The 115,343-nt window shown below is 61.3% G+C and carries 103 protein-coding genes (1 of these 103 only partly in view); 40 read left to right on the top strand and 63 right to left on the bottom strand.

All coding sequences use genetic code 11. From position 1 onward, the window contains the following. Positions 1-440 carry the start of an AGE family epimerase/isomerase gene (locus tag AB7C87_RS21535; protein WP_369731578.1) on the bottom strand. 769 nt of this gene lie to the left of the window's left edge, so the window shows 440 of its 1,209 coding nt (coding positions 1-440); it begins with the start codon at positions 438-440; the stop codon falls past the left edge of the window. Between the two features lie 55 nt (positions 441-495). Beyond that, the gene (locus tag AB7C87_RS21530) at positions 496-1,575 is read right to left on the bottom strand and encodes a Gfo/Idh/MocA family protein (protein ID WP_369731577.1); all 1,080 of its coding nucleotides are present in this window, start codon (positions 1,573-1,575) and stop codon (positions 496-498) included. A gap of 163 nt (positions 1,576-1,738) precedes the next feature. Here AB7C87_RS21530 and AB7C87_RS21525 point away from each other — a divergent pair, with 163 nt between their 5' ends. After that, the gene (locus AB7C87_RS21525) at positions 1,739-2,188 is read left to right on the top strand and encodes a MaoC family dehydratase (protein WP_369731576.1); all 450 of its coding nucleotides are present in this window, start codon (positions 1,739-1,741) and stop codon (positions 2,186-2,188) included. 204 nt (positions 2,189-2,392) lie between these two features. On the opposite strand, the gene AB7C87_RS21520 is transcribed toward AB7C87_RS21525, so the two are convergent. From AB7C87_RS21520 to AB7C87_RS21510, 3 genes are read right to left on the bottom strand one after another with little or no spacing between them, the layout of a single operon-like run. Continuing rightward, a complete protein-coding gene (locus tag AB7C87_RS21520; RefSeq protein ID WP_369731575.1) occupies positions 2,393-3,628 on the bottom strand; it encodes an ABC transporter substrate-binding protein in 1,236 nt (411 codons plus the stop codon). A 60-nt stretch (positions 3,629-3,688) separates the two neighbouring features. Next, entirely contained in the window at positions 3,689-5,350 is a 1,662-nt protein-coding gene (locus tag AB7C87_RS21515; RefSeq protein WP_369731574.1) for an acetate--CoA ligase, read from the bottom strand. Then, entirely contained in the window at positions 5,347-6,501 is a 1,155-nt protein-coding gene (locus tag AB7C87_RS21510) for a glycoside hydrolase family 88 protein (RefSeq protein WP_369731573.1), read from the bottom strand. The genes AB7C87_RS21515 and AB7C87_RS21510 overlap by 4 nt, the downstream gene beginning before the upstream one ends. Before the next feature lie 126 nt (positions 6,502-6,627). On the opposite strand from AB7C87_RS21510, the gene AB7C87_RS21505 reads away from it, so the two are divergent. Continuing rightward, positions 6,628-7,824 (top strand): CaiB/BaiF CoA transferase family protein, encoded by a 1,197-nt coding sequence (locus tag AB7C87_RS21505; RefSeq protein WP_369731572.1) that lies wholly within the window; start codon positions 6,628-6,630, stop codon positions 7,822-7,824. 15 nt (positions 7,825-7,839) lie between these two features. On the opposite strand, the gene AB7C87_RS21500 is transcribed toward AB7C87_RS21505, so the two are convergent. From AB7C87_RS21500 to AB7C87_RS21485, 4 genes are all read right to left on the bottom strand, one after another. Then, positions 7,840-8,937 (bottom strand): Gfo/Idh/MocA family protein, encoded by a 1,098-nt coding sequence (locus AB7C87_RS21500; RefSeq protein ID WP_369731571.1) that lies wholly within the window; start codon positions 8,935-8,937, stop codon positions 7,840-7,842. 5 nt (positions 8,938-8,942) lie between these two features. Then, entirely contained in the window at positions 8,943-10,118 is a 1,176-nt protein-coding gene (locus tag AB7C87_RS21495; RefSeq protein ID WP_369731570.1) for a mandelate racemase family protein, read from the bottom strand. Positions 10,119-10,521: 403 nt separating this feature from the next. Then, a complete protein-coding gene (locus AB7C87_RS21490) occupies positions 10,522-11,286 on the bottom strand; it encodes an IclR family transcriptional regulator (RefSeq protein ID WP_369731569.1) in 765 nt (254 codons plus the stop codon). A gap of 527 nt (positions 11,287-11,813) precedes the next feature. Further along, the gene (locus tag AB7C87_RS21485; protein WP_369731568.1) at positions 11,814-12,584 is read right to left on the bottom strand and encodes an IclR family transcriptional regulator; all 771 of its coding nucleotides are present in this window, start codon (positions 12,582-12,584) and stop codon (positions 11,814-11,816) included. Positions 12,585-12,718: 134 nt separating this feature from the next. Between AB7C87_RS21485 and AB7C87_RS21480 the strand changes: the two genes are divergently transcribed. Further along, entirely contained in the window at positions 12,719-14,554 is a 1,836-nt protein-coding gene (locus AB7C87_RS21480) for an FAD-binding protein (protein WP_369731567.1), read from the top strand. Between the two features lie 105 nt (positions 14,555-14,659). Next, positions 14,660-15,664 carry an LLM class flavin-dependent oxidoreductase gene (locus AB7C87_RS21475; protein WP_369731566.1) on the top strand — a complete coding sequence of 335 codons (1,005 nt, stop codon included), beginning with the start codon at positions 14,660-14,662 and terminating at the stop codon, positions 15,662-15,664. A 24-nt stretch (positions 15,665-15,688) separates the two neighbouring features. Here the strand turns inward: AB7C87_RS21475 and AB7C87_RS21470 are convergent, their stop codons facing one another. Beyond that, positions 15,689-16,837 carry an LLM class flavin-dependent oxidoreductase gene (locus AB7C87_RS21470; RefSeq protein WP_369731565.1) on the bottom strand — a complete coding sequence of 383 codons (1,149 nt, stop codon included), beginning with the start codon at positions 16,835-16,837 and terminating at the stop codon, positions 15,689-15,691. Between the two features lie 207 nt (positions 16,838-17,044). Here AB7C87_RS21470 and AB7C87_RS21465 point away from each other — a divergent pair, with 207 nt between their 5' ends. Then, entirely contained in the window at positions 17,045-18,241 is a 1,197-nt protein-coding gene (locus AB7C87_RS21465) for an MFS transporter (RefSeq protein WP_369731564.1), read from the top strand. Between the two features lie 66 nt (positions 18,242-18,307). On the opposite strand, the gene AB7C87_RS21460 is transcribed toward AB7C87_RS21465, so the two are convergent. Next, positions 18,308-19,075 (bottom strand): carboxymuconolactone decarboxylase family protein, encoded by a 768-nt coding sequence (locus AB7C87_RS21460; RefSeq protein ID WP_369731563.1) that lies wholly within the window; start codon positions 19,073-19,075, stop codon positions 18,308-18,310. A gap of 184 nt (positions 19,076-19,259) precedes the next feature. On the opposite strand from AB7C87_RS21460, the gene AB7C87_RS21455 reads away from it, so the two are divergent. The 5 genes from AB7C87_RS21455 (at position 19,260) to AB7C87_RS21435 (ending at position 22,895) form a co-directional block, all read left to right on the top strand. Continuing rightward, on the top strand, positions 19,260-20,018 hold the full coding sequence (locus AB7C87_RS21455; RefSeq protein ID WP_369731562.1) for an SDR family NAD(P)-dependent oxidoreductase: 759 nt from the start codon (positions 19,260-19,262) through the stop codon (positions 20,016-20,018). Between the two features lie 2 nt (positions 20,019-20,020). Continuing rightward, on the top strand, positions 20,021-20,761 hold the full coding sequence (locus tag AB7C87_RS21450; protein WP_369731612.1) for a glucose 1-dehydrogenase: 741 nt from the start codon (positions 20,021-20,023) through the stop codon (positions 20,759-20,761). Between the two features lie 48 nt (positions 20,762-20,809). Then, complete coding sequence (locus tag AB7C87_RS21445) at positions 20,810-21,364, top strand: carboxymuconolactone decarboxylase family protein (protein WP_369731561.1); 555 nt, start codon at positions 20,810-20,812, stop codon at positions 21,362-21,364. A 206-nt stretch (positions 21,365-21,570) separates the two neighbouring features. Continuing rightward, positions 21,571-21,996, top strand: a complete 426-nt coding sequence (locus AB7C87_RS21440) for a universal stress protein (RefSeq protein WP_369731560.1) — start codon at positions 21,571-21,573, stop codon at positions 21,994-21,996. A gap of 32 nt (positions 21,997-22,028) precedes the next feature. Continuing rightward, positions 22,029-22,895: a nitroreductase family protein gene (locus tag AB7C87_RS21435; RefSeq protein ID WP_369731559.1), complete on the top strand. Its 867-nt coding sequence runs from the start codon at positions 22,029-22,031 to the stop codon at positions 22,893-22,895. A gap of 19 nt (positions 22,896-22,914) precedes the next feature. Here AB7C87_RS21435 and AB7C87_RS21430 read toward each other — a convergent pair whose 3' ends face one another. The 10 genes from AB7C87_RS21430 to AB7C87_RS21385 all read right to left on the bottom strand — a co-directional run bounded on the left by AB7C87_RS21430 (position 22,915) and on the right by AB7C87_RS21385 (position 33,643). Further along, positions 22,915-23,697 (bottom strand): SDR family oxidoreductase, encoded by a 783-nt coding sequence (locus AB7C87_RS21430; RefSeq protein WP_369731558.1) that lies wholly within the window; start codon positions 23,695-23,697, stop codon positions 22,915-22,917. Positions 23,698-23,744: 47 nt separating this feature from the next. Then, positions 23,745-24,590 (bottom strand): MBL fold metallo-hydrolase, encoded by an 846-nt coding sequence (locus AB7C87_RS21425; protein WP_369731557.1) that lies wholly within the window; start codon positions 24,588-24,590, stop codon positions 23,745-23,747. A 1-nt stretch (position 24,591) separates the two neighbouring features. Then, positions 24,592-25,722: an LLM class flavin-dependent oxidoreductase gene (locus tag AB7C87_RS21420; RefSeq protein ID WP_369731556.1), complete on the bottom strand. Its 1,131-nt coding sequence runs from the start codon at positions 25,720-25,722 to the stop codon at positions 24,592-24,594. Positions 25,723-25,821: 99 nt separating this feature from the next. Next, a complete protein-coding gene (locus tag AB7C87_RS21415) occupies positions 25,822-26,694 on the bottom strand; it encodes an NAD(P)-dependent oxidoreductase (RefSeq protein ID WP_369731555.1) in 873 nt (290 codons plus the stop codon). A 503-nt stretch (positions 26,695-27,197) separates the two neighbouring features. Further along, positions 27,198-28,502: a TRAP transporter large permease gene (locus tag AB7C87_RS21410; protein ID WP_369731554.1), complete on the bottom strand. Its 1,305-nt coding sequence runs from the start codon at positions 28,500-28,502 to the stop codon at positions 27,198-27,200. A gap of 1 nt (position 28,503) precedes the next feature. Beyond that, positions 28,504-29,103, bottom strand: coding sequence for a TRAP transporter small permease (locus AB7C87_RS21405; RefSeq protein ID WP_369731553.1), 600 nt, complete (start codon positions 29,101-29,103; stop codon positions 28,504-28,506). A gap of 33 nt (positions 29,104-29,136) precedes the next feature. After that, the gene (locus AB7C87_RS21400; RefSeq protein ID WP_369731552.1) at positions 29,137-30,273 is read right to left on the bottom strand and encodes a TRAP transporter substrate-binding protein; all 1,137 of its coding nucleotides are present in this window, start codon (positions 30,271-30,273) and stop codon (positions 29,137-29,139) included. A gap of 91 nt (positions 30,274-30,364) precedes the next feature. After that, positions 30,365-31,819 (bottom strand): succinyl-CoA:acetate CoA-transferase ScpC, encoded by a 1,455-nt coding sequence (gene scpC, locus AB7C87_RS21395; RefSeq protein ID WP_369731551.1) that lies wholly within the window; start codon positions 31,817-31,819, stop codon positions 30,365-30,367. Beyond that, positions 31,816-32,394, bottom strand: a complete 579-nt coding sequence (locus AB7C87_RS21390) for a MaoC family dehydratase (RefSeq protein WP_369731550.1) — start codon at positions 32,392-32,394, stop codon at positions 31,816-31,818. Before AB7C87_RS21390 ends, scpC begins: the two co-directional genes overlap by 4 nt. Before the next feature lie 46 nt (positions 32,395-32,440). Continuing rightward, positions 32,441-33,643: an acyl-CoA dehydrogenase family protein gene (locus tag AB7C87_RS21385; protein WP_369731549.1), complete on the bottom strand. Its 1,203-nt coding sequence runs from the start codon at positions 33,641-33,643 to the stop codon at positions 32,441-32,443. Between the two features lie 428 nt (positions 33,644-34,071). Between AB7C87_RS21385 and AB7C87_RS21380 the strand changes: the two genes are divergently transcribed. Both AB7C87_RS21380 and AB7C87_RS21375 read left to right on the top strand, forming a co-directional pair. Continuing rightward, positions 34,072-34,911, top strand: coding sequence for an MBL fold metallo-hydrolase (locus AB7C87_RS21380; protein WP_369731548.1), 840 nt, complete (start codon positions 34,072-34,074; stop codon positions 34,909-34,911). Between the two features lie 198 nt (positions 34,912-35,109). Then, the gene (locus AB7C87_RS21375) at positions 35,110-35,934 is read left to right on the top strand and encodes an IS5 family transposase (protein WP_369731547.1); all 825 of its coding nucleotides are present in this window, start codon (positions 35,110-35,112) and stop codon (positions 35,932-35,934) included. A gap of 293 nt (positions 35,935-36,227) precedes the next feature. Here AB7C87_RS21375 and AB7C87_RS21370 read toward each other — a convergent pair whose 3' ends face one another. The 3 genes from AB7C87_RS21370 to AB7C87_RS21360 all read right to left on the bottom strand — a co-directional run bounded on the left by AB7C87_RS21370 (position 36,228) and on the right by AB7C87_RS21360 (position 39,916). Continuing rightward, a complete protein-coding gene (locus AB7C87_RS21370; RefSeq protein WP_369731546.1) occupies positions 36,228-37,403 on the bottom strand; it encodes an acyl-CoA dehydrogenase family protein in 1,176 nt (391 codons plus the stop codon). Between the two features lie 165 nt (positions 37,404-37,568). Next, entirely contained in the window at positions 37,569-38,339 is a 771-nt protein-coding gene (locus AB7C87_RS21365; RefSeq protein WP_369731545.1) for an IclR family transcriptional regulator, read from the bottom strand. A gap of 347 nt (positions 38,340-38,686) precedes the next feature. Then, entirely contained in the window at positions 38,687-39,916 is a 1,230-nt protein-coding gene (locus AB7C87_RS21360; RefSeq protein ID WP_369731544.1) for an aminotransferase class V-fold PLP-dependent enzyme, read from the bottom strand. Positions 39,917-40,349: 433 nt separating this feature from the next. Here AB7C87_RS21360 and AB7C87_RS21355 point away from each other — a divergent pair, with 433 nt between their 5' ends. Then, positions 40,350-40,577 carry a DUF8074 family membrane protein gene (locus AB7C87_RS21355; protein ID WP_369731543.1) on the top strand — a complete coding sequence of 76 codons (228 nt, stop codon included), beginning with the start codon at positions 40,350-40,352 and terminating at the stop codon, positions 40,575-40,577. Positions 40,578-40,817: 240 nt separating this feature from the next. Here the strand turns inward: AB7C87_RS21355 and AB7C87_RS21350 are convergent, their stop codons facing one another. From AB7C87_RS21350 to AB7C87_RS21340, 3 genes are all read right to left on the bottom strand, one after another. Next, the gene (locus AB7C87_RS21350; protein WP_369731542.1) at positions 40,818-42,032 is read right to left on the bottom strand and encodes an ABC transporter substrate-binding protein; all 1,215 of its coding nucleotides are present in this window, start codon (positions 42,030-42,032) and stop codon (positions 40,818-40,820) included. Positions 42,033-42,265: 233 nt separating this feature from the next. Next, positions 42,266-43,261 (bottom strand): TatD family hydrolase, encoded by a 996-nt coding sequence (locus tag AB7C87_RS21345; protein ID WP_369731541.1) that lies wholly within the window; start codon positions 43,259-43,261, stop codon positions 42,266-42,268. 223 nt (positions 43,262-43,484) lie between these two features. Then, positions 43,485-43,892 carry a DoxX family protein gene (locus tag AB7C87_RS21340; protein WP_369731540.1) on the bottom strand — a complete coding sequence of 136 codons (408 nt, stop codon included), beginning with the start codon at positions 43,890-43,892 and terminating at the stop codon, positions 43,485-43,487. A 511-nt stretch (positions 43,893-44,403) separates the two neighbouring features. On the opposite strand from AB7C87_RS21340, the gene AB7C87_RS21335 reads away from it, so the two are divergent. Together AB7C87_RS21335 and AB7C87_RS21330 are read left to right on the top strand one after the other, a co-directional pair. Continuing rightward, complete coding sequence (locus tag AB7C87_RS21335; protein WP_369731539.1) at positions 44,404-45,561, top strand: LLM class flavin-dependent oxidoreductase; 1,158 nt, start codon at positions 44,404-44,406, stop codon at positions 45,559-45,561. Between the two features lie 409 nt (positions 45,562-45,970). Then, on the top strand, positions 45,971-46,744 hold the full coding sequence (locus AB7C87_RS21330; RefSeq protein ID WP_369731538.1) for an IclR family transcriptional regulator: 774 nt from the start codon (positions 45,971-45,973) through the stop codon (positions 46,742-46,744). Positions 46,745-47,194: 450 nt separating this feature from the next. On the opposite strand, the gene AB7C87_RS21325 is transcribed toward AB7C87_RS21330, so the two are convergent. From AB7C87_RS21325 to AB7C87_RS21305, 5 genes are all read right to left on the bottom strand, one after another. Continuing rightward, entirely contained in the window at positions 47,195-47,557 is a 363-nt protein-coding gene (locus tag AB7C87_RS21325) for a Zn-ribbon domain-containing OB-fold protein (RefSeq protein ID WP_369731537.1), read from the bottom strand. Then, positions 47,554-48,657 (bottom strand): thiolase family protein, encoded by a 1,104-nt coding sequence (locus AB7C87_RS21320; RefSeq protein ID WP_369731611.1) that lies wholly within the window; start codon positions 48,655-48,657, stop codon positions 47,554-47,556. The genes AB7C87_RS21325 and AB7C87_RS21320 overlap by 4 nt, the downstream gene beginning before the upstream one ends. A 268-nt stretch (positions 48,658-48,925) precedes the next feature. Beyond that, complete coding sequence (locus tag AB7C87_RS21315) at positions 48,926-49,690, bottom strand: enoyl-CoA hydratase/isomerase family protein (protein ID WP_369731536.1); 765 nt, start codon at positions 49,688-49,690, stop codon at positions 48,926-48,928. 274 nt (positions 49,691-49,964) lie between these two features. Next, positions 49,965-50,816, bottom strand: coding sequence for an enoyl-CoA hydratase/isomerase family protein (locus tag AB7C87_RS21310; RefSeq protein WP_369731535.1), 852 nt, complete (start codon positions 50,814-50,816; stop codon positions 49,965-49,967). Next, positions 50,813-51,742: a 3-hydroxyacyl-CoA dehydrogenase family protein gene (locus AB7C87_RS21305; RefSeq protein WP_369731534.1), complete on the bottom strand. Its 930-nt coding sequence runs from the start codon at positions 51,740-51,742 to the stop codon at positions 50,813-50,815. Before AB7C87_RS21305 ends, AB7C87_RS21310 begins: the two co-directional genes overlap by 4 nt. 147 nt (positions 51,743-51,889) lie before the next feature. Between AB7C87_RS21305 and AB7C87_RS21300 the strand changes: the two genes are divergently transcribed. The 3 genes from AB7C87_RS21300 to AB7C87_RS21290 all read left to right on the top strand — a co-directional run bounded on the left by AB7C87_RS21300 (position 51,890) and on the right by AB7C87_RS21290 (position 53,774). After that, the gene (locus AB7C87_RS21300) at positions 51,890-52,759 is read left to right on the top strand and encodes an amidohydrolase family protein (protein ID WP_369731533.1); all 870 of its coding nucleotides are present in this window, start codon (positions 51,890-51,892) and stop codon (positions 52,757-52,759) included. A 495-nt stretch (positions 52,760-53,254) separates the two neighbouring features. Then, the gene (locus AB7C87_RS21295; RefSeq protein ID WP_369731532.1) at positions 53,255-53,626 is read left to right on the top strand and encodes a hypothetical protein; all 372 of its coding nucleotides are present in this window, start codon (positions 53,255-53,257) and stop codon (positions 53,624-53,626) included. Next, positions 53,619-53,774, top strand: a complete 156-nt coding sequence (locus tag AB7C87_RS21290) for a hypothetical protein (protein ID WP_369731531.1) — start codon at positions 53,619-53,621, stop codon at positions 53,772-53,774. Before AB7C87_RS21295 ends, AB7C87_RS21290 begins: the two co-directional genes overlap by 8 nt. A gap of 720 nt (positions 53,775-54,494) precedes the next feature. On the opposite strand, the gene AB7C87_RS21285 is transcribed toward AB7C87_RS21290, so the two are convergent. Beyond that, a complete protein-coding gene (locus AB7C87_RS21285; protein ID WP_369731530.1) occupies positions 54,495-55,289 on the bottom strand; it encodes an IclR family transcriptional regulator in 795 nt (264 codons plus the stop codon). 210 nt (positions 55,290-55,499) lie between these two features. On the opposite strand from AB7C87_RS21285, the gene AB7C87_RS21280 reads away from it, so the two are divergent. Continuing rightward, entirely contained in the window at positions 55,500-56,540 is a 1,041-nt protein-coding gene (locus tag AB7C87_RS21280; RefSeq protein ID WP_369731529.1) for an aldo/keto reductase, read from the top strand. 383 nt (positions 56,541-56,923) lie between these two features. Further along, a complete protein-coding gene (locus AB7C87_RS21275) occupies positions 56,924-58,513 on the top strand; it encodes an ABC transporter substrate-binding protein (RefSeq protein ID WP_369731528.1) in 1,590 nt (529 codons plus the stop codon). A gap of 53 nt (positions 58,514-58,566) precedes the next feature. On the opposite strand, the gene AB7C87_RS21270 is transcribed toward AB7C87_RS21275, so the two are convergent. The 4 genes from AB7C87_RS21270 to AB7C87_RS21255 form a co-directional block, all read right to left on the bottom strand. Then, a complete protein-coding gene (locus tag AB7C87_RS21270; RefSeq protein ID WP_369731527.1) occupies positions 58,567-59,571 on the bottom strand; it encodes an ABC transporter ATP-binding protein in 1,005 nt (334 codons plus the stop codon). Further along, positions 59,568-60,602 (bottom strand): ABC transporter ATP-binding protein, encoded by a 1,035-nt coding sequence (locus AB7C87_RS21265; protein WP_369731526.1) that lies wholly within the window; start codon positions 60,600-60,602, stop codon positions 59,568-59,570. Before AB7C87_RS21265 ends, AB7C87_RS21270 begins: the two co-directional genes overlap by 4 nt. Positions 60,603-60,604: 2 nt before the next feature. Further along, positions 60,605-61,432: an ABC transporter permease gene (locus AB7C87_RS21260; protein WP_369731525.1), complete on the bottom strand. Its 828-nt coding sequence runs from the start codon at positions 61,430-61,432 to the stop codon at positions 60,605-60,607. Between the two features lie 81 nt (positions 61,433-61,513). After that, positions 61,514-62,455: an ABC transporter permease gene (locus tag AB7C87_RS21255; RefSeq protein WP_369731524.1), complete on the bottom strand. Its 942-nt coding sequence runs from the start codon at positions 62,453-62,455 to the stop codon at positions 61,514-61,516. 305 nt (positions 62,456-62,760) lie between these two features. On the opposite strand from AB7C87_RS21255, the gene AB7C87_RS21250 reads away from it, so the two are divergent. Continuing rightward, complete coding sequence (locus AB7C87_RS21250) at positions 62,761-63,105, top strand: TIGR04076 family protein (RefSeq protein WP_369731523.1); 345 nt, start codon at positions 62,761-62,763, stop codon at positions 63,103-63,105. A gap of 155 nt (positions 63,106-63,260) precedes the next feature. Here AB7C87_RS21250 and AB7C87_RS21245 read toward each other — a convergent pair whose 3' ends face one another. Beyond that, positions 63,261-64,508, bottom strand: coding sequence for a metal-dependent hydrolase family protein (locus tag AB7C87_RS21245; RefSeq protein ID WP_369731522.1), 1,248 nt, complete (start codon positions 64,506-64,508; stop codon positions 63,261-63,263). A gap of 323 nt (positions 64,509-64,831) precedes the next feature. On the opposite strand from AB7C87_RS21245, the gene pdhA reads away from it, so the two are divergent. The 4 genes from pdhA (at position 64,832) to lpdA (ending at position 70,178) form a co-directional block, all read left to right on the top strand. Continuing rightward, the gene (pdhA, locus tag AB7C87_RS21240; RefSeq protein ID WP_369731521.1) at positions 64,832-65,944 is read left to right on the top strand and encodes a pyruvate dehydrogenase (acetyl-transferring) E1 component subunit alpha; all 1,113 of its coding nucleotides are present in this window, start codon (positions 64,832-64,834) and stop codon (positions 65,942-65,944) included. 1 nt (position 65,945) lies between these two features. Next, positions 65,946-66,947, top strand: a complete 1,002-nt coding sequence (locus AB7C87_RS21235) for an alpha-ketoacid dehydrogenase subunit beta (RefSeq protein ID WP_369731520.1) — start codon at positions 65,946-65,948, stop codon at positions 66,945-66,947. 1 nt (position 66,948) lies between these two features. After that, on the top strand, positions 66,949-68,625 hold the full coding sequence (locus AB7C87_RS21230) for a dihydrolipoamide acetyltransferase family protein (protein ID WP_369731519.1): 1,677 nt from the start codon (positions 66,949-66,951) through the stop codon (positions 68,623-68,625). A gap of 74 nt (positions 68,626-68,699) precedes the next feature. Continuing rightward, positions 68,700-70,178, top strand: coding sequence for a dihydrolipoyl dehydrogenase (lpdA, locus tag AB7C87_RS21225; protein WP_369731518.1), 1,479 nt, complete (start codon positions 68,700-68,702; stop codon positions 70,176-70,178). Between the two features lie 946 nt (positions 70,179-71,124). Here the strand turns inward: lpdA and flaI are convergent. Genes flaI through AB7C87_RS21210 form a run of 3 tightly spaced genes read right to left on the bottom strand, consistent with a single transcriptional unit; the run spans position 71,125 to position 75,764 of the window. Continuing rightward, a complete protein-coding gene (flaI, locus tag AB7C87_RS21220; RefSeq protein ID WP_369731517.1) occupies positions 71,125-72,798 on the bottom strand; it encodes an archaellum flagellar ATPase motor FlaI in 1,674 nt (557 codons plus the stop codon). Positions 72,799-72,808: 10 nt separating this feature from the next. Then, the gene (arlH, locus tag AB7C87_RS21215; RefSeq protein ID WP_369731516.1) at positions 72,809-73,567 is read right to left on the bottom strand and encodes an archaellum protein ArlH; all 759 of its coding nucleotides are present in this window, start codon (positions 73,565-73,567) and stop codon (positions 72,809-72,811) included. Between the two features lie 10 nt (positions 73,568-73,577). Next, positions 73,578-75,764, bottom strand: a complete 2,187-nt coding sequence (locus AB7C87_RS21210; RefSeq protein WP_369731515.1) for a FlaD/FlaE family flagellar protein — start codon at positions 75,762-75,764, stop codon at positions 73,578-73,580. Positions 75,765-76,036: 272 nt separating this feature from the next. Here AB7C87_RS21210 and AB7C87_RS21205 point away from each other — a divergent pair, with 272 nt between their 5' ends. Further along, positions 76,037-76,702 carry a DUF7500 family protein gene (locus tag AB7C87_RS21205; RefSeq protein ID WP_369731514.1) on the top strand — a complete coding sequence of 222 codons (666 nt, stop codon included), beginning with the start codon at positions 76,037-76,039 and terminating at the stop codon, positions 76,700-76,702. Between the two features lie 499 nt (positions 76,703-77,201). On the opposite strand, the gene arlJ is transcribed toward AB7C87_RS21205, so the two are convergent. The 11 genes from arlJ to AB7C87_RS21150 form a co-directional block, all read right to left on the bottom strand. Beyond that, on the bottom strand, positions 77,202-78,929 hold the full coding sequence (gene arlJ, locus AB7C87_RS21200; protein WP_369731513.1) for an archaellar assembly protein ArlJ/FlaJ: 1,728 nt from the start codon (positions 78,927-78,929) through the stop codon (positions 77,202-77,204). Positions 78,930-79,003: 74 nt separating this feature from the next. Next, on the bottom strand, positions 79,004-80,758 hold the full coding sequence (locus AB7C87_RS21195) for a FlaD/FlaE family flagellar protein (protein ID WP_369731512.1): 1,755 nt from the start codon (positions 80,756-80,758) through the stop codon (positions 79,004-79,006). A gap of 23 nt (positions 80,759-80,781) precedes the next feature. Continuing rightward, positions 80,782-81,273 carry an archaellum stator protein ArlG gene (gene arlG / locus AB7C87_RS21190; RefSeq protein ID WP_369731511.1) on the bottom strand — a complete coding sequence of 164 codons (492 nt, stop codon included), beginning with the start codon at positions 81,271-81,273 and terminating at the stop codon, positions 80,782-80,784. Beyond that, positions 81,273-81,836, bottom strand: coding sequence for an archaellin family protein (locus AB7C87_RS21185; protein ID WP_369731510.1), 564 nt, complete (start codon positions 81,834-81,836; stop codon positions 81,273-81,275). The genes arlG and AB7C87_RS21185 overlap by 1 nt, the downstream gene beginning before the upstream one ends. Before the next feature lie 78 nt (positions 81,837-81,914). Continuing rightward, positions 81,915-82,628: a flagellin gene (locus AB7C87_RS21180; protein WP_369731509.1), complete on the bottom strand. Its 714-nt coding sequence runs from the start codon at positions 82,626-82,628 to the stop codon at positions 81,915-81,917. 268 nt (positions 82,629-82,896) lie between these two features. Continuing rightward, on the bottom strand, positions 82,897-83,643 hold the full coding sequence (locus AB7C87_RS21175) for a flagellin (RefSeq protein ID WP_369731508.1): 747 nt from the start codon (positions 83,641-83,643) through the stop codon (positions 82,897-82,899). A gap of 12 nt (positions 83,644-83,655) precedes the next feature. Continuing rightward, complete coding sequence (locus AB7C87_RS21170; protein WP_369731507.1) at positions 83,656-84,408, bottom strand: flagellin; 753 nt, start codon at positions 84,406-84,408, stop codon at positions 83,656-83,658. Between the two features lie 11 nt (positions 84,409-84,419). Further along, on the bottom strand, positions 84,420-85,163 hold the full coding sequence (locus AB7C87_RS21165) for a flagellin (RefSeq protein WP_369731506.1): 744 nt from the start codon (positions 85,161-85,163) through the stop codon (positions 84,420-84,422). A gap of 11 nt (positions 85,164-85,174) precedes the next feature. Then, on the bottom strand, positions 85,175-85,900 hold the full coding sequence (locus AB7C87_RS21160) for a flagellin (protein ID WP_369731505.1): 726 nt from the start codon (positions 85,898-85,900) through the stop codon (positions 85,175-85,177). A gap of 9 nt (positions 85,901-85,909) precedes the next feature. Next, positions 85,910-86,608 (bottom strand): flagellin, encoded by a 699-nt coding sequence (locus AB7C87_RS21155; protein ID WP_369731504.1) that lies wholly within the window; start codon positions 86,606-86,608, stop codon positions 85,910-85,912. A gap of 7 nt (positions 86,609-86,615) precedes the next feature. Further along, positions 86,616-87,278 carry a flagellin gene (locus AB7C87_RS21150; protein ID WP_369731503.1) on the bottom strand — a complete coding sequence of 221 codons (663 nt, stop codon included), beginning with the start codon at positions 87,276-87,278 and terminating at the stop codon, positions 86,616-86,618. Positions 87,279-87,607: 329 nt separating this feature from the next. On the opposite strand from AB7C87_RS21150, the gene AB7C87_RS21145 reads away from it, so the two are divergent. The 3 genes from AB7C87_RS21145 (at position 87,608) to AB7C87_RS21135 (ending at position 88,628) form a co-directional block, all read left to right on the top strand. Then, complete coding sequence (locus tag AB7C87_RS21145; protein ID WP_369731502.1) at positions 87,608-87,967, top strand: helix-turn-helix domain-containing protein; 360 nt, start codon at positions 87,608-87,610, stop codon at positions 87,965-87,967. Beyond that, on the top strand, positions 87,967-88,245 hold the full coding sequence (locus AB7C87_RS21140; RefSeq protein ID WP_369731501.1) for a DUF7521 family protein: 279 nt from the start codon (positions 87,967-87,969) through the stop codon (positions 88,243-88,245). The genes AB7C87_RS21145 and AB7C87_RS21140 overlap by 1 nt, the downstream gene beginning before the upstream one ends. Before the next feature lie 188 nt (positions 88,246-88,433). After that, positions 88,434-88,628 carry a hypothetical protein gene (locus tag AB7C87_RS21135; RefSeq protein WP_369731500.1) on the top strand — a complete coding sequence of 65 codons (195 nt, stop codon included), beginning with the start codon at positions 88,434-88,436 and terminating at the stop codon, positions 88,626-88,628. A gap of 66 nt (positions 88,629-88,694) precedes the next feature. Here the strand turns inward: AB7C87_RS21135 and AB7C87_RS21130 are convergent, their stop codons facing one another. The 3 genes from AB7C87_RS21130 to AB7C87_RS21120 all read right to left on the bottom strand — a co-directional run bounded on the left by AB7C87_RS21130 (position 88,695) and on the right by AB7C87_RS21120 (position 91,693). Continuing rightward, the gene (locus tag AB7C87_RS21130; RefSeq protein WP_369731499.1) at positions 88,695-89,558 is read right to left on the bottom strand and encodes a CheF family chemotaxis protein; all 864 of its coding nucleotides are present in this window, start codon (positions 89,556-89,558) and stop codon (positions 88,695-88,697) included. Next, positions 89,555-90,814: a HEAT repeat domain-containing protein gene (locus AB7C87_RS21125; RefSeq protein ID WP_369731610.1), complete on the bottom strand. Its 1,260-nt coding sequence runs from the start codon at positions 90,812-90,814 to the stop codon at positions 89,555-89,557. Before AB7C87_RS21125 ends, AB7C87_RS21130 begins: the two co-directional genes overlap by 4 nt. Positions 90,815-90,970: 156 nt before the next feature. After that, positions 90,971-91,693 (bottom strand): DUF8159 domain-containing protein, encoded by a 723-nt coding sequence (locus tag AB7C87_RS21120; protein ID WP_369731498.1) that lies wholly within the window; start codon positions 91,691-91,693, stop codon positions 90,971-90,973. A gap of 291 nt (positions 91,694-91,984) precedes the next feature. On the opposite strand from AB7C87_RS21120, the gene AB7C87_RS21115 reads away from it, so the two are divergent. Continuing rightward, complete coding sequence (locus AB7C87_RS21115) at positions 91,985-94,693, top strand: hypothetical protein (RefSeq protein WP_369731497.1); 2,709 nt, start codon at positions 91,985-91,987, stop codon at positions 94,691-94,693. Positions 94,694-94,699: 6 nt separating this feature from the next. Here AB7C87_RS21115 and AB7C87_RS21110 read toward each other — a convergent pair whose 3' ends face one another. Beyond that, positions 94,700-96,262: a methyl-accepting chemotaxis protein gene (locus AB7C87_RS21110; protein ID WP_369731496.1), complete on the bottom strand. Its 1,563-nt coding sequence runs from the start codon at positions 96,260-96,262 to the stop codon at positions 94,700-94,702. 160 nt (positions 96,263-96,422) lie between these two features. On the opposite strand from AB7C87_RS21110, the gene AB7C87_RS21105 reads away from it, so the two are divergent. Together AB7C87_RS21105 and AB7C87_RS21100 are read left to right on the top strand one after the other, a co-directional pair. Beyond that, positions 96,423-97,133: an RAD55 family ATPase gene (locus tag AB7C87_RS21105; RefSeq protein ID WP_369731495.1), complete on the top strand. Its 711-nt coding sequence runs from the start codon at positions 96,423-96,425 to the stop codon at positions 97,131-97,133. A 1-nt stretch (position 97,134) separates the two neighbouring features. Further along, positions 97,135-97,833 (top strand): DUF8057 family protein, encoded by a 699-nt coding sequence (locus tag AB7C87_RS21100; protein WP_369731494.1) that lies wholly within the window; start codon positions 97,135-97,137, stop codon positions 97,831-97,833. A 65-nt stretch (positions 97,834-97,898) separates the two neighbouring features. On the opposite strand, the gene AB7C87_RS21095 is transcribed toward AB7C87_RS21100, so the two are convergent. The 4 genes from AB7C87_RS21095 to AB7C87_RS21080 all read right to left on the bottom strand — a co-directional run bounded on the left by AB7C87_RS21095 (position 97,899) and on the right by AB7C87_RS21080 (position 101,970). Beyond that, positions 97,899-98,423, bottom strand: coding sequence for a chemotaxis protein CheD (locus tag AB7C87_RS21095; RefSeq protein WP_369731493.1), 525 nt, complete (start codon positions 98,421-98,423; stop codon positions 97,899-97,901). Positions 98,424-98,519: 96 nt separating this feature from the next. Then, positions 98,520-100,568 carry a chemotaxis protein CheA gene (gene cheA / locus AB7C87_RS21090; RefSeq protein ID WP_369731492.1) on the bottom strand — a complete coding sequence of 683 codons (2,049 nt, stop codon included), beginning with the start codon at positions 100,566-100,568 and terminating at the stop codon, positions 98,520-98,522. Then, positions 100,556-101,611 carry a chemotaxis-specific protein-glutamate methyltransferase CheB gene (gene cheB / locus AB7C87_RS21085; protein ID WP_369731491.1) on the bottom strand — a complete coding sequence of 352 codons (1,056 nt, stop codon included), beginning with the start codon at positions 101,609-101,611 and terminating at the stop codon, positions 100,556-100,558. Before cheB ends, cheA begins: the two co-directional genes overlap by 13 nt. Further along, the gene (locus tag AB7C87_RS21080; protein ID WP_369731490.1) at positions 101,611-101,970 is read right to left on the bottom strand and encodes a response regulator; all 360 of its coding nucleotides are present in this window, start codon (positions 101,968-101,970) and stop codon (positions 101,611-101,613) included. The genes cheB and AB7C87_RS21080 overlap by 1 nt, the downstream gene beginning before the upstream one ends. A 138-nt stretch (positions 101,971-102,108) precedes the next feature. Here AB7C87_RS21080 and AB7C87_RS21075 point away from each other — a divergent pair, with 138 nt between their 5' ends. The 8 genes from AB7C87_RS21075 to AB7C87_RS21040 all read left to right on the top strand — a co-directional run bounded on the left by AB7C87_RS21075 (position 102,109) and on the right by AB7C87_RS21040 (position 111,264). Next, positions 102,109-102,897, top strand: coding sequence for a ParA family protein (locus AB7C87_RS21075; RefSeq protein ID WP_369731489.1), 789 nt, complete (start codon positions 102,109-102,111; stop codon positions 102,895-102,897). After that, a complete protein-coding gene (locus tag AB7C87_RS21070; protein WP_369731488.1) occupies positions 102,894-104,081 on the top strand; it encodes a chemotaxis protein CheW in 1,188 nt (395 codons plus the stop codon). The genes AB7C87_RS21075 and AB7C87_RS21070 overlap by 4 nt, the downstream gene beginning before the upstream one ends. A 136-nt stretch (positions 104,082-104,217) precedes the next feature. Further along, positions 104,218-105,822, top strand: a complete 1,605-nt coding sequence (locus tag AB7C87_RS21065; protein ID WP_369731487.1) for a globin-coupled sensor protein — start codon at positions 104,218-104,220, stop codon at positions 105,820-105,822. Between the two features lie 12 nt (positions 105,823-105,834). Continuing rightward, positions 105,835-106,269, top strand: coding sequence for a chemotaxis protein CheW (locus AB7C87_RS21060; RefSeq protein ID WP_369731486.1), 435 nt, complete (start codon positions 105,835-105,837; stop codon positions 106,267-106,269). 80 nt (positions 106,270-106,349) lie between these two features. Further along, positions 106,350-107,960 (top strand): globin-coupled sensor protein, encoded by a 1,611-nt coding sequence (locus tag AB7C87_RS21055; protein ID WP_369731485.1) that lies wholly within the window; start codon positions 106,350-106,352, stop codon positions 107,958-107,960. Between the two features lie 421 nt (positions 107,961-108,381). Next, entirely contained in the window at positions 108,382-109,263 is an 882-nt protein-coding gene (locus AB7C87_RS21050; RefSeq protein WP_369731484.1) for a CheF family chemotaxis protein, read from the top strand. Positions 109,264-109,690: 427 nt separating this feature from the next. After that, positions 109,691-110,047: a chemotaxis protein CheY gene (gene cheY / locus AB7C87_RS21045; protein WP_369731483.1), complete on the top strand. Its 357-nt coding sequence runs from the start codon at positions 109,691-109,693 to the stop codon at positions 110,045-110,047. A gap of 8 nt (positions 110,048-110,055) precedes the next feature. Beyond that, entirely contained in the window at positions 110,056-111,264 is a 1,209-nt protein-coding gene (locus tag AB7C87_RS21040; protein ID WP_369731482.1) for a chemotaxis protein CheC, read from the top strand. Positions 111,265-111,535: 271 nt separating this feature from the next. On the opposite strand, the gene AB7C87_RS21035 is transcribed toward AB7C87_RS21040, so the two are convergent. The 3 genes from AB7C87_RS21035 to AB7C87_RS21025 all read right to left on the bottom strand — a co-directional run bounded on the left by AB7C87_RS21035 (position 111,536) and on the right by AB7C87_RS21025 (position 114,888). Continuing rightward, positions 111,536-111,766 (bottom strand): DUF7385 family protein, encoded by a 231-nt coding sequence (locus AB7C87_RS21035; RefSeq protein WP_369731481.1) that lies wholly within the window; start codon positions 111,764-111,766, stop codon positions 111,536-111,538. 295 nt (positions 111,767-112,061) lie between these two features. Next, positions 112,062-112,877 (bottom strand): CheR family methyltransferase, encoded by an 816-nt coding sequence (locus AB7C87_RS21030; protein ID WP_369731480.1) that lies wholly within the window; start codon positions 112,875-112,877, stop codon positions 112,062-112,064. Positions 112,878-113,676: 799 nt separating this feature from the next. After that, entirely contained in the window at positions 113,677-114,888 is a 1,212-nt protein-coding gene (locus tag AB7C87_RS21025; RefSeq protein WP_369731479.1) for a Cdc6/Cdc18 family protein, read from the bottom strand. Positions 114,889-115,343: the final 455 nt, after the last annotated feature.

Raw genomic sequence — 115,343 nt, 5'->3', positions numbered from 1 at the left:
TCGAGGAATCGATCCTCGAGGAGCGCCGTGACGTCCTCGAGGCCGGTTCGCGCTCCTTCGAGGCCAGCTTCCGTCGACCGCGCGTACGCCGTCAGCGCGAACGCGTGAGCGTACGCCGACCGCGTGCGGTCGACGGGGGCCCCGACCGGGTCGACGCACAACCGATAGCCACCGGTTTCGTCGTCGCGATGAGCCGTCTCGAGAAATCGGAGGCCGTGGGCCGCCGCGTCCGAACACCACGCGGGACCGTCGACGAGCGACCCGAGCGAAAACAGAATCGTCGACCGGCAGGTCGCGACCAGATGGCGACGACTGTCGTCGAACGGATCACCGGTGTGGGGATCGAGGAGTCGAAATCCCCGATCTGATCGAGCGTCCGGGTACTGGCATCTGAGCGTCGCCAGGAGGCGTGCTCGGTAGGCGTACGCGTCGGATTGCATGGTCGTTCATCGGACGCGCGACCAGATAAGTGCGCCAGGTTCGGAACCGCGAGGTTCACCACGTCGGCTCGTGATCCTCGGCGACCGTCGACGGATCGACGCGACTGCGTTCGTTCCAGGACTTGTACGTCGCGTTCGCGAGCCGGAGCGTCTCGAGGTTATCCTGGACGTGTGTCGGCGGCGTCTCGCCCGTCTCGATCGCCTCGAGCAACGACCCCATCGTGCCGACGAACGCGTCGGGGAACCAGGCGTCGGAGATCTCGTAGCGCTCTCCCTCCGAGTCGCCCGCGGCGAGGAACTCGAAGGTGTCCGGACCGCTCTCTGGATAGTGATCGAAGAGGCCGATCGTCCCGCGAACCAGTCCCTCCGTGCCCTCGAACCGGAACCGGGCGTAGGGATCCGCCCAGTTGTTGTGGTTGACGTCGATCGTCGCCCGTAACTGGTCGGGGTACTCGAGGACGTGAAGCGTGCGCGTCTCGCCCTCGGCGGGCTGGCTGGGAACCTTCGCCATCGTCGAGGAGACGCCGACCGGATCGCCGAAGAGAGAGCGCATCGCGTCGAGGTAGTGGATGCTGTGGAACATCACCTCGAGGCGGGGCGACTCGAGCATCCAGCCCCAGTTCGACCAGTCGGTCTCGATGTTGACCTCGATCGTCGCCCGCAGGGGCGTGCCGAGGGCCCCCTCCTCGAGCAGATCCGAGACGGCACGGATCGACTTCTCCCAGCGCATCTGTTGGTTGACGGCGGCAACCACGTCGGCGTCGGCGACACGCTCACAGATTCGCTCGGCCGCCTCGAAATCGTCGGCGAGGGGTTTCTGACAGAGGAGGTGACAGCCGGCGTCGACGACCGTATCGACGATCTCCGGCTGGAACCGTGGCGGAACGGCGACGTCGACGACGTCGACGTCCGCGACCATCGTCTCGAGGTCCGGATAGGCGACGACGTCGAACCGATCTGCGACCTCGGTCGCCCGTTCGGCGTTCTCGTCAGTGACGCCGGCGACGGAGAAGCCGGCGGCGTCGTACGCCGGGAGGTGGGCGCTCTCGACGATCTCGCCACAGCCGACGATGCCGATCTCGAGGCCGCCGAGACCGCTGTACCGTTCGGTGTAATCCCTGGTCGGATCGACCATACCGCCCCATTGAATCCCGATCGAATAATACGTTGTGCTCCGCGGGCGATCCCTGAGGCCGTATTCAGGCGACACACGCCGTCGTATTCCGGCGACCTATACCGTCGTATTCGGACGACCCACACGCTTATGTGGGCCTCGAACCCACTCGATACTGAGACGCATGGACGCACCAGCGAAAGACACCGACAGGTACTTCGAGGAGATCGAGGAGGGCGAACGATACTCGGTGGAGGATGGCCGAACGATCACGGAGGCGGACGTCGTCAACTTCGCCGGCATCAGCAGCGATTTCCACCCGCTTCACATGAGCAAGACGGTTGGCGCCGACTCCGATTTCGGCGGGCGGATCGCCCACGGGAACCTCGTCTTCTCGATCGCGGAGGCGATGGTCGCCGACATGAATCCGCGATCGTTCTCCTACGGCTACGACTCGCTTCGGTTCATCAAACCCGTCCTCATCGACACCACGATCTCGGCCCACCGGGAGGTCGTCGAGACCGAACCTCACTCGGAGGACCTCGGGCGGGTCGTCTACGAGTACACCGTCGAGGACGAAGACGGCGAGACGTTGCTCGCGTGTGAACACATTACTCTCGTCGAACGCGAGTAATCAGTAATTGCGCCAACGGGGCGGCGCTCACGCGATTTCTCGGAGACGCTGGTCACTCGAGGTGAGAATCGTCAACCCGAGGGGAGTGCGCAGGTCGTCGGCCCGCTCGGCGACGCGCTACTCATACGGTTTACTGTAAGTCATTTCCGGCACAACCGCGACCCGAGCGGCGGTTGTACCGGTAAATCGTTACAGTAATCCGTATCACTCGAGGAGCTCGTCGGCCCGCTCGGCGGCGCGTTCGAGCGCTTCCTCGGGCGTCGCGGACCGCTCGACGACGGCTTCCCCGACCATCTCGTCTATAATTTCGTTGAGTTCGACGTACTGTGGAATCCCCGGAAGCGTGTTGACGGCGCTCGCGTTGGTCTCCTCTAGCACCGAGTAAAAGGAGTTCGCACGCAGGACATCGGGATCGCGCCAGGTCGAAAACCGGGTTCCGGAGGCCCCCTCGAGTGTCGTGATGCGGTCGCCTTCGGGGCTCGTCGCATGGCGTATAAACTCGTAGGCGAGGTCGGGGTGTTCGCTTCCGGCGGGGACCGTCAGGCCGTAGAGCACGGTAAGCGAGGTGTGAACACCGGCCTCGGTGTCGGCTCGGGGAATCAGTCCGTAGTTGGTGTGACCGAACACCGCGGAGTCGGGCGACTCGGCCATCGCGCCGAAGCCAGCCCAGTTCCACATCATCGCCGCCTTCCCGTCGGCGTACCACTGTCCCGCTTCGACGCTCTCGAGGTCGACGGATTCCGGCGGAGTGACCTCGTGTTCGTGGATCAAGTCGTGGTAGAACGCGAGTGCGTCCCGACCCGCTTCGGAGTCGAACGCCGGCCGACCGTCCTCGTCGAGCACCTCCCCACCGCGGCTCCACAGTTGAATGAGGAAGTCGTAGACGTCGTTGTGGCCGTCCGGAAGCGCCGCGACGACGGTTCCCCACAGGTCCTCCTCGGGCCGGGTGAAGAACTCGGCGACCTCGAGGAACTCCTCCCAGGTTCGGGGGACCGCCAACGGACGGCCGTACTCGCGTCTGAACGCGCGCTGTTCGGCGACGCTTTCGAAGAGGTCCTCGCGGTAGTGAAAGATCTCCGGGCCGTCGTGGTAGGGGACGCCGTAGACGGTCCCGTCGTAGGTGACGAGGTCGCGCATGCTGTCGGCCCACCCCTCCGGCCAGTCGACCGGCGGCGTCTCGGCGACGCGCCCATCGAGCGAGCGCAGGTGGCCCGCGTCGGCGAGCGCGGGGAGCCAGTCGCTCAGACAGAGGAAGAGATCGTACGTCCCGTCGGCGATGTCGCCCGTCTCGACCAGTTCCTCGTGGATCTCCGGCAACGGCCGGTGGTCGCGGACGAACTCGACGTCCCGGTCCGACTGTTCCGCGAACGACGCCATCTGGCGCTCGAGGGCGCGCTCGAACCCCTCGAAGGGTCTCCCGACGAATCGAAGCGTTGGCATGGCCCACAGTTCGTGGGCGAGAACAAGAAGATTACGGGGCAGGGGGATTTCGGCCGCCGACTACGCGGATTCGCGGTCCGAGTCGAAGACGCGTCGCCGGTCGGCCTTTCCGGTCCGCGTTTCGGGCAGTTCCTCGAGGAAGACGAACTCTCGGGGCACCTTGTAGGCGCCCAGGCGCTCGCGGACGAGCGACTCGAGGTCCGCCCGGAGCGACTCCCGTTCACTCTCGGTCGAGGGGACGGATGGCGCGCCCTGCGTAACGACGGCCGCCGCGACCCGTTCACCCCGGTCCTCGTCGGGTAACCCCGCGACGATTGCGTCGGCGACGGCGTCGTGGTCGGTCAGCGCCGTCTCGACCTCGAGCGGGCTGATCCGATACCCCGAGGAGACGATCAGTTCGTCGGCTCGGCCCCGGTGAAAGAGGTAGCCGTCGTCGTCCCTGACGGCCAGGTCGCCCGTATCGAGGAGGCCCTCGTCCAGGTACGCGGCCTCGGTCGCCTCGGGGTCGTCGTAGTACTCGAGAAAGCAGACCGGATCGGGCGTGCGTAAGGCGATCCTACCGAGGTCGCCGTCGGGAACCGGAATGCCGGATTCGTCGACGAGAACGACGTCGTGTCCGGGGTAGGGTTTCCCCATCGCCCCCTCCCGGACCGGGTAGGCCCCCTGGCAGTCGCCGACGAGCGCGTTCGCCTCCGTCTGGCCGTAGCCCTCGTTGACGACGACGTCGAGCGTCGATTCCGCCCACTCGGCGAGCGACGGCGGGAGGCGCTCGCCGCCGCAGGTGATCGCCTCGAGGGCCTCGAGGTCGGCGTTGGCGGCGACGTCGGCATCGCGAATCCGGCGGAGCGCCGTCGGCGGGAGAAAGGCACACTGGACGGCCTGAGACTCGAAGATGCCAAGCGAGCGCACCGGGTCGAATCCGCTTCGTCGGTGGTGGGCGACGACCGTTCCCGAGAGCGCGAGCGTCGGGAACACGACGTTGAACAGCGCGCCGGCCCACGCCCATTCGGCGGGAGTGAAGACGCGACTCGCCGCCGCCTCCTCGGGGTCGAACAGTTCAAACCAGCACTGATAGCCCGGGAGCGAGCCGATCAGGTACCGGTGGCCGTGGACGACGCCCTTCGGCGCACCCGACGTGCCGGAGGTGTAGAGCACGAACGCGGGATCGTCGGGCGTCGTGGCCGGAAACTCGAGCCGACTCGACGGCTCCGCCACGGAGGCGAGATCCGCGAGTCCGCCCAGTCCGTCGTGTCCGGGTGCCGGTTCCGGGTCGACGACGAGCGCCCCATCGAGCGCCGGGTTCGAAAGCGCGCGAGCGCGCTCGGCGTCCACGACGAGGCGGGCGGCGTTCGCGTGCTCGAGGGCGTGGGCGAAGTGGTCCTCGCCGACGATCATCGACAGCGGGACGACGACCGCCCCCAGACGGAGGATCGCGAGTTGGGAGACGAGCAACTCCGGCGACTGGGGCAGGCAGACGGCGACCCGGTCGCCGCGGTCGACGCCGCGGTCTGCCAGGCCCGCGGCCACGCTCCGTGTCGCCTCGCGCAGGGTGTCGTAGGTAAGGGCCGTCTCCTCGCCCCGCTCGTCGACGTACCGGAGCGCGATCGCCTCGTCGGTGGCGTCGAGACAGGTCTCGGCGACGTTGAACCGCTCGGGGAGGTCCCACTGGAACGTCGGCCAATCGTCGTCCCGCGCCGGATCGGAGAGGTCGTAGCCGATCATTCCTCGAGTGCGTCCTCGACGAGGCGGGCGACGTAGTAGTCGGTCCAGATCAGCTCCGTATTGGTCGCGTACTCGCCCGGAGCGTTGAAACAGCCCTGTTCGACCGCGCCGTAGTTCGGGGCGTCGGGGTCGGTCTCGAGATACGTCGAGAGCAGCGAGTCGAGGATCGTCTCGCCGTAGGCTCTGAGCGCGGCGGTGTCGTCGCTCTCTGGCAACGCGAGCAGGCCGTCGGCGACCAGCGCCGCCGCGCTCGTATCCCGGGGCGTGTCCTCGTCGACCGGCGCCGCCAGATCCCAGTAGGGAACGCCGTCGGCGGGCGAGCGCTGTCGGTAGTAGCCGACCGTCCGCTCGAGCGCGTCGAGATACCGGCCCGCCCCCGTTGCGGCGTGCGCGCGGGCGAGCCCCGCGACGTTCCAGCCCTGTCCGCGCGACCAGCAGGTTTCCTCGGAGTGGGCAAGTTCGTTGTACTGGCGTTCGAGCCCACCGTCGTCGTCGAAGACGGCGTGGTGCCACGTCCGCCCATCGTCGCGGACGTACCAGTCGAGGTGTCTGTCGGCGTGCGAGATGGCGGCGTCACGGAACCGGGTGTCCCCGGTTTCCTCGTAGGCTCGCCAGAGGACCGTCACAGCCGTGTAGACGTTGTCGACCGCACCGATCCGGTTACCCGACGGGCCGTGGTCGCTCTCGGGGCCGCGAAACTGCTCCGGCCCCTTGATGTCGAGTTCGCCGAGCGGGATCTGTCGGGCACCCTCGTGGAACGCGTCGGCCATCGCGTCGGCTCCCTCGAGGCCGATGCCGTACAGTCGCCGGTCGCCGGTCCGGTCGTATCCGTCGAAGCCGGCGTAGCAGAAGTTCATCCCGCAGAACATCGACGTTCGCGGCATGTACTCGTGGACGGTCTCGGTCGCCGATCTGGCCGCCCGCTCGTATCGATCGGCGTCATCCTCGTCGCCCGTCGCGAGCGCCGCATCTCTGGCGAACCAGAGCAGGCCGATCCAGTGGCCCCCACACCAGTTTCCGTTCGGCGTCGTCTCCCACGTCGACCCATCGCGGACGTAGGGGAACTCGTCTCCCACCTCCGCGAGCGTCGCATCCACCCGTTTACGTAACGCTTCCCTCGCCTCGAGAAGCGTCGATTCCGAGAGTACCATACGCTCCGTAACTCACTCGAAGTACATCAATACTCGTACCCAAGGTGGCGTGCGAGAACCGGTGGGCCGCCGAACGCGGTAGTGCGGCGACGGAAACTATAGGTGCTCCCGAGGACAGGCCAACACATGGCACTGCCACTCGACGGTATTCGAATCGCCGACTTCACGCAGATGATGCAGGGGCCGTGGGCCACCCAGAAACTCGCCGACATGGGCGCCGACGTCGTCAAGATCGAACGGGTCGGGGGCGAGTGGGAACGCTTCCTCGAGGCCGGCGGGGAGACCCTCGACGGGACGAGCCCGTTTTTCCTCGCGATGAACCGGAACAAACGGAGCATCGAACTCGATCTCAAAAGCGACCGCGGCCGTGAGATCGCACTCGAGTTCGCCGCCGACGCGGACGTCGTCGTGGAGAACTTCAGGCCGGGCGTAATGGAACGGTTCGGTCTCGATTACGAGACGATCCGCGAACGAAACCCAGACGTGATCTACGTCTCGGCATCGGGGTTCGGTCCCGACGGCCCTTACGTCGACCGGCCCGGACAGGACCTCCTCTTGCAGTCGATGAGCGGTCTCGCGCGGTACACCGGCCGCCGGGACGATCCGCCGACGCCCGTCGGGACGGCGATCGTCGACGAACACGCGGCGTCGCTGATCGCGCTTCACACCACGATGGCGCTCTTTCATCGAGAGCGAACGGGCGAAGGCCAGCGCGTCGACGTCGATCTCTTCAGCGCCGCGCTCGACTTGCAGTGTCAGGAACTGACCGCAGTGCTCAACATGGACCAGGAATTCGAGCGAAGCGAAGAGGGGATCGCCCAGGCCTGGCTCGATGCGCCCTACGGCATCTACGAGACGGCCGATGGCTTCGTCGCTATCGCGATGGCGCCACTCGAGACGGTCGCCGACGCCCTCGATCTCCCGGCGCTCGCCGAGTACGACGACGAGGACGCCTACGAGCGACGCGACGAGATCAAGCGAACCCTCGAGGCCGAGACCCGCTCCAGAGAGAGCGACGAACTCGTCGAGACGTTGCTCGCCGTCGACGTCTGGGTCGCACCCGTCAACGACTTCCACGACGTTGCCGAGGACCCGCAGGTCGCACACAACGAGATGCTGATCGAACTCGAGCATCCAAACGGCGAGACGTTCACGACGACCGGATTCCCAGTCGACTACTCGAAGACGCCCGCGGCCGTTCGGTCGAACCCGCCGGAAGCGGGCGAACACACGGCCGAACTGCTCGCCGAACTCGGTTACGACGGTGACGACTACGACCGACTCGCCGCTGACGGCGTGGTCGGCGCCGGCACCGACGAGTAAGCGATCGGTCGCCGATCACCACGACGTCACGCAGACGTCGCGAAGCGGACGGGCGAGCGGAATGTCGATCTGACCGCCGGAGTGATGCGAGAGGTAGAAGGCGATGATGATCTCGAGCGATCGGGTCGCCTCGTGGCCCGTCGAGCCGTTCTCGGCGCGTCCGTCGAGGACGTCGACGATGTGGTCGGCGGCGTTCGCGAACGATCCCTTGTAATCGTCCTCCCAGGTCCAGGCGTCGTCGATCCCTGGGAGTGGCGCTTCGACGTGCTCGCCGTCCTCCAAGCGCCAGTAGCGCCACTCACCGTCGTCGTTGTTCATGTAGAGTTTCCCTTCGGTGCCGATAAACGAAAACGTCATCGACGAGACGTCCCGCGGGATCGTACAGTCGATCGTAACGAACGTGCCGTCGTCCATGACGACGTAGCCGCCGCCGCCCGCGTCGTCGACGGTCCGGTCCGCGTTGAGCGAGTCGACGGCCTCGTTCTCGCCGGTGATGTGACCCGCGACGCGTTCTGCGCGTGCATCGAGCAGGTAGACGAGCGTATCGAGTAAGTGCGTCGAGTTCCGCAACAGTTCCATGCGGAACTGGCTACTGACCGACTGGACCTCACCCAGCAGGTTCTCCTCGTGAATCAATTCGTGGAGTTGCTGAAGTTTGTCGGTAAAGCGAAACGAGTGGTTCACCACCAGTTCGGTGTCGGTCTCCGCACAGACGTCGACCATCTCCGCGGCAGCGCTGACCTCCGAGGCGATCGGTTTCTCACACCAGACGACCGACGGGTCAGCCGCCGACCGAGCGGCATCGACGACGTGTCGATGGTGCAAGTACGACGGCGTACAGACGGAGACGACGTCGAGGTCCTCGGCCTCGAGCATCGATTCGTGGCCGACGTAGCGTCGATCCTCGGGGATCTCCCAGGCCTCGCCGAACTGCTCGAGTTTCGCCTCGTCGACGTCGGCGACCGCGACGAGTTCGACGTCGGCGGCGGCGTCGTAGCCGCCCGCGTGACTCGCCTCGATCTTGCGTCGCCCGATGTCTTCGGGGTCGTGCATTCCGAGAATTCCCATACCAGCGATACCTCCCGTGCCGATGATTCCTGCAGTGTAGGTCATGTCGTTCACTCGTAGACGTGGACCGATCCGGTCGTGTTCTCCTCGATGTACTCCCAGTCGTAGTCGACGCCGAGTCCCGGCCCGGCGGGAATCGTCACTCGGCCGTTGTCGTCGACCGTATCGATCATATCCGAGTACTCGCAGTCGTAGACCGGTGGCTGGGTGTTTTGACAGTCCGGATGGACGAGCGCGAGCTCGTAGTAGTTGGTGTTGCGCGTTGCGGCGATACAGTGGCGCTGGGCCGGGCCAGGGGCGTGGAACTCGACGTCGAGTCCGAACCCTTCGGCGACGCGGACGATCTTCATCGCGCCCGTAATTCCAGCGTCGTACTCGGGATCGGCGCGAACGAAGTCCGTCGCGCCGCTGGCGATGAAGTCCGTGTGGGGCTCGAGCCCGCGGACGTGTTCGGTTTGGAGGATCGGCGTCTCGAGCTTCTCGCCGAGTTTGCCGTGGGCGTGCTGGGAGATGCCGCCGTCGCGGTAAGGGTCTTCGTACCAGAAAAAGCCGTTCTCGTCGAGCGCGCGGCCGACTTTCAGCGCGTCGGCGAACGTCTCGTACTCGCAGGCGGGGTCGAACATCAGGTCCATCTCGTCGCCGACGCGGTCGCCGACGGCGTGAATGGAGGCGATCTCGCGCTCGATGTCCCTGCTGGCGTCCGCACCACCCCAGCCGTGGATCTTGTACCCCGGATACCCCATATCGCGACACTCCTCGGCGAAGTCGGCGAACGCCTCCGGCGAGTCAAGCCCGCCGTTTTCGTCGCCGTGATACGTCGAGGCGTATGCCGGAATATCGCTTCGGTACGTCCCGAGCAGTTCGTGAATCGGGGCGTCGTAGTACTTCCCGGCGAAGTCCCACAGCGCGATGTCGATCGGCCCGATCCCCATCCGGTCGTACTTTCGGAGCGCGCGCTTGATCTCGCTCCAGTGTTTCTCACGCTCGAGCGGATTCTTGCCGATGAGATAGTCGGCGAACATGTTGATCTGGGCGGCCGCGGGAGAGTTCCCACCGACGTACTCCCCGGTCGTGCCCTCGTCCGTCTCGATCCGCAGACCGAACAGCTTCCGCCACGTCGTCTCACCGGGATCGTAGACGAGATTGAACCCGTTCTCGTCGGTTCCGATATCCTCGAGCGGATACCGAAATTCCCGGCTCTCGATTCGCGTGATTGTCGGGCCCATACCTACGACCTCTGATCCAGCAACCATAAATCCACCTACTGGCGGCTACGTCGGTCGAATCAGAGGCGAAAACACACCGCTCCAGCCCGAGAGCGGAGGATTCAGTCATCGTGAACACGCCACGGTCGGCGCAGTTTTCGTTCAAATCCGATCGAACGGGTAGATGCCGCCCATCCGACCGAATTCGGACGAATTCCGGACTCTCACGCACAATTGGTCGTCGTCCCGCCGCCCGGCCGACGACGAGGCCCCGACGACCGTGTTCAGTAATTCTGAACGCTGGGAGGAGCATGGAGAGAGGGAAACACTATTACGAACGTACGTCTGTAATACACAAAATCAACAGAGACAACGAGGCGGTGGTTCCCCGATCACGCGTCGGGTTCGAGCCGTCAGCGCCTGGTTAGGAATACGTGAGGTTCAGTTCGATCACGTTCGTGGTCTCGAGTAACGTGTTCGGAAGCTCCTCGTCGAAGTACTCCCCGCGCATCCGGTTGACCGGACCGGAGACGCTGATTGCGCCGACGACTCGGCCGTCGTCCGCTTTTACCGGCGCACCCAGACACCGGAGCCCGTCGAGACGTTCCTCGTCGTCGATGGCGTACCCTCGCTCCCGGATGGCCTCGAGTTCCGCCTCGAGTTCCTCTCGCGATCCCACGGTGCGATCGGTAACTTGCTCGAGACCGTGCTGTTCGACGATCCGGTCGACTCGTTCGGGGGTGTACCCCGAAAGGATCGCCTTCCCCAGCGCAGTCGTATGAAGATTGAGCCGCGCGCCGACTGACGCGTCGACCTTGACCGACTGCTCGCCCGCCGCCTGGTGGATGTAGACCCCCATTCCGTGTTCTTCGATCAGGAGATTCGTTCGTTCACCGGTCCGCGAAGCGAGACGGTCGACCTCCGGCTTTGCGACCTCGTAGATCTGCCGGCGATTTCGCGCGTACGATCCCAGTTCGAGAAAGCGAACTCCTACGTCGTATCCCGTCTCGGTTTTCACGACGTACTCCTCCTGTTCGAGCGTGCTCAGGTAGTTGTGAACCGTACTCTTCGGAAGCTCGAGGTGTGCCGAGAGTTCGGTCACACCGGCACCCTCCAGTTCGGTTAGGGCGTTGACGATCTCGAACGTTGTCTCGGCCGCTTTGACCGGATTTTTTGCCTGTGTCCCCATTGTGACCGGTTAGTTCTACCCGACGGTACTTAACGCTTGTTCACCCATTCTGAACGCACGATGTTCATCCATTCTGAACAAAATAGGTCAACGGTGTCCACCCACGTGTTGATCACCTGAAACGATAACGGAGAGTCCACGTCGCCGACGGCCCATCGAAATCGAACGCGACTCGACGTCGTTCGGCGGGAAGATAGACAATTGTGCTGTGAGAAATTTGTGAGGAAATCAGGATTCGATGAGGTGATTGGAGCCTCGACGAATCAGTGAAAAGTGTCCGTGAGTGACGATCGAACCGTCGGTTACCGGCGACGAGATCGGTTATATCTCCCGGATGAATTATTAATTCCGATTGTGTGTCTAACTCGTGAATTGATTCGTATCAGGGGCCAGTCTATACCTGGACCGACGAGAGCTGACCGGAAAGCGACGCTGTTCCGACTCATGCGAATAACTACGACAAGAGAGTGTGGTATTTTTACAAATGTACATTCGTAATTCATACGTTCGAGAATACAGAACGCCTTCTACGAGTGGACGATGTTCAACTCGAGTTCGTTCGCAGTGCCGAGCAGGAGGTTCGGAAGCTCCTCTTCGAACAGCGGGCCTTTCATTCGGTGGCTCGGGCCCGAAACGCTGATCGCACCGAGGACGTCGCCGTCGGCGTCCCGGATCGACGTTCCGAGGGCGCGGAGTCCCTCGACGTTCTCCTCGTAGTTGACGCCGTATCCTCGTTCCCGAATCCGTTCGAGTTCCTCGAATAGACTCTCCCGATCGGTCTTCGTATGCGCCGTAATCGCCGGGAGACCGTGTCGGTCCAGGATCGATTCGACGCGCTCGTCCGGGAGTTCCGCGAGAATTGCTTTCCCCGCCGAGATGGCGTGAATCGGCACCCGTTTTCCGATTCCCGGGTCAGTCTGGACCGCCTGGCTCCCCGTCTCACAGTGGACGTAGACCGCCTGGCCGTGCTCTTCGACCATGAACTGGGCGCGCTCGCCGGTCTCTTCGGCTAGCTTCTCGACTTTGTCCCTGGCCATCCGGTAGCCACGTTTCCGAGTCTGGACGTGCTTGCCGAACTCGAGGGATTTCAGGCTCAGATAGTAGCGGTCGTCCTCGCAGACAACGTACTGGCGGTGTTTGAGAGTGTGCAGGTGGCGGTGGACGGTACTCTTTGCAAGATCCAACTCGGCGGACAGCTCGCCGAGCGTAACGCCCTCGCTCGTGTAGATAAATTCGAGAATGTCGAACGCCGTGTCGACCGTTGATACCGGGTTCGTGGGGGCGCTTGGGTCGTCCATGGTTGTACATACCGTACGTTTCCACCCTCATTAACGTTCCGTATTCTCGAACGTATGTCTCGGGCGGCGGCGTGCTCCGAGAGAACGCGAAGGCATCCATACGTTAAAGGGTCACGGATCGCAATATCGCGTCGATGAGAGCGCACGATGTTATCGTCGTCGGTGGCGGGGGGGCTGGTCTTCGCGCGGCCATCGCCGCCCACGAAGCGGGGGCCGACGTCGCGATCGTCTCGAAACTGCACCCGGTCCGCTCACACACCGGCGCGGCGGAGGGTGGAATCAACGCCGCCTTGCACGAACGCGATTCCCCGGAGCTACACGCATACGACACGATGAAAGGCGCGGATTTCCTCGCGGACGCGCCCGCCGTCGAAGCGCTCTGTCGGGAGACTCCCGCCGAAGTGACCCGCCTCGAGCACTGGGGGATGTCCTTTTCACGCGACGACGAGGGAGGGATCGACCAGCGCTATCTCGCGGGGCACTCGGCGCCGCGGACGACGTACGCTGGAGCCGAGACCGGCCACCACCTGTTGCATACGCTGTACGAACAGGTGGTCAAACGCGGAATCGCCGTCTACGACGAGTACTACGTGCTCTCGCTTGCGGTCACGGACGACCCCGAGCCGACCGACCGTCGCTGTCACGGCGTCGTCGCGTACGATATCCAGAGCGGAGAGTTGACCGGGTTTCGAGCCCTCGAGGGCGTCGTCCTCGCGACCGGCGGGCTCGGACAGGCGTACAACCACACGACTAACGCCGTCTCCAACACCGGCGACGGGGTCGCGATGGCCTACCGCGCCGGCGTCCCCATCCAGGACATGGAGTTCGTCCAGTTTCACCCGACGACGCTTCCCTCGACCGGCGTGTTGATCTCCGAGGGCGTGCGAGGGGAAGGCGGCATTCTCTACAACAGCGAGGGCGAGCGATTCATGTTCGAGTACGGCTACGCGAACAACTCCGGGGAGCTCGCCTCCCGCGACGTCGTCTCCCGTGCCGAACTGATCGAGATCCAGGAGGGGCGAGGGATCGGCGACGCCGTCGCCCTCGATATGCGTCACTTGGGCGAGGAACGCATTCTGGATCGACTCGAGAATATCGTCCACCTCGCCGAGGACTTCGAGGGGGTCGACCCGATCGCCGAACCGATGCCGGTCAAACCCGGCCAACACTTCGCGATGGGTGGGATCGAAACCGACGAGTACGGCCGGACGTGCATCGACGGCCTCTACGCGGCCGGCGAGTGTGCCTGCCCGTCCGTCCACGGCGCGAACCGACTCGGCGGCAACGCCTTGCCCGAGTTAATCGTGTTCGGAAAGCGTGCGGGCGAGCGAGCCGCCTCGAGCGAGGACGCCGACGCCGAGATTCCAATCGGCGACGACGCGCGAGCGGGGGAGATCGAAGCCGACCTCACACGGATCGCCGGCACGCCGGAGTCAGCCGGTTCGAACGAGCGCTCGCGCGCCGACGGCGGTCGAACGGATCTCGATCCGAGCGACGTCGTCGCCGAGGCCGTCGATCGATCCCGCGAACGGGTCGAGCGCCTCCTCGAGCGCGACGGGACGAACCACGCGGAGGTTCGTGCGGATCTACAGAGTGCAATGGAACGCGGCGTCAACGTCTTTCGAACGCGGGAGGGCGTCGAATCGGCGCTCGAGACGATTCGAGACTGCCGAAATCGGTATGGGGAGGTCGGCGTCTCCGATCCCTCGCGGACGTACAACACGGACCTCATTCAGACGATCGAGACGCGAAACCTGTTGGACGTGGCGGAGGCGATCGCCGTCGGCGCGCTCGTTCGCGAGGAGTTTCGCGGCGCCCACTGGCGAGAGCGCCACCAGGAGCGAGACGACGGTCGGTGGTTGAAACACACGGTGATCGCGTGGAACGACGGGCGACCGGAGGGCTACTTCAGCGACGTCGTCCTCGAGGGCGAGTTCGAGACGTACGAGCCGGTCGAGCGGAGTTACTGACCGTCTCGTCGCGCCGAGAAATTTCGGTGACAAATCGGAACTGTGCCGTGGCGTTTCGGGCACCACAATCTACTTGTGAGCCGGCGTCCGACGGTTCGACGTCGGATGAACGTTGGACTCTACCTCGTCAATCAGGCCCAGGCACAGGACGATCACGCGGAACTGCTTCGGTACTTCGTCGACCAGGCGGTGCTGGCGGAAGACTGCGGCTACGACGGAATTTACCTCGGGGATCACGTCGGTCGGGCGGAGTACGCCTTCTACGAGCCGCTGACCGTCCTGACGGCGATCGCCGAGCGGACCGAACGCGTCGAACTCGGGCAAGGAATCTTGCTCGCACCGCTGTATCACCCCGTCCGACTCGCCCAGCGGACTGGGACGCTCGATGCGCTCTCGAACGGCCGACTCCGGATGGGCTTTGGACCCGGCGGACTGCCCTCGGAGTTCGAGGCGTTCGAGGTGCCACGCGACGAACGCGTCCCCCGAACGCTCGAGACGATCGACGTCCTCGAGAAGCTGTGGGCCGAAGATCACGTACGCCACGACGGAACGGCCTACGATCTCGAGGACGTGACGATCAACCCGAAGCCGACGAGGGAGGACGTTCCCATCTGGCTCGGGTTCAACGGCGAGTGGGGACTCGACTACATCGCCCGCTCGGGGTATGGCTGGCTGACGCTCTCGCAGGTCGCGCCCGAAACCTGGGAGCGCCGCGTCGATACCTTCCACGAGGCGCTGTCGCGACACGACCGGACGGTCGAGGACACCGAAATGGGCGTCCTCGTCGAGGCGAGCGTCGCCGAGGACTACGAAAGCGCGGTCGACCTCATCAGGGACCCGATCGAGACGAAGTTCCGCGAGTACGCGGGACGCGAGAGTCCGCCGCCGCTGTTCGAGGGGGTCGATCCCGAGGACGTCACGTTCGAACGCTACGAGGACCTGTTCGCCGTCGGAACCCCCGAGGACGTCGCCGAGACGCTCCTCGAGTACCGCGAGCAGGGGTTCGACAACGTACTCGTCCGGTTCCCGGGGTATCAGGCCGACAAGGAGGGCGTCCTCTCGAGCATCGAACTGCTGGGCGAAGCGGTCATTCCACGCCTCGAGGAGTGACGGAAACACCCGTCGAGGGACGCGTCAGGGGTTGACGTCGCCGATCTTGTCGACTTCCGGCTTGACCTCCTCGGCGTAGAGTTCGAGGTTCTTCATGGCGAGTTCGTGGGGAAGGTCGCCAAAGTGGAAGTGACCGACGAGTCGGCCGAAGCCGCCGACGGCCTCGTACATCTCCTCGATGTCCGCGACGACGTCTTCGGGACTTCCAACGAGCAGTTCGACGGTGTCGACGGACTCCTCGAAGTCCCAGTTGATCGAGGCCTGTCCGTGAGGACTGAGGTTCTCGATGTACTCCTCGCGTTTTTCGGGTTTGTAGAAGTCGTCACCATCCATCCTTGCCGCGACGCCGAGATGGACGTCGGTGAACAGTTCGTGCTGGAAGTACTCGAGATGTTCGCGAGCCTCCTCGTAGGCCTTCTCGGTCGTCTCAGCCACGTAAATCCACGAGAGCACGGTGAAGTGTTCGTCACTCGGCGTCCAGCCGTAATCCTCCTCGGCGAACTGTCGGTAGGTCCGGAACGTCTCGCCGAGTTCGTCCTCGAAGTGAAGCGAGGTCCCGGTCGGGATCTGGCGTTCGGCCGTAAACCGCAGGGACTTCTCGCTCTCGGCGGGCATCCACATCTCCGGATGCGGATCCTGGTAGGGTCGCGGCCAGGCGTAGACGTTCTCGTACTGGAAGTACTCGCCGTCCCAGTCGAACGGTTCGTCAGCCGTCCACGTCTTCATGATGAGGTCCCAGGCCTCCTCGAAGCGTGGACGGGACTCCTCGAGTGGGATGTTGTACGCCAGATACTCCGGCGGGATACCCCGCGGGAAGCCGCTGACGACCCGTCCCTCGGTCATGTTGTCGAGCATCGCGATCTCCTCGGCGAGGCGAATCGGGTTCTCCCGGATCGCCGGCAGGTTGCCGAAGAACGCGAGGTCGACGTCCTCGGTTCGGCCGGCCAGGTTCGCCGCCGTGATGTTCGGCGACGGCTGGAGCCCGTACGCCGAGTAGTGGTGCTCGTTGACGCCGAGGCCGTCGAAACCCAGTTCGGCGGCGTACTCGAGTTGCTCGAGGTAGTTGTCGTAATACTCCGCTCCTTTCTCCGGATCCCACGTGTCCTGTTCGAAGGGCCAGGCATCACTGTCGATGTCCGGATACGGCATCAGGTGGAACGCATACGTTTCCATCGTGTGGACCTTCGGATAGTCGCACATAAACATTTGGGGTACGGACGCCGGGAGTCATCGGTGGTCCGAACGGACGGATTCCACGCCGAACCGTCGGCCTCGTGTTTCGAAGCGGTCGTGGCTTCGGCGAGCCCGGGCCGTCGATCGGGCGACTCGAGGCGGGAACCAGTACAGTAAAGAATCCACTCGGGAAAGGGATCGACGTCGATGGATCGGTCGTACTGGCGGACAGTGTCGTTGATAACGCTGTGGCAGGTGGCGGCGAGCATCTGTTACTACACGATCTTCGCGGCGACCCCGTTCTTTCGGGACGAGTTCGGACTCTCGCGTTTTTACGTCGGTTTCGTCGTAACAGCGCTGACGCTCGGCTACGCCGTCTGGCTCCTCCCCGTTGGAGCGCTCACCGATCGAGTCGGCGAGCGACGCGTGCTGGCGCTCGGTCTCCTCGGACTCTCCGCCGGCGTCGTGTTGGTCGCGGGAGCGCCGACGTTTGCAACGTTGCTCGCGGCGGCGTTCGTGCTCGGATCGACGTACTCCGCGGCGATGCCGGGAACGAACAAGGCGGTGTACGACAACGTCGCCGCCGGACGGCAGAACTTCGCCGTCGGCATCAAACAGGTCGGGGTCACTGCCGGAAGTGGGATCAGTGCCCTACTCGTTACGGGACTCGCGGGCGTGTTGTTCTGGCAGGCGGGCTTTCTAATCGCGAGCGTCTTCGCGATCGTCGTCGCCGTCGTCTTCTACTGGTTCTATGCCGGTGCGAGCGACGGCGGAACCGCCGACTATCCCGACTTCGGCGGACTGCTCCGAAACGGCCCGTACCGAATGCTCGTCGGCTCGGGCTTTTTCCTCGGCGCGGCGCTTTTCAGCACGACCGGCTACACCGTCCTCTTCGTCGAGGAGGAGATCGGAACGTCGGTCGCGTTCGCCGGGGTCGTCCTCGCACTCGTCCAGCTATGGGGAAGCGTCGGGCGCATCATCACCGGCTGGTTGAGCGACGCGCTTCCCGGCGATCCGCGGGTCCGGATCGGTGCGATCCTGATCGTACAGGCGCTGGCTGGCGCGCTCGTCTTTCTCGTCGTCCCCGCCTCGTCGACGCCGCTCGAGGCCGCCGTCGTCTTCTCCGTGCTCGGCTTTTTCGTCCTCGGGAACACCGGCGTCTACTACTCCTGTCTGGCGACGCTCGTCGCGACCGACGAGATGGGCGCCGCGACGGCGGGCGGACAGCTCTCGCTCGTCGCGGGCTCGCTCGTCGCCCCGCCCGCGTTCGGCTATCTCGCCGATACGGTCGGCTACCGGAGTTCGTGGCTCCTCCTGAGCGTCGTCTCGGTCGCCGCTGTCGGGCTCTTGCTGTTCGTGATCCGGCTCGAGTCGCCGGTCGCGGAGCCGGCGATGGTCGAATAATCGCCACCCTCGTTCGAATCAGCCACGGGAGAAACGTCGATCCGACTCCACATAGACGGCTGAGCCCTACTCCTCGGGTAAGAGATCCCGTTTGCGTGCCTCCTCGACGAGCGCCGGGGCGCCCGCGATCATCGTATCGAACGTGAGCAGACTCGTCAGCTGGAGGACTTCGGCGAGTTCGTCGGCGGTCGCTCCGAGTTCGATCGCGTTCGCCATGTGGGCGTCGATCCCCTCCTCGAGAAGGTGGGCCGGCGTCGAGTCGATCGCGATATAGAGAAACTCCCGGGTCTTTGGATCGAGCGAGCCGGTGAGCCACGGGTGCGAGGAGTACTCGAGGTACACCCGAAGGAACGCCGGATCCGGCGCAACGTAGGGCCCCCACCAGTCGGGTCGGTAGCCGCGTTTCTCCTCGAACTCGTCGAGAAACGCCTCGAACGCCGCGTCGTCCATCGACTCGAACAGTCCCAGCCGTTCGTCGAGGAGCTTCGCACCGATCATGTAGGAGTGGACGCCGAGGACGCTCGCGATCTGGAGCACCTCGAACACCTCCTCGACGGTGGCACCCGCGTCGAGCGCCCGTCCGACGTGGCGGCTGATGCCGTCTTCGCCCAGGTGCGTCGTCTGGCTGTAGGCGGCGATCAGCACGAACTCCCGTACCTTCGGCTCGAGGGCGCCCTCGGTGTGGGGGTAAGCGAACCACTCCCGATAGGCGTCGAAGAACTCGGGATCGATCCGGAGGAGGTCGTCGAATCCCGGCTCCCAGTAGCCTACGTCCTCCCGAAATCGGTCTTTGATCTCGCGTTGCTCGGCCGTCAGCGTCGTCTTCGAACCCATAGTGAGTTGCTAACAGGCGACTACATAACCGTTGTCGTTTCTCGAGACACCACACCGGCTCTCGAGGCGGCTCGATCGACGGTTCGAGGCGGCTAAATTGGCGGTTCGGGGTGATCAGCCGACGGCTCGAGGCGATCAACAGCGTTATCACCGATTGTGAGCAACACACACGTGGACAATTACCATGGACGGAATCACTGGCGAGACGGCGCTCGTCACGGGCGCGGGGTCGGGTATCGGCCGCGCGACCGCAGAGCGCTTCGCCGCGGCGGGAGCGAACGTCGTCGTCGCAGACGTCGACGCCGACGGTGGAACCGAGACGGTCGACGCGATCGAAGACGACGGCGGCGATGCGACGTTCGTCGAAGGGGACGTGGCCGACGCGGAGGACGTCGAAGCGATGGTCGACGCGGCGGTCGAAACCTACGGCTCGCTCGCGTTCGCCCACAACAACGCCGGGATCGGCGAATCGACCGGAACCATCGCCGAGACGGACGCGGAGACGTGGGAGCGAACCATGGCCGTGAACTTAGACGGCGTCTACAACTGTCTCAAAGCCGAGATACCCGCGATACTCGAGAACGGTGGCGGCGCGATCGTCAACACCGCCTCGACGGCCGGACTGGTCGGCAAACCGGGGATCGCCCACTACTCGGCGAGCAAACACGGCGTCGTTGGCCTCACCCGGTCGACGGCGCTCGAGTTCGCCGACCGAGACGTCCGCGTCAACGCGGTCTGTCCGGGAATCGTCCGAACCGGGCTGGCCGCGGAGAACCCGGACGTTCTCGAAAACGCCCTCGAGGTGACGCCCCTCGACAGAGCGGCACAGCCCTCGGAGGTCGGCGACGTCGTCGTCAGGCTCTGCTCGTCGGATATGTCGTTCGTGACCGGAATCTCGCTCCCGGTCGACGGCGGAATGACCGCGGGGGTCCAGTGGCGATGACGATGAAGGGAATCGACGGCAACACCGCGATCGTGACGGGTGGTGCAACCGGCATCGGTCGTGCGTCGGCCGAGCGCTTCGCCGCGGAGGGAGCGAACGTCGTCGTCGCCGACGTCAACGTCGAAGACGGCGAAGCGACGGTCGACCGCATCGTCGACGACGGTGGTGAGGCGATCTTCGTCGAGACCGACGTCTCCCACGCCGACGACGTGGAAGCGATGGTCGAGACCGCGGTCGAGACGTACGGGTCACTCGAGTTCGCTCACAACAACGCCGGCGTCACGAGCGAACCCGCCCCGACCCACGAACACGCCGAGACGCAGTGGGACCGGACGGTCGGCATCGATCAACGGGGGATCTGGCTCTGTCTGAAACACGAACTCCCACACCTCCTCGAGGGTGGCGGTGCGGCCGTCAACACGGCGTCGCTCGCCGGTCTGTGGGCGAACCCGGGCGACGCACCGTACGCGACGGCGAAACACGGCGTCGTCGGGCTGACCAAGACAGCGGCGCTCGAGTACGCCGAAGAGGGCGTGCGGGTGAACGCCCTCTGTCCCGGCGTCACCGCCACGCCGATGACGGAAGGACACGTCGACGCACTCGTCGACACGACGCCGATGAACCGCGCCGGACAACCGGCGGAACTCGGCGCAGTCGCGGTCTGGCTCTGCTCGGAGGAGGCGTCGTTTATCACCGGCGTCGCGATGCCGGTCGACGGCGGTGCGGTCAACGGGAGAGTCTAAGGCGACCGGCACCACAACCGTTATTGTACGTCCGTGTGACCTGCCACTATGGCACGCGTTCCATACGTCGAGCAGGAGGACCTGGATCCGGAGTATCGCGAACTCATCATCTCGTCGCTCCAGCCCGGAAAGCGAGCGAACGTCTACAGCGCCGTCGGCAACAACCAGGAGGTACTGGACGGCCTTCGAACGTTCCTCGGCTCGCTGTGGACACACTCCGGGCTCACCGACCGCCAGCGCGAGATCGTCATCCTGACCGCCGCCTCGGAGATCGCAAACGATTACGAGTGGCACCAACACGTCATCATCGGCACCGACGCCGGCCTCTCCGAGAACGAGATCGCCGCGATCGGCCGCGACGACCGCGCCGACTTCGACGACGACGAACGGGCACTCGTCGCCTACTCGAGAGCCGTCGTCTGCGGTCGCGTAAACGATTCCGTCCACGAGGCCGCCGTCGATCACTTCGGCGAGGAAACCGCCGTCGGAGCCGCGGCCACCGCGGCCGGCTACCTCGCGCTGGGGCGCGTCATCGACGCCCTCGGAGTCGACCTCGAGGGCGACGACGAGTTCGTCGGCTGGGATCTCGAGAACCGCGAGTAACGGCTTCGAGTCGGCGCCAGGGCGAAGCACCACGACCGCCACGGCATCGAGGGAACTCGAGGATAAACCGTTTTTTCGACTACCGCGAGCGGACCGCGGTGACGGAGACTCAGTGAGCCGTTCGGCCGAATCGTCACAGCGGGGCGATCTTCGCGGCGTTCTCGACCGGGGGAAACAGTAAAATGGTCGTACCGTAACTAACAGGTATGGTTGTCGTAGCGGCAGTGGATCGATCGGATCGAGCGTCGAACGTCGTCGACGAGGCGGGCCGTCTCGCGGACGCGTTCGACGAACCGCTTTACGTCCTTCACGTTTCGACGGAGTCGGCGTACGATAAGTACGACCAGAGCAGTCAGGAACGGATCGAAGACGTCGACGAAGAACAGATTCGTGAGGCGGCGGCGGACGTCGCGGCGGAGGCGATCGCCGACGGCGACGTCTCCGCGGAGCCGGTCGGCCTGATCGGGGATCCGTCGTCGACGATCGTCACATATGCCAACGATCACGACGCCGAGTACGTCGTTCTCGCGCCCAGGAAACGATCGCCCACCGGAAAGGCGGTGTTCGGGAGCGTCGCCCAGTCGGTCATCCTGAACGCCGAGTGCCCGGTCGTCACGTCCGTCGACCAGTAACCTGAAGGTACGACGGTACCGACACCTCCACGATGAGCGACCGACCACGGAAATCGGCTCGAGAACCGGCGGCCCGACCGTCGCTCGGTGACGAGATGCCAACGGTGCCCGAACTGACGAGTTGGCTGACTCGCCGACGAACGATTCGACAGTTCGATGCGGACGCGACGATTCCCGACGAGGAGATCCGAAAGATCGTCGACGCCGGACGGAAAGCACCCACGAGCGGCACCATCCAGATGTACAGCTTCGTGTCGGTTCGGGACCCGGAGACGCGGGCACAAATTCACGATGCCGCAGGCGGCGGCCAGCCGCGCATCGAGGAGGCCAGTCACTTCTTCCTCGTCTGTATCGACCTCCGGCGGGTCCGATTGCTCCACGAACACCGCGACCTCGAGTTCGAGATGGCGCCGATGACCGCGATCCTCAAGGGTGCGGTCGACGCCGCACTCGCCGCCCAGGGAACGATCACGGCGGCGGAGAGCTACGGGTACGGCGTCTGTCCGATCGGGGCGATCAGCGAGGGGCTGTCTACGGTCTCCGACGCCGTCGACCTCCCGAGCGAAGTCATCCCGGCGTTCGGCCTCTGCATCGGCGTTCCCGTCGGCGAGACCCACGACGAGCCGACGCCGCGGATCCCCCTGGACGCGGTGTTCCACGAGGGAACCTACGAGGAGCCCACACCCGAGTTACTCGAGGCCTGTTACGAGGAGATGAACGAACTCTACACCGGAACGGACCGCGTCTGGGAGGGCGCACTCGCCCACTACTGGACGCCGTCGCCAGACGGCTCGATGAACAACCGCGAGGAGGAGTTACTCGAGACCCTACGCCAGCAGGGCTTTTTCGCCTATCGCGGCGTCGACGAGGACGTGACGCCGCCGCGTCGGGACGACTGACGCGGAGCCGTCATCCGGCCTAAAAACTCTTGATCGCGCCGCCGTCGACCGGAATCGCCCGTCCGGTGACGTACGACGCTCGCTCACTCGAGAGCCAGGCGACCGTCTCGCCGACCTCCGCCGGTTGGCCGATTCGTTCCATCGGGACGTCCTCGATCATCCCCTCGACAAACTCGTCTGACGTGGCGTCGCTGCCTTCGGTCGCGCGCTCGGCGATCGACCGCACGCGGTCGGTTTCGTTCGGACCGGGAAGCACCGCGTTCGCCCGGACGTCGGGAGCGAGCTCGCGCGAAAGCGTCTTCATCAGGCCCCCGACCGACCGGCGGACGGCGTTCGAGAGGACGTGCCCGTCGATCACCGCCTGGTCCGACCGGGACGTGATGGTCACGATCGAACCGCCGCCGTCGACGAGGTGCGGGTGGGCGGCTTTCACCGTCCGCACGACGCTCATCACCAGGAGATCGTAGGCGTCGTACCACTCCTCCTCGGTCGTCTCGAGAAACGAGCGCGGCGGCGGCCCACCCCCGCTGGTGACGAGGTGGTCGAGTCCGCCGAACGTCTCCGCGGTTTCGGTGACGGCGGCGAGTATCTCCTCGCGTTCCGTGACGTCCGCCCGAAGCGCCAGGACGTCGCCGAAGCCGACCGACTCGAGGGTCGTTTCGGCGTCGTGAAGTTGGTCTTCTGTACGACCGCAAACGGCGACGTCGGCCCCTTCAGCGGCGAGTGCCTTCGCGCTCGCGAGACCGAGTCCGGCGGTTCCACCGGTCACGAACGCGGCGTTCCCATCGATTCCGAGATCCATGCCACCAGTTCACAGAGAAGGGCGAAATAGCTTGCGGGAGCCGATCGTCACGATCGCTGGGCGACGACGTCGACGTCGCCGACGGAGTAGCGGTGGATCGGTCCCCAGAGATCGTCTTCCGCCCGAGGCGAGGCGTCGCCGGCGAGAACCGACTCGAGCGCCGTTTTGACCCGATCGAGGACGGAGAGATCGTCGCCGCGGATCGGCTCCCCGTGTCCGGTCGCGAGCACGTCGAATGCGCCGTCCTCGCGGAGCGTGAGGAGGCGGTCGACGGCGTCGGCGTAGGCCTCGAGGTCGGAGTCGTCGAACTGGGCGAAGACGCTCCCGTCGGGCGAGAGGACGTCCGCCGCATAACAGATTTCGGCGTCGCGGTCGAGTGCGGCGAGCTGACCGGGGCTGTGGCCAGGAATCGGAAGTAACTCGAGGCGCGTGGAGCCGATCTCGAGGACGTCACCCGCCTCGACGGTCTCGACGCCCGAGACGGACGGGACGTCGTAGCCGTCGGGATCGAACCCGTCGGGAAACTCGCTTCCCGTCTCGAGCCAGCTTTCGACGAACGTGTCCGCGAGGTCGACGCCGCCCCTCGTCGTCGTATCGACCGGAACGACGCCATCACGTTGTTCGCTGGCGTGGATGACGACGTCGTCGAACTGGTGGGCGGAGCCGACGTGGTCCCAGTGGCTGTGGGTCAGGAACACGCGGGGGCTCGTACCGGCCATCGCCTCCGCGTGGGCTCGCAGATCGCCGATGCCGAGGCCCGCGTCGATCAGGAGCCACTCGTCGTCGTCACCCAGGAGGTAGGTGTTGATCGGGAGGTAGCCGATGCCCTCCGTGATGCGATACGAGCCGGGGGCGATCCGTTCCGTCTCGTACCAGTCGGTCGTGGCGTTCATGTTAGAGCTGACGGATCGCCGGCATCACTTCCTCCGCGTACAGTTTCAGGTTCTTCTCGGCTTTCTCGATCGGCATATCGCCGTACTGGAACTGGCCCGCGAGTCTGCCGAAGCCATCGACGATCTCGTACTGGCGTTCGATCTCCGCGACCACCGTCTCGGGGTCGCCGACGATTACCTCGCCCATCTCGACGAACTCCTCGAAGTCGAAGTTGTACGCGAGTTCCCCGTGGGGGTGGAGGTTCTCGACGTACTTTTCGTGTTCGTCCGGGTCGTACGTCTCACCCATCATGAACGCGGTCGCACCCAGGTGGATTCCGGTCGTCAGGGTCTTGTAGAAGAACTCGAGGTGGTCTCTGACCTCCGCTTTCGCCTGCTCGGTCGTTTCGGCGACGTACACCTTCCGACTGATGGTGAACTCTTCGTCACCCGGTGACCAGCCGAACTCGTCGGTCGCGAACTCGCGATAAGTGTCGAAAAACTCCCGCATGTTCTCCGGCGGGTTGAACGTCGAGCCGATCGGGACCCGGTTCTTCGCGGCGAAGCGAAGCGACTCGTCGCTCTCGGCGGGCATCCACAGCGGTGGGTGTGGATCCTGGTACGGTCGCGGCCACGCGTAGACGTTCTCGTACTGGAAGTGCTCGCCGTCCCAGTCGAAGGGTTCGTCGGCCGTCCACGTCTTCAATACGAGGTCCCAGGCCTCCTCGAAGCGCGAGCGGGACTCCTCGATGTCGACGCCGAGTGCGGCGTACTCGGTTGGAATGCCCCGCGGAAAGCCACTGACGATCCGACCCTCGCTGATGTTGTCGAGCATCGCGATCTCCTCGGCGAGGCGCACCGGATTGGCTCGAGTCGCGACGACGTTGCCGAAAAAGCCGATTCGAATGTCGTCGGTCCTGGCCGCCAGGTTGGCCGCGGTCACGACCGGCGAGGGCTGCATCCCGTAGGCCGAAAAGTGGTGTTCGTTGACGCCGATTCCGTCGTAGCCGTACTCCTCGGCCAACTCGAGGAAATCGAGATACTCGTTGTAGTACGTCGATCCGAGTTCGGGATCGTAGGTATCGTTGGGAAACGGCCACGCGTCGTCGGTTGCCTCCTTGTACGGCATCAGGTGGAATACGAACGTCTCCATGCGTTGTGTGAACGAACGCCGGTAACTTATATTTATGTATCCTATAGAAATTTGATTTCGATTATTCAGTTGAGCGGCCAAACGGGGACGAACGAGCGACTACGGCCGCATCAGGCTCTCGAGGAGGTCGTAGGTTCGGGTCATGTCGCCATCGCCGCCCTCGCGCAGACGCGTATACGTGATGAGCGTCTCGATCGTTTCCGCGATGAGCAACGGAACGTCCTGGTCGTCGCTGAACTCGGAGAGGAGGTGCATGTCCTTCTCCATGAGCGAGAGTTTGAAGCCGTTGTCGTACTCGCCGGTGAGCACCTGGTTTGGAATCTTGTCCTGTGTCGCGCTGTTTCGGCCGCTACTGACGCTGAAGACGTCGACGAGGATCTCGGGATCGAGTCCGGCGGCAGTCCCGAGAATGACCGCTTCGGAACTCGCGAGCAACGCGGTAAACGAGAGGTAGTTGTTGAGTAGTTTGACGGCGTGACCATGGCCCGGTTGAGAGCCGACGTAGTAGACGTCGGTGCCGATCGCCTCGAAAAGCTCCTCACAGACGTCGTACACCGCCCGGTCGCCGCCGGCCATGATCGTTAGCGTCGCCGCCTCGGCTCCGCTCGCGCCGCCGCTGACCGGCGCACCCAGGACGTCGACGTCCCGGTTCGACAGCCGGTCGGCCACCTCGTTCGTCGTCTCGGGCGTCGACGTCGTCAGATCGACGAGGACGGCACCCGCCTCGAGCGAGTCCTCGATATCGTCGACGACGGCGGTGACGACGTCGGGTGAGGGAAGCGAGAGGAACACGACCTCCGCGCCGGCGACCGCCGCCTCGCTCGTCGACGCGCCGGTCGCGCCGGCGTCGACGACCGCACTGACCGCGTCGTCGTCGAGATCGTAAGCCGTGACGTCGTAGCCCGCCCCAGCAAGGTTTCGAGCCATCGCGCCACCCATCACTCCGAGTCCAATGAACCCAATCTTCGCCATAGGTGGAGGCTCTCGCGAACCCAGAAAAAGATTTTGTTACACCACCACACACGGCGACTTCCGATCGGACCGGTGGTCGCGTCAGAGTCGGAAACCGCACCGGATCCATCGGAGACCGGGTTTCCGGTGAAATCGTCGGGCTCGAGCGATTGATCGTCTTGTTCGGCTGGGAACTCCGGCCCACCGCGAAAGAAACCCAGCGGTCACCGAACACCGGAACCACGAACCCTCAGCGACCGTGTGACTCTCAGCGGTCACGTATGCCAGCAACCACGAACCCTCAGCGACCGTGTGACTCTCAGCGGTCACGTATGCCAGCAACCACGAACCCTCAGCGACCGTGTAACACTCAGCGGTCACGTATACCAGCAACCACGTGGACGCTACCAGTGGCGGAAAGCGACGCGAAGAGAACAGTCCGGATGCGAATGATCAAAGGATAACAGACCTGAAAACGACGATAGACCGAAAAACAGATCGAGTGGAAAGCGAACGGATCGGCGTTATCCCATCATCAGGTCCGGAAGCCACATCACCATCTCGGGGAACGCGATCATCGCCGCGAGGATCACGATGTCGACGGTCAGGAAGACCGACGCACCGCGGAACGCGTCGCCGATATCGACGTCGACGGTACTCGAGGCGACGTAGACGTTCATCCCGAGCGGTGGGGTGACGAGACCGATCTCGACGGTCTTGATGAGGACGATACCGAACCAGACCGCGGAGTACCCGAACTCGTGGACGAACAGCGGGAACGTGATCGGGAGCGTCAGGATCAACACGGCGATCTGGTCCATGAAGGTTCCGAGTAAGATGTAGATCGTGAGCAAGATGATGACGGTCCCCAGTACGCCGACCGGCAGTCCGTTGATGAAGTTGACGATGTCCTGGGTGAGCCGGGTGTAGGCCATGTAGCGGGTAAAGATGACGGCACCGATGATGATGAAGAAGATCATCGCCGTCGTCCGGGCCGCACGGGCAAGCGCGTCGTTCGTCTCCTCCATGCTCATCCCCAGAATCAAGATCGCGACCAGGAACGCGCCAGCCGCGCCGATCGCACCGGCTTCCGTCGCGGTGACGGCTCCGGAATACAGCCCACCGAGGACGAGAACGACGATGATCGTCGTCGGCCAGATGGGTTTGAGGCTTGCGAAGCGTTCGTTCCAGGAGTAACTCTGTCGGCCGCTCGTGAGGTCGCTGTCCTGGCTGTTCCAGATGAGGATGACGACGACGTACCCCGCGAGCGTGAGGACACCGGGAACGACACCCGCGATGAACAGCGCGGCGATCGAGGTTTCGGTCCAGACGCCGTAGATGATCAGTGCCAGACTCGGTGGGAGCATCGCCGCGAACGTCCCGGCCGCGCTGACGGTCCCCATCGCGATGGTATCCTTGTAGCCGTACTTGCGCATCTCCGGAACGGCGATCGACGACATCGTCGCCGCCGCCGCGAGACTCGAACCCGAGAGAACGGCGAAGCCGCCGTTCGCGATGGTCGTCGCAATGGCCAATCCACCGGGGATGTTGGCGAGCCACTTCTGGCCCGCATCGAAGATGTACTCGGTGAGGTTCGATTCGTTGATGAACTCGGCCATCAGGATGAACATCGGGATGGTGGTGTAGAGAAACACCGTCGTCTCGGCGTGAGCGACCGTCGACAGCGTCCCAGTCGTTTGCTCGGCGCCGAAGACGAAGTACAACCCCAACAGTCCAGAGATCGCCATCGAAAACGCGATCGGGACGCCGATAGCAAGCAGTGCCACCATGAGGACGATCGGGAGGTAGATCAGTAGTTCTCCGAACATGTTATTGCTCCTCCGTGTGGACGGATTCGGAATCGGCACTCGACGACGGCTCGTCGGGTTCGGACTCCGAGTCGGACGCCTCCGACGGCTCCTCCCCTCGGACGATGGTGGTGATATCGTCGATAATCTGGATGAGGAACCGAACGCACAATCCGGCCAGACCGATCGAGATGAACAGCCAGGAGTACGCGGTCGGAAGCGCGATTGCGCCGGTCAATCTCGCATCGTCGGCGAACCGCTCCACCGCTTGCCCCATCGTCAAAACGGCGATAATACCGAACACGGCGAGTGCCCCGACCCGGGAGATGAGGTTGACAGTGTGATCGGCCCGCGTACCGAACCGTCGACGAAGGATGTCGACGTTGATGTTCCCTCCCTCACGTTGTAACACCGCGGCGATTCCGAAGATCAGAAGCGGCATCAGGTAGAGTTCGATGATCGAGTGGGTACCGGCGATCGGATTGCTGAACACGTACCGCATAACCGTATCCACCGTGATCACGACCATCATCAGAAACATCGCGATGCTCGCCAACGTTGCGGTCCCCTCCTCGATTCGCGAGACGAGGCCTGTGATCGTATTCGGTATTGAGTAACTCATGGGGGTCTATCGTCGTAGTGAAATCCGGGCTAACTATCTGTACTCTTCGATACCGTCCGTGTAGGCGTCGAGGAGTTCCTGACCCGTCTCCGGATCCGAGGTCCCCTCAACCCACGGATCGACCGCCTCCGCCTGAAGGACCTCCTCCCAGCGTTCGATCTCGTCGTCCTCCATGTAGTTGACCTCGATCCCGTGTTCGCTCTCGAACTCGTCGACGATGTCAGAGAGGTACTCGAACATCTCCTCGCCGTATCGGATCGGATTCTGGTCGGACTGTTCGATGAACAGCTCCTGGACGTGATCCGGGAGCCCCTCCCAGGTATCCAGACTGATCGCCTCGACCAGCGTCGTCGCGTTCAGCGGCGCCCCGAACGTACAGTAGTTGATGATCTCGTATATCGTGAACACCTCCCACAGGTGGGCCGCGTTGAAGTCGCCGTCGATCGTCCCGCGTTCGAGCGACTGGTAGATCTCAGCGGCGTCCATCGCCACCGGCGAGGCCCCGAGCGCCGAAACCGTATTGTCCGCGATACCACCGCCCGAACGCATGTTCATTCCCTCGAGATCCTCGAGCGTCTCGATGGGGTCGTCCACCGTCGCGATTTCGTAGGAGTCCGACTCGGCGGTCAAAAGCGGGCGAAGACCGAGTTCCTCCCACTCCGCCTCGAAGATCTGGCCCTCGCGATGGGGCATGAGAAGGTCGTGCATCGCCTGTCCGCCCACGACGCCACTCGGTGCGAGACCGGGCAAAACGCCCAACTGCGTGAACTCGAGTCGATCGGAGTAATACTGTGGGACGACGTGGCCGATGTCGATCGCACCCTGCCTGATGAGTTCCATCGTCTCGTCGGCACCACCTAGTTCACCACCGGGGTAGTACTCGAACTGGACTTCCCCGCCGGACTCCTCCTCGATCTGGTCCATGACGTAGCGACTCGTCAGATCGAGCGAGATGAAGTCCCCGGATGGGAAGTGATCCGCCCAGGCGAGCGTGATCGTATCGCCGTCGGTGTCACCGACGGTTCCGCCGTTCCCGTTACCACCGTTGCCACCGTTGCCACCGCCGTTTCCGCCATTTCCGCCGTCCTCAGTACAACCTGCGAGACTGACCGTCGCGATTGCACCAATTCCTTTCAGGGCACTACGGCGTGTGCACAAGTCACTTACCATTGCGACCCTATGTCATAGAGGGAGTCTAATAAATGCTTCTATAGATAATGAGGGAACGAGGAAAGCGCCTGCGGCGTTCCAATCGATCGGATTACTCAGTCCACGAGAAGACCACGTCGAGGTCGTGTCGGATGTGTCCGCTTTCGGACCGGGTACGATCGAGATATTCGTAGAGGGGTTCACGAAACGACGGGTGTGAACACGCCTCGACCAGTCGGTCAGCCCGTTCGCGCGGCGACCGACCCCGAAGGTCCGCGACGCCGCGTTCGGTCACGACGACGTCGACGTCGTGTTCCGTGTGATCGACGTGTGGAACCATCGGAACGATACGCGAGAGGTCACCGCCCTTCGCGGTCGACGGAAGCGCGATGATCGAAAGCGGTGCGTTCCTGGTGAAGTCGCCACTTCCCCCGACGCCGTTGAGCATCGACGACCCGTTCACGTTGGTCGAGTTGGCGTGGCCGTAGAGATCGACCTCGAGGGCGCTGTTGACCGCGATGATGCCGAACCGATCGATCAGTTGTGGGCTGTTCGAGACGTCCGCAGGCCGGAGGACGACGTTCTCGGCGTACCGATTGACGTCCTCGAAGAGGCGACGTTGTCCCGCTTCGGAGAGTGCCAAGGAGGTCGCACTGGCCGAGCTGAGCGCCCCCTCGTCGAGGAGATCGAGCAGACCGTCCTGGATCACCTCACCGAAGTAAACGAGATCCCTGTCACCGAAGTCGGCCTCCGTAAGCGAGTGCATCAACGCGTTACCGAGGCTCCCGACGCCGAACTGGAGTCGGACCGACTCCTCGAACAGCGGTGAGCGCTCGAGTTCGTCGACCAGAAACGATCGAAGGTTCGCGGCGATCGCCCGGTCGTCCTCGGTCGGGTCGCGGAACTCGTAGGGCTCGTCCGACCGGTCGGTCTCCACGACGGCCTCGAGGGCGGCGGGGTCGAACTCGATTCGGGGACCACCGATTCGGTCGCCGGGGTTCGACAGCGGGATTGGATCCCGATTCGGGGGCAGATCCGGGCGATAGTTGTCGTGAAAGCGCTCGAGCGAGCGGGGCTGGGCCCGGTTGACCTCGACGATCAGTGTGTCGACGCTGTCGACGTATGCCGGGGTGTGGCCGAGCGACGTCGTCGGAATCAGCCAGTCCTCGCCGACGGCGACCGCCTCGACGATCGCGACGTCGGCGTCGACGAGCCCCCCGAACTGTACTTCGTCGCCGAGCGACGAGATGTGGCGATCGTTGAACGCGATCGTTCCGTCGTTGATCGCCGCGCGTGCCGTGGAGCGAGCCTGGTAGGGATACCGGCGAGCGATCGAATCGGTCTCCACGAGGTCGACGTCGATCTCCGATCCGACGCTTCCGCCGCTGACGACGGTCAACGCGAGGTCGCGACCGGATTCCGCGAGCGCGTCCGGGACCGCCTTCGGGTAACCGACGCTCCCGAAGCCGCTGACCAGGACCGTCGCGTCGCGATCGATCCCGGCAGCAGCCGTCTCCGCGTCGACGACCGGCAGGTCGCCCCGAAACCGATCGGCGTCGGTCGTCACTGGAGATCCTCCGGTTGCGTTCCGATTCCCGCGGGCCACCCAGTCGGCTGGGCGGCCGACGGCTGGGCGTACTCGCGTTTCAACACCATCGGCGTCCGCTCGAGCGAGAGCACGAGGTCGTCGTCCTGGTTGTACGTCCGGAGTTCGGTCGTGACGATGCCGACGTGTTCGCGGGAGTCGCTCTCGCGTTTCTCGAGCACCTCGCTCTCGGCGAACAACGTATCGCCGTGATAGACCGGCCCGTGGTGGCGAATCGCGTCGTAGCCGAGATTCGCCGTGGCGTTCGCAGAGACGTCGATGACGCTCATCCCGACTGCCAGGGCGATGACGAACGTGCCGTCGACGAGGCGCTCGCCGAACTCGGTCTCGGCGGCGTACGCCTCGTTGAAGTGCATCGGGTTGAGATTCATCGAAACGTTCGTAAACCAGACGTTGTCCGTCTCGGTCACCGTCCGCCCGTAGGGGTGTTTGTAGACGTCACCGACCGAGAAGTCCTCGTAGTATCGGCCCTGCCAGCCGGCAACCAATCGTCGTTCGCCGTTCGTCGAATCGTTCGTATCGTCGTGTGTAGTCATCGTTTCAGTGTTGGGTATCGTCTCTCAACTGTTTTATCGTCGTTTCTCAGTACGACCGGGGGAGATCAAGTACGTTCTCCCCGACGTAGTTCAAGACCAGCTGTTGGGTGATCGGGACCAGCCTCGTAAGGCGCGCCTCGCGGAAGTATCGCTCGACGTCGTACTCGCGGGCGACGCCGAACCCGCCGTGGGTCTGAACTGCCGCGTCCGCGGCGTCGAAAGCGGCGTCGGCGGCGAGGAACTTCGACATGTTCGCCCGCGCGCCGACCGACTTCGCGTTCGTCTCGTCGACGACTTCGTTCGCGGTCGTGTAGACCATCGCCTTCGCCGCCTGCACCCGCGCGTAGGCCTCGGCGAGCGGGTGCTGAATCGCCTGATTCGCCCCGATCGGCTGACCGAACACCTCCCGCTCGGAGGCGTACTCGACGCCGGCGTCGATCGCCGCCTGGCCGAGACCGATACACTCCGCGGCGATGACGAGACGCTCCTCGTTCAGCCCGTCGAGCATCTGGGAGAAGCCGTCGCCCACCTCGCCGATGACCGCCTCCTCGGGGAGGCGAAGGTCCTCGAACCACATCTCGTAGGAGTGGACGACGTTGCTCGCCGTCTTGTCGATCGCCTCCACCTCGAGCGTTCCCCGGTCGAACGCCTCGTCGAGATCGACCAGAAACATCGTCATGCCGTCGGTTCGGCTGTCGACCTCGGATTTCGGAGTCGTCCGTGCCACGAGGACGAGGTAGTCGCTCGCGTCGACTCGAGAGATCCAGATTTTCTGTCCGTTGACGACGTACTCGTCGCCGTCGCGGACGGCGCTCGTCTCGATCGACGTCGAGTCGGATCCGGCGTTTGGCTCCGTGAGTCCGAACGCCTGGATCGACGTCTCGCCGCGTGCGACCGCCGGGAGGAGTTCCGATTTCAGCTCCTCGCTTCCGTACGTGACCAGCGGAACCGAGTTGTAGATGGCGCCGTGGACGGCCTGGGCGGCGCTGAACCCGCCACCGCTGGCCGCGATCTCCTCCATCATGACGACGACCTCACGAGTCGTCATTCCGGCACCGCCGTACTCCTCGGGGATCAACGCCCCGAACCAGCCGTGGTCCGCGAGCCGATCGACGAACTCGTGGGGATACGAGCCCGACGCGTCCTTCTCCCGCCAGTAACCGGCATCGAACTCCGCACAGACCTCCCGTATCGAGTCTCGGACCAACCGCTGTTGCTCGGTCAGCGAGACCGTCTCTCCTAACACCATTCGGGTGTGTGAGTGTGGTCGATACGCCATAATAAATATACGGGCTCAGCGCTCAGCCGAGGAGTCGGCCACGACGCGACTCGTACTGTCGGATAGAAGCCCAGAGAGGGGATCACCGGACAGGACTGGTGCGTTCGCACAACAGTTCTGACCAGCCGTGTCACGATCTGCGACCGGTTGACGTTGTGACCCGTGTCGCGATCTGTGACCGATCGATGCTGTGATCCGTCGCACGATCGATCGGTGTCGCGACCCTCATCCAGGACCGGTCGATCTGTCATCCGGATCCGCCACCGAGAGATCGAGAGCGACCACAGACGGGGTCCACCTCGAGGCGACCGCCGGCGTCCGTGAATACCGCGCCCCGAACGTCCGCGACGATCGCGTCCCGAACGTATTTTGCGTTCGGGAACAATCGGTAGCTGACGATGGACGAACGCGACTGGTTCGAGATCGACGAGTTCGGCGACGGATGGTGGCGGATAACCGAGGGCGACCCTGTCCTTCGCTGTCACTCGTTTCTCGTCCGTGACGGCGACGACGCCGTACTGATCGACACCGGGCTTGGCATCGAAGATCTGCCCTCGGTCGTCGAAGGGCTCGCGGGTATCGACGTCCCGGTGGTGCTTACCCACTCCCACTGGGATCACATCGGCGCGGCACACCGCTTCGACGACGTCGCGATTCACGGGCGTGAACGGACCGCCGACGGACGCGTCGCCATCGACGTCCTCTCCGAGGAGTTCGGACAGCGCCCCACCCAGTTCGTCGACGACTGGCTCGAACGGGGGCGTTCGTTCCCTGCTGGCTTCGAGCCCGATTCTTACGCCATCGAGGCGGTCGACGGCGTCGACAGCGTAGAACCCGGCGAAGAGATTGCGGTCGGCGACCGATCGCTCGAGACCGTCCCGATCCCGGGTCACTCCCCCGGACAGCTCGCGGTCCTCGATCGGACGGCCGGCATCTGTCACGCGGCCGACGTCCTCGAGCCGGGAGGCGAAGTCTTCGCTCAGTTCGACGACTCGGATCTTGGAGCGTATCTCGACACGATCAACCGGCTGATCGACCTCCGGGACGAGGGCGCATTCGACACGATGACGATCAGCCACGGCGACCCCCTGACCGGGAACGACCTCGCGGCTCTCGACGACGTACGAACCGCACTCGAGCGAATTCTCGAGGGCGAAACGGGGGTCGAAATGGTCGAAACTCACTGGGGGACCGTACGGGAGTCCACCGTCGGCAACGTGACCGTACTGTACCAGTGAGCAGAGAACAGTCGGCACCGATCGGTTTCGAGGAGTGAACACGAACGGTTCGATCGGCCACGGCTCGGTGGGATCAACCGTAGACGGAAGGGCCGAGTGATAGTAACAACTGAAACGATGGGCTCTGGTGAATCGCCAGACTACGTCGAGTTGATCCGTCAGAACTAGGGAGTTGAAGCGGGAAACCGCGGATGCTCTATGTCCAAAATTTCCCGCTTCACCGGGAAGGTCGTGACGTTGGCTAAAAATGCTGTTGGTGGTCGAGGCGAATCCGCCGCCCCGCAGGGTGGCGGCGGATTCGCCGACTACGCCGTCGTTTCGCTGCATTGTCTGCGGATTTACTTGGAGAAATCCTACCGCGAAGCGCTCGATCTCTTGAGCGAGATGCCACAAATACTGGCGGAGATCGGCCTTGAGAAGGCCGATCTTCCTGATCACTCGACGCTAGTGAAAGCATTTGACAGGATCAAGATAGCGGTCTGGCGAGTGCTGCTGCGCCTGTCGGCGCAGCTGCACGAGCCATCTGGTCACGCTGCGATGGACGCGACGTTTTTCGACCGCGAAAACGCGAGCAAACACTACTGTCGTCGGACGAATTATCGTGTTCAGACGCTCAAAACAACCGCTCTCGTCGATACAGCGTCACAAGCTGTCCTCGACGTTCACTGCACGACCGAGAAACGTCACGACACGCAGATCGGCTGGCAACTCGCCCGCCGCAACGCGGGCGAGTTGCACAGCCTCGCTGCCGACAAAGGCTACGACTGGCAACGGTTACGTGATAAGCTCCGGGAAGAGGACGTAAGACCGCTGATCAAGCATCGAGAGTTCCGTCCCATCGATCACGCGCATAACGCGCGGATCGATGAGACTCTCTACGGCCAGAGAGCGTTGTCTGAGACCGTCTTCTCGGTGATAAAGCGCACGCTCGGCAACGCCGTGCGTGCGCGAAGCTGGTATCGTGAGTTCCGTGAAATCGTCCTGATGTGTGTCGTCTACAACATCAAGCGTGCCGTCAACTAGCGAAATCAAGAGCCGTATGGCGATTCACCACGGCCAAACGATGTACACACCGATCGCCGAGCTCACGGGTCACTGGGTTCCCCGGTCGCTTTCCCGCGGTTCTCACTCATGGGACGAAAATCGAAGATTTTCGTCATCACGAACGACCAGCGGTCGTTCGAACGACTTCGTTCGCTCACGGGTCACGTTCGTTCCCCGTTCGCCGTTGCGCGGTTCTCGCTCGTTTCACTCGCTCCGAACCGCGCTCGCTCCGAACCGCGCTTTTCGTCTGGCCATCGGGTGTGCAGTGACGTTCAGTGGCTACGATAGCTGTACGCAGGGATCCCGGTCAGATCCTCACCGAGGATCAGCGTGTGGATGTCGTGGGTTCCCTCGTAGGTGTAGACCGTCTCCATGTTCGCCATGTGACGCATCGGCGAGTAATCAGTCGTAATCCCGTTGCCTCCGAGCATCTCCCGGGCGACGCGGGCCTGATTTCGGGCCATTCGAACGTTGTTTCGCTTGGCCATCGAGACGTGTTGGGGTCTGATATCGCCGCGTTCTTTGAGGTCGGCGAGCCGGTAGGCGAGCAACTGGCCGAGCGTGATCTGGGTCGCCATCTCGGCGAGCTTGTCCTGTTGAAGCTGGTAGCCCCCGATCGGATCGCCGAACTGTTCGCGGTCGGTCGCGTACTCGCGTGCGACCTCGAAGCAGTCTCTGGCCGCCCCGACCGCGCCCCACGCGATGCCGTATCGAGCCTGCGTGAGACACGAAAGCGGCCCCTTCATCCCCGCGACACCAGGGAGGACGTTCTCCGATGGAACGTAGACGTCGTTCAACCCGATTTCGCCGGTGATCGACGCTCGCAGGGAAAGCTTCTCCGAGATTTTGTTCGTCGAGACGCCGTCTCGGTCGGTTTCCACGAGAAACCCTCGAATCGGATCGCCCTCGCTCGAGCGATCGCGTGCCCAGACGACCGCGACGTCGGCGATCGGCGCGTTCGTGATCCACGTCTTCGAGCCGCTGAGGCGATAGCCGTCACCGTCGCGCTCGGCCGCCGTCTCCATCGCCGAGGGGTTCGAGCCGTGTTCCGGTTCGGTGAGTCCGAAACAGCCCACCGCCTCGCCCTCGCCGAGGGCCGGAAGCCACCGTTCTTTCTGTTCGTCGCTCCCGAAAGCGTCGATTGGGTACATCACGAGGGCCCCCTGTACCGACGCCATCGACCGCAATCCCGAGTCACAGGCCTCGAGTTCCTGCATCAACAATCCGTACGCCGTCTCCGAAACGTTCGGAGAGCCGTACCCCTCGAGGTTCGGCGCGTAAAACCCCATCTCACCCATTTCGGGGATCAGTTCCGTCGGAAACGTGCCGGCCTCGTAGTGGTTCGCGATGTCCGGACGGACCCGGTCGTCGACGAACTCTCGGGTGGTATCACGAATCAACCGCTCCTCCGAGCCGAGGTCCGCCTCGAGATCGACGTAATCGAGCATCACGTTCGACCAGGAAACGGCGGGATAATAACCTTTCTTCGTCCGGGAGGGGGGTACCGATCGTCACGATGCCGGCGTGGTATACGGCCTGCGATGACTGATACGGACTGTCGGTCGATCGCGCTTCGTTTCGGGCCGATCTTCGAAGAGTGCTCTCCGGGAGTGTCAGGAGTAGACCAGTTTCAACTCGATCTCGTTGACGGCGCCGAGCAGGAGATCCGGGAGTTCCTCGCGAAAGTACGCGCCGGTCAACCGCTTTGCCGGACCTGCGACGGAGACCGCACCGAAAACCGTGCCATCGACGACGATCGGCGCGCTCACCGCACGGATCTGCTCGTGTGATTCGCGATCGTTGAACGAAACACCCCGGTCTCTAATCGCCTCGAGTTCCTCCTCGAGGCGATCACGTGACGTGATTGTTCGCTCCGTGACTGCGGGGAGTCCGGACTCGCCGAGCACCTCGTCGACCCGGTCGGTCGGTAAGTGAGCGAGGATTGCTTTCCCTGCAGAGAGCGAGTGGAGCTGTTTGCGTTTGCCGACCCAGGAGTTGGTCGGGACACCGCGTTTTCCGGTTTGACGATCGACGTACACCGCGCAACCGTGCTCCTCGACGACGAGATTCACCGCCTCGTCGGTTTCGTCGACGAGCTGTTCGAGGGAGGGGCGGGCCGCCTCGAGGAGGTCGCGATAGTAAACCATCGCCTGTTTTCCGTGATCGACGAACTTCAGCGAGAGGTAGTATCCGTCGCTCCGGTCGACGACGTAGCCGTGGTCTCGCAACGTAGAGAGATGTTCGTGAGCGGTGCTGTTGGCGATTCCAACGCGATTTGCGATCTCGACCAGACGGAGTGGTTGGTTATCGTGGAGTGTTTCTACGATGGCGAAACTCGTCTCTATCGACTTGATCCCCCCGTTGCGGCCCGATCCTGGCGACATCAGTAGGTGAATTCACGAACAGTCGTTATAAATCTCTTTCTGTTGTTCACATCCCGGTTCACTCTACGCCCAGTTATCACTCGAAACGGAGTCGTCGCGGATAGATTTCGTCTCTGGCGAAATATTTCCCCAACCATCGAATCTGGAGTTCGCTATCTCGCCCAGACCGGCCCGAATTCTCCCCGAATTCGGGCCAGGAGAGCGCTACGATAAGAGCATTACGAGCGTACTAATGTAATCCCCCTCGGTGGTCAGCCCGTTTGCTTTCGTTATCGGCGAAGTTACGGTGAGAAGCAATCAACGATTGTATGTTTCGTTCGGTACCCCTGTGCGGTACGCCACACTGGTCAGGACCGCCGGGCGGTGTGTGCTCGAATCCGCTCGAGCAAGTAGTCGATCTCGATCGCCTCGAGACAGCACGGATCGATCGTAAAGATGTCCTCGTCGAGTCGATCCGCACCGACGAAAACTCGTGGCCGCTCCGCTCTGAGAGACCGAACGACGTCCGTCGCCGACGACCGTGCGACGTCCGGATTTACGCGAACGACGACCGCCGGTGCGACCGAGACGTCGTGACCCGCCGTCACCTCCGTCTCGAGGCCGGTCACTGTCGAGAGTTCGGTAGCGAGGTAATCGGCGTGCTCTCGCCATACTCGCACACGCTCGGCGTGATCTTCCTCGAGAAACGACTCGAGGGCGACGATGAGACCGACGAGTTCCTCCTTCCCGACTTTCATCGATCGACCGATCCCCTGACGGGGGACACCGTCGAGCCGGTCGACGTCGACGAGCGCCGATGGAGGACTCCAGACCCCGGCCGCGGCGTGCATGTCGAGGTGTTGGAGTGCGATCGATTCGATCAACTCCGCTCGCCCGGCGACGATTCCGGTCGTCTGCGGGCCGCGAATCGCCTTGCCGCCGCTGAAGACGACGAGGTCCGCACCCTCGTCGACGAACGTAGAGAGGTTCTCGGCGGGCGGGAGTTCGGCCGCCGCGTCGACGATGACGGGAACGTCGTGGTCGGCGGCGACGTCCGTAACGGTCTCGAGGGACGGTTGTGTGTACGGTTTCTGGACGTAACCGATCGCGGCCGTCTTCTCGGATATCGCGGCCTCGATCTCCCAGGGTTCGACGTTCGTCGCACCGGTTCCAAGCCGCCTGTCGTTCGTTCCGACGTCGACGATCGTCGCGCCAACCGCCCGGAAGGCGTGATCGTAGCCGGTCCGGTGAGTGCGCGCCATGATTATTTCGTCGGGAATCCCGGTCGTGTCGGGGAGTCTGTCCATTCGATCGACGTCACGTCCCGCGAGGGTGGCGGCGGCCGCAAGTGCGAGACCGGCGGATGCGCCGCTGGTCACGTATCCCGCCTCCGCACCGGTTGCGGCGGCGATCCGCGAACTCGCCTCGGCCTGGAGATCGGAGAGGCGCACGAACGAACGCGACGCCCGTCGCATCGCGGCGACGGCTTCGCTCCGGATCCGACTCCCGCCGATCCGCGTCTTGGTTCCCGTCGCGTTGATTACGGGAGAAACACCAAGTTCGTCGTAGATCGTCTCGCCAGCGGTCGCGTCGTTCATACAAGCGCTCGTCGGATAGCGAATATAAGAATTCTGTTCCCCGCCGCCACCGTCGGGAGCGCTCGAAACGCCGAACCGCCTGTCCCGTTCCGCAAGAAGGGACTCTCACGACGTCCAGGTTTCTATCAGCGATATAGGTGAGAGTAAGAGTTTCCTGGAGAAACCAGGTGTGTGGTTGTCACACGAGAAGCGGCGTATTTATAGTAGCCACTGAACGTCAGTACACACCTGATCGCCAGACAGATCGGCGATCGGTGTGTGAATCGTTTCATACGGTTTGCTGTAACGGTTTACCGGTGCGACCGCAGGACGGGTCGCGGTCAAACCGGAAATGACTGACAGCAAACCGTATCAGTTGTTACGATAGTTCGAACGAGCAACCAGCGTCGGTCGAGAGATAATGACTTAACACTCACCGAGAAAATAACGGGGTATGAAACCGACCATGGCCGATCTCGTTGTTCTGTTTTACAACTACGCCGTCATCCTCTCGGCGGGGTACGCAGTCATCCAACTCAACGTCGACGACCGGTTACTGTTGCTTGGAGTGGGGCTCGTACTGGCGCTGTTCTGGACCGGATACTTCAGGTTCAGCATCCGTCCGCGATTGGTCCAACGAGACGAAGACGAACCGACCGAAACGAGCGACAGTACCGACTGATACGGTCCGTGGTCACTGTTTTGACGGTCAGCGAGTCTGCCGATCGAAACCGTCGAACTTCGGTCGTCTCGAGGAAGGTATCGACTGATCCGTTCGTCTGTGATTCGTGCAACGAAACGCTTGCGATCGTGTGATTCCAGTTTTGGGCGCAAAAATCTCGTCCCGTTACAGGTGCCGATTGTGGGATTGAATCGACCCACCACAGCGAGTGCGGCGCCGACGTTCAGTGACTGACTGTCACTAGAGATCCAGCATACCCAGTTCCTCTGGGTTGACTCCCTCGATCGGATCGCTTCGGAAGTACTCCACGGGACTGAACTCGCCGTCGGGATAGTACTCCGGCGCCTCCCCGACTTCGAAGCCGTTGTACACCTGTACCGTGTTGGTAAGATCTCCCCACTCCGTGTACTCCACGGGGGCAGCGAACAGCGTATCGAACGACCCCTCTCTGATCGTGTCGCCGACGACGGACGGGTCGTCCGTCTCCGCCTCCTCGACCGCCTGAGCGATGATCTCGACCGTCGCGTAGCCTGCCGACTCCGCAGTGTCGAAGAACTCGCCTTCGGCTTCGTAGTACGCCGACCCGACTTCGGCATAATAATCGGAGTGTGGATCGACCTGATTGAACGCGACGAAGTTCTCGACGTGATCGCCAAGCGCACCGTAGGTGGCGGCCATCGGCGTGATCGCCCCGACGAACACCTCCGTTTCCATGCCGATTTCGGCCATCTGCTCGACGATGGAGTTGACGCCAGCCGGATGCGCCGCGCCGAGGAACATATCGACTTCGTCGGACATATCGCGAAGGTACGGGATGAAGTCGTTTTCGGGGATCGGTGCGAAGTCACTCTCGAGGTTGATATCCGACGGGAACATCTCGTTGACCGCGGCTTCGTACTCGTAGCCCCACTCGCCGTCCTCGTAGATCAACGCGATGTCCGTGTAGTCGTTCTGCTCGATGATCTGTCGTTGTGCTTCGATGGTCGTCGTCGTCGCGGCGAGTGCAGTCCGGAATCGGTACCGGCTGTCCGGCGGAACGACGGACGCGGCACCGGAGGCGTGCATGAACAGCGGCACCTCCATGTCGTCGGCGACCTGGCCCGCCTGAATGCCGACTTCGCTCGAGCCCGGACCGCCGGCGGCGACGATGCCGTCCTGCTCGATCATCCGGGTGAACGACGTGACGGCGTCCTGGGCCGAACTCGCCGTGTCGACCGTCTCGATCTCGATATCTCTGCCGAGAACGCCGCCGTCCGCGTTGATTTGCTCCGCCGCGAACTCCATCCCGGCGTCGTGTGCCGGTCCGTACACGGAGAACGTGCCGGACATCGGCTGAAGACTGCCGATTCTGATCGGCTCATCACCATTGCCGTTGCCGCCGTTGCCGCCGTTCCCACCGTTTCCGCCGTTTCCATTACCGTTTCCACCGCCCATGCACCCCGCGAACAAGCCCACGCTGGCTGCTGCGCCAGTTGCTTTCAAAAACGTGCGCCTCTTCGTCGAGGAGCGTCCATTGGTATCCATAGACGTACACGTACTACTTCGCCTCCTGGTGTATTAACATATTGTTTATGATCAAACTGATTGATCGTGATATATACGAGGAGACACCGACTAAGGCTCTGCCAACAACAGCGGGCGAAACCGAATACGCCACGATTTCGAAACGAAAGAACAGTTTCGGACGGTTACGACAGCAGTTCGTTCGGGTTGTCGAAGACGACCTGTCGAATGTCATTCACGTCGATCCCCATTCGATACATCTCCATAATCGTTCGTTTGACCGCGAACACGTCGCTCCGGAGGATCCCCGCGCTGTCGGTTTCGACGAGGATTCGATCGGGACCGTACTCCGCGACGACCGTCGCGACGTCCGCCGGCGAAACGCCGAGGAGCCACGGATAACTGACCGTAAAACTGAGATAACAGTCCGTCTGCTCGAGGACGTAGGGTGCGATTTTCGTGTCGGCGTGTGAGAAGACGAGGTTCTCGTCGGCCAGTCCCGCCTCGTCTTTCAGTTCGACGTCGATATCGATCGCCTCGCGTTTCGGATACTCCGAGGTTAACACGGGTTCTTGCTGGAGCGAGAGATCCAGTTCGTACCCAGGGATGTCACCGTGGACTCGCTCGGGGAACTCGACGTCCTCGAGGTCTGCCGGCGTGTGCAAGATCGCAGGAAGATCGTGATCGGCGGCGATCTCGAGTTGACGACGCGTCACATCCTTTTGTTCCTCGAGATCCCAGCCGGAGACGTGCTGGGCCTCCGTAATTCCGATCTCGCCGATCGCAGCGACCTCCTCGAGTTCACAGTACTCGGGGAGGACATCGAGCAGATCGGCGTACTCCTCGACGCGGGCACCTGTGTGGATGCCAACGCCGATTTTCGCGTCGATCAGGTGTGAGTTTCGAATCTGGGAGAGTCGTGCGAGCGCGTCGTCCCACAGATACCGGACGTCCGACGGTTCGACGGGCTTGTACGGCGTCCAGTAGTAGGCGGCGGCCATCATCACCATCGACTGACAGCCGGCGAGCGCGTACTTCTCGCGATCGTTCCACGAGAGCGTGTGCGCGTGATTGTGGACGTCGATCCAGGGAATAGAGAGGAGTTCGGACGGAACGTCGTCCATTCCTCCCTCGCGGTGGTCAGCCTCCGTCGGGCGCCGTGTGGGGTACCGTCGTGACATGCCTACGTACTCCATCACGCCAGCGATTCGTTAATTCACCGGTTCCCTCGGCGTCGATGACGAGAATTCGGCGGTGGGTTCCGAAATCGATCGGCGGCCGCCAACGGCTCGTCCGGAACGCTATCGGCGGCCGTCGCCGGCACATATGGGGTGTTGTCCCGATGCACCCGTGGTCTCGCAAGACGGCCGTGAGCCCACCGGAACTGATGGACAACAGACCGTATCAAAAGAGGCCGACGTTGACGGCGTACGACCAGGGTTCTCCCGCTACGGACAGGAGAACGAGTGCACCACCGAGCAGTCCGACGTTTTTCAGGAAGTGATTGAGCTCGTTCTCGCGTTCGTCCGACGAAACGTTCCAGAAATCGTGGAACAACGGCGTCGCAACCACGAGAAACGTCGCGAGCGCCCCGGCGGACAACACCGGGAAGACTCCCAGAATGATGCCGAGACCGCCGCCGAGAAGCATCACTCCGGATGCGATGACGGCGAACGACGCGGCTGGAACCTCCTTGTACTGTGCGTATCCGACTCGACTTTCGAACCGAACGAAGTGATTGTATCCGTTGTACGCGAACAACGCTCCGAAGAGAACGCGTCCGAGCAACAGTATTTCTCCCTCGAGTGCCATGATTTGTATCTTCCAACTCCCACTGTGGACGTCCCGTCGACCGGTACCTCGTATGATGTAGAACGTACGATGCAATAGCTATTGCCGTACAACGGGCCAGTACGCTTCGCTTACGACAGGATCCGCCATGAGCGGCGACGGCTATCGGGAGGCCTGTGGGCCGAGAGCGAAACGGGGATCCAGGTAAAATCCTCGATTCGGAGCACCAATTCAGCTTTGACTCGACAGTTCACCCGCCGAGTCGGTGATGGCTCGAGCGATGGTCGCCACTGAAACTCGTTGTACACCTGCTCGCCAGTCTGAACGCGGTTCGAGTGACGCGAAAAACGCGAACGACCGAACGCAGAGATGACCCGTGAGCTGTGCGATTAATGTGTCAATCGTTGCACCTGTTACTATACGTACGGCCGAGAGTGCGAAGAAATGATCGGATTAAATGTTGAAAACCATTCATAAGTATCGTTTTCCCGGTTTAGGTACTGTTAAGTAGTAGCACGCATCTTTCGTTACCATGGAAACCTATGCGTTCCATCTGATGCCGTACCAGGATATCGAAAACATCACCGAAGAGCACGCCGCCTGGCCCTGGACGGACTACACGTACGATCCGGAGAAGGGGTCTCAGTACTATCAGGATTATCTGGGACAACTCGAGTACGCGGCCGATCTCGGGTTCGACGGAATCGGCGTCAACGAACATCACTACAACGCATACGGATTACAGCCAAGTCCGAACATCACGGCGGCGAACCTCGCGGCTCGAACCGACGATACGACGATCGCGTTCTTCGGGAACCTGCCAGCACTCCGGGAGAACCCGATTCGCCTCGCCGAAGAGATCGCGATGCTCGACAACATCACCGAGGGTCGCATCATCAGTGGCTTTCCACGGGGCATTCCGAGCGAGTATTTCGCGTACGGGATCGACATGGAAGACTCACGGAGCCGCTTCGAGGAGGCATGGGACCTCATCCTGAAGACGTGGACGGCCGACGAACCCTTCGACTGGGACGGCGAACACTTCCAGTACGAGAACGTCTACGCGTGGCCGCGACCGTACCAGGACCCACATCCACCGCTGTGGATGCCCGCCGAGAGCGAAGAATCCCTACGGTTTACCGCCAAGAATCAGGTGCCGACCGGCCTGGTCTTCCAGCCAGTCGATACGATCCGCGAGAAGTTCGACGAGTACCGCCAGTACGCGACCGAGGATTACGGCTGGACGCCGAGTGACGAGGACTTCAGCGTCATGCGAGCGATCTACGTCGCCGATACGATGGAGAAAGCCCGCGAGGAGGCCGAACCTCACCTCAGGAAGTTCTACCAGACGCTTACCGCCGGTGTTCACATCGGCGTCGCCGCGAACATGATGGGCGACCAAACGTACGATCCCGACAAGTGGGATACGTACGTCGAGAACCTCCACCCCCACGGCGAGTTCGCCTACAACTACGACTTCGACGACTTCCAGGAGTACGGGGAGACGATCGTCGGCACGCCGGAGTACGTCGCCGAGCAACTCGAGGAACAGTACGAGGCGGTCGGAGGCTTCGGCCGAATCGTCGGACAGTTCCACTTCGGCGATCTGCCGGACGAGAAGGTACGCAAGAGCCTCGAACTGTACGCGGACGAAGTCAAACCGGAGGTCGACAAGATCGGCTCGGCGTAGTCGCTCTCGGTCAACCCCCGAACGGTGTACTCGTCCGCTCGTGACGAGCCCTCGACGAGCTTTGGGTCTACTCGATCGTGGGCATATCGATTCGTGTCCGAGTGACGCGAGACGGGAAACGCGTCCCTCCCGAATCTATCGACGAGGAACTGAATCCTCTCTCCCGAATCGGTTTACTCGGCGAAAACGACGAATATCGTGATGCGTGCGAACGAGCTCCCCCCACAGCGACAGCCGTTCATCGACGAAGCAAAAGGCCCAGCGACGTTTCACGAACTGCCGGTCGAGGAGATGTGACGAAATGACATTACCGCTTTCCTCAGACTGCCTGTGCGCTCACCACCACGCCCGCTACCGGGGCCCATCCGAATATGCGGGATTTTATGTGTGAGTACATCCACGGAAGCGTATGGAAGAAGGGGTGAAATCCGTGGCGAAAACGACCGAAACGTCGATAGAGGTAGTGTATGCACTCGGAGAGCTCGGCGAAGCGACACTCGAGGAACTCGCCGACTATCTAGATCTCTCGCCGAGTACCACACACCGGCATCTAGCGACGCTCCGGAAACACAAATTCGTCACGCAGACCGGCAACCGGTATCGGATCGGGCTCCAGTTTCTGACCGTCGGCGGCGTCGCCCAACGACAGGTTACCGCGTTTCCCACGATCAAAGAAAAGGTCGACGAACTGGCGAGCAAAACGGGAGAACGGGCCCAGTTCATCGTCGAGGAACACGGCGAACGAATATACCTCTACACCGAGGTCGGCCAGAGCGCCGTCCAGACGGGAGCACACGTCGGAAAGCGCGGCGAACTATACACGAGCGCGGGCGGAAAGGCCATCCTCGCACATCTCCCCGACGACCGCCGGACGGAAATCGTCGACGACCTCACGTTCGAGACGGGAACGAGCGACAGCCTCGGATCGGCCGAGGAGTTGTACGACGAACTGGACACCGTTCGGGAACGCGGGTACGCGTTCAACGTAGAGGAAACCACCAGAGGGGTAAACGCCGTCGGCGGCGTCGTAACGGACGCCGACCAGTGTGTCCTCGGCGCGCTGAGCGTGTCAGGGCCGGCGAATCGACTGAAGGGAGATCGATTGACCGTGGAGTTCCCGGAGTACGTTCTGGGCGCGATCAACGAACTCGAACTCGAGATCACACACGCCGTCCACAGGTAAGATCGAATTACCGGCGAGAATTTGGTCGTGATTCCGACGGATATCGAACGTACGAACCGCCTATCGGTCGAGTTGCTCCTTCCAATCGTTCCCCGTGAGAAGTAACGAGCAATCGATCCGAATATTCGACATCGGTGTGCCGGCGCGAACAGTTTCGTTTACGATAGTACACCTATAACGCACCCGTTCGTACCGATGAAAGCAGAGCGTCCCTAAACCGCGATCCCACATCGCGGGATGGAATGCAATTCGAAGACCGAGACAACGGACCAACGGCGGTATCGGGCGAGAGAAATCCGAGTATATGAGACGTAAGGAGAGTTCGAGAACTCACGAAGAATCGTTCAGTTCGCCAACGGTTCCGGACACCGGTACGGATTGCGACGAGTCGTTACCGGTCGATCACACGACTGCGGGCGATCGACCGGCAATCAGTCAGCACAGACCGTATCACTCGACGGGCGTCAGCCGAGGATTCTGCGCCTCGCTTCCCCGTCGGAGTTGGTAGTCTCCCTCGAAGGCGATCCGGTCGCCGACCGATACCTCGCCGTCGGAAAGCTGAGCGATCAACTGGACCTCGCCGAATCGGGCGAGACCGAGCCGGTTTGGCGACCGGATATCCGCCGGCGTGACCCGGTTTTCGGTCCAGGCGAGCAGTTCGCCGACCTCGAGTTCGTACGTCGAGTGCTCTGTGCCGGCACAGTCGGGACACCGACGGCGCGTGTAGTACCATCGATGGCCACACTCCTCACAGACGAACGCGTGATCGACCGGAACGGAATCGGATTCGGGTGTGTGATTCGAGTCAGTCATGATTCGAGAAGGGTACAGACGCTGTTGTTTCCGAATCCGGCGACGTTGATCGCGAACCCGACGTCCACGTCGGGAACCTGACGCCGGTCGGGGAGATCGCCTCGCAACTGCCACACCAGCTCGATCAGCTGTGATATCCCGGTCGCACCGAGAGGATGGCCGCGGGCTTTCAACCCGCCGCCGGGATTGACCGGAAGCTCGCCGTCGAGTTTGGTTTTACCGTCGAGCGTCGCCTCCCACGCGGTTCCGGGCTCGTAGAACCCGAGCTCCTCGAGTTCCAGTAGCTCGAGGACGGTAAACGCGTCGTGAATGCAGGCGACGTCGACGTCGTCGGGTCCGAGATCTGCCTGATCGAACGTCCGCTCGCCAGCGAGCCGGACGCTTTCGATCGCCAGCGGATCGGGTCGGGCCGCGACGGCGTGTGTCCCCGTTGCGCTCCCGATACTCGTCACCCGCACTCCTTCGTCGCGTGAGATGACGACCGCGGCGGCGCCGTCGGTCATCGGACAACAATCGTAGAGTCGGAGCGGGTCGGCGATCACCGGCGACTCGAGGGCGTCCTCGATGGAGATCCGTTTCTGGAACTGTGCCACCGGATTGTAAAGCGCGTTTCGGTGGTTCTTCGCGGCGACGGCGGCCAGGGCCTCTCGAGGCGCGTCGTACCGATCGAGATAGGCGTGTGCAGCCACACCGGCGAACGACGGGAGGGTGAGTCCCTGCTCGTACTCCCGCGGGTGGACGAGTTGCCGTATCGAATCCGTGACGTCGGCAGTTTCGCCGACGGACATCTTCTCGACGCCGACGACGAGGGCGACGTTCGATTGACCGCTGGCGACGGCCTCGACACCGCGGTGGACGGCGCTCGCTCCGCTCGCGCTCGTGTTCTCGACCCGGTCCGCGCGGACGCCCTCGACGCCGAGCGTCGACGTCAACGCGTTCGCGACGCCGGCCTGTGTCCCAAGCGCCTCCGAAAGTGCATTAGCGACGTGGACCGACGAGACCTCCGCTCTCGAGTAGTCACCGTCCTCGAGGGCACGCTCGGCCGCGACCGCCGCGAGGTCGACGACGGATCGGTTCGAGGCGTTCTCGAATTGGGTCATTCCGACGCCCCCGATACGGACGTCAGTCACGTGTTTCACCACCGGGCGGGCGGATCGCCGTGTCGTGTCCGTCGGCGTGCGACTCGTCTCGATAATCGGGTGGACCGGTGAACCGTTCCACCACTGTGATGTGATGACGTGTCATGGATGTAACTCCTCGAGACGCCTGACTGGCTTCTCTGTCTGGCGGTAGTTCACAGCGGGTTAAACCACTTGCTAAACCGAACGGTCGGGGAATCGCCGCAACTCGAGGAGGGCCGACGCCGAATCAGTCGAACTCCGGTGGTCGGTCGTTCAGAAACGCGTCGACGCCCTCCCGGTGGGCCGGCGTATCGTACGCCTCCGTCTGGACGTACGCCTCGCGCTCGAGCCCGGCCCGCCAGGACCGTCCGAGATTGTCGTGGATCGCCCGCTTTGCGAGGCCGAGCGTCTCGGTCGGACGGGCCGCGAGCGTCTCGAGGAGGTCGTCGACGCAGTCGTCCAGATCACCGTCCGGAACCGATTCGTTGACGAGGTCGATGGAAGCGGCCTCCTCGGCTTCGATGAGTCGACCGGTAAAGACCAGTTCCTTCGTCCGCCTGAGTCCGATGAGTCGGGGTAAGGTGACGGTGGCACCCATATCCGGAACGAGACCGACGTTGACGAACGACGCGCCGAATCTGGCCGACTCGGCGGCGTAGGCGAAGTCCGAGGCGGCAACGAGCGAGAGTCCGGCGCCGACGGCGTCCCCGTTTACCTTTGTGACCACCGGAACCGGCGCCGTCAACACCCGTTTTGCAACCCGTCCGAGCGTCGACCGAACCCGTTCGTAGGCTTCGGCCGTCGTCTCGTCTCGGGCCGCCATCGCTTCGATGTCGCCGCCGGCGCTGAACGACTCGCCGTCTCCGGTGAGAACCACGGCGTCGAGCGTGCACTCGTCGACGGCGTCGAGTTCCGCCGCCAGATCCCGGGCGACCTCCGCGGTGAACGCGTTTCGAGTCGCCGGGCGATCGAACGTGAGATATCTGACCCCGTCCTCGGTGTATGCTCTCATAACACACAACTCACCGTTTCGACACTTAAGCGTACGCGTCGGCGTGCTATCGAGGCCTTCGAACCCGGAATCCGTCGGCGTGATGATCGAGCGGCGACCGCCGACGTGAAGACCCATCGACGACCGCCGACGTGAAGATCAATCGGCGACCACCGACGTGGCGTCACCGGTACTGACGGACAACAGCACCTCTCGTACGGTTTACTGGAAGTGATTTCCGGCGCAACCACCCCCAGGTCGCGGTTACACCGGGAAACCGGTACAGAAATCCGTATCAGGGCTCCTCGAGATCGGTTCGCGCTCGCCACTCCGGGTCGCGGTCCTCGAGGAACGCGTCGATTCCCTCGTTCTTCTCGCCGGCCGCGAACAGCTGTGCGAACAGTTCGGCCTCGTACTCGATGCCCGCCTCGAGGTCCATCCGAGCGCTCGCCGCGACGGCCCGTTTCGCGAACTCGAGTGCGACGGGGCTGTGTTGGGCCATCGACGACGCCAGCGTCGACACTTCCCGGTCGAGTTCGTCCGGCTCGCAGACGACGTCGACGAGTCCGATCTCGGCGGCCGCCGCCGCCTCGAGGAGTTCACCCGAGAGGATGAGACGCATAGCCTGGCCCTCGCCGACGAGTCGAGGGAGTCGCTGGGTTCCACCGCCACCCGGCATGAGTCCAAGCGAGATTTCGGGCTGGCCGAGTTTCGCGCGCTCGTCTGCGATGCGAACGTCACAGGCCATCGCCAGCTCACACCCGCCACCGAGGGCGTGGCCGTTGATCCGGGCGATCACCGGCTGTCGCAGATCGTCGACGACTTCGTACACCCGCGGTCGTTTGCTCGCCTCGCGCTGGGCGAGGGCGTTGCGCTCACGGAGTTCGGTCACGTCGGCGCCGGCGACGAACGCATTCGAGTCGGGAGAGCCGGTCAGTACGACGACCCGAACCCGACTCTTCTCGACTCGCTCGAGTACGCGCGTGAGTTCCCGTCGCAACTGTGCGTCGAGTGCGTTTCGGGCGTCCGGACGCGACAGCGTGACGGTCGCGACGGTCGCCGCGGGATCGTCGAGTGCGACCTCGACGGTCTCGCAGTCGTCTGCAACCGATTCGATCGCCTCCAAGTCCGTCGGTCCGTCGGTCACGGCTGACCACCGCTATCGGCCCGGTTGGTCCCGTTCGTTCTCCCCCTATCCCCCGGTCCGTCGACGGTGCCGACGATCTCGCCGTTCTCCCAGCGATAGAACCCTTCGCCCGTCTTCTTTCCGAGGTTGCCGGCCCGGACCTTTCGCTTGAGGATCTGTGGCGGGCGAAAGCGCTCGCCCAGCTCCGTCCGGAGGTGTTCGAGGATGTCGAGGCGGACGTCGAGTCCGACGACGTCGCCGAGTTCGATCGGTCCGACGGGGTGGTTGTAGCCGAGCGTCATCGACCGGTCGACGTCCCGGGGCGAGGCGACTCCCTCCTCGACCATCCGCATCGCCTCGACGCCGAGGCCAACCCCGAGTCGAGAGGAGCTAAAGCCCGGCGAGTCCGCGACCTCGATCGCCACCTTGTCGATCGACTCGACGAACTCGTGGGCGACGTCGACGACCTCGGCGGCGGTCTGTTCGGCGACGACAACTTCGACCAGCGACATGATGTGGACGGGGTTGAAAAAGTGGAGGCCGATCCCGCGCTCGGGACGGTCGAGCGCGGCGACGAGTTCCGTAACGGGAAGCGAGGAGGTGTTCGAGGCGACGACCGCATCGCGAGGCGTGGCGTCTTCCGTACTCGAGAGCACGTCCGCCTTCAACTCGAGGTCTTCGGGGACAGCCTCGACGACCAGGTCCACGTCCTCGACGGCCGATTCGAGGTCGATCGTTCCCTCGATCCGCTCGAGGGTCTCCGAGGCCGTCTCAGCGTCGACTTTGCCGCGGTCGATTCCTTCCGAGAGCGTCACTTCGATCGCGTCGATTCCGTCCCGAACTCGCCGGTCATCGACGTCTCTGAGCGTCACGTCGTGGCCGGCCATTCCCGCCACTTGGGCGATTCCGCGACCCATCGTCCCGGCGCCGAGCACTGCGACGTTCATGGGTGTGACGACCCCACACAGACGCATAACGATTTTGTAGGTTATTTGAGAGTACATGCTCGTCTCCGCTCGCGTCGACCCCGGGTACGCACGGAGTACACGCCGATGGCGAGAAAGAACGAAATAGCCAGCGCTCGTTCTCCCGCTATGGCTCTCGTCACCGACTCCGACGAGCCGACCGCGATCGACGTCCACGCCCACCAGCCCACCGCGGAGTTCCTTCACGACGCTGGCGGAGAGATGATGCGGGATGCGGCCGATCGGTTCGGCACCGACCTCGAGACCGACACGTACGAGAACATGATCGAGGAATACCACGCGGCGGGCGTCGGAACGGCAGTGTTGCTCGGGTGGGACGCCGAGACGAACACCGGTAACCCGCCGGTCTCGAACGATTACGTGGCCGAAGTCCGCGACACGTACGACGACTTTTTCGTCGGATTCGGGAGCGTCGATCCGCTCAAAGACGACTGCGTCGAGGAGGCGATTCGGTGCGTCGAGGATCTCGACCTGTCGGGATTCAAGTTTCAACAGATCGCACAGGGGTTCGATCCGAGCGACCCCGAACACGGGCAGTTGTTCGCGACGATCGAAGATCTCGGCGTCCCCGTCGTCTTTCACGGCGGCAACTCGACGCTCGGCGCGTGTAGCCCCGGTGGCCGCGGGTTGAAAGTCAAATACGGGAATCCGATGTTGATCGACGACGTCGCCGCCGACCACCCCGACCTCGACATCCTGATCGCCCACCCCGCCTTCCCGTGGGAGAAAGAACAGCTCGCGATCTGCCAACAGAAAGGGAACGTCTACATGGATCTCTCGGGGTGGATGCCCCGTTACATCGACGATCAGGTGCTCCACTACGCGAAGACGTTGCTCTCGGATAAGGTGATGTTCGGCACCGACTACCCCATGATCGAACCGGGGCCGTGGCTCGAGCAGTTCGACGAACTCGAGTTTCCAGAAGAGGTCCAGAAAAACGTGCTCTGGCGAACCGCAGAACGGTTTCTGGGGCTGTGAGCCGGTAACGGGCGGTTTGCCGACCGATCGGGGTGGCCCTTCAATTCTGGATAGCCAGGCCACCCGCGAAGTCCGGGCCAGGGCACACAACCGTCCGATTCTTCGGTGAGTCCGAAGCGGAACATGGGTGGAAAAAGAGCGAAATCGTCGAATCGACAGCCCACACTCGCACTCGAGCGGCCAGCGGTAGTCGGGCTGGCCACTGATTCGTAAACGAGAGGACGGCGGAACGTTTTCCACTACGATTTCAGATACTAATCGGATACTGTTCGATTACAGTAAATTATCCAATGGCTTTGAGAGAGTGTCACTACCGTCAGTAAGTCCCGACTAATGTTTTTATTTCTTGTATCGGTGTGTTCTCGTCGGTATTTCTGATATATTGTAGCAAATTTTTATGTGTAACAAAATTCATCCCAAATGAGTTTTTTCGTACAGAGAGAAGGGTAATAGTAACTAACTAACTTCTATTTTGGTATTTTGTGTGGGAGGACGATGGTGAACGCGGGAGAGAACACGCCACCAATACCACCACAACTGATCTACGATGATAGCCGTGTACCGTTCAAACGACCCACAGGAGCCGCGGCGTTCCGGAACGACGAAAACGGCGCAAATGGAGTTTCCGTCACCGAGAACTGGTGGGGCCACGAGTCGGGCCCGAGCGGCAACGGCTCGGACTCGAGCGGCGACCGCGGCGAGGTCGTCGACGGGGAGGGCGTCGGCAACGGTGATCGGCTCGAGATCGAACCCGAGGCCGGTGAGTACCACGTCGAACTGACGGTGACGACCGACGCTGGCGAACGCGCGTCGGCGTCGGAAACGCTCGTCGTCGGCGACTCCGGAATCACGTCCCGTCGTGGATGACACCGGCGTCACCCTCGTCGACGGCGACCGGGAATCGGTCTCGGCGACACTACCGGACGGCTACGGCGTCTCGAGCGCCGTCTTCGCACTGGTCGCGCTCTTCGCGCTCGTGGTCGGCGGCGGGTACGCCAACCGCACCCACACATAGGACACCACCGTTCGAACTTACGGAAAACGGAGCGAGCGAAAACCGCGACGGCGAACGGAGCGACGACCCGTGAGCCGCGGAGTGAGTGAACGCTCCGTTGGCCGTCACCCTCGAGGATGTCCGTGAGTTCGCGACCAGCTTTCGACTGCCCCCCGTCCGACAGTATTAGTACGGACCGGTTGATGTTTGTCAAATCACGATCCGAGCCAGAATATTACAATAGTACTGTTGTCAACTCTCAGTCTCTCACCAGTTTGTTTGGGAGTCCAATCAACGGATTTTGAACAGACACCGGGCGATGGGAGCGCCTGGGTTTCCTACCACAGTGAATCGAAGAGATCGGTCGCGCCCGTGGCACCTGAGAAAAGAGACGAACAGAGAGAGGGCGACGCGTCAAGCCCCACACGGTTGTAACGACAAAGTATGCGCAGTATGGACGAACGCAGGTCCGTTCTACTATGCGGAACCGGTCACGGTAGAGGAGCCGTCGAAACGGTTTATTCACTGCTCGAGTGCGAGCGGCCAGTACGACCGGTGGTGGCCACCAGTTCGCGAGCAGGAGGAGATTGACGGAAAGCGACTACACAGTCGAGGTTCAGGTTCGAATACGCCAATCGACGGAGTCGAGCGACGGCGGGACGGTAAATCGGTGGTGGACTGACGAACTGCAAGTCGTTTACGAACCGGACCCGGGCCCGGAGCTTCCACTTGCAGTGATACTTAGACCGTCTCGTCTGACGATGTGTTCGAGAACTGGATGTTGAGTTCGAGTTCGTTAGCCCGACCGAGCAAGTACGTCGGGAGTTCGTTCTCCAGACGATCACCCTGCATTCGACGGGTCGGGCCGGAAATACTCACCGCAGCGAAAATGCCGTTTTCGCCCTTTCGGATCGGAACACCGACCGCACACAAGTTCGCGTGGTCTTCCTCTCGATTCAGACTGTAATTTTGTTCGCGGACCGTCCTAATTTCCTCCCACAATCGTTTTTCGTTGGTGATGGTATTCTCCGTGAGTGCAGGGAGGCCGTGTTGTTCGATAATCTCCTGAATGCGCGAGTCCGAGAGACGAGCCAGGATCGATTTTCCCGCCGCAGTCGCGTGCAACGGCAGTTTTTTTCCGAGCAAAGGACTGCTCTGGACCGCCTGCTTTCCAGCCTGCCCGTATAGGTAGACTGCCTTACCATGTTCTTCGACGAAGAGCTGGACGTGTTCTCCGGTTTCCGCCGCAAGTTGATCCACCAGTTCCGTCGCGAGGTCGTATCCTGGCTTTCGTTTCGAGGCGTACGAGCCGAACTCGAGGAATTTCAGGCTTACGAGGAACTCGTCACCTTCTTTTACCACGTAGTTGCGCTCGAGAAGGGTCGAAAGGTGTCTGTGGGCGGTACTCTTTGCGATGTCGAGTTCTGAAGCGACAGTTGAGAGACCAGCACCGTCGGTCCGTTTGAGCAGTTCTAAAATGTCGAACGCCGTGTGTGTGGTTTGTACTTCGTTCCGACGAGCGCTTTTATCCACCATGATAACAGGTGGCACGTGTTCGGAAGACTTCAATCTTCCGCATATTCGAACGGTGCGGTTGGTTTCTGGTCTTTCCAGTGTTCGAGAGATCTGAAACCGAGTTCGAATACCGGCATTTATTATTGTTATTATCTACTGTATTTTTCCCGTTTGTCCAAATCGGACGTGTAGAGACAATACTAATAAATAGGTGGCCAAGAAAGTCAGTTTATGGAGTCCCGTAGACTTACTGACGGCTATACTGTCGAGCCGATAATCACCGGTGCGTGGCAACTCGCCGAAGACCACAGCGATAATAAGACCAATACGCCGGTCGAAGACCTCTTCGAGTTCGTCGATGCCGGGTTCTCGACGTTCGACTGTGCTGATCACTACACTGGTGTGGAAGAACTACTCGGGACGTTTCGCGAGCAGTACGGGACCGAGACGGGCGATTATCCGGGTATCAACGTCCACACCAAGTTCGTCCCGGATAAAACCAAACTCGACAGTATTACCCCCGAATACGTCGAAGGGATAATCGACCGCTCTCGGCGTCGTCTCGACGTCGACTCCCTCGATCTCGTTCAATTCCACTGGTGGGACTACGAGATCGACAACTACGTCGAAACGATGGAGATTCTCCACGGATTGAAAAAAGACGGGAAAATCGACCAGCTGGGTGTGACGAACTTCGACGTCGCCCACCTCGAGGAGATCGTCGACGCAGGGGTCCCGATTATCAGCAATCAAGTCCAGTACTCCCTCCTCGACGACCGACCCGAGAGAGCGCTCGTGGATTTCTGTGAGAGAAACGATATCCAGCTGTTGTGCTACGGGACGCTCGCGGGCGGATTCCTCACGGAACGCTATCTCGGCGAGTCCGAGCCGGAACATCCGATGGAGAATCGATCACTCACCAAGTACAAACTCATTATCGAAGAGAACGGAAGCTGGTCCGACTTCCAACGACTCCTCGAGGAACTCTCCACCATCGCGGACAAACACGAGGTATCGATCGCCAACGTTGCGAGTCGGTACATCCTGCAACGCCCGCGTGTCTGTTCCGTAATCGTCGGCGCCCGGAATACCAAACACATCGACGACAACCTTCGAACGACGGATTTCAGACTCGAAGGTCAGGACGTACGCCGGATCGAGCAGGCGATAGCGGAGTTCGACGGAGTGCCCGGAGGAGTGTATACCGCCGAGCGAGAGAATCCGAAGCACGCGAACATTATGAAGTACAACTCGAACATGAAAGCCGAATGATACCGACTGTCTCGACCGAAACGTGCTGGCAACCGTCGATATCATAATCATCGCCGAACGTCGAGGCGCTCTTTGCGCGGGACGCCACCTATAGTAGCCACTGAACGCCGTTGTACACCTGACCGCCGGACGGATCGACGAGCAGTGTGTGAATCGTTTCAGCTGTTACTGTAACACCATCACCACTGGCCGCTCGAGTGGGGTCCGTGAGTACGTATCGGACCGATACGTGCCCCCTGTCGACGATCGGTACAGGATGGCCCATGACATTAGTTAACTATATGTATGTTCCTCTCTAACTGTCTCATGGAATGGTGAAAAATAACCGTAGTGAGATCAATAGACGGGGGCTTCTCACCGTCTTTGGTGTAAGCGCGGGTGCCATGGCTGGTTGTCTCGGGGATACCAACGACAACGGTAACGGCAACGGAAACGGCGGAATGGACGACGAACAACTGACGGTCGGAATTAACAGCGAGCCGACGACGCTTGACGCCCACGAATCGACGCGTATTCCGGAGCGGCTCACGCTTTCAGCGATTCACGAGCCGTTGTTCTATCTCAATCCGGACGCCGAACCGGTCTCGCATCTCGTTTCCGATTACGAGATCAACGAGGATGCGACCGAGTTCGTGTTCCAGCTCGAAGAAAACGTAACGTTTCACAACGGCGAATCCCTCGATGCCGAAATCGTCGAGTGGAACTTCGATCGAATCTTCGATATCGGGATCAACGCTGGTGACTTAGAGCCCATTACGTCCTTCGACGTTACTGGCGAGCACGAACTGACGATCGAAACGGAGGCACCGTTTCCGCTGTTGCTCCAGGAACTCGCGGAGTTCAGTAACTTCCACGGAATGGTCTCGCGAGAAGCCGTCGAGGAAGCTGGTGACGACTTCGGCCGGGAGGTGATCGTCGGAACCGGACCGTACGAGTTCGTCGAGTGGGAAGCCGCAGACCGCATCCGTCTCGAGCGATACGACGACTACGATTGGGGACCCGATTTCGCCACGCAACAGCAATCGAGCGTCGAAGAAATCGAGATACGAATTATTCCGGAGGCATCGACACTGACGAACGAACTCATGGTTGGCGACGTCGATGCAGCGTACGAACTCTCGCTAGGCCAGTCCGACGAGGTCGAGTCCAACGATGGCACCGACGTCGAGCGGAATCAGGGAACGTGGACGTTCCTCCCGATCAACGTCGACCGCGAACCAACTGACGAGGTCGAGGTTCGTCGCGCAATTTCACACGCGATCGATCGCGAGCCGTTGTTACAGGTTGGGCTCAACGGAGAAGGCGAGCTCCTGTATGGGTACGTCCCACCATTCTGGGGCGGCGGGCTCTCCGAGTCCGAAAACCAAGAGCTCGCCTACCAGTACGATCCGGATCGAGCCCGCGAACTTCTCGAGGAGGCGGGCTGGACCAACGACGAAGAAGGCGAGGTTCGCTCGAGAGACGGGGAAGACCTCGAACTCGATCTGTTGTCGTTCCCGCTGGGTTTACTCGAGAATATGGCTGAGGCGATCCAGAGTATGCTCGCCGACGTCGGGATTGCGACCGACTATCGGGCACCCGAAGCCTCGACGTTTTACACCGACCTCGAGAATGACGAACACCACATCGCAACCAGCGGGGGAAGTTTCACGCCGTTTGCATCGTCAGTTCTTTCCCGATACTATCACGGGAGTGAACGAGTCTCGGAAGGAGGGCGTAACTACTCGAATTACGACAACCCAGAGGTGAACGATCTAATCGGAGACCTGCAGACGGACCCCGACCCGGACGCCCGCGACGAAGCCGCAATGGAGGCCCAACGGACACTCCACGAGGACGCCGTCGCTGTGAACTTAAATCTCCTCAACAGAAACTACGGGTACGATACGAGGTTAACGGGTATCGATACCTGGACGGAGAACCCGCTCTGGTGGGGACAGTACCACCTCCACTGGCGTGAGGTCGAATTTTAAGGACCGAACGTCCGTTTCGTTTTCGAGTCCGAACACCGATCGGTCGGTGGCCGTCAATCGTAGTGATGGCAGGCACACCGGTGGGAGGATCCAACGGACTCGAGGGCCGGACGATCCGTTTCACAGATATCCCCGATGTACTCCTGGCACCGCGTGTGGAACTTACAGCCGCTCGGTGGGTCCTCCGGACTCGGAACGGATCCCTCGAGCAGTATGCGATCGTCCATCGGTTCGGGTGTCGCCCGCGGAACGGACGAGAGAAGCGCCCGGGTGTAGGGATGTTTTGGATCGTCGAAGAGCGTCTCGGTTGGGGCGATCTCCGCGATCTCACCGAGGTACATGACTGCGATCCGATCGGCGATGTGACGAACGACGCTTAAGTCGTGACTGATGAACAGATACGTGAGATCGTATTCGGACTGGAGATCGTCCAGAAGATTCAGGATGTTCGCCTGAACGCTTACGTCGAGTGCGCTAGTCGGTTCGTCGGCGACCACGAGTTGCGGTTCGATACTGAGCGCTCGAGCGATACCCACGCGCTGTTGTTGTCCCCCACTGAGCTTGTGAGGGGAGCGTGAGAGGTGCTCTTCGGAAAGCCCGACCTCCGTAATCAACTCGGCGACCCGGTCCGTTCGTTCGCGTTTCGACCAATCGGTCAGTGACTGCATCGGCTCTTCGATACACTCAGCGACCGTCATCCTCGGATTGAGGCTCGACCCCGGATCCTGAAATATTATTTGTATGTCCTTGCGTAACTCCTGCATACGCGAGGACGAAGCGGCCGTAATATCCTCACCGCGATACTGGATCGAACCGTCGGTCGGCTCGTGCAATCGGAGTAACGTTCTGGCGAGCGTCGACTTTCCACAGCCCGACTCGCCGACGAGACCGAGCGTCTCGCCGTCGGCGATCTCGAGTGAGACGCCGTCGACCGCTTTGACGGATCCGATCTGTCGGTTGAGTATCCCGCCGTTGACCGGGAAATACGTACGGACGTCGTCTGCGACCAGTATCGAATCGGTCGTGGCGGTTCGGTCGTGTTCAGTACGCTGAGTCATGCGTTCGTCTCCGTCGTCCACGGTGGTTTCTCGTTGCTCGCGTCGGTGTACAGGTGACAGGCAACGGTGTGTTCTGCCTCGACGTCGTACGCCTCACCCGGTGGTTTCGCCTCTGGAACGACCTCGTCACAGGCCGAACCGATGTATTGCGGACAGCGCGACGCAAACGGACAACCGGACGGAGGTTCGTCGAACGTCGGGACCGAGCCCTCGATCGCCGGGAGACGATCGTGGACGGTATCGAGTTTCGGGATGCTTTCGATGAGTTTTCTCGTGTATGGGTGTAACGGCATTTCGAATAGTTCCTCCATCGTGCAACGTTCTGCGACGGTTCCGGCGTACATCACCGTGACGCGATCGGCTACTTCGCTTACCGTCGCGAGGTTGTGACTTATGTACATGATCGACATATCGAACTCGTCGCTGATGTCCTCCAGTAGGTCGAGGATTTTCGCCTGCGTCGTCACGTCGAGGGCCGTCGTCGGTTCGTCGGCGATCAACAGGTCGGGTTTCGTTATCAATCCCATCGCGATCATGACACGCTGGCGCATCCCGCCGCTGAGCGAGTGGGGATACTCGTCGACGAGTCGTTCTGCGTCCGCCAGGCCACACGCCCGGAGCATCTCGATCGCCTCCTCGGTCGCCTCGTCCGTGGAGAGGGTCCGGTGAGCCAACAGCGGTTCCGTCACTTGCTGACCAATAGTGAGAACCGGATTGAGGGCTTTCATCGGGTCCTGGTAGATCATGCTGATCTCGTTACCTCGAATCTCGTCCATCGCCGAATCCGATCGCTCGAGGAGGTTCTCACCTTTGTACCTGATCTCGCCGCCGAGGATTTCCGCTGGCGGTGACTGTAACAGCCCCAACACCGAGAGTGCAGTCACGCTTTTGCCACAGCCACTTTCGCCGATAATCCCCATCACTTCGTTCCGTTCGATTTCTACGTCGACGCCGTTTAACGCGTACACCGGTCCATCTTCGGTTCGGAAGCGAACGTTGAGATCGTCTATTACGAGGAGTGGTTCTGTCATGGTTAGAAAGGCCTGGATTGTTTGGGATCGAGTGCGTCGCGCAGGCTGTCACCGAGAGCGTTGAAACCGATGACGACGATCATGATCGCAAAGCCGGGGAACGTCGAAATCCACCATTCGGTCGCGAGCTGATCGCGTCCGGCCTCGATGATCGCACCCCACTCGGGGGCCGGCGCCTGGACGCCGAGACCGAGAAACGACAGCGCCGCAGTTTGCAAGATCACCGACGGTAGTGTGAGCGTCGCGTAGACGATAATGCTCGCGCTGGCGTTGGGCAGAATGTGACGGAGCATGATCCTGAAGTCGCTCACCGCCGCCGCGTTTGCGGCTTCGATGTATTCTTCTTCCATGACGCTCTTGACGTCGCCGCGAACGAGGCGAGCGAAGCCGCGCCAGCCGACACCCGCGAGAGCGACGATCAGCGGAAGGAGTCCGCCGCCGAGCATTCCGGCGATCGCAAGCGCCAACACGATCCCGGGGATCGCCAGCGTAATATCGACGAGACGCATGATCGATGCTTCGATGAGCCCCCCGTAGTACCCCGCAATCAACCCGAGCGGGACCCCGATCAGCAGTTGTATCGCAACGATGCCGACACCGAGACCGAGCGCGTACCGGGCCCCGTATACCACCCTCGAGAAGATATCTCGACCGAATCGATCCGTTCCGAACGGATGGGACAGACTCGGGGCCTGGTTTACGTTGTCGTAGTTCTGTGCGATCGGATCGTACGGGGCGATCTCCGGTGCGAGGACCGCAACGAGTACGAGCCCGACCGTTATCGACGTGCCGATCAATCCGGTTTTCGTCCGAAGGATACGGCGTATCACCTTGTTTTCTCTGATGGACGTTACTGAAGTGCGGATTCGTCCGAGTATCGATCGGTTCGTTTTAGAGCTCATTGTCGTGAGTCAGTCGTACGTAACTCGTGGGTCGAATTGCGTGTACGCGATATCGACGAGCAAGTTCGCAAACAGTACGATAACGGCGTAAACGAGAACGATTCCCTGAACTACCGGATAGTCGCGACGGGTTACGGAATCGACCAGCAATCGACCGACTCCCGGCCAGGAGAACACGTACTCGATGATCACCGAGCCGGAGAGAATCATCGGGATCTGCAATCCGACGAGCGTCGCGATCGGTATCATCGCGTTTTTCATCGCATGCGTGTAGATGACCGCCCGACCACCGATTCCCTTCCCTTTGGCTGTGCGAATGTACTCTTCGTTGATTATCTCGAGCATCGAAGACCGTGTCAATCGCGTCAACAGTCCCGCCCGACGAGCCCCGATCGCAAACGCCGGGAGCGCGAGGTAACTCAGCCACTCGAGCGAAAAAATTGTCCCGCTACGGCCCGAGATCGGAGTGATCCCCAGTTGGACGGAAAACAGTAAAATGAGGATCAACCCGAGCCAGAACGAGGGCATCGAGAGCCAGAAGATGGCGAAGACCATCGAGCCGGTATCCATCCACGTATACTGACGAACGGCGCTCAAAACACCCAACGGCAGTGCGATGACGAACGTGATCGCGATTGCAACGATCGACAGTTCGAGCGTCGCCGGCAACCGTTCCATGATCATCTGGTTTACCGGCTCACCGGTCACGATCGACGTACCGAGATCACCCTGAAGGACACCGGCGACCCACTCGACGTATCGGAGATACACCGGTTGATCCAACCCGATCTCGTGACGGAGGTTTTCGACCGCCTGTGCATCCGCCTGGGCACCGAGTGCCGCTCGAGCGGGATCACCCGGTGAGAGGTTGATGAGTAGTGTAATGAGAACAGTGACCCCGAGGAGGACTGGTATCATTACCAGTAACCGACGGATGACGTACTTTAGCATGAGTCGACATCACATAGGTGATATTCTACAATAATAGTATTATCGATTAGCCGGCTCAGGGTGGGGACGTCCCCCACAGGAGAAACGCCGAGTGTGCCGTCCGGTCGAGACGGGCGCGGGCCACACTCTTCCGATAGTAACAACTGAAATGATTCACACTGATCGCCGATCAGTCCGGCGATCAGGTCTGCAATGACGTTCAGTAGCTACAATACTCCGGACGCGGTGACGGTCGCACCGCGTCACCTGTTCAAAAATCGACGTAAAAGTTAATTACCCGTCGTCGATATGGTAACTGATACTCGATGACAGAGGACGATACGTTCACCCTGTACGACTTGCGCGTCGAGTGTGTAGAGATAACTGGCGACCACGTCTCGAGCTACGACGTTGGAGATTACTTCGAGGTCCACGGGGAAGAACTAGTCTTCCCCGAAGACCAGACGTTTTCGCTGTACGCACTATCGTCGCTTCTCCCGATTCTCCCCGCCAAACAGCGCGAGACCGGAGAGAAAGACTGGATGACGACAGATACGAGAGTGGCAGGGCCGGATCCCAACGTCGGCGGCGTCTTCGAGATAACGCGGATCGGAAAACGAGAGTTCAACCACGAAGACGTCTCAGGTGAAGAACTCGACCTCACCGAGTAATTCCGTCTAGAGCAGAACGAACGGAGCGTACGGTGTGGCGTGTACTGGCCAGAGACCAACGATCCACGGTAGGTGAGGTTCCAGCGAGCGTACCGAAGGGGGCCCCGCCCGTGCGTTCGGAAGTTTCGGGAGACGCACAGAAAGGAGAGTCTTGGTTAGTCCTGAATTTCGCCAGCGCTCGAGTCGACCCGCTCACCGCCTTTGTAGACGGCCGCGACGTCTTCACGAAGGGCGGTGATATCCTCGAGCGGGTTTCGATCCAGAACGACCAGGTCGGCGTGTTTTCCCGGCTCGAGGGAGCCGATCGAATCGTCTTCGAGCGCTTTGGCGGCGACGCTCGTTCCTGCTTTGAGCGCGTCCATTTCACTCATTTCGACCTGTGAGACCAGCAGTTCGAACTCGATCGCGTTCTCGCCGTGGGGGTGGAGATACGAGCCGTTGCAGTCTGTTCCGAGTGCGATCGGAACGTCCGCCTCGTAGGCTCGAACGATCGACTCCGCGTGGATGTCGACGTACTCTTTGCCCTTACGAACGTGATAGTCGGGGAGGTCGTGCTCCGGTCCGTCGTATGCGAGGCGGTAGATCGCGCTCAGCGTCGGGACGAGCGTGGCGCCGTGTTCGGTAGCCAGTTCGACTCCCTCCTCGTCGAAACCGATCGCGTGTTCGATGGTGTCGACACCGTTTCTGATCGCGGCGTTGATCCCTCCTGACCCCTGTGCGTGCGTCGCGACCGGAACGTCGAGTCGGTGGGCCTCTTCGGTGAACGTCCGAATCTCTTCGTCCGAGTAGTGAACGTGATCCGGCGTGTCCTTCTCCGAAGCCATCCCTCCGGTCGTCATAATCTTGATAACGTCGACGCCGCGTCGAAGCTCTTGGCGGACTTTCTTTCGACACTCAGGGACGCCATCCGCCAGAACGCCGAGCGTTCGGTCCTCGTCGACCCACTCGTGGGGAAGCGAGTGCATGTCGACGTGACCAGCAGTCTGTGAAAATGCGCGACCGGCCGCGTATATCCGCGGCCCGGGGATTTCCCCCGCGTCGATTGCATCTCTGAGACCGAGTGCGGCCACACTGCCGACGTCTCGAACTGCGGTGAACCCCGCCTCGAGTAGTCGTTTTGCATCCGTCGTGGCGAGCGCTGTTTTGTACGGAACGTCGTGGGAAATCCGTTCGAACGGGGAAAACGATCGCGTTCCGTTCAGGTGAACGTGCGCATCGATGAACCCCGGAGTGATCGTTTGATCCGAATGATCGACGATCTCCGCGCCCGCAGGAACAACAACCGAGTCCTTCGGTCCTGCCGCCTGAACCGTTCCGTCGTCGACGACGAGACGCGCGTCGTCGATAGCCGTGTCGCTGATGCCATCTAGTAGCGTATGGCACTCGATAACCTTTGTGCACATCGTGTCGTTCCGAGTATCATCACGTGCTAACTAATACGTTGTGCAAAATATCTATTCGTTTGACAATTATCGAGTTCCTTCGACGATAACGGCGATATCTTCGCCTCGAGCGCTTCGAGAGCCTGTTCAGACCCATTCGTTGCGTGGTCGAAGGAAATTCATCGTGGACAGATCAGTGTGGCCCTATCACATTCGTGCAAATTGCCCCGCATTACCGCAGGATGGTTTCAAAGACTGAGCGTCAATGCTTGTAATTGGTCAACGAGAGACAGATGGGAGCAAAAATATATTTCATGATTCTTGCCCCATTATAGTATCGTATCATGAGTACACTTCAGCACCCTTCCGAGCGAGTTCAATTCATCGACGCGGACGGGATGCCACTGGAGGACGTTGACCGCCCAGAGGTGGCGGACGATACGATGCTCGAGTTGTATCGTGACATGTACCTCGCTCGCCGGTTCGACCGCCGGACGGTCAACCTCAATCGGACGGGCGAGATCGGTTCGTTTCCACCGCTGTACGGCCACGAGGCCGCTCAGGTTGCGAGCGCCCACGCCCTCGAGTCGGAAGACTGGATCGTGCCAAGCTACCGAGATCACGCCGCCTTGCACGTACACGGGCTCGATTTGGAAAACATCTTGCTCTACTACAAGGGGATCGAGCAAGGAAACGCCATTCCGGACGACGTGAACGTGTTCCCGATCAACGGTTCGGTCGGATCACAACCGCCACACGCCGTCGGCCTCGCGTGGGCTGATTCGCTGGTAAACGAGAGCGAAAGCGTGTACGCGTGTTACTTCGGAGATGGCGCGACCAGTCAGGGTGACGTTCACGAAGCGATGAACTTCGCCGGCGTGTTCGACACGCCGAACGTCTTCTTCTGTCAGAACAACCAGTGGGCGATTTCGGTCCCGTTCGAACAGCAAACGGCGGCCGACTCCCTCGCGAGCCGCGCCCAGGGGTACGGCTTCGAGGGCATCCAGATCGACGGAATGGACCCGCTTGCCGTCTACGAGGTGATGCGGACCGCCGTCGAAAAAGCCAAATCGCCGGCCGACGACGAACTCCGTCCGACGTTCATCGAGGCCATGCTGTACCGGCTGGGAGCCCACAGTACCGCCGACGACCCTTCGAAGTATCGAGGGGACGAGCCACCCGAGGAGTGGCAGGAGAAGGATCCGATCCCCCGGTTTCGAACGTTTCTCGTCGAAACCGGGCGTCTCGACGAGGAGACGGACGACGCGATCCGCTCGAGCGTCGAAGACGAACTCGCGGACGTAATCGAGACGGTCAAATCGACCGAACCGCCGGATCCCGACAAGCTGTTCGAACACGCCTACGCAGAGCCGACCCCGCTCCTCGAAGACCAGCGCGAACAGCTCGAGTACCTCCGTGAAACGTACGGCGACGACGCACTTTCCAACCACGAATAACATGGCGACGACAAACTCAGACGCAGACACGCAGTCACTCACGATCGTCGAATCGGTTCGAGACGGGCTCCTGACCGAAATGGCCCAAGACGATGACGTCATCGTTCTCGGCGAGGACGTCGGAAAGAACGGCGGCGTCTTCCGGGCAACCGACGGCCTCTACGAGGAGTTCGGCGAGGATCGCGTCGTCGATACCCCGCTCGCGGAGAGCTGTATCGCCGGTGCCGCCGTTGGCCTTGCGGCCCACGGGATGAAGCCCGTCCCCGAGATGCAGTTTCTCGGCTTTAGTTACCCGGCGTTCGAGCAGATCATCAATCATGCCGCGCGACTGCGGTCGCGAAGTTGTGGCCAGTACAGCTGTCAGATGGTCATCCGAACCCCCTACGGCGGTGGTATCCGCGCACCCGAACACCACTCCGAGTCGACCGAGACCTTCTTCGCTCACTACCCGGGGCTGAAGGTCGTCGTTCCGAGTACGCCCCACGACACGAAGGGGCTGTTGACCAGCGCAATTCGCGATCCGGATCCAGTCGTCTTCCTCGAGCCCGCGCGGCTGTATCGCGGCTTCAAAGACGACGTTCCCGAGGAGTCCTACACCGTCCCAATCGGCGACGCGGCAGTTCGTCGCGAGGGGTCGGACGTCTCGGTATTCACCTGGGGCTCGATGACCCCGCCGACGCTCGAAGCCGCCGAGAACGTCGAGGAAGACGTATCCGTCGAGGTCGTCGAACTTCGATCGCTGTCCCCGCTCGATACGGAGACAATTGCCAACTCCGTAAAGAAGACCGGACGGAGCGTCGTCGTCCACGAGGCCCCGAAATCCGTCGGACTCGGTGCCGAGATCACCGCTCGAATCCAAGAGGAGGCGTTTCTCTACCTCGAGGCCCCGGTCGAGCGAATAACCGGGTTCGACGTTCCGTTCCCGCTGTACTCGCTCGAGGACTTCTACCTGCCCGAGGCGACGCGCATCGAGGACGGTATCCGATCGGTCACGGGGTTCTGACATGGTCAGGGAATTCGAGCTACCGGACGTCGGCGAGGGTGTTGCAGAGGGCGAGTTGGTGAGCTGGCTGGTCGAGGAGGGCGAAGCGGTTTCGGAAGACCAGCCGATCGCAGAGGTGGAGACGGACAAGGCGCTCGTCGACGTTCCGTCCCCAGTCGACGGCACGATTCGAGAGATCCGGTACGAGGAAGGCGACGTGATTCCCGTCGGAGACGTCTTCGTGACCTTCGACGTCGACGGCGAAGAGCCGGTCGGGGCGACCGAAGACGACTCCAAACCGGGCGAGGACAGTGCTGACGATTCCGACGCGACTGTAGACGACTCCGAATCGGCCGACGGCGGCGCTGATGATTCCGACACGACCGGCGGCAACTCCGGCGTGGCAGTCACGCCCCAAGAGCGGGTTTTCGCGCCGCCGCGAGTCCGGCGGCTGGCGCGCCAAGAAGGAGTGGACCTAACAGCAATCGGGGGAACTGGTCCAGGTGGACGCATCACCGCGTCCGACGTTCAGACTGCCGTCGCTAGCGACTCACGGACGAGCACTGGCGGAGAGGGCACAAGCGCAGACGCACCTTCCGATTCCGACGCGAAGAAGGATTCCGACGGAGCAACGGCTTCCGACGCGAAGATAGCCACCGAGGCGAGGACAGACCCCGAGACCGACTCGAGAGCGACGAGTATACCACCATCGTCGCTCGAGTCGGCCGACCGCGAGCGAACGCTCGCGACCCCCGCGACCCGGCGCATTGCGCGTGAAAACGGGGTCGATCTCGATTCGGTTCCCGCGGTCGACGAGCGCGACGGAGAGCCGTTCGTCACCACCCAGGCCGTCGAGGAGTATGCGTCGGCCCAGCGACGAGCACAGGAGGCCGACCGGGAGGCGATCGAGGCCGGCGAACCGATCGGGAAAGCCGGGCCAAATTCGCTCGAGGCCGGCGGGACGGGAACGGAGTTCGCCGAGGGCGAACACGAGCGGCGAGAACCGTTCCGAGGGGTTCGAAAGCGGATCGCGGAGGCGATGGTCGAGTCGACGTACTCGGCGCCCCACGTCACCCACCACGACGAGGTCGACGTGACGGCACTCGTCGAGACCCGCGAACGACTCAAACCCCGTGCCGAAGAACGTGGAATCGAACTCACGTACATGCCGTTCATCACGAAGGCGGTCGTCGCCGCCCTCGAGGAGTACCCCGAGATGAACGCCGTCCTCGACGAGGAAAACGAGGAGATCGTCTACCGCGATTACTACAACGTCGGCATCGCCGCGGCCACTGACAACGGATTGATGGTTCCGGTCATCGAGAACGCCGATCGGAAGGGACTGCTATCGCTCTCCTCGGAGACGAACGAGCTGGCCAGGAAGGCCCGTGAACGCTCGATCAGCCCGAGTGAACTCCAGGGATCGACGTTTACGATCACAAACGTCGGCGGGATCGGCGGCGAGTACGCGACACCGATCCTGAACTACCCCGAATCGGGTATCCTCGGCGTCGGCGAGATCAAACGGAAACCACGCGTCGTCACCGACGATGACGGCAACGAGTCGATCGAGCCTCGCTCGGTACTGACGCTCTCGCTGTCGTTCGACCACCGCCTGATCGACGGCGTCGTCGGCGCGAAGTTTACCAACACTGTAATGGCCTATCTGGAACATCCCGAGATGCTGTTGCTCGAATGAACGGCCCGAGCAACCAATCAACGAGAGAGACTCCATGAGACTTCGATACACTACCACGAAAGAGGTCGAGATCGATGGTCGTCGGTGACGTCACGACCGGAACGGACGTTCTGGTCATCGGTGCCGGACCCGCCGGCTACGTGGCCGCGATCCGTGCTGGCCAGTTCGACCTGGACGTCACGCTCGTCGAAAAAGACGCCTACGGCGGTACCTGTCTCAACCACGGCTGTATCCCCTCGAAGGCCTTGATCACCGCAACGGACGTTGCTCACGATGCACGCTACGCCGAGGAGATGGGGATCCACGCCGACCCCGACGTCGACCTCTCCGCGATGGTCGACTGGAAAGACGACGTCGTCGAGCAACTGACCGGCGGCGTCGAGAAGCTCTGTAACGCCAACGGCGTCGACGTCCTCGAGGGAACCGCGACGTTCGTCGACGAGAGCACGGTTCGCGTCTCACACGACGGCGACGGGCAGGGATCCGAAACCCTCTCGTTCGAACACGCCATCGTCGCCACGGGTTCGCGTCCGATCGAAATCCCGAGCTTCTCCTTTGCGGACGAACCCGTTTTGAGTTCACGACAGGCGCTCTCGCTCGAGTCCATCCCCGATTCGCTCGTCGTGGTCGGTGCCGGTTACATCGGAATGGAACTGGCGAGCGTCTTCGCCAAGCTCGGAACCGACGTGACGGTGATCGAGATACGTGACTCGATCCTGCCGGGGTACGACGACGATCTGAAACGGCCAGTTTCACGGCGGGCAACCGATCTCGACATCGAATTCGAGTTCGGCTACACGGCCTCGGAGTGGCACGAACACGGCGATGACGGGGGTATTCGGGTCGTCGCCGAACCAGTCGATCGAGCGGTCTCGGACGGTGGCGTCGCAACCGGCGAAAGCACGGATACCGGCGGAGCGCTCAGTATCGAGGCCGACACGGTGTTGGTCGCCGTCGGCCGGGAACCCGTCTCGGACACGCTCGACCTCGAGTCCGCGGGCGTCGAAACCGATTCGCGCGGCTTCGTCGAGACCGATTCACAGGCGCGTACGTCGACAGAACACATCTTCGCCGTCGGCGACGTCGCCGGGGAACCGATGCTCGCGCATAAAGGCAGTGCGGAGGGTGCGGTCGCCGCGGCAGTCATCGCAGGCCAACCCGCGGCGATCGATCATCAGGCGATCCCTGCCGTCGTCTTTACCGACCCGGAAATTGCGACGATCGGGATGAGCGAGACGGATGCGGTCGACTCCGGCTTCCAAACAGTCACCGGTCGATTCCCACTCCAAGCCAGCGGCCGCGCACTGACCACCGGCGACACAGACGGGTTCGTCAGGATCGTCGCCGATGCGGAGGAGGGTTACGTGCTCGGCGGGAGCATCGTCGGTCACGAGGCCTCCGAACTGATCGCCGAACTCGGCCTTGCCATCGAACTCGGCGCCACGCTCGAGGACGTAGCCTCGACCATTCATGCCCATCCGACGCTGTCGGAGTCAGTGATGGAAGCAACCGAGAACGCACTCGGGCAAGCGATCCACACGCTGAATCGGTGATCCGGGCCCTTCTTCGAGATCTCGATCTAGTCGCGACCGTAACCGAAACTGTTTCATACGGTTTACTGTCAGTCAGTTCCGGCGCAACCGCCGCCCGGGTCGCGGTTGCAACGGTGGACTCGCTGCACTCCTCTACCGAGACTCGTCTCACGCGGTTCGACTCACCGCCGGGACATCGGGACAGTAATCCGTATCAGGTGAGGCGATAGAGTCGAAAAATAACGTCGGTGATGAACCGGCGTGACCGGTGGCACCTGCAGACATATATAATAAATTCGATGGTCCGGGGCGGAAGACAGTATTGTTTAAATATGGCAATAGTCAGAGCCACCAATACTTTTCAACGTCGGAGTCGTCGGGAGATGGAGTACCGACAAAACGCCGAGCTCCGTACCGACTCGCTGGAACCACATTCTCTTCGAAACGGTGTGTACCGACAGTATCAGCGATATAAGCGCGTCTTTGGCGGACATACAACACGAACAACTGGACAAATCCCTCCTGAAGACGGATTTCACTCGTCGACGGGTCGGGACAGCCGTTTGCACAGTCCGAGCGAACAGCGGAGTGACTCTCGGTGAAAGTATTGTGTTCTTCATACATTACACAAACATTCAACTTCCAGAAAGGCCACTATTAGTATATTTTTCTGAAGCTCTGCACTAGCTACTCAAAGGAGGAAACGTCGACTGGTGATACTCATCGCCCAGTCAGAAATCGGCTGTGTGAGCGTCCAAAAATCACAATAGCCACCAGATCTACAATAGCCACCTATTATCAATAGGTAGAAAATCGAGCTATTGTCTCGTTGCAGACGGGGAAGTGCGTGTTCAGCACCCAATCGCGAGTCAGGGTCCGCCAGGCCATAGACCAACGTCAAGGACGGGAATGCGCCTCCCCCACCCGAGACGAGAACGGATGCACGATTGCCAATCAGTCGGCCGTATCAGTCGGGCCTGGTCGCGTGGAACGGAAGCCCCTCGACGCCATCGCGCTGGAACGCGTCGATGGTCGAGTTGACCTCGTGGTACTCGAGGATGTTCTCCTGGATCATGCGCTCGATGATGTCCGAACGGAACTGTAAGTCGTCGTAGATGTCCCGTGTGTCGGCGTAGCCGAGCAGGGTCGCGATCTGTTCTTCCAGCACGTAGGAGTTGTTCATCCCCTGGAAGACGATCTCGTCCTCGACGGGGTCCCAGTAGAACACCTGTCGGGTGACGACCCCGTCCATCTGCTCCGAGTAGCCCTCGATCTCCTGAACGCTCGTTACCCGACGGAGCACGTTGTCACCCTGCTTGACCCGGTTCTGGAACAGCGCTACGTCGGCGTTGTCCATGAACGTCTCGGGGACGTTAATCGGGTCGCCGGTAAATCGCTGGATCATCGAGACGATGTCGCTTGCGTGAAACGTCAGCATCACCGGGTGGCCGGTCTGGGCCGCCTGGAACGCCATCCGACCCTCCTCACCACGAACCTCGCCCACGACGATGTACTCGGGACGCGACCGGAGTGCGGCCTCGACCAGTTTGAACATGTCGACGTCGACGCTGTCCTCGCTCTGGCTCTCGCGGGTCAGAAGCTGTTGCCACGTGTCGTGTGGCGGCAACACCTCCGCAGTGTCCTCTGCGGTGTAGATCTTCGAATCCCGTGGGATAAACGACATGATGGAGTTCAATGTCGTCGTCTTCCCCGACGCCGTCTCGCCGACGACGAACACCGTCCGCTCGTTCTCGAGACAGAGCCAGAGGTACGCCGCCAGTTCGGGCGAGAGCGTCCCCCAGTTCGTGATCTGCGTCACGGAAAGGGGAACCTCGTCGCCCTGACGAATCGTGAGACTCGGCCCCTTGACGCTCACGTCGTCGCTGTAAATAACGTTCAGACGGGAGCCGTCGGGGAGCGTCGAGTCGACGATCGGCTCGGCGTCGGTCATCGGATTGCCGATCCGCTCGCCCATGTTCGAGAGCCAGCGGTCGAACTCGTCTTGCGTGCCGAAGTCGACGGTCGTTTCGACCATGCCGTAGACGCCGTGGTCGACGTAACACTCGCTCGGCCCGATCACGTGAATGTCCTCGTTGGCCGGGTCACGCATAACCGGCTCGAGCGGCCCGAGACCGACGATATCCCGATTCAACCGGTACCGAATGTTCTCGTAGGTCTCCCGGGAGACCTCCTGAATGCCCGGGTGGAACCTGACTTTCAGTTGCTCGAGGAGGTTCTCGACGTCCTCGCCTTTGATGTGAGTCGACTCGTCGAGGAGCTCTTCGATCCGGTCGTCGTACTCAGCTTCCTTCTCCGGGGCCTTCTTGCTCGCGCTTCGGCGGAGCAACGAGTCTTTGACGTGCGAGAAGACGACCTGTTCTTCCTCGGAGAGCGTCGGCTCGACGGCGAAGTACTGCATCTTCGTCCCGACGTCGCCGTAGATGTGACTGTAGATCGGGCCGCCGACTGGGTACAACACGTTCGGGTGAGACGCCTCGTACTCCGAGGACGGCTCGTTGATCAGTATCGGGAACTCGCCGGTGATCTGGCGAAACTTCTTCAGGTGCTCCCGAAGATGCGGCCGGCGAGCCGCCAGCTCCTGGAGTTCGTCCGACGGCTTCGGCGTTCCCATTTCAGTCATAGACTGGCAGTTAGGCGACGCTCCTGTTCTCGATGACGATTCCGACGCCCGATCGAACCGAGTACCCGACCCGGTCGCCGACCTGCTCACCCATCCCGGCAAACCGCTTGATGAACAGCTGTCGCCGAATGTCGTTGCCGACTTCGATCATCTCGAGTTCGATGAACACGTCCGCAATCGACCGGAACGGGCCGATCGCCTCCTCGCCGACCGTCGACGGGTCGACCGTGAGGATGACGACCTTGCCCTGGGAGATGACGTTCCGGAAAAAGGAGATGATCTCGAGGGCCGCCTGTCGTTCCTCGTTCTCCCGGACCAGCGCTTCGAACTTCGGGTCGTTTCGCAGTATCGCGTCGAACGTATCGATGATGATCACGTCCGCCGACCAGATCGTCTCCTCGTCCATGAGGTCGGTCAGGAGATCCTGACGATTCTGTTCTTCGGGCGTCGAAGAGAGGACGCTGCCGCTGTCCAGATCGCCGTGGAGGAACAACAGATCCTCGAACAACAGGTGTTCCTCGACGTTGTAGTTCAGCGAGTTCATCTGATCGACGAACCCCTTGACCTCGAGTTCGGTCGAAAGAAACGTTACCGACTTGCCGGTCTGACAGAGGCCGTACGTAAATCGTTGCGAGATGGCGCTCTTTCCCGCCCCGTAATCGCCCTCCATCAGGACGATACTCCCGGTCGGGATGCCGCCGCCCAGTTCCTTGTTGAGTCGATCACGATCGTCGAGGCCGATAGAGAAGATATTGTTTAGCTGGCTCATGCGTAACTCACTACCGCCTTGGCTCCTCGTCTGCCGCGGAAAACAGTGACGTGATTAGTTCGACCTGCCATCGCTCGAGTTCGGTATCCCCGCCCCGTTCGACGACCGGTTTGACAGATTCGCGCTCCCGGTTCTCGAGGCGACGGGCCTCGGACGACCCGCCCGATTTCACCACCGGACGAACGACACCCGCTTCGTCTTCGTCGTGTCCGCGTTGTGGTTCACGGAGTTCGATACCCGACTCCGAGAGAATCACGTCCGAATCGACCCAGATCATCCGTTGATCGTGGTCGGGAGCGTTCCGTTCGGCGACCACCGGCCGATCGTCCCGGCCTCGCTCGGCCGTCGAAGCACTGGCGACGTTCGATTCGGATTCGTCGATGTGGATCGTGCGAGCGGATCCAGCCCGCGCATCTCGACTCTCGTCTTGCTCCTCGATCGAATCCTCCGAGGATACCTCGAGCGCGGCGGAATCGCCATCCGCCTCGGCGTCGAACGACCCCTCGGTCGGGTCACGGTCGGCTCCGGAACCAGGGCTCGAGTCGATCGACTCCTCGGTGAACGAGATCTCCATCTCGGACGAGGAGTCGTCCGAGGCGAACTCGTCTGAATCGCCGGACTCGAGTGGGTCAGCGTCCCCGTTCGCGACAGATTCCGAGTCGTGTGAGCGCTCGTCCGCGACGGGCTCGGCGGCGTGTAAAGGATCGTCCGCGACACCCTCGTCGACCAGCCACTGCTTGAAGGGGACCCGTTTCTTCTCCGGCGTCGCGATACGATTGATCCACCAGAGGCTTCGTTTGTGGTCGACACCGAGTGCGGAACTCGGTTCGGGATCGTCGACGTTCGGGCCGTCCTCGAACCCGTTCAGCGTCGTCCGCAGGTAGGACTCGACGGACGAATCGATCCACCGAATCGAGCCGTAAAACCGGATCGTGCGTGCCGCCCCGTTCAATCCCACCTCGTCGACGAGGTAGTCCAACCAGTCCATAACGACGAACTCGGTGTCGTACTCCGACGGGATCGACTCGAGGTACGGACGCCCGCCATCGTCCCACGGCGGATCCGGGAGAGACTGTTCCTGGACTGCCTCGTCGGCGTCCGTCGCCAAAGAGTCCTCAGCCTCGAGACCGGCGTCGAGGGCGTCGTCGTCAGCCATCGGGGCATCGTCGTCCGCCTCCAGGGCGTCCTCAGGGTCGGCAAGCGCGTCGTCCGAGCTCAATGGATCGTCGAGTTCCTCGCCGTCTGCGAGCGGATCGTCCTCGTCGTCCAGTTCGGAGTCGGCGGCGGCAGGCTCCTCCGGTTCGCCTTCCGCCCCCCAGTCGGCATCGCCGGAGTCGTACTGTGATTTCAACTCGTCGAACGAGAGGTCGTCGTCGGCACCATCGTCGGTTTCGTCGTCCATCGCGTCGAACTCCTCCTCGCCGAGGTCGTCGTCCTCGAAGTCGTCGTCCGTCGAATCGAACTCGTCGAACTCGTCGTCGTCCTCGTCGTCGATCAAACTCTCGTCGAGAAACGCCTCCGCTTCGGCGCTCGCGATGTCCTCGTCGACCTCTTCTTCCTCGTCCGCCTCGTCCTGGCCGTCGAACAAGCTCTGGCCGCCGAAGTTCCCCGTTCCCTGCGCGCCGCCGTCGAACGTTTCGCTCAACGAGTCGCCCTCGACGAACGGGTTGACGCCCTGTGTCACCATCTCGTAGACCTCGAGGAGTTTGCGAATATTTTCCTCGATCTCCTCTAGGGACTCGCCGATCTGTTCGTTCTCGCTTTGGACCGTGTTGACCGTCGAGGAGAGCGAGCCGACCTCGTTTTCCATCTCCTCGACTCGTGCCTGAATCTCGCTCGAGACGCCGCCGGCCTCGTCGTCCATACCGTCGAACGCCGCGTCACCGCCATCGCTCATCTCGAACTCCGGCTCCCCGTCCATGCCGTCACCGCCGAGGAGATCGTCGTCGGATCCGGTTCCGTCGTCGAAGAGGGCGTCGTCGTCCATTCCACCATCCATACTTCCGCCGGCCATCCCCCCGCCACTACCGTCGCTGGCACCGTCCCCGCTGTTCGTCGGCGTTCCGGGCATGAGCGACTCCTCGCTCATCCCACCCGCGAGATTGCCGTCCGCGAGCGGGTCGTCACTGTTCTCGGAGTCAGTACTCCCGTCGTCGTCCTCGTTCCCGAGTATATTGCCGATTATGGACAGTAACATGGTGAACCCATCACGTTGACGGCATCGCACTCGAGGTCGTACCGGCGGCCGGAGACCAGAACCGTATCGCCCTGTTCAGTACGGCCTCGAAACATCATCTGTGAACACTATGTGAACCGATGTATTAAGTGATTTCGGCCGATGTGACAGCCGTCGGACGGAGGTCAGACGACCGTCGATCGGACGGGTTTCGAGCGATCGACGAATTATGTCACAAAGTACAACAAATGATTCTTTTCGATTCGGATATAACTCCTTTGGAGGGCCAGGGAATGACGGATAGCAACAACGAGAAAGACCCGAAAGAGAACGCCGACGTGCCACCCGTACTCCCGGGTGAACAGCCGTCGGGGTCAGCAGCCGGTGGGGGTGCGTTGTCGCCCGAAGATCTCGACTTTACGGAGAGTCCGTACGTCGCGGAAGTCTCCGAGGGACGGTACGTCGTGTCAGCGGACCATAACCCACCGAACGTCGCCGAGCGCTCTAGACGTTCTTCACCGCCACAGTCGCGGAACCGATCCGAACGGCCGTCGAGTCAGGAACGGCAAGCAGACGAGACGGCCGCCGATCGGTCGGCCGATTCCCAGGGACAACACCAGCCGATCCAGAGCCCGGAAGCGGCCAGATCGATGCTCGCAGACGAACTCGAGCGGACGGACGCCCGGTTCGCGATCGATATTGTCTCCCAGTTCGACGAGACCGTCGTTCGCCACCGAACGACCTCGAACGATCCGGTCGGAATTTTCGACAACCTCGTGCTCTGGTACGCACAGCACGTCGCGACGGACACGCCGACCCAACGGACTGCGTCGTTGCTGATGGCCAAATCGGAGTTTACACCGCCGCTGTCGCCGGCACAGATCCGGCGAACCGCACGGGCCCACGGTCTCAATAGATCCAGCACGCTCGGTGATCTGCTGGACGCTCTCGAGGACTGAGAGTTAGATATGGCGAGTCGCGGCGTTCTCACAGACGAATCGCGGTTACACCGGGGATGGATTAGCCCGATTCAGACGAGACGGAGTTCTCCCGGTCGATCAGACGTCGGCGCCCGTCGAACGGTGCGAGAACGGGATACGGTGATGGGGCAGTCGCAGTCGGAATCAGGAACCGTTCAAGAAGATAACTGCCGCCATGTACAGCGTCAGCAAGACGGCGAACCCGAACAAAACGAGTCCGCTCTGGACCGACTGGATCGCGCGTGACTTCACGTCGTTACGGATACCGTGTCCCTTCATAGGTATTGCTCGAGTCGTACTCGTCGCTCTCGACTAATTGATCTTGTGGCCCCACGCCTCGGTCGAAACGGCACCCATTCGGTCACGCTTCCTGGCAGTGAGACCGTCCGAGTGACGTCTCAAACTTGAACTGATCGATGAAATCGTCCGGTGGATGTCGATTTCGTCCATTAGCTCAGGGTTCAGGCGTGGACCGCCACTAGAGGTCGACCGTAATGATCAGATCGACCAATCGTTCGGTCATCGTCCCGGTGATCGCCCCGATCCAGAGCAAAGCGGTAAAGTGCAGGTAGGAGTTGCCGAAGTGACCACCGTCGGCAACCCGAAGCACGAGTGAGGAGATGAACGCGTTGAAGATCAACACGAAGACGATCAGGAACCGAAGAACGGGAACGTTATACTGTTCGGTATGAACGAGCGAGCCGCCGAGGATCTGTCCCTCGAGATCGATGTCGAACGTCGAGAGCATCAACGCGAGCTCGAGGCCGATGAAAAACGAGAACGACGACGCCGCCGTGATCCCGTAGATGACGCCGACGAGCGTCGTCGTCTGCTGTCGACGTTCTTCGCGCAGGTTGACGATCTCGCTCATGTTCTTACTGATGAGTTCGCCGAGTCGTTTCGGGCCGCCGCCCATATCGCGACCGACGAGATACATCTCGCTGAACTTCTGGACCAGAAACGAGTGGGAATCTCCGGTAAAAAACCGCCAGGATTTCTCCGTGTTCACGCGCATGTTCAACCGCCGGTAGAGGTCGTTGATGTCCGGTGTCAACGGCCCGAAATCCTTCGTCCGAAGCGAGGCGAGCACCTCGGTCGTCGTGCTCTGCTTGACGCTCTCGCTGGTGCCAAGCGCCCGGATGAAGTTCGGGAACTCCCGGTCCCTGTCGAACACCCGCCGTTCCTCGTAGAGGAAGACACTGCCAGGAATCAAAAGCGGGAGCGTTGCGATCGGCATGTACAACAGCAACGGCACCGAACTGAACTGAATCGACGCCGTTCCCGGGAGCAACTCGAAGAACGCGAGCGTCATCCCGACGATCACCACGACGCTGAGTCCGATGCCGGCGATCGTCGACCCGAGCATCCGTTTTTTCGTTGCGGTTCGGTATCCCTCCTCTAAGTACCAGATCGGATCGTCCGGGACGATCGCCCGGATGACGAAGAAGAAGCCGATCTGGACGAACACGAACAGAACGATGACGATGCTCGTCGTGATCGTCGGGTTGTTCCCCGTCAGAAGCGGCAACACGATGGCGAACACCAGCGCGAACGTCATCGAGATGATAAGCGAGAGGTAGAGGTCTTTTAGCACGTCCAGATTTGTCAACGACTGCCGGTAGACGGTCGAGTACTTGTCGATCAGAACGTCCTGTTCCTGAAAGAGGAACTCGTCGAGTTCCTGGCCGGCACCCAGCGTGTACGCCAGCCGCTCGAGGAGGTCCTCGACCGATTCGCTCGGGACTTCCTTGGCACGGCGCCGGCAGGCGTCGTCGAGGCTCAGGTGCCAGACGTCGACGAGATCGACGACGCGTTGCATCTCGTCGGCGAGTTCGCCGTACTCCGCTTCCTGGGCGAGTTTTCTCATGACCTCCATCCGATCGATGTTCGTCGTCGAGAGGATCGTCATGTGGATGACGAACAGATGGAACCGATTTTCCATCTCGATTCGTCGCTGGTCGACGGCGAGGCGTGGATACCCGACTGCCGACAGGAAGATCAGTATCCCGAGAACCGGGAACAGGAGACGGACCATGAGGAACGTATCCATCACGACCGCCGCAGCGACCGTGGCAGCGAAAAGCGCAAACGCCGGGAGAAGAATCACGAGGACGTAAATCCTCGTCGGGAGCTCCATCTCGTCGTACGCCTGAATGATGGACTTGCTCAGTTCGTTTACAGATCCGACGTTACCGGTTATTGCCATATCGCCACCCGCGTCTCACAAATTACGTCGTCATCCACTCCATACAAAACTTCCGGCTATGACGGTTCATCCGCTCACTCGAGGCGACGAGCTTCGTCGGTCTCGTCGCCGGACTCCTCTTCCGACTCGAGGGCGTCTCCGTCGCCAGGGTGGCTGACGCCCGCCGATTCGTCGACGTGGACGGAAGGATCCACCTCGAGTTCGGGCGCCGACACAGTCTCGTCGTCGTCCACCTCGGTCTCGGCTACCGGCACGGCCTCGTCGTCCGCCTCGAGTTCGGGCGCCGACGCAGTCTCGTCGTCGTCCGTCTGGGGCTCGGCCGCCGCCACAGTGTCGACAGGATCCATCCCGTCACCCTCCTCGACGTCGACAGGTCCGGACTCGTGGTGGACTGTCCCCTCTTCGTCCTCTGACGGGTCCTCAGGGGCGTTCCTGTCGCTTCCTGCGTTCTCGAAACCGGATTCGTCGGCGCCCTCTCCGAGGGAATTGTTGGCGCCAGTGGGCTCTGATCGATCGAACGGACGATCGGCCGAATCGAGCGACGTCGATTGCTTTTCGGGCGTTGCGATCGCTCCGACGTACTCGAGACACCGCTTGTGTTCGGCAGTCGTCAGCGACGAACGAGGTTCGGGATCGCCATCGATACTCGTCGAACCGTCGCCGAACCCGTTCAACAAGCGGTGAAAGTACGACTCCACAGGTTCGGAGATCCACCCGATCGATCGATAGTACGCGATCGTTCGGGCGGCACCGTCGATTCCCGCCTCCTCGACGAGATACTGGATCAACTCGAGCGTGAGCACCTCGGCATCGGGTCGCGACGGGTGACGAACGAGATACGGCGGCTCGCCGATCTCGCCGTTGACGGTGTCCTCGAGAGCCGCCGCCTCGCCGTCGGCGGCGAACTCCGCTCGGCTGTCGTCGGAGGCTTCGGTGCCAAGCGTGTCGCTCGAATCGTCCGAACGACCCGACTCGAGTGTGTCGCCACCGCCTTCGAGTTCGTCGTTCCCGTCGGGATCGGCGAACGGATCGTCATCCGCCGCCTCGTCAGGTTCGTCTCCGAACGGATCGTCGGCGGACGGACCAGCCTCCTCGTCGGGCGCCAGAAATTCGTCGAGTTTCTCTTCGGGGCTTTGCTCACCGGCGTCGGGTTCGCTTTCATCCTCGGCGCCGTTGTCTTCGCCCGGCAGATCATCGTCCGCGAACTCCGCCTCGAGTGGATCGGCGTCTTCCCCCTCGAGTGGATCTTCGTCGGTGAATTCGTCGTCCAGCGGATCGTCGTCTTCCCCCTCGAGTGGATCTTCGTCGGTGAATTCGTCGTCCAGCGGATCGTCATCTTCCGCCTCGAGCCCCTCACCGAAGGGATCATCGTCGTCTTCGTCTTCGAGGTCCCCGTCGAGGAAGTCCTCCGCGCTCGCCTGGGAGATTTCCTCGTCGATCTCGTCGCCAGGGTCGTCGGTCGCACCGAACCCTCCGTCGGTCGCGTTTTCGAAGGCGTTTCCGATCTCCTGATCGCCGACAAACGGGTTGATTCCCTGGGTGACGATCTCGTAGAGGTCGACCAGTTTGTCGACGTTCTGCTCGACCGACGAGATCGAGTCGCTGATCTTTTCGTTCTCGCCACGGACGGTTTCGACCTTGTTCTGGAGCGAGTCGACCTCCTTTTCGACCTCGCTGAGTCGGTAAGCGAGTTCGTCGTCGGAATCATCGCCCTCGTCCATGTCGTCGCCGACTAGCTCGTCGTCGCCCATCAGCCCGTCGCCGGCAAGCAGGTCGTCCGCCTCTTCGTCGCCGTCGTCCAGTTCGTCTTCGTCGAGTAGTCCACTCATGGTCTATAATCGTTGGAATTGGCTCAGGTCGTCTCCGGAATGTGTACGCGGATGCTGTCCTCGGCGCCGTCGACGATGACGGTAAGGGACGTATCACCGGAGACGTCTTTCTCCGGGTTTACGGTTATCTCGATGACGCCGCCGGGTCGCCACCGATTGCTCCCCTCGACGTCGACCCGACTGACGTCGTCGATCCGATCGTTCGAGATGTACGTCCCGTCGATCAACACGTCGATATTTCGTTCGTCGATGTCGAGTGACCTCGAGCCGAGATTCTTCACCAGGATCGTGATCTCATCGTTCCCCTCCTCGTTTTCGCCGTAGATCGCGTCGGGCGAGCCTTCGTCGCTGATGATCGCGACGTCGGTTTCGATCTCCGCCGCCACGTTCGAGCTTCGATCGTCGATCACGTCGCTCAACTGGCCGACCTCGACGACGAGCGTTCCAGCGATTCCGACGGCAAGGACGAGACTCGCGATGAACAGGATGAGATGCGTCGCCGACACGCTCGACATTAGTCGCCCCCCTCCGTTTCGTCAGTCTCTTCGGTCTCCTCGATCTCGCCTGTCGATACCGTGATCCCGCTCTCGGTCGCGATCTTTACCCGGTCGACGTCGCCCGGCGACGATGTGCCGTACGCACTCAGCGTCTCCTCGTCGACCTCGGCGATCAGCGTCGTCCCGGGCGACCAGATCCGCGTCTCCTCGATCGGCTCCGTCTCGTCGTTCCCGTCGTCGATTCCCGTACTCGTATTGCTCGCCGGCACGTACCCGCCGTCGACCAGCAGGTCCGTATCGTACACGTCGAGCGAGGTCGAGCCTACGTTGGTGACGTTGATCCGCACGAACTCCTCGAGAACCTCGTACTCGTCTTCCTCGACCTCTTCGAGGACCGTCACGTGTTCGACCGACTCGAGGTCGATCGCCGTGTTCTGTTGGTCGCGTATCTGGTCCGCCTGACTCGAGAAGGCGGCTCCGGTCTGGCTACTGGCGGTAAAGAGGGTCGGAACGATGACACTGGCCGCGACGAGAAACGCGATGAGCATCACGGCGACAGCACCGCTCGTACTGAACCCCATTGTGTCGGGTGAGGAAAGGGAAGGGGAAAAGCGCTCCGGCCACGACGGTCGTTCCGAGACCGAGCCGACACCGATCGGTCACAGCGAGATTGCGGGTTCGTTCCCTCGTAGCGTTCCGGGAACCTCCAGGACGACCGTCGTCTGACTTCCCTGGGCCATAATGATCGTCACTTCGGCAGTGTCTCCGGCTGTCAGCCGTTCTGGCTGTTCGAAATCACTATCATCCGTCCAATCGGTCTCATCCTCGTCGTACGTTCCGAGCGGAATTACTACCACGCCCCGGTGCTCGCGAGCGAGGGCGTTCGTCCCGTCTTGCGTTCCGTACTCGCGGATCGTAAAGAAATTCGAATCGTCCGCATCGAGTGTGAGAGTGCTATCGAAATCGTTCTCGTCGAAATCATCGACCTCGACGTACGTTAGCGTCTCGATATCACTTCCGAGAAATTCGATCGTCGCGTCGTCGAACGTAAGCGTTCCCACACCAGGAGCAGGTTGTACCGTCAACTCGAGTCGATGGAGTTCGTTCTCCTCGAGGGGCGCTTCGGGATCGGTTTGCTCGAATTCGTCGATCGAAGCGCCAGTGTATCCGACTGCGTTTAACACCTGGACTCGATCAGCGACTTGTTGCGTACTCTCCTCACCTGTTGCGTCCGCATGGCTCTGGGCATGTCCTGTCGTGTTGATCAGAACGCCCGCCGCCAGCGCGGCGATGATAACCATCGAGACGAAGACGATGAGCGTACCGAGACCTGTCTGGCCGCGGTCGACAGGGGGAGAGTGATGTGCGGACATTGGCGTGACGGTCTCGGTTTGGGAGTTCGGATTCCCGTGGGCAGGTGTTCGGATGCGACACCGTGTCGTCGATTCAGGGGCCGCAAGTTGCGTTGGCCCCAGTGGTCGATAGCTGTGACAACTCGTCGTAGTTCGGTGTAATATGTGAAGAACCTTATCGATTGTTGCTCTACAGCCGCTTTCGAACGTAGAGAGTGTCATCTTACGGAACGATTGGGGCGCTCGATCGGTACGCCCGCCAAAAATCAGGAAAGTCGTCGATCGACAGCTACAGTTTAACTGCCGGATCGTCGTGGATGATATCCGGTGCGCGCAGGACGACCTGCGTTCGGGAGCCCTGGGGCGTCGTGATGACGAGTTCGACCTCGTCACCCTGGGTCAGCAAGCCAGGGGTATCGATGTCACCGACGTTATCCGCGTCGTCGATGCCGTCAACCATCGCCTCTTCGGAATCGCCGCCCGGACCAGCCGGACTACCTAGAAGGATCACGATTCCACTCCGGTCGTCGTCGGCGATCAGCGTATCGGAACCGCTATCGCCGCGAACGTTGGTAGTGTAGAACGCGTTATCCTGTTCTAACGTTCCACCGGTATCCTCAGTCGGATCTTCGTGAGTCAGCGTTTCAGCCTCGCTGGCAAGGTACTCGATGGTCGCTTGACTGAGGTCGATCCCGCCAGCACCGGGGCTCTTCTGGACCGTCAACTCGAGTTTGTAGATTGCGTTGTCGTTGTTATCGAGCTCGGCTAAGACGCCATCATTGTCGTCGAAGTCACCTGCGGCAAAGTCGTCGTCGACCGCGAGCGTTTCGCCGATCGAGTTTACGACTATGACGCGATCCGAGACCTGCTGTGTGCTCTCTTCACCGGTGGCTTCCGCCTGTGACTGGAGGAAACCAGCCGTGTTGATCAGTACGCCCGCGGCGATCGCCGCGACCAGTACCATCGCGATGAACACGATGAGCGTACCGATCCCGACCTGACCGCGGTCGTCGTCGGTGTTTGTTGATTGATTCATGATCTGTTCACCTCAGAGACGGACATCCTCGCCCTCCGTTTCGGCGTTCAGCGAGTCTGGCACGCTGAGCACGGCAACGGTCTGGGAACCTGACTGAAGCGTCATCGTGACGTCCAGTTCGTCACCCTCCTCGAGGCCGACGGGCGACGTGGCATCGATGCTGCCATCGAAGTCGTTCGCGACGTTGTTTTCGTCATCGGCATCCGCTTCTTCGTTATCGGCGAGCGCGATCGTGATCTCGATTCGATCGGAACGCTCCTGCAGGACGTCGTCGGACGATCCATCCGTGAGCGCCTCGAGTGCGAAGTGTTCACTACCGTCGATATCGGTGAGATCCTCACCTTCGGGATCGTCTTGGGCAGTTAAATCGGTCGCACCCTCCGGTCCGATAATCTGGATCGTCATCTCGCTGAGGTCGATGTCATCGGAGCCGGCAGACATCTGTGTGACGATCCTGGCAGAACGTATCGTATCCTCGTCTACGTGATACTGTTCACCGTCGATGGTAACTTCGCCAGCATCTGGATTACCATCGTCGTCTGTAATACCCCCGACCTCACCCGTCACGCTCACAATCTGGAGGTTGTTCGACACCTGTTCTGTGCTTTCTTCACCGGTGGCTTGAGCCTGCGTCTGCAGGAAGCCAGCCGTGTTGATCAGTACGCCTGCGGCGATTGCGGCGACCAGCACCATCGCGATGAACACGATGAGTGTGCCGATCCCCACTTGGCCGCGGTCGTCGTCGGTCTTAGTTGATTGAATCATGGTTGTTCATGTTAGAGACTGACCGCCGGTCGGTCGTCCTCGTCGAGGATGTCGGGTGCCGACAGGTGGACGATCGTCCGCGAGCCCTGTGGCGTCGTGATCGTCATTTCGGCTTCGTCGCCTTCACCTAGGAACGCGGGTTGGGAGATGTCTCCATCACCTGGAAGAGTACCTGGGGTACCACCGTCCTCTTCGATCCAACCCGTGTTTCCGTAATCGAAGTCGTCACCAAGTGGAATGACGATCGCGATCCGGTCGTCGTCGTTGATCAGTCGATCATCATTGTCGCCCCGGACTTCTCGTGTAGTGAAGAAGTACGAATCCTCTTCGTCGTCCAGCACGTCCGTGCTCGAGATCTCGCCATCGTCGTCGAAGTCGAACTCCTGGTGCGTCAGCGTCTCGGCTCCGTCGGCGAGGTACTCGATCGTCGCCTGGCTCAAGTCGATGCGATCAGCACCAGGACTCTTCTGGACTACGACTTCGATCCGATGGATCTCGTCGTCGGGGGCCGTGTCGTACTCGGTTGCACTGAACGAGTCAGGATCGAGGTAGCCGACTTCGTTCACTGCCTGGACGTTGTCCGACACCTGTGCAGTGCTCTCTTCGCCAGTGGCCTGGGCCTGGGTCTGCAGGAAGCCGGCCGTGTTGATCAGTACGCCCGCGGCGATTGCGGCGACCAGCACCATCGCGATGAACACGATGAGCGTGCCGATCCCCACCTGGCCGCGGTCGTTCGTAGTGTTTGTTGGTTTCATCGGTCGATCACTCAGAGTTGAACTGCGGGCCGATCATCCTCGTCGAGGATGTCGGGTGCCGACAGCTGGACAACAGTCCGGGATCCCTGGGCGGTCGTGATCGTCATCTCCGCGCTATCACCTTCGCCGAGGAACTCGGGTTGGTCGATTGCAGTGCCGTCGATCCATGCAGTATCGCCATCACCAGCTGCTGAATCGAAGTTACCCTCTCCTCCGAGCGGAATGACGATCGCGATCCGATCGTCGTCGTTGATCAGCCGGTCGTCGTTATCCCCGCGAACCGAGCGGGTCGTGAAGAAGTACGAATCTTCTTCGTTACTTAGTGCGTCTGTATCATCGATTTCGCCATCCTCATCGAAGTCGAGTTCCTGATGCGTCAACGTCTCGGCCCCGTCAGCGAGGTACTCGATCGTCGCCTCACTCAGGTCGATTCGATCGGCACCGGGACTCTTCTGGACTACAACTTCGATTCGATGGATCTCGTCGTCAGGGCCGGTACCGTACACAGTGTTATCGAACTGTCCCTCATCGAGGTAGCCGACCTCGTTCACTGCCTGGACGTTGTCCGACACCTGTGCGGTACTCTCTTCGCCAGTGGCCTGGGCCTGCGTCTGCAGGAATCCCGCCGTGTTGATCAGTACGCCTGCGGCGATTGCGGCGACCAGCACCATCGCGATGAACACGATGAGCGTGCCGATCCCCACTTGGCCGCGCTCCGTTTCAGTTGTTGGTTTCATTGGGATTCCTCAGAGTCGTACCGCAGAGTCTTCGTTCGCATCGATGATGTTCGGCGTTCTGAGGTTGACCTGCGTTTGTGCACCGCTCGAGGTCGTGATGACGAGTTCGACCTCGTCACCTTCGCTCAGGACACCAGGAGTGTTCGCCGCGTCGACGTCGGTACTCCCTTCGACGAACTCGAAGTCTTCGTTGGCGTCGCTCTGCGGTCCACCAAGCAGGATGATTATCTCGACGCGATCGTCGTTGTCGACGAGGACTTCGTCGTCCGAATCGCCGATGCCCTGGGTCAGGAAGACGTCTTCTTCGTTCTCGTGTATCTGACCACCGTAGGTCAACGTCCTCGCGTCGGCAGCGAGGTACTCGAGCGTCGCATCACTGAGATCGATGGACCCTGCTCCGGGACTCTTCTGGAGCGTCATTTCGATTTGGTAGACGTCGTTGTCCTGAACATCGCCCTGTGCGAAGTCATCGCCCGTATCGAATGCGTTACCAGCAACGACGAGTCCCGTCGAATCCATCACCTGGACCTGGTCGGCGACCTGCTGAGTGCTCTCTTCACCGGTAGCTTCCGCCTGCGTCTGCAGGAAGCCAGCCGTGTTGATCAGTACGCCTGCGGCGATTGCGGCGACCAGCACCATCGCGATGAACACGATGAGCGTGCCGATCCCCACTTGACCGCGTTCGTCAGTAGACGTTTTCTTCATCATGAACACCTCAGAGACGGACGTCGTCGCCTTCTTCTTCAGCGTTCAGCGAGTCGGGAACGCTCAACACGGCCACAGTCTGGGAGCCGGACTGAAGCGTCATCGTCATGTCCAGTTCGTCACCCTCCTCCAGGCCGTTGTCACCGACAGCGTCGATACTTTCGGTCAGATCTCCGTTCACGTCGTGTCCGAGTGCGATACCAACCTCGATTCGGTCGGATCGTTCCTGAAGCACGTCGTCACTCGAGTCGTCGGTGAGTGCACGAAGCGAGAAGTGGTCATCGGCATCGGAGATATCGGTGATCGGATCGCCAATCTCACCTTCATCGGCAGCCGTCAGGTCTGTCGCCCCACCGGGACCGATGATCTGTATCGTCATCTCACTGAGATCGATGTCGTCCGAGCCGGCTGACATCTGCGTGACGATCCGCGCCGTGGTGATGGCATCCTCGTCTCCATCACCAACTTCACCCGTCGTACTCACGATCTGAATGTTGTTCGAAACCTGTTCTGTACTCTGTTCACCGGTAGCTTCCGCCTGCGTCTGCAGGAAGCCGGCCGTGTTGATCAATACGCCTGCTGCAATCGCGGCGACCAGCACCATCGCGATGAACACGATAAGCGTGCCGATCCCCACCTGACCGCGGTTCTGATCCGTTTCGTTTCCAAACATAGTTGGGGGTAGACACCCGTCTCGGACGGGCGCTGACCAATACTCTAAACCGGGTGTTATTAAAGCTGAGCCAGTATTTTCAAGTGTGAAAACGGCTTCAGACGGCCTGAGAACTAATTCTACGGGAAAATCGGAGAAAGTATACTGCACGTTACCTCGATCCCAGATTGGATAACGAGGGTGTTCGACGAGCGGACGAGCGAATCGCGTATCAAACCGAATTCGGACCCCACAGAACCGCTGTCAGACGTTTTCACCAGTGGGAACCAGTATAGAATTTCTGATATGTGGTCAGTACGGTTTTATCACTTCGGACGTATGCCACTGTCATGGATCCAGCCGAGTTACTGGGGAGCCTGGGGCAAAAGTACAGCCCCGACATCCTTCGGTCGGCCCACGAACCCAAGTCGGCCCAAGAGCTGAGCAACGAACTCGACATCCCCGTCACCACGAGTTACCGCCGCGTCGAGGCGCTTTCGGAACTCGGACTCTTAGAGGACGACGAGGAGAACCGTGAGTTCGGTGAAACCGGGCGAAGTCAAACGCTGTACAAACGCAACGTCGAGGAGATCGTGCTTCGATTCGAAGACGACGCCCTCGAGATCGAGTCGATCGAGCGTGATCGGTCTGATCAGCGGCTCAGTAGCGTCTGGGACGACCTCAGCCGCGGGATCGGCGGTGACGACTGATGGAACCGATCGAACTGCTGTACGTCATCTGCAGTGTCGCGGTGATTACCAGCGGTCTCGTGATGGCCGGGATGGCCGTTCGCGCGTACGCGGTGACACAGCGTCGGGCGATGATCTTTCTCTCGGTGGGCTTTACGCTCATCGTCGCCGCCGCCTCGGCAACGACGATCAGCGCGTTCGTCAGCGACTTCCAGAATCCCCGTACGCTCCTGACGGTCAACTACTTCGTGACCTCACTCGGGTTCGTCGCCGTGATCGTGAGCCTGTACGTCGAGTGAGAGGGGGCGCTGTCCCGATTCACTGGGACAATTACAGACGGATCGCGGTTACACGACCGACCGAAGTTACACGACCGCCGTGATCGACCGGGAAAACACAGACGGATCCGTACGTGACGGACGCCCCTTCGTCGGGACGTCGGCCTCGGCCGAGACACTTATTTTTCCCCTCCGGAGATATCCACCACATGAATATCGTCGACGGCGAGAAGATCGAGTGCAGTCGGTGTGAGGAACTCATCGATCTCGACGACGCCAACATTCTCGGAAAGACCAACAACCGAACGTACGCGAAGCCACTCTGTAACGACTGTCTCCAGAACGTCGGCGTCCCGAAGGGCTACGAACTCGAGCGGGACGTAAGCTACCTCAAAAGCGAATAGCGATCGGCGAGTTGCGTACTGAAAGACGTTCGAATCGAACTACTTGTTGTTCATCACTTCGCTCGACTACTTGTTGTTCATCGCTTCGCTCGCGATGTTTCGTCCACGGGGTTTCAATGCGACTTCGCGGCGGACCCGTACCTCCTCTAACACGTCGAGTTCGATCAACCGCTCGTAGATCTCCTCGACTTTGTCCGTATCGATGTCGAGAAACTCCGGCACCTCGAACGGCGAGACGCCCGAGTAGATCGCCATCAACACCTCCTCTTCTTTCCCCGAGAGGTCGATCTGGGAGGCGTTTTTCTCCGCGCCGCGGTCTAACACCGACTTCAAGATCGCACAGTTCTGACCCGACCCCGAGAGGTACGTCTGCACGCTCGAGCCCTCCTCGGTGTGTTCGGCCTCGATCACCGGCCGCTCGCTCGAGTGAACCGTTCGCTCGTCGCTCTCGACGGTGCCCACGTCGTCGACCTCGATCTGGACGAGTTTACCGTTCTCGACGGCGAAGTTCGCGACGCCCGGGTTGATCTTGACGCGGGCTTTGTTCCACGAGGAGTCCTGGACGACCCCGCCTTTCACCGCCGGGTGTTTGATCAGGACGATCTCACCGTCTAAAATCGCCTTCTGTAACTCGAGTTCGAACGTGTCGACTTCCTCCATCGAGATCAGGAACACGTTCGCGCCGTAGTTGACGCTGATGTAGTTCGACACCTTCGCGATCGCTTGGTTGACGTCGTACCGGCCGCGGATCGACTGGATATTCGACAGTGGAATGGTCTCCTTGCTCTCGTTGCCGACGATAACCATTCGCTTGTTCGAGAGAACGATCCGCCCGTTCGCCCAGCTCGTATCCGACAGCTTCCGTCCGTCGCGGAGGACCTGGGTGAACTTCCCCGTCACGTCCGCGAGCTTCTGTTCGGACTTGCTCATGGGAGATCACCGCTTGGCATCTCGATGCCGCCCAGTTTCGAAAGCGCCGAGAAACCACGCTTTCGCAACCGGTCGCTCTCGGTCCGTTCGACGAACTTCGAGAGCTTCTTCCGGGACCGATCACCGCCGATTTTGCCGAGTACGAACAACGCCTTGACGCGCATCTCCTCGTCCCGATCGCTTTCGACCAGATCGAGCAGTCGCCCCTCGAGGCCCGCTCCCTCGAGCAACGCGAGGCTCATGGCGGCGAACTTCGAGGTCATCTCGTCCTCGTCGCCGAGCGTCTCGATCAGTGCATCCTGAGCCGTCGTGACGTACTCCTCGTCGGCGATTCGCCCCAGCAACCACGCCGCGTTCCGCCGTTGTGCGGTCTCCGAACTTCGATCGAGGATTTCGATAAGCGGCTGGACCGCCTCGCGTTCGTTCGCCTCCTCGAGTTCGTCGACGATCTTCTCTCTGACCTTGTGACTCGCACTCGATGGCGCCTGGGAGAGCAACTGCACGAGCGAAAACATCGCCGTGCGGCGAACGACGTCCGAGTCGTCCGAAAGCGCCTCGGCGAGAATCTCGACGGCCTCGACGCTCCCGAGGCGGCCGAGTGCATCCACCGCGATCCGACGGAGGACCTCGTCGTCGTCTTCGGCGACGTCCACCAGTTCTCGAAGGGCGTTTTTCGTCCCGATGTCGGCGAGTGCATACGCGATCTCGATACGGACGTCGTACTGGTCTTCGTGGAGTTTTCGCGCGAGCGCCGGAACGCAGTTCGGGTTCTCGATTCTCGCGAGCGCGCGTGCGACGCGCATTCGAACACGGGAGTTGGGATCGTCGAGGCGTTCGACGAGCGCGTTCAACACGTTGTCCTCGCCAATCCGCCCGAGACCGGTCGCAGCCGCCATCCGAAGCTCGGGCTCATCGGCGTTGAGTCCCTTCGCGAGGACTTTCGCCTTCTTCCACTCGGCGACGCCGTCGATGTCGGCGCCGGAAATCTCGCCGATGAACTGCTCGAGAGCGTCCTGGCCGTACTGGTCGAGGGCGTCGATAGCCGCCGCCCGAACCTGTTCGTCGTCGTCGTCTTTGGAGACGTCGACGAGGACGTCGACGATCTCCGAACGCGGCGTGTTCCGTCCACCGGACTGGGACTCGAGACTGCCCAAGATCTCCGCCGCTCGCACTCTGATCTTCGAATTCGAACCCTCCTCGAGGATCGTCAAGAGTTGCTCGAAGTCCGCGTTACGCTCGAGTTCGAACAAGGCCATCCGTCGAAGGTCACCCCCACCGGGAGTGACGTCCCACCGTTGCACTCATACGTACGTGTCCCCCCGTTGAATATTCAAGGTTACCCTTCGTTCCCCGGGGTGACAGCCCGAAGCGAGGGTGCTCGAGCGGTTCCGGTCAGCGGTGTGCATTGGATATCACTCGTCAGTCGCCGGCTCTTGGTCTGTGGTGGAGTCGGGACGGTCCTCGCCGTCAGCGAGATCCGATTCGTCTCCCTCGCTCGATTCGTTCCCCTCGGTCGGAAGGTACGGGTTCTCGCGGTCTTCGTACACCTTCGATCGCAAGATCGTGTTCCAGACGCCGATCGAACTCGCCTCGCCGTCTAAGTCCTGTTGGGCGACATCCGAGTGGACCGACCACCCCGCGACCTGTTCGTCGAACCTGTCTACGACCTCGGTTGCCAGGTAGTTAACTTCGCCACCCCTGGCGACGTAGCCGTCCCGAAAGATCACGTAGATGAGGCCGATCTCCTCGTCGGATTCCGCCTCGGTCTCCGCGTCTGACTCGTAGAACAGGATGAGATCGTCGTCTTCCGTGTCGTGGTAGAGTTCGTCGACGGTAATCCCGTTGTTCTCGAGATGGTAGTAGAACTCGCCGGGGGAAGGTGTGTACGCTTCGTCCTCGGGATCGGCCGACTCGTCCGGTTCCTCCGGTTCGACCGGAACGCGCGTCCGGCCGACGCTCTGGATCGTATCGAGACAGCCTGCCGTGAGCGCGAGCGGGACGGTTCCGGCGACGGCGAGCGCCTGCCGTCGCGTACACCGATCGGTGGACGTCACGTTTCCGGCACGTGACGCTTCCCGATGCCGGCGAGTCCGGTCCGCGCCGTCGCCAGTCGTATGCTCGGAACGTTCAGACATCTTAATGAAGTCGTCGCACCAGTAGGTGAAAAACGCGTCGGCCATCTACCGGCGCTCGTCTCGACCGTCAGGCGCCACGTTCGATTCCATATCGGGCTGACCAGCCCCGACACGGCCTGTTTCCAGATATGAGAACGGGCTCGAAGCGGAATCACTCGAGGTGACGACGGGCCGGCAATATCATATGAGTGGATTACTTACTGGTCGACAACAGGACCGATTCGATCGCGGATCGAGCACAATGGAGTGGACGGTACAATCATGTCGATACGGAACAGGACGGCCGGAGAGATGGTGAGGTCGGAGCCGAATGCAACGGCATCCGACGGACGATCGAACGACGGTAGGACGGACGAGGACGTGACCGGGAGCCGCGGGTCGACCGGCCTGCGTTTCGTCGCACTCCTCGGTGCAATCTTCTGTCTCGTGGCGGTCACGGTCGTCGCGGCGCCCGGGCTCGCCGCGGGTTCGGACGGCCCCGCACTCGACCCGGGGCCGGATGCGCCAGTACCGAATGTCGCGACCACCTCGATTCCCGCAGATAACCACGTCGTCGTCCGGTACGAAGACGACCACGTCGTCACCGGATCGGACGTCACTGCCGGCGACGTCCCGCCGAATCCGAACGTCGCTACCGAACGGGGGGAGAACCTCGTCGTCGACGACGGTGAGGTCGTCACCGAACACGAACACGAGCGCGACCGCGAGCGAATCGTCGTCGGAAACAACAGCGTCAGAGTCGCGACGGGTGACCCCGACCTCGTCGTCACGGACGGCGAAATCTTAAACGATACCCTCGTGGTCAACGAGTCGAACGGAGTCGTCGAAACGCTCGAGGGCGGTTCCAACGTCACCACCGAAAGCGGTGACGTGGTCGAGTTCTCGGCGTACGACGAAAGCGAGTTCGCGATCACGGGCGTCTATCCGGACGATCCCGTTGGAGAGGGCGAGAACCTCACCGTCGACGTCGGTCTCGAGAACGTCAAGTACGGAAACGGGTCTCGGGACGTCTACCTCGAGATCTTCGACGAAGACAACGATCGTCTCGGGGAGGTAAACGAAAGCGTCGAACTGGCCCGCGGGGAGTCTACGACGGAATCGTTCGAGTACGACACCGAGCGGTACGACCACGAGGCCGAAGAGCTCGCCGTCAGAGTCGCCGGGGACGATACCGAACGCGTCCCGGTCACGATACAGGAAGCCCGAACGGTGGTGACGAACCTCTCGTACAATCAGCCGGTTGCCGGTGACGAACTCGAGGTGACAGCGGAGATCGATCGCCGCGGAAACTACCCACGAGACGAACAGGAGTATCTGGTCGGCTTCTGGGTCGACGACTCCCACGTCGAGACGAAGCGGGTGCCGCTCTCGCCGGGCGGTGAGGCGACCGAGACGTTCACCTACGAAACCGACGAGACCGACTCGCCGCGCGTCGACGTCGAAGTCGGGGTACTCGAGGGCGAACGCTACGCGGAGACGATCGACGTCCTCGGCGAGGCGACGTACGCCCAGAACGTCAACGCGACGATCGTCGACCGCAACCTGCCCGATGAAGGAGGGAACCTCACGCTCGATGCCATCGTCCACTACGAGGATCCCGATCTCGTTCCGTCCGATCCGATGGACCACCCTATCGAACTGTACGTCGACGGAGAACTTGCCGATCGCACGGACGTTCGCCTCGACGGGGACGAGGTCGTCGAGGAGGAGTTCGTCTATCAAACCGAGCGGGGTGACGCACCCCGTGTCGACGCAGAACTGCGGAGCCCCGGTGATGGTGACACCGCCCGCCCGCGGGTGAACGGAAGCGGCTTCGGCGTCGCGATCCAGGACGTGACCACACCCGTCAATCAATCCGACGTCGTCGTCGTGACCGCGGCGATCGAGAACGCGGGGGACGTCTCCGACGACCAGGACGTCAGAATGCGCATCGACAGGGGGGTCGGCGATCCCGACCGCGTAGACCGACGCGTCGAGGACACGCAGACCGTCTCGCTCAACGTCTCCGAGGGGACGACCGAACGGTTCTCGTACCGAACCGGCGACGCGGACGTCCCGGAAGTCGAGGTCGCGATCATCAGTGAGAACGACGAGGACACCACAAACGTCACCGTGCGGGATCGTAAATCGCGGTTCGACGTCCAGGAACTCGCCGCCGAGCACGCGGGCGGATCCGACGACGAGTTGACCCTCGAGACGACGATCAACAACACCGGGATCGAGCCCGGCGAACAGTACGTCGAGTTTCTGCTCGACGGGGACGTCGTACACATCGACAGGCTGAGTCTCGATCCGTGGGAGGAACGAACCCTCTCGACGGACGTGGCGGTCCCCCAGGGTGGGACCTACGAGTTCGCCGTCTCGACGGCGAACGAGACGGCGACGGAGACGGCGAGTGTGACCATCGATCCTGCGGCCGACGATCCGTCGACCGACGGCCCCCCCGACCCTGACGACGATACGCCATCCGAAACCGAACCCGAAGACGAGGGCGGCGCGCCGTGGTATCTGGTCGTACTCGGCATCCTCGGTGTTCTGGTCTCGATCGTCGCGCTCGTGGCCTACCGAGCGGATCCCGAGGAGTTCCCGCCCGACGCCGAAACCGTCCAGGCCTGGGGCCGCCGACGCGTACGGTCGTTCCGACAGTCGGGAGCGATGCTCGTCGCCGCTGTCCGCTCGGGCGACCCGGCGGCGGTCGTCGCCGTATTCAAACGGCTTCTCGGACTCGGAGCCGGAACGCTCGTCGTCCAGAACGAACTCCCTCGAGCGGCGACCGTCCGCGTCCGCTGTCAGACCGCCGACGACACGGTCGTCCTCGAGGATCTGGAACTGGGTCCCGACGAGCAACGCGACCTCGGCTCGTTGCCCGACACCAGCCAGTTTAAAGTCGGTGCGGGCGTCGAGGACATTACCGCCCACGAAGAAGTGTTCCAGGGGATCAGCGGAGACATCGGCGTCGTTCTCCGAACCGACGGTATTCTCATCGCGAACGTCAAGTGAGGGATGTTAGTGGCCGGATTCGTCCGTTCGGTCCATTTGTAGTTTCTCGACGCGATCGATCAATCCATCGACGATTCGGTCCTGGCGATCAGTCGCCGTCACGATCCGATCGGTTGCCGCCTCGCTCTCCGCCGAGTGGCTTTGGACGGTCTCCATCGTCGATGTTAGTTCCTCGACGGTGGCCGCCTGATCGTCGATCACGCGCGCAACCTCGGAGATACCGTGGGAAGCCTCGTCGACGCTGTCGACGATCTCCTCGAGCGACTCGAGCGTCGTTTCGATTCGATCGTCGACGTGTTCGATCCGATCGTCGGATCGGTCGACTGCGTCGATCGTCCGATCCAATTGCTCCTGGAGTTCCTCGAGGCTCGCCTCGATCTCTTCGGTGTGACCGCGCGTCTCATCGGCCAGCGTCTTGACGTGATCGGCGACGACCGCGAAGCCGCCACCACTCTCGCCCGCACGTGCGGCTTCGATGTTCGCGTTGAGCGCGAGGAGGTTGGTCTCGTCCGCGACGTCGGAGATCACCTCGACTACCTCGGCGATGTCGTCCATCCGTTCGGCGAGGAGGGTGACAGTCCCGACGAGGTCGTCGCCGATTTCGACGACGCTTTCGGTCGCCTCGCGGGCATCTTCGCCGGCCTCGAGACCTGCTTCGGCCGCGTCGGTCGCCGCGCTCGCCGCCGCGTCGACTTCGTTTGCCTGCGCTGCGACCTCCTCCATCCCGGCCGCGAACGACTGCATCTCCTCGACCGACTCCTCGAGGAGGTCGTGTTGGTCGCCGACGTTCGTCGAGATGTCGGCGGCGGCGGCGTTAGCCTCTTCGACCGCGTCGCGCATCTCGCGCGCTCGCCCGTCGACACGCCCCGTGAGCGTCTCGAGGCTGTCGGCCATATCGTTGACCGCATCGATGACGTCGACCAACTCCGGCTCGAGGCGGTCGGCCGTCTCGGGGCGACTCGCGCGGGCCCTGAGATCGCCGCCGCTAATGTCGTCTGCGGTTTGCCTGACTTCACGGACGAGATCGACCGTCGCGTCCCGCGTCGAGACCGCATCGGTACGGTCGACGACGACCTCGACGACGCCGATCAGGTCGTCCCCGTCGTACAGCGGCGTCGCCGAGAAATCGATGTGTTTCTCGTCCCCGAATCGATCAACCATCGTACTGGTATCGCCGTACCGGTTTCGAGCGGGGTCCCGACGTTCGACGCCGAACCGCGTGTGTGCTCGCTCCGGTGCCTCGAGCACTTTGTCGGCGAGCGTGTCGGCCCGACGCCCATCCGGGTAAAACAGCTCGGAGACCCGGTCGTGTCCCAAGGCGTCCGGACGATCGACACCGGTCAGGTCGGCAATCGCCGCGTTCCACTCGACGACTGATCCGTCGGCATCGAGAACGAACGTCGGGATCCCGGTTCCATCGAACAGTTGAACGAAGCCGGCGCGCTCGAGAACCGATCGATCGTCCCCCTCGAGTTCGCTTGCGGAATCCGACCGTCCGTTGGACGGATCGTTCGGTTCCGTCGCGTCGTCCTCACTCGTCCGGGGAGCTCGTTCAGTTTGACGATCCATTTGTCGAAACATCGATGCATGGGAAGCATATAGTTGCTGGCCGACGATCGCGGTCATGCCGATGTGTCGTGTCAGCCACGGCATCAGACGTAATTTCCCCGGAAAACACACCAATATAAATGCAGAATTTATTTATTCGAGACAGACCTGTTCGTTGATAATGCGAATCACAACGGGCGTACCCGGCTTCGACGCGCTGGTCGACGGCGGCATCCCGAAAGATCGGCTGTACGTGATCAGCGGCCCCCCGGGAAGCGGGAAGACGACGTTCTGTGCACAGTTCGTGACGAAAGGCGCGATCGAAGGCGAGACGACGCTGTTTCTGACGCTCCACGAGACCCAGGAGGAGCTGGTCTCAGATCTGGGCAACTACGAGTTCGGGTTCGATCAAGCCGTCAACTCCGGGCACGTGAAGGTGTTGAACGCCTTCGAGAACGAGGCCAAACGCCTCCTCTCGCCGTCAGCGCGAAACTCGAGTGAGTTCCCCAAGAACGTCGACAACCTGGCGAATCAACTGGTCGCGTTCGTCGAATCGAAAGGCGTCGACAGACTCGTCATCGACTCCGCGATGTTGCTCGAGTACTACTTCTCGGACGATCTCGACGCGCTGATCAAGTTCCTCACGAAGCTCAAGCGGGCCGACGCGACGGTGCTTTTGATCTCCGAGATGACCGATCCCACCTCCTACACCGACGGCCACTACCTCGCACACGGCGTCATCTTCATGCACAACTATCTCGAGTCCGGCGGAATGACGAGGGGCGTCCAGATCATCAAGATGCGGGGGACGAAAATCGACTGCGACATCCGGAAGATCGAGTTCACCGACCGCGGTCTGCGCGTCGACCCGAACGAGAAGATCCAGACCTGAGATGTACGATCGAACCTTCGGCACCGACTGGGAGCACATCGACGACCGCGAAGAGGTCGTCCGACGCGCGTTCGCACTCGGCGTCGCCGCGCGTCTCGGCAAGACCTACCCCGGCGAACTCGATCGCCTCGAGTCACAGACGGAGACGAGTTACGATCGGAGTTTCGTCGACCTGGCCTACCAGAAGGGGCGAAACGAGGCGCGACAGGTACAGGAGTCGGTCGACGAAGACGAGACCGTCTGGAACGCCCTCGTCGAGGGCCGAACCGACGTCGAGGCACCCGACCGATCCGACGACCCGGAGTTCGACGATCCGGTCGAGGATATCTTCGAAAACACCACCATCCCCGAGGCGCTTCGGCGAGTCGACATCGATTCGCGCCCGGACGATAGCACCGACCGAGTCGGACAGCCCACCTTCCTCGACAGGCTCAACGGGGGAGGGCCGGCGACCGGATCGGGCGGGGACCGATCGGTGTTCGGCCGATCCCTCGGGAGCGGACCTCGTGACGACGACCACGACGACAGGAACGGAGAATCGAGCGAGCGAAACGAAGACGACGATCCGAACTCGAGTGCCGACGGGACAACCGGATCGAACGCGAACGAAGGTCGCGATGTGGGCACCGGATCCGATTCGGCCGACGACGGGAACACCGATCGACGAGATTCCGACGCCTCCAAAACCGACGAACGCTAACCTGCGGTCGGTTTCGGACGTTTTTCTCGAGAATTGAACCGCTATCCACCGAGCGATGCGACGAACTACAGTACCCGCTCGACGCCGTCGGCTCGCGTAACTGTGAGCGTTTGCGTCTCCGGGTCGAACTCGATCGATCGCCCGTACTGTCCGCCGAAGTCCGTCGCCGCCACCGTGACGCCACTCGCCTCGAGTTCGCGACAGAGTGCATCGACGTTCCGTTCACCGATCGTTCGGTCCGTTCCGTCGAAATCAACCATCGTCGCCGCGCCGGCGCTTTTCGCCCGCGAGCGTGCAGGTTCCCCACCCATGTCGCGAAACGCCGAGAGCATCGACGACAACCCCGTATCCGCGAACTTTGCGTCCGGGTGATGGCGGCTGTTCGCGGCGGCCGCCGACGGGAGCATGAAGTGTAACAGTCCGCTGACGCCGGCAAACTCGTCGTATACCGCGACACCGATACACGATCCGAGCCCGCTCGTCTTCAGCGACAGTGACTCGTCCGTCACCGCGAAGTCCGCGAGGCCGACGAGGATCGCCCCTTCCGATGGGTCGTGGCGGTACGGCTCGTCGCTCGATTCATTCATCATCGTCACCACCGGATCGGACCGCCCCCCGTTCGAACACACCGGAAATCGAAATCGGGAAGACCAGCCGCACTCGAGTCGCCCCGCGACCGTTCATCGTCACAGCGTGTCCACGTCGAGGATCATCACGACCTCGCCTTCACCGAGTACCGAGGCCCCGCTGATTCCCGGGGCACCGCTCAGAACTCCTTCGAACGGTTTGATCACGACCTCCTCCTGGCCGACGACGTCCGAACAGCGAAGACAGACCTGTCGAACCGACTCCTTGATTCGGACGACCATATCGTCCTCGGACGGTTCGTCGGTCGGTACGTCGAGACGGTCGCCGAGCGAGAGCAGTGGATAGACGCGGTCGTCGTGAGTTACCGTCTGTCGGCCCTCGACCGATTCGACCGTCACGTCCTCGAGTTCGGAGATTTCGTCGATATTCTTGATCGGTACGCCGTAGGTCTCCTCGCCAACGGTGACGAAGAGCACGCGAACGATGGCGACGCTCACCGGGAGCATCAGCGTGACGTTCGTCCCCGCGCCGGGTTCGCTCTCGACGTTGATCGAGCCGTCGACGCCGCGGACGACCTGATTGACGACGTCCATCCCGACGCCGCGGCCGCTTACCTCCGTAACCTCCTCCGTCGTCGAGAACCCAGGGTGGAAGATGAGGTCGTACACCTCCGAATCCTCGAGGACGCGAGCCTCCTCCTCGGTGATGACGTCCTGATCGATCGCCTTGTCTCGGATCTCCTCGACCTCGAGACCGCGACCGTCGTCCTGGACGGTGACGGAGACCCGGTCGCGGTCGCGTTCGCCGATCAGCTTGATCGTACCCTCCCTGGGTTTGCCCTTCCGCTCGCGCTCTTCGGGCGATTCGATCCCGTGGTCGACGGCGTTCCGGATGAGGTGCATCAGCGGATCGCCCAGTTCGTTCAGGATCGACCGATCCATCTCGATGTCGACGCCGTCCATCTGGAAGTCGATTTCCTTTTCCTGTTTTCGCGCGAGGTCGCGGACGACCCGCGGGAAGTTACCGACGATCTTCTTCAGCGGAACCAGGCGAATCTCGAGAACCGTATCCTGCAGGCTCGCCGTGATCTTACCGTGTTCCTCGAGTTCGTCTTCGGCTTCGACCAGTTCGTTTTCCTCGACGATCTTCCGGAGTTTGATCCGGCTGGTTACCATCTCCTCGACCTGGTTGTACAGCTGATCGATCTGTTCGACGTCCACCCTGATCGATTCGACCTCCTGGCTGGCGTGGGCAAATCCGGAACTCGAGTCGGAGTCGGACGTATCGGTCTCCTCGTCCGCCTCGTCTGCGTCGTCCGAACTCGCACGCTCCGCGGCGATCGCATCGGTCACGCGGGAGACGGACACGCCGTGGACGTACCGGTTGCCCTCGTAAAACGCCGTCACCTCGTCGCTCGAGACGTCCGGGTCGGTCACGACGTACGCGTCGATGCAGGCGCCGAACTCGCCGTCCTCGATCGTTCCGCTGTCCGGCTCGAGGCGGGCGAGATCGTACTCGTCTTCGATCGCGTCGATGACGAACATGGCGTCGACGTGTTCCGAACCCGTCTCCTCGAACTCGACGACTGCCCGGTAGACGTCCGCGTCCGCCGGCAGTTCAGCCTCGATCTCCTCGGAGAGCATCTGGAGCGGAACGTCGCGATCCGACGAGACGGCGGGCGATCCGTCTCCGTTTTCGGAGGATCCACCGGCCGCAGTGTCGTCCGTGGACTCACCGTCACCCTCGGCGTCGTTTCGTTCACCGTCGATCGACGCCCGGATCTCCTCGATCGTCGCCTCCGGGTCAGTCTCGGTTTCCCCGTTCTCGGAAATTTCCTGGACCATCTGATCGAGCAGGTCGACGCCGCTGAAGATGAGGTCCATTCGATCGCCCGTGACCGGGAGTTCGCCGCTTCGGATGCAATCGAGTAAGTCCTCGACCGCGTGAGCGATCTCGCTGGCTTCCGTATAGCCCATGACGCCGAAGTTCCCCTTGAGGTTGTGCGCGACCCGGAACACCGTCTCGATCGCGTCGGAGTTCTCCGGATCCGTGGCGTTCTCGAGGTCCAACAGCGCGTTGTTGAGTTGCTGGATGTCTTCCTGGCTCTCCTGGACGAACGTACTCGTCGGATCGCTCACGAGGACCACCCCCTGAACGCATTGGTGATCCCTTCGGCGATCCGCCCCTCGGGAAGGACCATATCGACGTCGACCCGTTCGGCGGCGACCTTCGGCATACCGTACACCCGCGAGGTCTCCTCGTCCTGAACGATCGTCTTCCCGCCGGCGTCGGCGATCGCCTCGAGGCCGATCGCGCCGTCGGCGCCCATCCCGGTCATGACGACGCCGACGACGTTACCGGCGACGTGTTCCGCCGTCGTCTCCATCGTGACGTCGATCGCCGGCCTGACGTTGTGTCGTTTGGGGCCGTCGTCGTTCACCACCGTGATCCGACCGTCGGTCACGTCGGTGACGGCGAGGTGAGACCCGCCTTTCGCGAGGATACCCTCCCCGGGCCCGACCGTATCACCGTCGGTCGCCTCACGGATCTCGTAGTCGGTTCGTTCGTCGAGACGCTTCGCGAAACGTTTCGTGTAATGATCAGCCATGTGTTGTACTACCAGGATTCGTAATCCTGCTCGATGTGGGAGTTCGGACAGCACGCGTTCGACGACCCGAGGGCCGCCGGTCGATGCACCGATGACGAGCGTCGGATCGGACGGGAACTCGTCGCCGGCGTCGACCGTCGGCGTCGCACTCCGGATGGTCCGCGCTCGTTCGTCGTCCGGCCCGCCGACGGTCGCCCCCGCAACCGCACGGACCCGGTCGACGATCTTGTCCTGTTGTGTCCAGATGTCGACGGAGTTGTCCCCCGACGGCTTCGCGATGAAGTCGACCGCGCCGGCCTCTAACGCCTCGAACGTCGCGTCGGCGTTTCGAGTCGTCTGGGAGCTGATGACCAGCATCGGCGTCGGATTCTCCGCCATTACGCGTTCGATCACCTCGTGGCCGGTTAGTCCAGGCATCTGGATGTCGATCGTCGCGACGTCCGGCTCGCAGTCGGCGATGAGTTCGACCGCCTCGACGCCGTCTTTCGCCCGCGCGACGACGTCGATCCCGCCGTCGGCGAGGATCTTTCCAAGCGTTTCGCGCATGACCGCGGAGTCGTCCGCGATGACGGCTCGGACCATCAGGAGATGACGTCGTCGAGCGCGTTCTGAATCGTACTGTTCTCGAACGGCTTCGTCACGTAACCGTCCGCCCCGGCCTCGATCGCCGGCTTCATTCGTTCCTGTTGGGTCACGCTCGTACAGAATATGACCTTTGCATCCGGATGCAGTTCCTTGATCGTGGCAGTTGCTTCGATCCCGTCGACTCCCGGCATCACGATGTCCATGATGACGACGTCGATCTCCGCCGTCTCGGCGATCTCGATCGCGTCCGCGCCGTCCTCTGCTTCCGCGACGACGTGAAACTCCTCGGAGATCGCCTCCCGAAGGACTGTACGGATCACTTCGGAGTTGTCGACGATCAAGACGTTCACTGCCATAGGAGTCGATTGTGAGGTTCGGCGCATAAAGAATTCGGCCAATTTTCCCCCTCGAGCGGATCCAATCGCCTCGCAGTCGGAGTTTCCGCGGATTTGGCCGTGTCAGTTATGTAGGCAGAGTTGAAACGACCCAAGCGAATGGCGGGACCCGCTCGGTTGTGTGTAACAAATCAGAAAGGAGGTGTCGGGAAGACGACCGTAGCCGTCAATCTGGCTGGCGCGTTGAACGAACTCGGGCGTGACGTCCTCTTCGTCGACCTCGATCCACAGGGGAACGCGACGGAAGGACTCGGTCTCCTCGAGGCCTACGACGCCGAGCCGCCGTCGTTGCTCGATGCGTTGATCGATCCGACGGGTATCTCCCCCGAGGACATCGTCTACTCGCACGCGGAGATGGACGTCGTCGTCAGCAACATCGACATGAACGCGGCCGCGTCGGCGCTCGCACAGGAGCCCGACCCGGAGACGCGTCTGGCGACGTTGCTGGCCGAGATAGACGCCGACTACGAGTACGTCGTCGTCGACTGTCCACCTCATCTGGGAGTGCTCACCGACAACGCCCTGTACGCGACCGAGAACATCGTAATTCCCGCACTGACCGAGCCCACGAGCAAGCGCTCACTCGAGTTGCTGTTCGACTACGTCGGCTCGCTCGAGATGGAACACGACCTCGAAATCGAACCGCTCGCGCTCGTCGCAAACCGCATCGAAACGACGAGCGAGGACGAGGCGATGCTCGAGTGGTTCGAGGAGGCGCTCCCGGACGTTCCGATCTTTCGGGTACGCAAACGCGTCGCACTCCAGCGGGCGTTCACCGCCGGATCGTCGGTGTTCGCGGTAGACGAGGAAATCGATATGGCCGAGGTATTCATAGACGTCGCCGAACGGGTCGATGAATCGCTGACCAACACGGAGGTCCCCGCATGACCGACGATAGAGCGAAACGACTTCGCGACCTCAGGAACCGAACCGGAAACGACGATGAGGACGGCGAAGGTAACCAGGGCGACGACGGTAACGACCGCGACGACGGCGGAAGTGACGGTGACGACGGAAACGGCCGCGAGGAAGTCGAAGACGCCACCGACGAGTCGACGTCGGACGATGCGCGGGACGATGGAAACTCGAGCGAAGCACCGAACGGTGGAGAATCGAGCAAAGCACCGAACGATGGAGGCTCGAGCGACGTGTCGGACGAACAGCCCGGCGATGTCGCGAGTGAACGGTCGGACAACGTGGCGAACGCGGATCGCTCCGGCGGCGACTCGAGTGGGGCCGGGAGCGGCGAAACTGTTTCGTACGACGAATCCGAGCACGTCGGTTCGGAACCGGCGTCGTCGGCGATCGGTGACCCCGACGCGAATTCGAACGAACAACCCGGTGTGAGTTCGCCAGCACCGTCCGAGACGCAACCTGGGACGGGGTCGACCGGCCAATCCGAAGCGGGCACACAGGGCGGAGTCGACGCCGCACTCCAGGGAGCGATCGCCGACACGTCGACGATGATGGCGGCAACCGAGACGATGGGTGCCGAACCGACCGTCGACGCGTCCGCACTCGAAGTCGACGTCGACGAAACGAGTAGGGCCGCCGTCGAACGCGACGCGGCGGTGTTCGATCGCGACGACACGCTGATCCACTCGACCCACGACGCGAAGAACACCGTTCAGATGCTCGAGTTCTACCTGAACGGGAACCGATACGCCGTCGAGATCGATCGGATCAGCGCCATCGTCGAGATGAAAGAGATCACAAGATTCCCTCGAGGGCCGGAGGCGATCGACGGTGTAACCGACCTCCGCGGGGAGATCACCGGCGTGCTCGATCCAACGACCATGCTCGACGTCGAGCGAAACGAGCTTTCGGACGACCAGTACATCGTCGTCCTCAAGCGCGACGACGACAAACAAAAGCTCGGAATCCGCGTTACCGACGTCTCCCAGGCAGTGACCTACCGGGAATCCCAGATCGACGAGACCGGAGCGGTCATGGACAGCACGGGCGACCACCAACACGAGTTCATCGAAGGCATCATCAAGAAAAACACCGACGACCGGACCAGCCTCGTAACCTGGCTGGATATCGACGCGATCATCGAGCACACGGAGTAGCTCGCCCCAACGTGGAGTAGACGGAGAGGTACGTTTCACTCGGCCGACTTCGTTCGAGAGTAGCCAGCGACTGAACCGCCTGCCACCGACCGTGGGTGCAAAAACACTTATTTAGCTGTCTCTCACTTTCACGACTATGTCTAGAACCGACGGTGGAGCAACAGATACCGACGTCGATACCGGGCGACGCATCGAAACGTTCGACGTAGGGCCCGCCGACGTGAACCGAGCGAAAACACTCGCGTCGCTACACCCGGACGACGAGCGAACGCTCGAGTCGATCGCCGACGTCTTCGCGGCGACGAGCGACGATCTCGCCGCGAGATGTGTCGATGCCGTTCGCGAACATCCAGCCGCCGACGAACTCGATCAGGACCAACTCGACGAAACGCTCGAGCGAGAACAACGCGAGCTACTCGACGGACTGTCCCGCGGCGAGTACGACGAGGAGTTCTTCGACCGGCGGCTCTCGGCGAACGGAACTGCCACGCTCCTCGCGGCCGGACCGGACGCCTACATCGGTTCCCGATCGGTCTACTACGAAGGGATACTCCGATCGATCGCGGATGACGTCAAAGCCGAGTACGCGCCCGAGACCGATCTCGAGCCGGTCGAAGACGAGCGAGCCGACGGCGGTGTCGTCTCGGCGTCAGCCGGAACGCCGGATGGGGTTTCGAACGCTGTCGACGCCGTCATAGATCGCACCCTCGCGTTCGTCCGGGTCGCAAACGTCGACGAACAACTCGCGGTTCGGGCCTACGCGAACGCACGGGACGACGAAATCGCCGAGTACGAGTCGAAACTCGAACGCCAGCAGTCGAAACTCGAAGCCTACGAACGCCAGATCGAGGAGTACGAGGCGAAACTCGAGCGAACCGAGGACAACAGAGAAGCCGCCACAGAAAGCGTCAAATCGTCGGTCGACGAGGTTCGATCGGTGTCAGACGACGTCACACAGCGGACGACGACGATCGACGACCTCGCCGACGAACAGGAAGGGGCGATAAACGAGATCGCAGGCGAAGTCTCCGGTCTCTCGGCGACCGTCGAGGAGATCGCCTCCAACGCCGAGGAGGTAAGCGCCACCAGCGAACGCGCCGAAGAACTCGCCGCCGACACTACCGACACCGCCCAGGAGGCCATTCACAAGATGGAGCGCGTCGAAGACGCCGCCGACGACGTCACCGACGACGTCGAAGACCTCCGCGAGGGCGTCCAACGAATCGACGAGATCGTCGAAGTCATCAACGACATCGCCGACCAGACCAACCTCCTCGCGCTCAACGCCTCCATCGAAGCCGCCACTGCCGGCGAGGCCGGCGACGGCTTCGCCGTCGTCGCTAACGAGGTCAAATCCCTCGCCGAAGAATCCCAGGAGGAAGCCGCCACCATCGAGAAAATGGTCGATCGAATCCAGGAAAATACCGAGGAGACCGTCGACAGTCTCGAGACCGCCAACGACGAGATCGCCGACGGCGTCTCCCTCGTCGAAGAGACCGTCGAGAACCTAGAAGAGATCAAAGCCTCGATCACCGAGGCCAGCACCGGCATCGAAGAGGTCGCCGTCGCCACCGACGATCAGGCCGCCACCACCGAAGAGGTCGCCAGCATGACCGACACCGCGATGGAACAGTCCCAGACCGTCTCCGCCGAAATCGACGAAATCGTCGCCATCAACGATCGACTCGAGAGTCTCGTCGACGACATCGACGCCGAAGTCCGACGACTAACCGAACGATAATATCAGACCACCATGGCAACAACGAATCACGTTACGGAGCAATCGAGCACGCACGTCCTCGAGTTCGACCTCGGTGAGAACCGCTACTGCGTCGACATCGGATACGTCGCAGAGATCGTAAACACCGACGAACTGACCGCAGTCCCGAACACGCCGACGCACATCGAAGGCGTCATGGATCTCCGCGGGGAGACGACGAAGATCGTCAACCTCCGGACGATCTTCGGCGACGGGGACGGCGACGAACTGGGAGACCGCATCATCGTCTTCAAGCGAAAACGCGACTCCACCGAACGGATCGGCTGGCTCGCGGACGAAGTCCATCAGGTCCAGGAGTTAGAAACGGTGAACGTCGATACGTCGGTCAGCGGCTCTGGAATCGCCGGTATCGTCCGCCGAGAAGACAACTTCGTCCTCTGGATCGATCCGACCGACGTTCGCGTCTAATCCGACGCGGCGGATTCGTCCGGGAACTCGATTCGGGAATAGCAGAAACGCTCAAATAAATTCCACCGAAACAAGAGAGCGTGGCTGAACACGAGCGAGCGTACAAGATAGACGAGCGAGCGAGACGATCGGTCGATGGACGATCCCTCGTCGACGAGCTCGGGATCGATCGCGAGGAGATCGAACGGCGGAAAGGTTTTACCCGATTCGACGACGAGGACGCCGAACGCTTAGAAGAGATCGGTCCGCTGATCGACGACGTCGCCGACGACCTCGTCGACGAGTTTTACGATCACCTCTTCTCCGATCCGGAGACGACAGCGATACTCGAGTCGTCCAGCAAAGAGATCGACTCCCTAAAGCGGACGCAACGACAGTATCTCATGGAGTTGACGACCGGCGAGTACGACCAACAGTACTTCGCGCGCCGCGCCAGAATCGGGAAGATCCACGAACTCCTCGATCTCGATCCGAAACTCTACCTCGGCAGTTCGACGATCTACTACGATGGAATCCTGGAGGCGATCGCCGACGACGCGAACGATCGGTTAGAGTCGAGCGCGACCAGCGAGTGGGCGGGTACCGAATCCGTAGAGCAATCGGAATCGAAGCCGAAATCGGACCCCACGCCGGAAGCGAAGCCAAGAACAGCGGTAGAGACACAGACGGCGTCGGAAGCGGTAGTCCCCGTCTCGCAGGCTCAGGACGTCGTCGAGACGGTCGTCGACCGCGCCCTCTCGACGCTCAAACTGATGAACCTCGATCAGCAGATCGTGATGGATACGTACATCCACGCCTACGCCGACGTCGAAGCCGAACTCGAGCGTCGGATCGAGGTTTCTCGAAACGTCCAGGAGTCGGTGTCCGAGCTTCGGTCCAGTACGAAGACGGTGGCCGAACGCTCCGACGAGATCGCGGGGCTCACCAACGATCAGTTCGAATCGACGAACGAGATCGCAGGCGAAGTCTCCGGTCTCTCGGCGACTGTCGAGGAGATCGCCTCCAACGCCGAGGAGGTAAGCGCCACCAGCGAACGCGCCGAAGAACTCGCCGCCGACACTACCGACACCGCAGAAGAAGCGATCGGGAAGATGGAGCGCGTCGAAGACGCCGCCGACGACGTCACCGACGACGTCGAAGACCTCCGCGAGGGCGTCCAACGCATCGACGAGATCGTCGAAGTCATCAACGACATCGCCGACCAGACCAACCTCCTCGCGCTCAACGCCTCCATCGAAGCCGCCACCGCCGGCGAGGCCGGCGACGGCTTCGCCGTCGTCGCTAACGAGGTCAAATCCCTCGCCGAAGAATCCCAGGAGGAAGCCGCCACCATCGAGAAAATGGTCGATCGAATCCAGGAAAATACCGAGGAGACTGTCGACAGTCTCGAGACCGCCAACGACGAGATCGCCGACGGCGTCTCCCTCGTCGAAGAGACCGTCGAGAACCTAGAAGAGATCAAAGCCTCGATCACCGAGGCCAGCACCGGCATCGAAGAGGTCGCCGTCGCCACCGACGATCAGGCCGCCACCACCGAAGAGGTCGCCAGCATGACCGACACCGCGATGGAACAGTCCCAGACCGTCTCCGCCGAAATCGACGAAATCGTCGCCATCAACGATCGACTCGAGAGTCTCGTCGACGACATCGACGCGGAGGTCAAGCGCCTGTCAGACGACGGACGAACGTAACTCCGGAAGAAGGGTCGGGGTATCGTAGCCAGCCGGAGATTCCGAGGCCCCACCTTCGACGATCTCTCTCGGCTCTTCGGTGAGAAACGGTGAATATCTGTGCGAATTCGATAGTAGCCACTGCGCGTCGGTTTGCACCCGATCGCCGGACGGATCGGCGACCAATGTGGCAATCGGCGGCAACCAGTGTGTCAATCGGTGCAGTTGTTATCACGGCGCGAGTCAGTGGAGAAACGATCGGTGGAGACCGGACAAATCGTCAACGTGCGTGACAGGACAATCGAGAGTGAGGAAACGCGCTGGCAGGGTTGGCCGGACAGTTCGGCGGGACCTCGACCACCCAACGTCGACGAACGGATCGCTCCGACTCGACCGCCCGGTCCCTAAAGGGCTAAGAGAGTGCGGTCTCATAGACATCGACATGAACGAAGAGATCGTCGCCGATTTCACGGCCCGGTTCGTTCTGAACCGAGGCGAGGAAGGCGGTGGTACACCCTCCAGCGGTCGGATAATCATGACGAAAAAGCGCCTCGTCCTCGCGACCAACGACGACAAGACGACCGTTCCGCTCTCGACCGTCATCGACGTGAACGTCGGAAGCGTTCCCAACCACGTCAAACGCTTTTTCGACGATACCATTACGATCGGCTACGAGTCAGAACGCGGCGTACAAAGTGCAGTGATCGAGAGTAAAAGCGAGACGGTCTCGAAGTTCGTCGCGATCCTGTTTCGGTGTCTCCTCAACGGACGTTCGGCCGCCGTAAAGCACCCGGCGAGAGTCGGTGGACGAGTGAAAGATACCCCCGCTCGCTCGGGAAAACTCCGAGTCAAGAGCCGAGCGATCGAGATCCAGACCGATCGAACGACGTTCGAGATCGACGTCGAAACCGTCATGAAAATCGAGCGAACGAACAAACTCGGCCAACGAGACGATCGAGTGACGCTCGTCGTAAAATACATCGACGACGGCTCCGGCCTCACAAAAACGTCGCTGATCTCCCCGGCGAAAGGACAGTACGTGAATCTACTTGCCCGATATCTCCGCCTCGAGTTCGACGAACTCCGTGAGGAGGTCGAAGAGATCGAACTGACCGATCCGGAGAAACGCGTCCTCGTCAGCGTCCACGCGACCGGTGGAGACATCGACTTTACGAACATGCTCGATGGAGATCCAGCGTACGTCACCAACGTCCTGAACTCGGTCCAGAGCAAGGAACTGATCGTCGAACGGGAAGACAGCATTTCGTTGACCCCGAAGGGACGTATCATCGTGAGCCAGCGGATCGAAGACGTCAACGCATAGCCCGACGGGTCGACCCACTGGCCGGGGCCCTCAACGAACGCCACTTCGGTGACCGGAAACAGTAACCCGGGCAGTCACCGAGAACGCGGCTTCGGCGGCCGCCAGCACAAAATCCGGCGGTCAGGCAATCAGTACGCCGATCGACGGTTCCACAAGTGCCGGTCGACGGTTCCACAAGTGCCGGTCGACGGTTCCACAAGTGCCGGTCGACGGTTCCACAAGTGCCGGTCGTGTCGAAAGGAAGAGAGAGCCGACGACGGGAGGGACGAACGAATCGATTGGCGTTCAGGGTGGGGAAGACGCGAATTAACCGGGGGCGTGACTAGAACCAACAGACGGTATCGATCAGTTTGTCCGGTGGGTATCCGAGATGTATGTCACCAGTTTGGTCAACATCGTTAAGTTATCCGGGTGTATTGGACTCTCTATGGATGTGCTGATCACGGACGATTCTGGGTTCATGAGGGACCTTCTCCGGGAAATCCTCGAAGAAGATCACAACATCGTTGGTGAAGCCGAAAACGGCGTCGAGGCGGTCGAACTCTATCGCGAGGAGCAACCCGATATCGTCTTCATGGACATCGTTATGCCCATCAAAGACGGTATCGAGGCGACCGGCGAGATTACCGACATGGATCCGAGTGCGAAGGTCGTAATGTGTACCAGCGTCGAGCAAGCCGAGCAGATGAAAGACTCGATCAAAGCTGGCGCCGAGGGCTACATCACGAAACCGTTCCAGAAAGAGAGCGTCCTCGAAGAACTCAACAGCATCGCCGCTGAGTAACTCCAGTCATGGAAATCGACATTCGAGAGCTCGAAACGTACCAGGAGCTCGCTCACGACGGAGCCCAATCGGCCGCCGCATCGCTCTCACAGCTGACCGGTATCAGCACTCGGGTACAGGTAACGGACGTCTCCCTGATGAACTCGACGGACCTCGAGTACGAGTTCATCGGCGACGAGTTCGCCGGCGTCAACATCGATCTGAACGGCGAGATCAGTGGAGAGGTGTTGCTCGTCTTCGACGAGCCGGGTCGGTCGGCGATCACCGAGACGCTCGTCCCGGCGGACGATCCCGAGAAGAAAAAAAGTAGCATCAAGGAAGTCGGCAACATCATGACCAGCGGGTTCGTCGACGGCTGGGCCAACTACCTCGAGGCGAAGATCAAGAGCTCGCCGCCGACGTACATCCAGGGAACCGGCACCGACATCCTCCCGACGTCGGCGACGGAGGAAGAACGCCACCTGTTCGTCTTCCGAAGCCGCGTCGAGGCATCCCAGGACTCCGTCAACGAACCGATCGACTTTCGCATCCTCCTCGTGCCGGATTCGGCGTCACTCGAGCGATCGCTCGAGCCACAGACCGACAAAATCGTCTCGCTCGAGAAACTCGAAGTGTTCAACGAGATGACCAAAGAGGGGGCAAAAAAGGCCGCGACGAACATCACCTCGATGACCGGTATCGAGACGACGGTCAACATTAGTCGGCTGAGTCTGGTTCCGATCGAAGACATTCCGACCGAAGTCGGGAGCAAACGGTACGTCGGGACCGTGATGAAGTTCAGGGGGAAGTTCAGCGGGTACCTAGTCATCCTCTTCGACCAACCATCGGGTCGTGCCGTCGTCGACTCCCTCGTGCCGATGGAAACCGAAGAGCAGTGGGGCGATATCGAACAGGGTGCACTCAAAGAACTCGGGAACATCATGACCAGCGGCTTCATCGACGGCTGGGCCAACGTGTTGAACGCCGAAATCAAACACTCGCCGCCCGAGTTCGTCGCCGATACTGGATCCGGAGTTCTCACGCCGATTACGGCACAGATCGCCCAGAGCGACGATCACGCGTTTTTGCTCGACTCGAGCATTCAAACGAACAGTGACAAAGTGTTCACCTGCCAGATGCTCGCATTACCCCGGCGTGACGAGTTAGAACAGGCCCTCGACGACCTCCTCGTGGAAAATTCGGGTAACACTCGCGTCGATCCAGACGACCTGTTCTGAGAGTAACTCGTTTCGTCGAACTCGATATCGTTTACATTCGTTGCTCACGATTTCATCGTAACCGCCCTCGAGCGGAGCCAGCATGCGTGTTGATAGTCGCTCGAGACCCGGTCGTTCCCGAACCGCGTTCTGATCGTTTCTCGCTGCTGTTAAATCAACTTGCAGGAGTATTTACGGCCATACCCCTGTAAATACATTACGGCCATTTACGGTCATACTTCTGTAAATAGGTTGTGGCCACCCCACACCTACGATGCGGTTCGTAGCCGCGTCAGTGTCTGAAGAGCGCGATATCCTCCGCCCGACGGACCAGACAGAATGGTGCCCCCGCGTGTTCGGGAAACGACGTCGATCGGCCCTCGATGAGTACCAGCCGTTCGAAGATTTCGGTACACGCAGGACAGCGAACGCCGTCCATATTGTCGTATATCGACATCTCACCCGTATCTCGAAGGAGTTTCATTCGGTGGCGGTGGTCGTGAATATCGAAGTCAGGATCCATTTTGTCTCACCAACACGTAAACTGAACGGAGGGACACCAGATAAATGAGTGCACCGGCCTGTACTGTCCCCAGATCGATTATTAACGTTGCCCGGACGGGATTTGACTCCCACCTCGTGCAGGGTTCGATTCCTCTCCAAGCAAATTCGACCCTCGTTATCGGACTGGGCTCGACTACCAGCCCCGTGCGAGAGACGAACCCTCGATCAAACAGTCTCCCCGTCGGAGAACGGAATCGAGAACAGAAATGAAAACTTCCATATATGGAAGTCCCACTTATGCTAGTTTGGTGCCACTATTCGTTTTCTTTCCGATAAATTCGGTTTCTGTTATCTACTGGTGAAAAAGTCGACTTCATACCGGGCGGTATCGTCTCACTCTTCCCGATTATAAGATATCCACCACGAGAAATTGATTCCGAAATTGTCTGCAACATAGATTGTTTGTACTCAGTGTCAATATAGATGAACAAATTCCTGCACGTCACGAGATCGAATCCAGACTTGGGATCGCCATTGATGAGATCGTGTCGTCGAAACTCGACCGGTCGTTTGATGTTATCACGAACCCGATACACGTTCTCGCTCGAATCGTAATCGACGTACTGGCCGTACTCTCCTAAATACTCGAGTTCGTCGCCGAGATTCGTCGTTCTAGACTCCTCGTAGACGCCCTGACGGGCCACCTGAAGTGCCTCGTTGCTGATGTCCGTTCCCAAAATTCGAACGGACGATGGATCGATTCGGGGTTCGTCGTGGACGACCATCGACAGCGAATACGGCTCTCGACCGTCTGCACAGGCGGCACTCCAGATGTTGATTCGGCCATTTTCGCTGGCGAGTGTCCGAAGAACGTCACGGACGCCGTCCCATACTTCGGGGTTTCGGAAAAAACCCGTGACGTTGATGCTCAACGAATCCAACAAGGCTCGCTGTTCGTCTGCATCGGAACGAACGTATTCGAAGTACTCTTCGTACGTCTCACTCTCCGTTCGGCGCATACGAGCCGTAATTCGACGGTCGAGGTAGCTGTCGTTGTAGTGGCTCGTAGCGAACGCCAACTCCGTTTCCATGTACTCGAGAAGAAGATCGAACGAATCGTCACTGGTCACAGTGTCTGCACTGGTCGGGAGTCGAAGAGATAAATATGCTGATTAGGGGTGGCCGCGTGACTGGATGACGTAGCACCCGTTATCGTCTCGAGGTTTTGCGACTCAGTCGAAGCCGGCGTTCCGTCTGGTGGCCACGCATACTATCCGATTCCCGTCGATGGCGAGCGTTGGATCACACACCGGGCTTCCGGTGAATTGCCGAATTAGACGGTGTCCTCCATCCGATCTGAGGGACGATTCGAATTCACCGGAAACGAGGTGTTCGAACCGGAACGAGCGATCCGGAACTGCCTATAGTAGCCACTGCACGTCAGCCCACACCAGAGCCACCAAACTGATCGGTGATCAGTGTGTCACTCGTTACAGTTGTTACGATACCGTCGCTCAGGAATAGAGCCAACGTAGGTACGGGTGACCTCGATCGCCATGTATAGGATCGGTGGGACACGGAGTTTCCGGTGAAATTGGTGTTTTTAACCGCGACGATCGAAAACTTGGCGATGGTCGCCGCGATAACACCCGTTCGGAACCTTGAAAGGGGTTGGTTTGTAGACACCGGATTTCCGGTGAATCCAGTAGCTGAAGGCCTATCTCTACGAGTTGAGACCATCTTACCACGAATTGACGCCTCTCGATCGGATTTGAGAGCCCGTCCCCATGGTATAGTAGCCACTGAAAGTCAATACACACCCGATCGCCAGACGGATCAGCGATCGGTGTGTTAACTGTTTCAGTTGTTACTATAACACAACCGGACCGAAGATACGTACCTACACCGGAGAAAATGAGTCGACTTCGATCAGTCGACCGTGTCTGCGAGAACGTCCTTGACGACTTCTGGGTCCTCTAGTAGCGTATGCTCGGTGTAGCTACCCTCGGCGCTCCCGCCGCTGTGACGCGACTGTTCGATGACGTCGAGAAACGCGTGTTCTTTGAGGAGATCGCGAACCCGGCGAAGCGACAGTGCATCAGTTCCCTCCTGGCGGCAGATCTGTTCGTACACGTCGTACACTCGAGTCGTTCTAAAGCCCTCGTTCTCGTCGATCGGCTCCTCCCGATCCTCGAGTGAAAGCACGGTCAACGCTTGAAGGGCGTATCGAGAGTGAGGTGTCGATCCACGGATAAGTTCTCTGAACCGATCGACTTCGGCCCGTTCTCGAGCCTGGACGACGAACTCCTCACGAACGGTGTCCGCACCCTTCGCCTGTGCAATTTCTCCTGCGTACCTGAGGATGTCGATCGCTTTTCGAGCATCACCGTGTTCGCGTGCAGCAAGCGCTGCAGCACGTGGAATCACCCCCTCTTCGAGCACCCCGTCTCGGAATGCATCATTTCGTGCGGCCATGATCTCGTTGAGCTGGCTCGCGTTGTACGGCGGGAAGACGAACTCCCGTTCACAGAGACTCGACTTGACCCGTTCGTCCATGCGGTCTTTGTACTTGATCTTGTTACTGATCCCGATGACGCCGATCTTACAGTTGGTTACCTTCCCAGCTTCACCTGCACGAGAGAGTTGCATCAAGATCGCATCGTCCTCGAGTTTGTCGATTTCGTCAAGGATAATCAATGCAACGTCGTACTCCTTATCGAGAATCCGCCAGAGACGTTTGTAGTACGTTGCCGTGCTAATTCCCTTATCGGGAATGTAGATGTCCGTCTCGTCCGTGTTGACCGCGCTTGCGATCGTCTGGGCGGTTTGCGTTTCCGTCGTGTCCTGTGCACAGTCAACGTACGCGAAGACGGCGTTGACGCCTTCCTCCTCGGCCGTGCTGACGAGGCGCCTCGAGACGTACTTTGCACACAGGGACTTCCCGGTCCCGGTTTTGCCGTAGATGAGCACGTTGCTCGGACTCTGTCCAAATATCGCCGGGTTAACTGCATTCGCGAGCTGTCCGATTTCCTCGTCGCGGCCGACGATTCGGCCTTCGTCGGGAAGGTGGCTAATCTCGAGGAGTTCCTTGTTGACGAAGATAGGATCCTCGCGAATGAACAGATCGTCGGACTGGGACATTTACTTGGACACCGTGTTTCCGGTGAAACACCTTGATTGTTTCGACGAGACACACACACCGGGTTTCCGGTGAAACGGTGAGAAAGAGGTGGTGAGTTCAGGTGAAAGGGAGGGTAGAGTTCACCGGAAGTGAACTACCAGATGTAATAGAAGTCGTAATTCAATTGTTTATCAGCGTCATTCAGTCGTATATCGCGTGTTTACCGAACACTCGAGGCTAACGCAAACACTCGAGGCCGAAGCTCGGAATAGAAGCCAGGAAAATGAAGGGGTGACGGAGGGGAAGAGTTCGTGTGGCCTATAGTTGTCAGCCGACAACTGTTTTAGTTATTGGAGTCAATGAACTATTTCCCAACCAATGTATTAAACCTATCGGATCACACCCCTTGTTCTTCGGCTCGAGTACTCCCTATAGAATCTCACCGGATCACGTTTGCAAGAATCGGCCCCACTGA

It is taken from the genome of Natrarchaeobius versutus, assembly GCF_041205745.1.
GTDB lineage: Archaea > Halobacteriota > Halobacteria > Halobacteriales > Natrialbaceae > Natrarchaeobius > Natrarchaeobius versutus.
Note: the sequence above shows the minus strand (reverse complement) of the source record. Positions and strands in the feature narration are given on the sequence as shown.

Excerpts from the sequence above, each read along its gene's own strand:
- AB7C87_RS21530 (WP_369731577.1), bottom strand. The coding sequence starts at position 1,575 with ATGGTCGATCCGACCAGGGATTACACCGAACGGTACAGCGGTCTCGGC.
- AB7C87_RS21525 (WP_369731576.1), top strand. The coding sequence starts at position 1,739 with ATGGACGCACCAGCGAAAGACACCGACAGGTACTTCGAGGAGATCGAG.
- AB7C87_RS21520 (WP_369731575.1), bottom strand. The coding sequence starts at position 3,628 with ATGCCAACGCTTCGATTCGTCGGGAGACCCTTCGAGGGGTTCGAGCGC.
- AB7C87_RS21515 (WP_369731574.1), bottom strand. The coding sequence starts at position 5,350 with ATGATCGGCTACGACCTCTCCGATCCGGCGCGGGACGACGATTGGCCG.
- AB7C87_RS21510 (WP_369731573.1), bottom strand. The coding sequence starts at position 6,501 with ATGGTACTCTCGGAATCGACGCTTCTCGAGGCGAGGGAAGCGTTACGT.
- AB7C87_RS21505 (WP_369731572.1), top strand. The coding sequence starts at position 6,628 with ATGGCACTGCCACTCGACGGTATTCGAATCGCCGACTTCACGCAGATG.
- AB7C87_RS21500 (WP_369731571.1), bottom strand. The coding sequence starts at position 8,937 with ATGACCTACACTGCAGGAATCATCGGCACGGGAGGTATCGCTGGTATG.
- AB7C87_RS21495 (WP_369731570.1), bottom strand. The coding sequence starts at position 10,118 with ATGGGCCCGACAATCACGCGAATCGAGAGCCGGGAATTTCGGTATCCG.
- AB7C87_RS21490 (WP_369731569.1), bottom strand. The coding sequence starts at position 11,286 with ATGGGGACACAGGCAAAAAATCCGGTCAAAGCGGCCGAGACAACGTTC.
- AB7C87_RS21485 (WP_369731568.1), bottom strand. The coding sequence starts at position 12,584 with ATGGACGACCCAAGCGCCCCCACGAACCCGGTATCAACGGTCGACACG.
- AB7C87_RS21480 (WP_369731567.1), top strand. The coding sequence starts at position 12,719 with ATGAGAGCGCACGATGTTATCGTCGTCGGTGGCGGGGGGGCTGGTCTT.
- AB7C87_RS21475 (WP_369731566.1), top strand. The coding sequence starts at position 14,660 with ATGAACGTTGGACTCTACCTCGTCAATCAGGCCCAGGCACAGGACGAT.
- AB7C87_RS21470 (WP_369731565.1), bottom strand. The coding sequence starts at position 16,837 with ATGGAAACGTATGCGTTCCACCTGATGCCGTATCCGGACATCGACAGT.
- AB7C87_RS21465 (WP_369731564.1), top strand. The coding sequence starts at position 17,045 with ATGGATCGGTCGTACTGGCGGACAGTGTCGTTGATAACGCTGTGGCAG.
- AB7C87_RS21460 (WP_369731563.1), bottom strand. The coding sequence starts at position 19,075 with ATGGGTTCGAAGACGACGCTGACGGCCGAGCAACGCGAGATCAAAGAC.
- AB7C87_RS21455 (WP_369731562.1), top strand. The coding sequence starts at position 19,260 with ATGGACGGAATCACTGGCGAGACGGCGCTCGTCACGGGCGCGGGGTCG.
- AB7C87_RS21450 (WP_369731612.1), top strand. The coding sequence starts at position 20,021 with ATGAAGGGAATCGACGGCAACACCGCGATCGTGACGGGTGGTGCAACC.
- AB7C87_RS21445 (WP_369731561.1), top strand. The coding sequence starts at position 20,810 with ATGGCACGCGTTCCATACGTCGAGCAGGAGGACCTGGATCCGGAGTAT.
- AB7C87_RS21440 (WP_369731560.1), top strand. The coding sequence starts at position 21,571 with ATGGTTGTCGTAGCGGCAGTGGATCGATCGGATCGAGCGTCGAACGTC.
- AB7C87_RS21435 (WP_369731559.1), top strand. The coding sequence starts at position 22,029 with ATGAGCGACCGACCACGGAAATCGGCTCGAGAACCGGCGGCCCGACCG.
- AB7C87_RS21430 (WP_369731558.1), bottom strand. The coding sequence starts at position 23,697 with ATGGATCTCGGAATCGATGGGAACGCCGCGTTCGTGACCGGTGGAACC.
- AB7C87_RS21425 (WP_369731557.1), bottom strand. The coding sequence starts at position 24,590 with ATGAACGCCACGACCGACTGGTACGAGACGGAACGGATCGCCCCCGGC.
- AB7C87_RS21420 (WP_369731556.1), bottom strand. The coding sequence starts at position 25,722 with ATGGAGACGTTCGTATTCCACCTGATGCCGTACAAGGAGGCAACCGAC.
- AB7C87_RS21415 (WP_369731555.1), bottom strand. The coding sequence starts at position 26,694 with ATGGCGAAGATTGGGTTCATTGGACTCGGAGTGATGGGTGGCGCGATG.
- AB7C87_RS21410 (WP_369731554.1), bottom strand. The coding sequence starts at position 28,502 with ATGTTCGGAGAACTACTGATCTACCTCCCGATCGTCCTCATGGTGGCA.
- AB7C87_RS21405 (WP_369731553.1), bottom strand. The coding sequence starts at position 29,103 with ATGAGTTACTCAATACCGAATACGATCACAGGCCTCGTCTCGCGAATC.
- AB7C87_RS21400 (WP_369731552.1), bottom strand. The coding sequence starts at position 30,273 with ATGGTAAGTGACTTGTGCACACGCCGTAGTGCCCTGAAAGGAATTGGT.
- AB7C87_RS21390 (WP_369731550.1), bottom strand. The coding sequence starts at position 32,394 with ATGACTACACACGACGATACGAACGATTCGACGAACGGCGAACGACGA.
- AB7C87_RS21385 (WP_369731549.1), bottom strand. The coding sequence starts at position 33,643 with ATGGTGTTAGGAGAGACGGTCTCGCTGACCGAGCAACAGCGGTTGGTC.
- AB7C87_RS21380 (WP_369731548.1), top strand. The coding sequence starts at position 34,072 with ATGGACGAACGCGACTGGTTCGAGATCGACGAGTTCGGCGACGGATGG.
- AB7C87_RS21375 (WP_369731547.1), top strand. The coding sequence starts at position 35,110 with ATGTCCAAAATTTCCCGCTTCACCGGGAAGGTCGTGACGTTGGCTAAA.
- AB7C87_RS21370 (WP_369731546.1), bottom strand. The coding sequence starts at position 37,403 with ATGCTCGATTACGTCGATCTCGAGGCGGACCTCGGCTCGGAGGAGCGG.
- AB7C87_RS21365 (WP_369731545.1), bottom strand. The coding sequence starts at position 38,339 with ATGTCGCCAGGATCGGGCCGCAACGGGGGGATCAAGTCGATAGAGACG.
- AB7C87_RS21360 (WP_369731544.1), bottom strand. The coding sequence starts at position 39,916 with ATGAACGACGCGACCGCTGGCGAGACGATCTACGACGAACTTGGTGTT.
- AB7C87_RS21355 (WP_369731543.1), top strand. The coding sequence starts at position 40,350 with ATGAAACCGACCATGGCCGATCTCGTTGTTCTGTTTTACAACTACGCC.
- AB7C87_RS21345 (WP_369731541.1), bottom strand. The coding sequence starts at position 43,261 with ATGTCACGACGGTACCCCACACGGCGCCCGACGGAGGCTGACCACCGC.
- AB7C87_RS21340 (WP_369731540.1), bottom strand. The coding sequence starts at position 43,892 with ATGGCACTCGAGGGAGAAATACTGTTGCTCGGACGCGTTCTCTTCGGA.
- AB7C87_RS21335 (WP_369731539.1), top strand. The coding sequence starts at position 44,404 with ATGGAAACCTATGCGTTCCATCTGATGCCGTACCAGGATATCGAAAAC.
- AB7C87_RS21330 (WP_369731538.1), top strand. The coding sequence starts at position 45,971 with ATGGAAGAAGGGGTGAAATCCGTGGCGAAAACGACCGAAACGTCGATA.
- AB7C87_RS21325 (WP_369731537.1), bottom strand. The coding sequence starts at position 47,557 with ATGACTGACTCGAATCACACACCCGAATCCGATTCCGTTCCGGTCGAT.
- AB7C87_RS21320 (WP_369731611.1), bottom strand. The coding sequence starts at position 48,657 with ATGACCCAATTCGAGAACGCCTCGAACCGATCCGTCGTCGACCTCGCG.
- AB7C87_RS21315 (WP_369731536.1), bottom strand. The coding sequence starts at position 49,690 with ATGAGAGCATACACCGAGGACGGGGTCAGATATCTCACGTTCGATCGC.
- AB7C87_RS21305 (WP_369731534.1), bottom strand. The coding sequence starts at position 51,742 with ATGAACGTCGCAGTGCTCGGCGCCGGGACGATGGGTCGCGGAATCGCC.
- AB7C87_RS21300 (WP_369731533.1), top strand. The coding sequence starts at position 51,890 with ATGGCTCTCGTCACCGACTCCGACGAGCCGACCGCGATCGACGTCCAC.
- AB7C87_RS21295 (WP_369731532.1), top strand. The coding sequence starts at position 53,255 with ATGGTGAACGCGGGAGAGAACACGCCACCAATACCACCACAACTGATC.
- AB7C87_RS21285 (WP_369731530.1), bottom strand. The coding sequence starts at position 55,289 with ATGGTGGATAAAAGCGCTCGTCGGAACGAAGTACAAACCACACACACG.
- AB7C87_RS21280 (WP_369731529.1), top strand. The coding sequence starts at position 55,500 with ATGGAGTCCCGTAGACTTACTGACGGCTATACTGTCGAGCCGATAATC.
- AB7C87_RS21275 (WP_369731528.1), top strand. The coding sequence starts at position 56,924 with ATGGCTGGTTGTCTCGGGGATACCAACGACAACGGTAACGGCAACGGA.
- AB7C87_RS21270 (WP_369731527.1), bottom strand. The coding sequence starts at position 59,571 with ATGACTCAGCGTACTGAACACGACCGAACCGCCACGACCGATTCGATA.
- AB7C87_RS21265 (WP_369731526.1), bottom strand. The coding sequence starts at position 60,602 with ATGACAGAACCACTCCTCGTAATAGACGATCTCAACGTTCGCTTCCGA.
- AB7C87_RS21255 (WP_369731524.1), bottom strand. The coding sequence starts at position 62,455 with ATGCTAAAGTACGTCATCCGTCGGTTACTGGTAATGATACCAGTCCTC.
- AB7C87_RS21250 (WP_369731523.1), top strand. The coding sequence starts at position 62,761 with ATGACAGAGGACGATACGTTCACCCTGTACGACTTGCGCGTCGAGTGT.
- AB7C87_RS21245 (WP_369731522.1), bottom strand. The coding sequence starts at position 64,508 with ATGTGCACAAAGGTTATCGAGTGCCATACGCTACTAGATGGCATCAGC.
- pdhA (WP_369731521.1), top strand. The coding sequence starts at position 64,832 with ATGAGTACACTTCAGCACCCTTCCGAGCGAGTTCAATTCATCGACGCG.
- AB7C87_RS21235 (WP_369731520.1), top strand. The coding sequence starts at position 65,946 with ATGGCGACGACAAACTCAGACGCAGACACGCAGTCACTCACGATCGTC.
- AB7C87_RS21230 (WP_369731519.1), top strand. The coding sequence starts at position 66,949 with ATGGTCAGGGAATTCGAGCTACCGGACGTCGGCGAGGGTGTTGCAGAG.
- lpdA (WP_369731518.1), top strand. The coding sequence starts at position 68,700 with ATGGTCGTCGGTGACGTCACGACCGGAACGGACGTTCTGGTCATCGGT.
- flaI (WP_369731517.1), bottom strand. The coding sequence starts at position 72,798 with ATGACTGAAATGGGAACGCCGAAGCCGTCGGACGAACTCCAGGAGCTG.
- arlH (WP_369731516.1), bottom strand. The coding sequence starts at position 73,567 with ATGAGCCAGCTAAACAATATCTTCTCTATCGGCCTCGACGATCGTGAT.
- AB7C87_RS21210 (WP_369731515.1), bottom strand. The coding sequence starts at position 75,764 with ATGTTACTGTCCATAATCGGCAATATACTCGGGAACGAGGACGACGAC.
- AB7C87_RS21205 (WP_369731514.1), top strand. The coding sequence starts at position 76,037 with ATGACGGATAGCAACAACGAGAAAGACCCGAAAGAGAACGCCGACGTG.
- arlJ (WP_369731513.1), bottom strand. The coding sequence starts at position 78,929 with ATGGCAATAACCGGTAACGTCGGATCTGTAAACGAACTGAGCAAGTCC.
- AB7C87_RS21195 (WP_369731512.1), bottom strand. The coding sequence starts at position 80,758 with ATGAGTGGACTACTCGACGAAGACGAACTGGACGACGGCGACGAAGAG.
- arlG (WP_369731511.1), bottom strand. The coding sequence starts at position 81,273 with ATGTCGAGCGTGTCGGCGACGCATCTCATCCTGTTCATCGCGAGTCTC.
- AB7C87_RS21185 (WP_369731510.1), bottom strand. The coding sequence starts at position 81,836 with ATGGGGTTCAGTACGAGCGGTGCTGTCGCCGTGATGCTCATCGCGTTT.
- AB7C87_RS21180 (WP_369731509.1), bottom strand. The coding sequence starts at position 82,628 with ATGTCCGCACATCACTCTCCCCCTGTCGACCGCGGCCAGACAGGTCTC.
- AB7C87_RS21175 (WP_369731508.1), bottom strand. The coding sequence starts at position 83,643 with ATGAATCAATCAACAAACACCGACGACGACCGCGGTCAGGTCGGGATC.
- AB7C87_RS21170 (WP_369731507.1), bottom strand. The coding sequence starts at position 84,408 with ATGATTCAATCAACTAAGACCGACGACGACCGCGGCCAAGTGGGGATC.
- AB7C87_RS21165 (WP_369731506.1), bottom strand. The coding sequence starts at position 85,163 with ATGAAACCAACAAACACTACGAACGACCGCGGCCAGGTGGGGATCGGC.
- AB7C87_RS21160 (WP_369731505.1), bottom strand. The coding sequence starts at position 85,900 with ATGAAACCAACAACTGAAACGGAGCGCGGCCAAGTGGGGATCGGCACG.
- AB7C87_RS21155 (WP_369731504.1), bottom strand. The coding sequence starts at position 86,608 with ATGATGAAGAAAACGTCTACTGACGAACGCGGTCAAGTGGGGATCGGC.
- AB7C87_RS21150 (WP_369731503.1), bottom strand. The coding sequence starts at position 87,278 with ATGTTTGGAAACGAAACGGATCAGAACCGCGGTCAGGTGGGGATCGGC.
- AB7C87_RS21145 (WP_369731502.1), top strand. The coding sequence starts at position 87,608 with ATGGATCCAGCCGAGTTACTGGGGAGCCTGGGGCAAAAGTACAGCCCC.
- AB7C87_RS21140 (WP_369731501.1), top strand. The coding sequence starts at position 87,967 with ATGGAACCGATCGAACTGCTGTACGTCATCTGCAGTGTCGCGGTGATT.
- AB7C87_RS21135 (WP_369731500.1), top strand. The coding sequence starts at position 88,434 with ATGAATATCGTCGACGGCGAGAAGATCGAGTGCAGTCGGTGTGAGGAA.
- AB7C87_RS21130 (WP_369731499.1), bottom strand. The coding sequence starts at position 89,558 with ATGAGCAAGTCCGAACAGAAGCTCGCGGACGTGACGGGGAAGTTCACC.
- AB7C87_RS21125 (WP_369731610.1), bottom strand. The coding sequence starts at position 90,814 with ATGGCCTTGTTCGAACTCGAGCGTAACGCGGACTTCGAGCAACTCTTG.
- AB7C87_RS21120 (WP_369731498.1), bottom strand. The coding sequence starts at position 91,693 with ATGTCTGAACGTTCCGAGCATACGACTGGCGACGGCGCGGACCGGACT.
- AB7C87_RS21115 (WP_369731497.1), top strand. The coding sequence starts at position 91,985 with ATGGTGAGGTCGGAGCCGAATGCAACGGCATCCGACGGACGATCGAAC.
- AB7C87_RS21110 (WP_369731496.1), bottom strand. The coding sequence starts at position 96,262 with ATGGATCGTCAAACTGAACGAGCTCCCCGGACGAGTGAGGACGACGCG.
- AB7C87_RS21105 (WP_369731495.1), top strand. The coding sequence starts at position 96,423 with ATGCGAATCACAACGGGCGTACCCGGCTTCGACGCGCTGGTCGACGGC.
- AB7C87_RS21100 (WP_369731494.1), top strand. The coding sequence starts at position 97,135 with ATGTACGATCGAACCTTCGGCACCGACTGGGAGCACATCGACGACCGC.
- AB7C87_RS21095 (WP_369731493.1), bottom strand. The coding sequence starts at position 98,423 with ATGATGAATGAATCGAGCGACGAGCCGTACCGCCACGACCCATCGGAA.
- cheB (WP_369731491.1), bottom strand. The coding sequence starts at position 101,611 with ATGGTCCGAGCCGTCATCGCGGACGACTCCGCGGTCATGCGCGAAACG.
- AB7C87_RS21080 (WP_369731490.1), bottom strand. The coding sequence starts at position 101,970 with ATGGCAGTGAACGTCTTGATCGTCGACAACTCCGAAGTGATCCGTACA.
- AB7C87_RS21075 (WP_369731489.1), top strand. The coding sequence starts at position 102,109 with ATGGCGGGACCCGCTCGGTTGTGTGTAACAAATCAGAAAGGAGGTGTC.
- AB7C87_RS21070 (WP_369731488.1), top strand. The coding sequence starts at position 102,894 with ATGACCGACGATAGAGCGAAACGACTTCGCGACCTCAGGAACCGAACC.
- AB7C87_RS21065 (WP_369731487.1), top strand. The coding sequence starts at position 104,218 with ATGTCTAGAACCGACGGTGGAGCAACAGATACCGACGTCGATACCGGG.
- AB7C87_RS21060 (WP_369731486.1), top strand. The coding sequence starts at position 105,835 with ATGGCAACAACGAATCACGTTACGGAGCAATCGAGCACGCACGTCCTC.
- AB7C87_RS21050 (WP_369731484.1), top strand. The coding sequence starts at position 108,382 with ATGAACGAAGAGATCGTCGCCGATTTCACGGCCCGGTTCGTTCTGAAC.
- cheY (WP_369731483.1), top strand. The coding sequence starts at position 109,691 with ATGGATGTGCTGATCACGGACGATTCTGGGTTCATGAGGGACCTTCTC.
- AB7C87_RS21040 (WP_369731482.1), top strand. The coding sequence starts at position 110,056 with ATGGAAATCGACATTCGAGAGCTCGAAACGTACCAGGAGCTCGCTCAC.
- AB7C87_RS21035 (WP_369731481.1), bottom strand. The coding sequence starts at position 111,766 with ATGGATCCTGACTTCGATATTCACGACCACCGCCACCGAATGAAACTC.
- AB7C87_RS21025 (WP_369731479.1), bottom strand. The coding sequence starts at position 114,888 with ATGTCCCAGTCCGACGATCTGTTCATTCGCGAGGATCCTATCTTCGTC.